The sequence below is a fragment of the Enterococcus sp. DIV0756 genome (assembly GCF_051710745.1).
Lineage (GTDB): Bacteria > Bacillota > Bacilli > Lactobacillales > Enterococcaceae > Enterococcus_A.
This window is the reverse complement of sequence record NZ_JBIOLF010000002.1, coordinates 1,324,840-1,440,182: the sequence shown is the minus strand read 5'-3', so window position 1 is coordinate 1,440,182 and position 115,343 is coordinate 1,324,840. Positions and strand designations below refer to the sequence as shown.

General features: G+C 40.6%; 100 protein-coding genes and 2 pseudogenes (2 of these 102 only partly in view). 16 read left to right on the top strand and 86 right to left on the bottom strand.

What is annotated here, in order from left to right; genetic code table 11:
• From IGI44_RS23220 to IGI44_RS23195, 6 genes and pseudogenes are all read right to left on the bottom strand, one after another.
• On the bottom strand, positions 1-321 hold the beginning of the coding sequence (locus tag IGI44_RS23220; RefSeq protein ID WP_438790274.1) for an alpha-galactosidase. 1,884 nt of this gene lie to the left of the window's left edge; the window shows 321 of its 2,205 coding nt (coding positions 1-321); the start codon lies at positions 319-321; the stop codon falls past the left edge of the window.
• A 262-nt stretch (positions 322-583) separates the two neighbouring features.
• Positions 584-1,603 (bottom strand): LacI family DNA-binding transcriptional regulator, encoded by a 1,020-nt coding sequence (locus IGI44_RS23215; RefSeq protein ID WP_438790273.1) that lies wholly within the window; start codon positions 1,601-1,603, stop codon positions 584-586.
• Positions 1,604-1,654: 51 nt separating this feature from the next.
• Positions 1,655-2,410 (bottom strand): alpha/beta fold hydrolase, encoded by a 756-nt coding sequence (locus IGI44_RS23210; protein ID WP_438790272.1) that lies wholly within the window; start codon positions 2,408-2,410, stop codon positions 1,655-1,657.
• A gap of 77 nt (positions 2,411-2,487) precedes the next feature.
• Complete coding sequence (locus IGI44_RS23205) at positions 2,488-3,243, bottom strand: alpha/beta fold hydrolase (RefSeq protein ID WP_438790271.1); 756 nt, start codon at positions 3,241-3,243, stop codon at positions 2,488-2,490.
• A 135-nt stretch (positions 3,244-3,378) separates the two neighbouring features.
• A pseudogene (locus IGI44_RS23200) lies at positions 3,379-4,629 on the bottom strand (MFS transporter); the annotation flags it as partial.
• A gap of 86 nt (positions 4,630-4,715) precedes the next feature.
• On the bottom strand, positions 4,716-5,360 hold the full coding sequence (locus IGI44_RS23195) for a TetR/AcrR family transcriptional regulator (RefSeq protein WP_438790270.1): 645 nt from the start codon (positions 5,358-5,360) through the stop codon (positions 4,716-4,718).
• Positions 5,361-5,575: 215 nt separating this feature from the next.
• Between IGI44_RS23195 and IGI44_RS23190 the strand changes: the two genes are divergently transcribed.
• Both IGI44_RS23190 and IGI44_RS23185 read left to right on the top strand, forming a co-directional pair.
• On the top strand, positions 5,576-5,995 hold the full coding sequence (locus IGI44_RS23190) for a helix-turn-helix domain-containing protein (protein ID WP_438790269.1): 420 nt from the start codon (positions 5,576-5,578) through the stop codon (positions 5,993-5,995).
• A 12-nt stretch (positions 5,996-6,007) separates the two neighbouring features.
• Positions 6,008-6,334, top strand: coding sequence for a hypothetical protein (locus IGI44_RS23185; protein ID WP_438790268.1), 327 nt, complete (start codon positions 6,008-6,010; stop codon positions 6,332-6,334).
• A gap of 24 nt (positions 6,335-6,358) precedes the next feature.
• Here the strand turns inward: IGI44_RS23185 and IGI44_RS23180 are convergent, their stop codons facing one another.
• The gene (locus IGI44_RS23180) at positions 6,359-7,405 is read right to left on the bottom strand and encodes a bifunctional transcriptional activator/DNA repair enzyme AdaA (protein WP_438790267.1); all 1,047 of its coding nucleotides are present in this window, start codon (positions 7,403-7,405) and stop codon (positions 6,359-6,361) included.
• Positions 7,406-7,620: 215 nt separating this feature from the next.
• Between IGI44_RS23180 and xerS the strand changes: the two genes are divergently transcribed.
• Positions 7,621-8,730: a tyrosine recombinase XerS gene (gene xerS / locus IGI44_RS23175; RefSeq protein ID WP_438790317.1), complete on the top strand. Its 1,110-nt coding sequence runs from the start codon at positions 7,621-7,623 to the stop codon at positions 8,728-8,730.
• A 165-nt stretch (positions 8,731-8,895) separates the two neighbouring features.
• Here the strand turns inward: xerS and IGI44_RS23170 are convergent, their stop codons facing one another.
• The 3 genes from IGI44_RS23170 to IGI44_RS23160 all read right to left on the bottom strand — a co-directional run bounded on the left by IGI44_RS23170 (position 8,896) and on the right by IGI44_RS23160 (position 12,084).
• Positions 8,896-10,323 (bottom strand): flotillin family protein, encoded by a 1,428-nt coding sequence (locus IGI44_RS23170; RefSeq protein WP_438790316.1) that lies wholly within the window; start codon positions 10,321-10,323, stop codon positions 8,896-8,898.
• Between the two features lie 26 nt (positions 10,324-10,349).
• Positions 10,350-10,766, bottom strand: a complete 417-nt coding sequence (locus IGI44_RS23165; RefSeq protein ID WP_438790266.1) for a hypothetical protein — start codon at positions 10,764-10,766, stop codon at positions 10,350-10,352.
• Between the two features lie 349 nt (positions 10,767-11,115).
• Complete coding sequence (locus tag IGI44_RS23160; protein WP_438790265.1) at positions 11,116-12,084, bottom strand: nitronate monooxygenase; 969 nt, start codon at positions 12,082-12,084, stop codon at positions 11,116-11,118.
• Positions 12,085-12,189: 105 nt separating this feature from the next.
• Here IGI44_RS23160 and IGI44_RS23155 point away from each other — a divergent pair, with 105 nt between their 5' ends.
• Complete coding sequence (locus tag IGI44_RS23155; RefSeq protein ID WP_438790264.1) at positions 12,190-12,765, top strand: TetR/AcrR family transcriptional regulator; 576 nt, start codon at positions 12,190-12,192, stop codon at positions 12,763-12,765.
• Between the two features lie 109 nt (positions 12,766-12,874).
• Here IGI44_RS23155 and IGI44_RS23150 read toward each other — a convergent pair whose 3' ends face one another.
• On the bottom strand, positions 12,875-13,654 hold the full coding sequence (locus tag IGI44_RS23150) for a helix-turn-helix domain-containing protein (protein ID WP_438790263.1): 780 nt from the start codon (positions 13,652-13,654) through the stop codon (positions 12,875-12,877).
• A 320-nt stretch (positions 13,655-13,974) separates the two neighbouring features.
• On the opposite strand from IGI44_RS23150, the gene IGI44_RS23145 reads away from it, so the two are divergent.
• Positions 13,975-15,063 (top strand): acyltransferase family protein, encoded by a 1,089-nt coding sequence (locus IGI44_RS23145; RefSeq protein WP_438790262.1) that lies wholly within the window; start codon positions 13,975-13,977, stop codon positions 15,061-15,063.
• 152 nt (positions 15,064-15,215) lie between these two features.
• On the opposite strand, the gene IGI44_RS23140 is transcribed toward IGI44_RS23145, so the two are convergent.
• The 8 genes from IGI44_RS23140 to metF all read right to left on the bottom strand — a co-directional run bounded on the left by IGI44_RS23140 (position 15,216) and on the right by metF (position 22,781).
• Entirely contained in the window at positions 15,216-15,896 is a 681-nt protein-coding gene (locus tag IGI44_RS23140; RefSeq protein WP_438790261.1) for a DUF2922 family protein, read from the bottom strand.
• 52 nt (positions 15,897-15,948) lie between these two features.
• Positions 15,949-16,329, bottom strand: a complete 381-nt coding sequence (locus tag IGI44_RS23135; protein WP_438790260.1) for a hypothetical protein — start codon at positions 16,327-16,329, stop codon at positions 15,949-15,951.
• A gap of 253 nt (positions 16,330-16,582) precedes the next feature.
• Entirely contained in the window at positions 16,583-17,539 is a 957-nt protein-coding gene (locus IGI44_RS23130) for a DUF4767 domain-containing protein (protein WP_438790259.1), read from the bottom strand.
• Positions 17,540-17,778: 239 nt separating this feature from the next.
• Positions 17,779-18,588: a metallophosphoesterase gene (locus IGI44_RS23125; protein ID WP_438790258.1), complete on the bottom strand. Its 810-nt coding sequence runs from the start codon at positions 18,586-18,588 to the stop codon at positions 17,779-17,781.
• A 217-nt stretch (positions 18,589-18,805) separates the two neighbouring features.
• The gene (locus IGI44_RS23120; RefSeq protein ID WP_438790257.1) at positions 18,806-20,161 is read right to left on the bottom strand and encodes a sensor histidine kinase; all 1,356 of its coding nucleotides are present in this window, start codon (positions 20,159-20,161) and stop codon (positions 18,806-18,808) included.
• Positions 20,142-20,789 carry a response regulator transcription factor gene (locus IGI44_RS23115; protein WP_438790256.1) on the bottom strand — a complete coding sequence of 216 codons (648 nt, stop codon included), beginning with the start codon at positions 20,787-20,789 and terminating at the stop codon, positions 20,142-20,144. Before IGI44_RS23115 ends, IGI44_RS23120 begins: the two co-directional genes overlap by 20 nt.
• A 142-nt stretch (positions 20,790-20,931) precedes the next feature.
• Entirely contained in the window at positions 20,932-21,654 is a 723-nt protein-coding gene (locus tag IGI44_RS23110; RefSeq protein WP_438790255.1) for an alpha/beta family hydrolase, read from the bottom strand.
• Between the two features lie 269 nt (positions 21,655-21,923).
• The gene (metF, locus tag IGI44_RS23105) at positions 21,924-22,781 is read right to left on the bottom strand and encodes a methylenetetrahydrofolate reductase [NAD(P)H] (RefSeq protein ID WP_438790254.1); all 858 of its coding nucleotides are present in this window, start codon (positions 22,779-22,781) and stop codon (positions 21,924-21,926) included.
• 163 nt (positions 22,782-22,944) lie between these two features.
• On the opposite strand from metF, the gene IGI44_RS23100 reads away from it, so the two are divergent.
• Positions 22,945-23,889 carry a LysR family transcriptional regulator gene (locus IGI44_RS23100; RefSeq protein WP_438790253.1) on the top strand — a complete coding sequence of 315 codons (945 nt, stop codon included), beginning with the start codon at positions 22,945-22,947 and terminating at the stop codon, positions 23,887-23,889.
• Between the two features lie 57 nt (positions 23,890-23,946).
• Here the strand turns inward: IGI44_RS23100 and IGI44_RS23095 are convergent, their stop codons facing one another.
• The 4 genes from IGI44_RS23095 to IGI44_RS23080 all read right to left on the bottom strand — a co-directional run bounded on the left by IGI44_RS23095 (position 23,947) and on the right by IGI44_RS23080 (position 28,346).
• Positions 23,947-25,065, bottom strand: coding sequence for a HAMP domain-containing sensor histidine kinase (locus IGI44_RS23095; protein ID WP_438790252.1), 1,119 nt, complete (start codon positions 25,063-25,065; stop codon positions 23,947-23,949).
• Complete coding sequence (locus tag IGI44_RS23090; protein WP_438790251.1) at positions 25,062-25,742, bottom strand: response regulator transcription factor; 681 nt, start codon at positions 25,740-25,742, stop codon at positions 25,062-25,064. Before IGI44_RS23090 ends, IGI44_RS23095 begins: the two co-directional genes overlap by 4 nt.
• A 20-nt stretch (positions 25,743-25,762) precedes the next feature.
• Positions 25,763-27,658 (bottom strand): serine hydrolase domain-containing protein, encoded by a 1,896-nt coding sequence (locus tag IGI44_RS23085; protein ID WP_438790250.1) that lies wholly within the window; start codon positions 27,656-27,658, stop codon positions 25,763-25,765.
• 103 nt (positions 27,659-27,761) lie between these two features.
• A complete protein-coding gene (locus IGI44_RS23080) occupies positions 27,762-28,346 on the bottom strand; it encodes a phosphatase PAP2 family protein (RefSeq protein ID WP_438790249.1) in 585 nt (194 codons plus the stop codon).
• Between the two features lie 247 nt (positions 28,347-28,593).
• Here IGI44_RS23080 and IGI44_RS23075 point away from each other — a divergent pair, with 247 nt between their 5' ends.
• Together IGI44_RS23075 and IGI44_RS23070 are read left to right on the top strand one after the other, a co-directional pair.
• Positions 28,594-30,225: a malolactic enzyme gene (locus tag IGI44_RS23075; RefSeq protein WP_438790248.1), complete on the top strand. Its 1,632-nt coding sequence runs from the start codon at positions 28,594-28,596 to the stop codon at positions 30,223-30,225.
• 135 nt (positions 30,226-30,360) lie between these two features.
• A complete protein-coding gene (locus IGI44_RS23070; protein ID WP_438790247.1) occupies positions 30,361-31,683 on the top strand; it encodes a 2-hydroxycarboxylate transporter family protein in 1,323 nt (440 codons plus the stop codon).
• Positions 31,684-31,922: 239 nt separating this feature from the next.
• On the opposite strand, the gene IGI44_RS23065 is transcribed toward IGI44_RS23070, so the two are convergent.
• From IGI44_RS23065 to IGI44_RS23005, 13 genes are all read right to left on the bottom strand, one after another.
• A complete protein-coding gene (locus IGI44_RS23065) occupies positions 31,923-32,117 on the bottom strand; it encodes a hypothetical protein (protein ID WP_438790246.1) in 195 nt (64 codons plus the stop codon).
• A gap of 188 nt (positions 32,118-32,305) precedes the next feature.
• Positions 32,306-32,545, bottom strand: coding sequence for a hypothetical protein (locus IGI44_RS23060; protein ID WP_438790245.1), 240 nt, complete (start codon positions 32,543-32,545; stop codon positions 32,306-32,308).
• Positions 32,546-32,660: 115 nt separating this feature from the next.
• On the bottom strand, positions 32,661-34,358 hold the full coding sequence (locus tag IGI44_RS23055; RefSeq protein ID WP_438790244.1) for a hypothetical protein: 1,698 nt from the start codon (positions 34,356-34,358) through the stop codon (positions 32,661-32,663).
• A gap of 55 nt (positions 34,359-34,413) precedes the next feature.
• Positions 34,414-36,741, bottom strand: coding sequence for an adhesive domain-containing protein (locus IGI44_RS23050; protein ID WP_438790243.1), 2,328 nt, complete (start codon positions 36,739-36,741; stop codon positions 34,414-34,416).
• A 711-nt stretch (positions 36,742-37,452) separates the two neighbouring features.
• Entirely contained in the window at positions 37,453-38,757 is a 1,305-nt protein-coding gene (locus IGI44_RS23045; protein ID WP_438790242.1) for an MATE family efflux transporter, read from the bottom strand.
• A 153-nt stretch (positions 38,758-38,910) separates the two neighbouring features.
• Complete coding sequence (locus tag IGI44_RS23040) at positions 38,911-39,357, bottom strand: GNAT family N-acetyltransferase (RefSeq protein ID WP_438790241.1); 447 nt, start codon at positions 39,355-39,357, stop codon at positions 38,911-38,913.
• Positions 39,358-39,621: 264 nt separating this feature from the next.
• Entirely contained in the window at positions 39,622-44,982 is a 5,361-nt protein-coding gene (locus tag IGI44_RS23035; RefSeq protein ID WP_438790240.1) for a hypothetical protein, read from the bottom strand.
• A gap of 422 nt (positions 44,983-45,404) precedes the next feature.
• Positions 45,405-46,019 carry a hypothetical protein gene (locus IGI44_RS23030; RefSeq protein WP_438790239.1) on the bottom strand — a complete coding sequence of 205 codons (615 nt, stop codon included), beginning with the start codon at positions 46,017-46,019 and terminating at the stop codon, positions 45,405-45,407.
• Between the two features lie 42 nt (positions 46,020-46,061).
• Positions 46,062-46,577 (bottom strand): hypothetical protein, encoded by a 516-nt coding sequence (locus IGI44_RS23025; protein ID WP_438790238.1) that lies wholly within the window; start codon positions 46,575-46,577, stop codon positions 46,062-46,064.
• 203 nt (positions 46,578-46,780) lie between these two features.
• Positions 46,781-48,250: a helix-turn-helix domain-containing protein gene (locus IGI44_RS23020; RefSeq protein WP_438790237.1), complete on the bottom strand. Its 1,470-nt coding sequence runs from the start codon at positions 48,248-48,250 to the stop codon at positions 46,781-46,783.
• Positions 48,251-48,476: 226 nt separating this feature from the next.
• The gene (locus tag IGI44_RS23015) at positions 48,477-50,012 is read right to left on the bottom strand and encodes an MFS transporter (protein WP_438790236.1); all 1,536 of its coding nucleotides are present in this window, start codon (positions 50,010-50,012) and stop codon (positions 48,477-48,479) included.
• A gap of 50 nt (positions 50,013-50,062) precedes the next feature.
• Positions 50,063-50,596: a PadR family transcriptional regulator gene (locus IGI44_RS23010; protein WP_438790235.1), complete on the bottom strand. Its 534-nt coding sequence runs from the start codon at positions 50,594-50,596 to the stop codon at positions 50,063-50,065.
• 317 nt (positions 50,597-50,913) lie between these two features.
• Positions 50,914-51,834 (bottom strand): alpha/beta fold hydrolase, encoded by a 921-nt coding sequence (locus tag IGI44_RS23005; protein ID WP_438790234.1) that lies wholly within the window; start codon positions 51,832-51,834, stop codon positions 50,914-50,916.
• Positions 51,835-52,025: 191 nt separating this feature from the next.
• Between IGI44_RS23005 and IGI44_RS23000 the strand changes: the two genes are divergently transcribed.
• Positions 52,026-52,925: a hypothetical protein gene (locus IGI44_RS23000; RefSeq protein ID WP_438790233.1), complete on the top strand. Its 900-nt coding sequence runs from the start codon at positions 52,026-52,028 to the stop codon at positions 52,923-52,925.
• Between the two features lie 55 nt (positions 52,926-52,980).
• Here the strand turns inward: IGI44_RS23000 and pnuC are convergent, their stop codons facing one another.
• From pnuC to IGI44_RS22935, 13 genes are all read right to left on the bottom strand, one after another.
• Complete coding sequence (gene pnuC / locus IGI44_RS22995; RefSeq protein WP_438790232.1) at positions 52,981-53,724, bottom strand: nicotinamide riboside transporter PnuC; 744 nt, start codon at positions 53,722-53,724, stop codon at positions 52,981-52,983.
• Between the two features lie 96 nt (positions 53,725-53,820).
• Entirely contained in the window at positions 53,821-54,528 is a 708-nt protein-coding gene (locus tag IGI44_RS22990; protein WP_438790231.1) for a deoxynucleoside kinase, read from the bottom strand.
• A gap of 219 nt (positions 54,529-54,747) precedes the next feature.
• Positions 54,748-54,882, bottom strand: a complete 135-nt coding sequence (locus tag IGI44_RS22985; protein ID WP_438790230.1) for a hypothetical protein — start codon at positions 54,880-54,882, stop codon at positions 54,748-54,750.
• 39 nt (positions 54,883-54,921) lie between these two features.
• Positions 54,922-55,926 carry an SIS domain-containing protein gene (locus tag IGI44_RS22980; RefSeq protein ID WP_438790229.1) on the bottom strand — a complete coding sequence of 335 codons (1,005 nt, stop codon included), beginning with the start codon at positions 55,924-55,926 and terminating at the stop codon, positions 54,922-54,924.
• A gap of 18 nt (positions 55,927-55,944) precedes the next feature.
• Positions 55,945-57,000, bottom strand: a complete 1,056-nt coding sequence (locus tag IGI44_RS22975) for an SIS domain-containing protein (protein ID WP_438790228.1) — start codon at positions 56,998-57,000, stop codon at positions 55,945-55,947.
• A gap of 15 nt (positions 57,001-57,015) precedes the next feature.
• Positions 57,016-57,843, bottom strand: coding sequence for a PTS system mannose/fructose/sorbose family transporter subunit IID (locus IGI44_RS22970; RefSeq protein ID WP_438790315.1), 828 nt, complete (start codon positions 57,841-57,843; stop codon positions 57,016-57,018).
• Positions 57,827-58,618: a PTS mannose/fructose/sorbose/N-acetylgalactosamine transporter subunit IIC gene (locus IGI44_RS22965; RefSeq protein ID WP_438790227.1), complete on the bottom strand. Its 792-nt coding sequence runs from the start codon at positions 58,616-58,618 to the stop codon at positions 57,827-57,829. Before IGI44_RS22965 ends, IGI44_RS22970 begins: the two co-directional genes overlap by 17 nt.
• A gap of 20 nt (positions 58,619-58,638) precedes the next feature.
• Positions 58,639-59,109 carry a PTS sugar transporter subunit IIB gene (locus IGI44_RS22960; protein ID WP_438790226.1) on the bottom strand — a complete coding sequence of 157 codons (471 nt, stop codon included), beginning with the start codon at positions 59,107-59,109 and terminating at the stop codon, positions 58,639-58,641.
• Between the two features lie 19 nt (positions 59,110-59,128).
• Entirely contained in the window at positions 59,129-59,548 is a 420-nt protein-coding gene (locus IGI44_RS22955; protein ID WP_438790225.1) for a PTS sugar transporter subunit IIA, read from the bottom strand.
• A gap of 80 nt (positions 59,549-59,628) precedes the next feature.
• Entirely contained in the window at positions 59,629-62,400 is a 2,772-nt protein-coding gene (locus IGI44_RS22950; protein WP_438790224.1) for a sigma 54-interacting transcriptional regulator, read from the bottom strand.
• Between the two features lie 345 nt (positions 62,401-62,745).
• Entirely contained in the window at positions 62,746-63,402 is a 657-nt protein-coding gene (locus IGI44_RS22945) for an ABC-2 transporter permease (RefSeq protein WP_438790223.1), read from the bottom strand.
• Between the two features lies 1 nt (position 63,403).
• A complete protein-coding gene (locus IGI44_RS22940) occupies positions 63,404-64,249 on the bottom strand; it encodes an ABC transporter ATP-binding protein (protein ID WP_438790222.1) in 846 nt (281 codons plus the stop codon).
• Positions 64,250-64,624, bottom strand: coding sequence for a GntR family transcriptional regulator (locus tag IGI44_RS22935; RefSeq protein ID WP_438790221.1), 375 nt, complete (start codon positions 64,622-64,624; stop codon positions 64,250-64,252).
• 187 nt (positions 64,625-64,811) lie between these two features.
• On the opposite strand from IGI44_RS22935, the gene IGI44_RS22930 reads away from it, so the two are divergent.
• Both IGI44_RS22930 and IGI44_RS22925 read left to right on the top strand, forming a co-directional pair.
• Positions 64,812-65,666 carry an RNA polymerase sigma factor gene (locus IGI44_RS22930; protein ID WP_438790220.1) on the top strand — a complete coding sequence of 285 codons (855 nt, stop codon included), beginning with the start codon at positions 64,812-64,814 and terminating at the stop codon, positions 65,664-65,666.
• On the top strand, positions 65,656-66,348 hold the full coding sequence (locus tag IGI44_RS22925) for a DUF2461 domain-containing protein (protein WP_438790219.1): 693 nt from the start codon (positions 65,656-65,658) through the stop codon (positions 66,346-66,348). Before IGI44_RS22930 ends, IGI44_RS22925 begins: the two co-directional genes overlap by 11 nt.
• 69 nt (positions 66,349-66,417) lie before the next feature.
• On the opposite strand, the gene IGI44_RS22920 is transcribed toward IGI44_RS22925, so the two are convergent.
• From IGI44_RS22920 to glpO, 9 genes are all read right to left on the bottom strand, one after another.
• On the bottom strand, positions 66,418-67,632 hold the full coding sequence (locus tag IGI44_RS22920) for an MFS transporter (protein ID WP_438790218.1): 1,215 nt from the start codon (positions 67,630-67,632) through the stop codon (positions 66,418-66,420).
• 3 nt (positions 67,633-67,635) lie between these two features.
• Positions 67,636-68,808 carry a M20 metallopeptidase family protein gene (locus tag IGI44_RS22915; RefSeq protein ID WP_438790217.1) on the bottom strand — a complete coding sequence of 391 codons (1,173 nt, stop codon included), beginning with the start codon at positions 68,806-68,808 and terminating at the stop codon, positions 67,636-67,638.
• A 165-nt stretch (positions 68,809-68,973) separates the two neighbouring features.
• Entirely contained in the window at positions 68,974-69,342 is a 369-nt protein-coding gene (dhaM, locus tag IGI44_RS22910; RefSeq protein ID WP_438790216.1) for a dihydroxyacetone kinase phosphoryl donor subunit DhaM, read from the bottom strand.
• Positions 69,335-69,913 (bottom strand): dihydroxyacetone kinase subunit DhaL, encoded by a 579-nt coding sequence (gene dhaL, locus IGI44_RS22905; protein WP_438790215.1) that lies wholly within the window; start codon positions 69,911-69,913, stop codon positions 69,335-69,337. Before dhaL ends, dhaM begins: the two co-directional genes overlap by 8 nt.
• Before the next feature lie 66 nt (positions 69,914-69,979).
• Positions 69,980-70,963 (bottom strand): dihydroxyacetone kinase subunit DhaK, encoded by a 984-nt coding sequence (gene dhaK, locus IGI44_RS22900; protein WP_438790214.1) that lies wholly within the window; start codon positions 70,961-70,963, stop codon positions 69,980-69,982.
• Positions 70,964-71,080: 117 nt separating this feature from the next.
• Complete coding sequence (locus IGI44_RS22895; RefSeq protein ID WP_438790213.1) at positions 71,081-71,545, bottom strand: GNAT family N-acetyltransferase; 465 nt, start codon at positions 71,543-71,545, stop codon at positions 71,081-71,083.
• Positions 71,546-71,608: 63 nt separating this feature from the next.
• Positions 71,609-72,331, bottom strand: a complete 723-nt coding sequence (locus tag IGI44_RS22890; RefSeq protein WP_438790212.1) for an MIP/aquaporin family protein — start codon at positions 72,329-72,331, stop codon at positions 71,609-71,611.
• A 96-nt stretch (positions 72,332-72,427) separates the two neighbouring features.
• Entirely contained in the window at positions 72,428-73,936 is a 1,509-nt protein-coding gene (glpK, locus tag IGI44_RS22885; RefSeq protein WP_438790211.1) for a glycerol kinase GlpK, read from the bottom strand.
• Positions 73,937-73,955: 19 nt separating this feature from the next.
• Positions 73,956-75,767, bottom strand: a complete 1,812-nt coding sequence (gene glpO, locus IGI44_RS22880; protein ID WP_438790314.1) for a type 1 glycerol-3-phosphate oxidase — start codon at positions 75,765-75,767, stop codon at positions 73,956-73,958.
• Between the two features lie 236 nt (positions 75,768-76,003).
• Between glpO and IGI44_RS22875 the strand changes: the two genes are divergently transcribed.
• The 3 genes from IGI44_RS22875 to IGI44_RS22865 are packed head-to-tail and all read left to right on the top strand — an operon-like array spanning position 76,004 to position 78,822.
• Positions 76,004-76,687, top strand: coding sequence for a response regulator transcription factor (locus tag IGI44_RS22875; protein ID WP_438790210.1), 684 nt, complete (start codon positions 76,004-76,006; stop codon positions 76,685-76,687).
• Positions 76,684-78,120 (top strand): HAMP domain-containing sensor histidine kinase, encoded by a 1,437-nt coding sequence (locus tag IGI44_RS22870; RefSeq protein WP_438790209.1) that lies wholly within the window; start codon positions 76,684-76,686, stop codon positions 78,118-78,120. Before IGI44_RS22875 ends, IGI44_RS22870 begins: the two co-directional genes overlap by 4 nt.
• Positions 78,121-78,177: 57 nt before the next feature.
• The gene (locus IGI44_RS22865) at positions 78,178-78,822 is read left to right on the top strand and encodes a hypothetical protein (protein ID WP_438790208.1); all 645 of its coding nucleotides are present in this window, start codon (positions 78,178-78,180) and stop codon (positions 78,820-78,822) included.
• An 81-nt stretch (positions 78,823-78,903) separates the two neighbouring features.
• Here IGI44_RS22865 and IGI44_RS22860 read toward each other — a convergent pair whose 3' ends face one another.
• The 6 genes and pseudogenes from IGI44_RS22860 to IGI44_RS22835 all read right to left on the bottom strand — a co-directional run bounded on the left by IGI44_RS22860 (position 78,904) and on the right by IGI44_RS22835 (position 82,868).
• On the bottom strand, positions 78,904-79,269 hold the full coding sequence (locus IGI44_RS22860) for a PTS glucitol/sorbitol transporter subunit IIA (RefSeq protein WP_438790207.1): 366 nt from the start codon (positions 79,267-79,269) through the stop codon (positions 78,904-78,906).
• A 17-nt stretch (positions 79,270-79,286) separates the two neighbouring features.
• Positions 79,287-80,279 carry a PTS glucitol/sorbitol transporter subunit IIB gene (gene srlE, locus IGI44_RS22855; RefSeq protein WP_438790206.1) on the bottom strand — a complete coding sequence of 331 codons (993 nt, stop codon included), beginning with the start codon at positions 80,277-80,279 and terminating at the stop codon, positions 79,287-79,289.
• Positions 80,280-80,311: 32 nt separating this feature from the next.
• Positions 80,312-80,863, bottom strand: a pseudogene (gene srlA, locus IGI44_RS22850) (PTS glucitol/sorbitol transporter subunit IIC).
• 5 nt (positions 80,864-80,868) lie between these two features.
• On the bottom strand, positions 80,869-81,342 hold the full coding sequence (locus IGI44_RS22845; protein WP_438790205.1) for a transcriptional regulator GutM: 474 nt from the start codon (positions 81,340-81,342) through the stop codon (positions 80,869-80,871).
• A 30-nt stretch (positions 81,343-81,372) separates the two neighbouring features.
• Positions 81,373-82,062, bottom strand: coding sequence for a transaldolase family protein (locus tag IGI44_RS22840; RefSeq protein ID WP_438790204.1), 690 nt, complete (start codon positions 82,060-82,062; stop codon positions 81,373-81,375).
• A 17-nt stretch (positions 82,063-82,079) separates the two neighbouring features.
• Positions 82,080-82,868: a sorbitol-6-phosphate dehydrogenase subunit gene (locus IGI44_RS22835; protein ID WP_438790203.1), complete on the bottom strand. Its 789-nt coding sequence runs from the start codon at positions 82,866-82,868 to the stop codon at positions 82,080-82,082.
• A gap of 267 nt (positions 82,869-83,135) precedes the next feature.
• Between IGI44_RS22835 and IGI44_RS22830 the strand changes: the two genes are divergently transcribed.
• Positions 83,136-84,113 (top strand): sugar-binding transcriptional regulator, encoded by a 978-nt coding sequence (locus tag IGI44_RS22830; protein WP_438790202.1) that lies wholly within the window; start codon positions 83,136-83,138, stop codon positions 84,111-84,113.
• Between the two features lie 81 nt (positions 84,114-84,194).
• Here IGI44_RS22830 and IGI44_RS22825 read toward each other — a convergent pair whose 3' ends face one another.
• The 21 genes from IGI44_RS22825 to IGI44_RS22725 form a co-directional block, all read right to left on the bottom strand.
• The gene (locus tag IGI44_RS22825; RefSeq protein WP_438790201.1) at positions 84,195-85,991 is read right to left on the bottom strand and encodes a heavy metal translocating P-type ATPase; all 1,797 of its coding nucleotides are present in this window, start codon (positions 85,989-85,991) and stop codon (positions 84,195-84,197) included.
• Positions 85,992-86,315: 324 nt separating this feature from the next.
• Positions 86,316-87,005 carry a response regulator transcription factor gene (locus IGI44_RS22820; RefSeq protein ID WP_438790200.1) on the bottom strand — a complete coding sequence of 230 codons (690 nt, stop codon included), beginning with the start codon at positions 87,003-87,005 and terminating at the stop codon, positions 86,316-86,318.
• Positions 87,006-87,016: 11 nt separating this feature from the next.
• Positions 87,017-89,578 carry a DUF4118 domain-containing protein gene (locus tag IGI44_RS22815; protein ID WP_438790199.1) on the bottom strand — a complete coding sequence of 854 codons (2,562 nt, stop codon included), beginning with the start codon at positions 89,576-89,578 and terminating at the stop codon, positions 87,017-87,019.
• A 67-nt stretch (positions 89,579-89,645) separates the two neighbouring features.
• On the bottom strand, positions 89,646-90,176 hold the full coding sequence (locus IGI44_RS22810) for a potassium-transporting ATPase subunit C (RefSeq protein WP_438790313.1): 531 nt from the start codon (positions 90,174-90,176) through the stop codon (positions 89,646-89,648).
• A 16-nt stretch (positions 90,177-90,192) separates the two neighbouring features.
• The gene (gene kdpB / locus IGI44_RS22805) at positions 90,193-92,223 is read right to left on the bottom strand and encodes a potassium-transporting ATPase subunit KdpB (protein WP_438790198.1); all 2,031 of its coding nucleotides are present in this window, start codon (positions 92,221-92,223) and stop codon (positions 90,193-90,195) included.
• 15 nt (positions 92,224-92,238) lie between these two features.
• Positions 92,239-93,915, bottom strand: coding sequence for a potassium-transporting ATPase subunit KdpA (gene kdpA, locus IGI44_RS22800; protein WP_438790197.1), 1,677 nt, complete (start codon positions 93,913-93,915; stop codon positions 92,239-92,241).
• 228 nt (positions 93,916-94,143) lie between these two features.
• On the bottom strand, positions 94,144-94,548 hold the full coding sequence (locus tag IGI44_RS22795; protein WP_438790196.1) for a pyridoxamine 5'-phosphate oxidase family protein: 405 nt from the start codon (positions 94,546-94,548) through the stop codon (positions 94,144-94,146).
• Positions 94,549-94,760: 212 nt separating this feature from the next.
• Positions 94,761-96,005, bottom strand: coding sequence for an MFS transporter (locus IGI44_RS22790; protein WP_438790195.1), 1,245 nt, complete (start codon positions 96,003-96,005; stop codon positions 94,761-94,763).
• Positions 96,006-96,107: 102 nt separating this feature from the next.
• On the bottom strand, positions 96,108-96,878 hold the full coding sequence (locus IGI44_RS22785; RefSeq protein ID WP_438790194.1) for a Cof-type HAD-IIB family hydrolase: 771 nt from the start codon (positions 96,876-96,878) through the stop codon (positions 96,108-96,110).
• Positions 96,879-97,141: 263 nt separating this feature from the next.
• Positions 97,142-97,912, bottom strand: a complete 771-nt coding sequence (locus IGI44_RS22780; RefSeq protein ID WP_438790193.1) for a Cof-type HAD-IIB family hydrolase — start codon at positions 97,910-97,912, stop codon at positions 97,142-97,144.
• 110 nt (positions 97,913-98,022) lie between these two features.
• A complete protein-coding gene (locus tag IGI44_RS22775; RefSeq protein ID WP_438790192.1) occupies positions 98,023-104,199 on the bottom strand; it encodes a SpaA isopeptide-forming pilin-related protein in 6,177 nt (2,058 codons plus the stop codon).
• A gap of 116 nt (positions 104,200-104,315) precedes the next feature.
• Positions 104,316-105,842 (bottom strand): helix-turn-helix domain-containing protein, encoded by a 1,527-nt coding sequence (locus IGI44_RS22770; protein WP_438790191.1) that lies wholly within the window; start codon positions 105,840-105,842, stop codon positions 104,316-104,318.
• Positions 105,843-106,033: 191 nt separating this feature from the next.
• Positions 106,034-106,435 (bottom strand): VOC family protein, encoded by a 402-nt coding sequence (locus tag IGI44_RS22765; RefSeq protein WP_438790190.1) that lies wholly within the window; start codon positions 106,433-106,435, stop codon positions 106,034-106,036.
• Between the two features lie 173 nt (positions 106,436-106,608).
• Positions 106,609-108,678 carry a BglG family transcription antiterminator gene (locus tag IGI44_RS22760; RefSeq protein ID WP_438790312.1) on the bottom strand — a complete coding sequence of 690 codons (2,070 nt, stop codon included), beginning with the start codon at positions 108,676-108,678 and terminating at the stop codon, positions 106,609-106,611.
• A 36-nt stretch (positions 108,679-108,714) separates the two neighbouring features.
• Complete coding sequence (locus IGI44_RS22755) at positions 108,715-109,338, bottom strand: bifunctional 2-keto-4-hydroxyglutarate aldolase/2-keto-3-deoxy-6-phosphogluconate aldolase (protein WP_438790189.1); 624 nt, start codon at positions 109,336-109,338, stop codon at positions 108,715-108,717.
• Positions 109,335-110,234, bottom strand: a complete 900-nt coding sequence (gene dapA, locus IGI44_RS22750; RefSeq protein WP_438790188.1) for a 4-hydroxy-tetrahydrodipicolinate synthase — start codon at positions 110,232-110,234, stop codon at positions 109,335-109,337. The genes IGI44_RS22755 and dapA overlap by 4 nt, the downstream gene beginning before the upstream one ends.
• Positions 110,234-110,854: an SIS domain-containing protein gene (locus IGI44_RS22745; RefSeq protein WP_438790187.1), complete on the bottom strand. Its 621-nt coding sequence runs from the start codon at positions 110,852-110,854 to the stop codon at positions 110,234-110,236. The genes dapA and IGI44_RS22745 overlap by 1 nt, the downstream gene beginning before the upstream one ends.
• 59 nt (positions 110,855-110,913) lie before the next feature.
• Positions 110,914-112,176, bottom strand: coding sequence for a PTS ascorbate transporter subunit IIC (locus IGI44_RS22740; RefSeq protein WP_438790186.1), 1,263 nt, complete (start codon positions 112,174-112,176; stop codon positions 110,914-110,916).
• A 26-nt stretch (positions 112,177-112,202) separates the two neighbouring features.
• A complete protein-coding gene (locus IGI44_RS22735; protein ID WP_438790185.1) occupies positions 112,203-112,487 on the bottom strand; it encodes a PTS sugar transporter subunit IIB in 285 nt (94 codons plus the stop codon).
• Positions 112,488-112,569: 82 nt separating this feature from the next.
• A complete protein-coding gene (locus IGI44_RS22730) occupies positions 112,570-113,013 on the bottom strand; it encodes a PTS sugar transporter subunit IIA (protein ID WP_438790184.1) in 444 nt (147 codons plus the stop codon).
• A gap of 313 nt (positions 113,014-113,326) precedes the next feature.
• Entirely contained in the window at positions 113,327-114,307 is a 981-nt protein-coding gene (locus IGI44_RS22725) for a helix-turn-helix domain-containing protein (protein WP_438790183.1), read from the bottom strand.
• A 129-nt stretch (positions 114,308-114,436) separates the two neighbouring features.
• On the opposite strand from IGI44_RS22725, the gene IGI44_RS22720 reads away from it, so the two are divergent.
• Positions 114,437-115,051, top strand: coding sequence for a GNAT family N-acetyltransferase (locus IGI44_RS22720; RefSeq protein WP_438790182.1), 615 nt, complete (start codon positions 114,437-114,439; stop codon positions 115,049-115,051).
• A gap of 55 nt (positions 115,052-115,106) precedes the next feature.
• Here the strand turns inward: IGI44_RS22720 and IGI44_RS22715 are convergent, their stop codons facing one another.
• Positions 115,107-115,343, bottom strand: partial view of a helix-turn-helix domain-containing protein gene (locus IGI44_RS22715; protein ID WP_438790181.1) — the 3' end only. 726 nt of this gene lie beyond the right edge of the window; only the last 237 of its 963 coding nucleotides appear in the window; its start codon lies beyond the right edge, outside the window; it ends in the stop codon at positions 115,107-115,109.

Here is a 115,343-nt window from a genome sequence, read left to right as displayed (position 1 = left end):
ACGTAAATCATGCAGATTCGAACCATTTTCACGGCGAATGATCGAAGCGGGCAAACGATAATCCATCGATCCATGACTAGAGTACTCTTGTGGTAATGTATCCTTCGAGTAAGCCCTTTCAGCGTTGCCCGGGACATTGCCGGAAAATCCACGGTCTCGACGTAAATACTTTTTGTTTCCATTGTACTGCTGGATGGTTTTGCCAAAGTATAGGTGATTAAAGACCCCGTTCTCTTCGATCTGCGAGATGTAAGAGATTTCATTATTGCGTAAGTGGAATACCTGCGTTTCTTGATTAAATTCGATGTACGTCTGATTCATTTGTTGTTCCTCCTTATTCGTTTTAGTGAATTAATTTTTCGTGGAAAAATTAATCTGATTCGAATGTCGTATATCATTCAACTAATGCGCTTGAGCATTTAGTTAGTCGAGCTTTCTGGTTATTTTTCTGGCTTATTATCCTGCGAAAAGTTGAACTGACATCCTCTTAACTTGTTGTTTACCTTATAATGTTTACTAAACACTTTTGTCAAGAGAAATCCAAAAAAAAAGAGAACTTTTTTTTCAAAAGCTCTCTAACTCGCTATTTATTGGGAATAAAACTTTCGCGCACGACTAATTTTGAAGGAAATGTCATGATCACGGGTTCCTGCCGTTCTTCTTCGATCCGTTCTTTGGCTAACCGTACCGCTGCTTTAGCGATTTCCTGCGCGCTGATATGGACCGTCGTTAAGCTAGGCGTTAAAAACTCGGCAATTTCAATGTCATCAAAGCTTGCGATCTCGATGTCTCTACCGACAGTGATAGTTGCTGATTGCAGTGAACGGTAAACACCTACCGATAACGGATCACTACCAACTAACAGTGCTGTCGGCAGTTCTTGCCCAGATTCCAACCACTCATCCATCATTCGTTTTCCTTCGAGGGGTTCCCATAAACCTAACTTGGCTTGCGGAGAAAGATCATTGGCCTTCATAAAGGCTTGATAAGCGCGAAAACGTTTCTCATTATCACTATAGATTTTCTCTCCGTCCTCATCAATGTCAATATTGAAACCGCCGATGTAGCCAATCTGGCGATGTCCCTTCTCATAAAAAAGCTGCAACACGCGTTTCGTCATCCGTTCAAAGTCTGCATAGACCATATCGACTTCTTGATTGATATCTGGATTATCCACTACCACAATGTTCTTATTTTGCTGACTTAAGCGTTTGACAGCTGTTTCTGAAACTGTTCCGACAATAATAATCGCGCCAAGTTTATCGAAATCCTGCCAAGTTTTCGGATTATCCTCTAAATTATAGACCCGGTTCATCCCTAGATGCAGTCGCCGCGCCTCTTGTTCCAAACCGATCCGCAAAGCATTAAAATAAGGATCATCCAATTCCTTTTGCCGGCTGGTGGTGGTGATGACACCGATCGACGGCAACCGCCGCTTCACATATTTACGCTTATCAATGTCATAATCCAGCTCTTTGATGGCTTTATAGATTCGTTCTTTTGTTGAGTCAGCAACAGATAACGTAGGATCGTTGTTCAATACTCTAGAGACCGTTCCCGGACTGACGCCGGCACGTCTTGCCACATCGCGAATTCCGACCATTATTGTTCACCTCGATTGTTTACTAAACAATAATGGTAAATTCGTTCTTTGTCAACTATTCTCACTAATAAATCGCTTGATCGCCTCAGCAACTTCTTCAGCATTGGTTCCAATCGCGGGATGCCCGGGACTTTCGAACAAGTGACATTCCGCTTGTGGAACCTCCTCAATGATTGCTTGATACTCCTCTTTAATCGTTGAACGAATCATCCCATCATTCAAGGTAGCTGTTAGCAACAAAGGACATTGGAGTGTTTTAAGAGCTGCAACAAATAAGGGCTTGCCTGAATGGATAAGACGCACCATTGAATCAGTATCCTTTTTCACGATAGTTTGCCAATCCTCTCCGATCATCCACTGATAAAACTGTGCTGCTTGAGAATTTTTCGCAGCTGCCGCACGTTCCGCCACAAGTGATTCTTCAAACCCTTCATGAAGGGTGCGCCCATCGAAGCTGTCCGCGGTCACCGTCGCAACAAGGTCTGGTCTCAATAAGGCAACATTGAGTGCGACCCAAGCGCCGCCGCTTGTTCCTACTATATGGACGTCTTTCATTTTCAAGTACTCCAGCAAAGCGATCGTCTGATTGGCTTCAAATTTCCATAGTTCGGTCGGGAACTCGGCCAGCCGAGTTGACTGTCCATAGCCTAAAAAATCCATTAAGATCACTTGGAAATCTGTGTACAAAGGCAACAATTGTGAGAATAATTTTGATGAAGAGGTATTGCCATGGAGCAGCATGAGCGGTTTTCCTTCTCCGATGATTTCATAATAAATCTGTTTGCCTTCATAATCAAAGTAACTCATTTTCCTTCCCCCTTTTTTAAATAACTCAAAAAGCGATCAAACTGACACGCTGTTGACCGCTTTATATGTCCATTTATTTAACTGTATTCATAGATGAATTGATTAATGGTCTCCGCTACTTCCTCGCAGCAGCTTTCGATTGCAGGATGTCCAGGCTTATCAAATATCTTGAACTGGCCCTGAACGACCTCCCCGACGATTGATTGGTATTCTCTTTCAATATTAGGACGAATCGTTTTATCTTTTTTGGCAGCAGTTAGAAGTAATGGGGCTTGGAGGATTTGTAGGGAATCGAAAAATAGTTCTCTTCTGGAAATAATCAATCGCCACATCGAATCAGTATCACGTGCCACAACGTCTTTCCAATCTGCGCCGATACACCGATGATAAAATTGAGAGGACTCTGGATCTTCTAGTGTTGACGATTGTTCAGCCAATAATGCTCGATCAAAGTCGTTCGGTAGTGTCCGTCCATGGAAGCTATCTGCGGTAACAGTAGCGATAAGATCCGGTCTAAGAAAGGCGGCATTAATAGCGACCCAGGCGCCACCGCACGTTCCTACCAGGTTTGCCTCGCAGATATTGAGATGCTCTAATAAAGCAATGGTTTGACGCGCCTCATCCTTCCAAAGTTCTGTAGGAAATTTATCCAGGCGCTCAGACCGTCCGTAGCCTAAAAAATCAATCAAAATAACTTTAAACTCGCGATAAAGGGGCAGGATTGGTTTGAATACTTTTGAGGATGAGTTGTTGCCGTGTAAAAATACAAGTGGTTTTCCTTCTCCGATCGTTTCGTAAAAGACTTTTTTTCCCTTGTAGCTAAAGAAACTCACTGCGATCCCTCCTTAGAACTTGATACATTTTTAGTATAACAAGAAAAACCGACAACAAATGTTATCGGCATCAATATATTTTTTATAAAGAATTAAAAATATGGGTTGGACATTCTTTAATTATTATGTTATATATCAAATTTCATTATTTATTCCCATTTGTTTGAATATTTTTATTGAAAAAGTGGCAATTAGAATGGTGACGATCGAAGTAGCTACGATTAGCAACAGCAGCATTCCTGTAGAAGCGATTGAGGCAAAGCCGCCATACATCACTTGGCCTAACGGAATCGCCAGAGTTGTAACAATCATGACGAGCGACATGATCCGACCAAGCAACGCCTTATCGGAAACCAATTGAATGTAGACAATCAGTTGAACAGACACAACCGTAACCACCCCCATCGCACTGGCAACAATGGCTGTCATGAGCCAAAAGGCGATTGTCGCGTCTTGAATCAACCCAAAGGGAATCACCAATAAGCCAAAGAGGATCGCTACTAGAATCAAATTTTTTGTAATACTGGTTTCATTTAGACGATTAGCAATCACACCGTAAATGATTGTCCCTAACAAGCTACCAAGTGCCATGAAGGTATTCATTAACCCAAATTGCGCATCCGTTGCTTCTAATTGGATTCGGGATACGTAGGGAATGATCACTTGAACAAAAGAAGCTAGGAAAAAGTTCAGTAAAAAGGCAACAGCGGCCACTTTCACGATCACTTTTTGCACCTTCAGATAGGTGATGACCTCTTTTAAATCCCCTGCGACTACTTGAAAAAGCGTCCCATTAACTGCTGTGTGTGCTTGAACGGGAATGTGCAGCAGGACTTCACAGAAGATCGCGATCACAAATAGAACAGCCGTAAGAATAAACATTTGATGAACCGCGTCAAAGCGATAAATGATTCCCGCTAAAATTGGTCCTAGAACGGTTCCTAATGTTCCGATTGAACTAATGATTCCATTGGCTTGGGGAATTTCTGCTTCCGTACAGATGACAGGAATCGCCGATTGAACCACAGGCGTCTCAAAGGCTGAGACCATCCCGATAATAACTGTTAGAATCCCGATTGCCGTTACTGGATTGGCTAAGCGTGTGACTAAAAAAAGTCCAATTGACAACACTAAATAAAGACAATCCATCATCAGCATTAAATTTCTTTTCGGCAATCGGTCTGCTAATACCCCACAGAAAGGCAAACAAATCAAACGTCCTACGATGGATAATGAAGCAATCACACTAAAGGTCAGGGCCGATTTAGTAATATCCAATACATACAATGAAATCACGAATTGGACGATCGTGGTTCCCAAAACAGAAAATAATTGACTTCCGATTAATAGATTAAAATTCTTATTTTTTATCATGATTAACGCCTTCTTTCTTAACTTTAAGCAACAGCCTCAAAACCTAACAACAATTTATCATACCTACCGTTGGTATCTAACTGAGTAAAAAAAATAGCTCATTCTTTGCTATCTTTTTTTATATAGGCAAACATGTTAGCTGCTTCTGTCATAATTTCTTCATTAAAGATTGGAATTCCTACACCATCAAATAGTTTTTTAGTAAAACGCAGCTTTCGTTTTAGTTGGCTTTCTGAATAGACAGTTAGGTGCAACCCAATCCAAGAGTTCAAATTCAACATGAGCACTTCCGCCACTTCTTCAGGAAATTCCGTTTCAATTGAACCGTCCTGAATCCCCTCCTCTACGATTTTCGTAATCTCGGGAATGACTTCGTTGAACATCGAAACAAATTGCTCACCGATAAATCGCGGACTGCGTAAGGTTACCGCAGCTGAATAATTCAATTTCATTCGTGAATAATCAGTAAACGCATCGAGGATCGCGCTTTGCAATTTTTCCATTCCGTTCGTTCCTTGATGTCTTCGTAAACTTTCTTCTACAGAGTCTGCCGGCTCGATAATCGTTTCAAAGATCTCAAATTTTGAGTTGAAATGCTGATAGATCGCACCTTTTGTCATTCCATCTAGGCCATTCACGATATCTTGAATTGATGTATTGTCATAGCCCTTTTCTAAGAATAATTTTTTTGAAACAGCTAAAATTTTGCGTTTCGTTTCTTCGGGATCTTTTCCTCGTGCCATAGCATCAGCTCCTTACATACCACCGGTATCTATGTTAACCTTAAACGTTCTCTACCGAATTGTCAATTGTTTTTGTAATGTTTTTCAACTATTTTAAATGCGATAATAATAGTTCATTAATTTGAATTATCCCTTTAACTAAGGCATGTAAAAGCATTTTTACCCGATATTTCTCGCGGTTCGAGGCATTTTGTTTTATGCTAGAAGTAAGATAAATGGGATTTGAGGGAGGAAACATGGAGGTTGGGCAACGATTAAAAGCTCGTAGAAATGAACTGGAATTGACGCAGGATTATGTCGCCGCGGAGTTGGGCATTACCCGTCAAACAATGTCGAATTGGGAAAATGGCAGAAGTTATCCGGATATCGAACGCATCATTCGCTTATCGGAAATTTATGGCCTTTCTTTAGATGAGTTATTAAAGGGGGATCAAGAAATGGTTAAGCATTTACAAGAGAACACGGTCGTCAATCACTTTTTAAAGATTTTTATCGGGATGCTTTCGGCGAACGGGCTGTTAATGCTGCTGTTGCTGATTCTTCCATCAATGAGTGAACTATTTCTTTGGATCATTTTTGGCTTGATCGGAGCCAATAGTTTGTCACTCTTCTATCTGATCATCAAAAAAATTTAGGAGGGATTTTTTATGAATCAAACAGCGATAATGATCCTTTTAATGATCTTATTTCTTTTAGCCGCTGGCTGCCTGTTTTATTATCTTTTCTCACTGGTCATGCTGGACGCCAAGAGCCGAGGAATCAAACATCCAAAATTCTGGTCGCTGCTGGCTACTGGTGGGCAAAACGGCGGAGGATTGTTGCTTTATCTTTTTGCACGGCGAAAAACCACTAGTCTAATGGCACCGGTTGAAGTGAAACAATTTCTTCGCATCAAGAGAAAAATCTATTGTTTGCTGGCGGTACTATTTTTTCTTTTTCTAGTATTTATTGCAGTAATTTTCCGATTCAACTAAAAAAGAGCCGTTCATGGCTCTTTTTTAACTGTATTTCATTTCTAATGCCAGCAAGTATTGTTTACGCTCTAATCCTCCCGCATAACCGGTCAGATTTCCATTCTGTCCAATCACCCGATGGCATGGGATAACGATGGCGATTTTATTCGAACCATTGGCCCTTCCGACGGCGCGGACCTTACGTTTATCGCCCAAACGTTCAGCAATCTCCTGATAACTGACTGTTTCCCCACTTGGGATCGTCAGCAAAATCTGCCAAACCTCCTTCTGAAAAGGCGAGCCATCAAAGAAAATCGGCAACGAAAATTCTGTTCGCTCACCTTTGAAATACTCACCTAATTGCTCCTCAACCTGCTTGTTGATGGCGGTTTGTCCATAAATTATTCGGAAATTGTATTTATCCCGCAAAGCTTCGATCTCGCGTTCTAAACCGCGACGATCTTCAAATTCCAATAAATAAAGAAAATCGTCATCTGTTAAGCAAAGCATGCGACCGATCGGCGTGGAAATAAACGATGCATTCAAGGTACGAGCAGCGACCTTTTTGGCGGGATTTCCCATGATTTTGGTGAAGGCATCATTGAAGCCGCTGGCCGATTCATACCCATTTTCCAACTGCTGATCAATCACTTTACTTCCTTGACTGATCTCTTTGAAGGCCAGCCCCATCCGTCGAGCACGAGCATATTGGACGAAGGTCATATTGTAGATATCCTTGAATTTTCTACGAGCCGTGGCAGAATTTAAGCCTATTGCTGAAAAATCTGCTTCCTTCCAGCGTTTTTCTGGATGTTCCTCCACCGCAGTTACCAGCTGTTGAACCTCCTCTGGAATCGCTTGGGGAAATGACAGCGGCTGGCAAATTTTGCAGGGTCGATAGCCTGCTAACAGTGCTTCTTCTGCAGTATGATAGAATTCACAGTTTTCCATTTTCGGTTTACGGGCACGACAGGTCGGGTGACAAAAAATGCCCGTCGTTTTAATCCCTACAAAGAAGATTCCATCATAATTTCGATCTCTCTCCTTCAAGGCCTGATAATACTCCGTTTGTTTTTTCTTTGAAGTAATCATTCATGACTCCCCCTTTTGTTAATCCAAGTATACTTCTTCTGATACCTGACTTCTTTCGAAAAATGAACAACTAATTTTTAAACGTAAGATTTATTAAATAACCAGAATACAAATATTTTTTCAGTTTCAAAGATGGTCAACCAGTATAAAATAACCGATGTTTGACATCGATTCGTCGCTGTCTTATACTTTGAGGTATAAAGGAGTTGGCACGAATGAATCAACAAGAAGCCAATCGACGGATGGAGGAGGAAATCCAATTTTTCCCCTGGTTCGTCCAAAATTATTTTCGTAAAAAGAGCGGTGATCAATACTCTTCCATCACCTTATATGAATACGCCAAAGAATACCGGCGCTTTTTAAATTGGCTGATCCAAGAAGGCTTTTCTTCCGCGGAAAACCTCTCAGAAATCTCACTTGAAGAGTTTGCAGCCTTATGGCCAGAAGACTTGGAGTTTTACAAAGCACATTTAGTAAAAGCACCTAAAATTTTAAAAGAATCCACTAAGAAACGGCTGGAAGAGAGCGAGCAAGCCTTACCTTTGCGTCAAAATGCCACGGTTCAACGTGGGGTGACTGCTTTACGTTCCCTCTTCAACTACTTAAATGAAGCCATCGACCGCAACACAGGCAAACCCTATCTTGAACACAATATGATGGGAAAAGTCGCAAATGTCAAGGATAATAAAACCATGGCTGAACGCGGGGCTGCGATTGAGAAGAAGCTGTTCCTTGATGAAGAGGCCCTGGACTTTCTTGATTTTGTTGAACATCGCTATATCGAAACTTTAGAAACGCGCCAGGCAATTACCGCCTTTAAGAAAAATCAAGTTCGCGATCTGGCGATCATTGGGTTGTTTCTCGGAACGGGCATGCGCTTATCCGAACTTGTCAACATGAATGTTCAAGACCTTGATTTGACTGCTGGCGAAGCTCGGGTCTATCGCAAAGGTGGAAAATGGGATATGGTGGTCATCTCTTCCATCGCGATTGAATACTTATCGGATTATCTTGCACAGAGAGAACAGCTGTATCAACCCGACGAAAATGAAAAAGCCTTATTCCTGACTCGTTACCGCGGCAAAGCCAAACGCATCGCTAGCGGCGCCGTCGAAGCAATGGTGGGAAAATATTCGGAAGCCTTCAAGATCAAAATCTCCCCCCATAAGCTGCGGCACTCTGTTGCCACGCAGCTCTACAGCAAAACCAATTCCTTGGTGCAAGTCGCTGAGCAGTTGGGGCAATCAGGAACGTCGGCTACCACCGTGTATACCCATATCGCGGGGAAGAAAAAACGCGATGCTATGAATGATTTGTGGACGTGAGATTCATAAAAGAAAAGATTTGGACTAAGTAAAAAAAGATCGAGAAATGAACTTTCTTTTCTGATTGCCACAAAACTTTAGAAAAAAGAACACCGATCCTTACTATTTTTTTGTAAGATCCGTGTTCTTTTCTATTTGTTTTGCTAAAAAATAATCATAAAGCTTTTATTTCTCTGACTGTTCCTCTGATTGGTCAACAATCACTTTTTGCGGCTGTTGTTGCAATGTATTAACGATGTCTTCAGTCCCTTTTCGTGTGGCCATTGAATCATTGATCAAAGTGACCAAATCCAAACCAGTGGTTTCTTTGATGGTATCAAACGTTCGAGCTAAGCCGGCTTCCCCTAACTCATGTACGCCGTCGCCGCCACCAAAGCTGACTATCTTATCGATATTACTGATTGGTTCATTGACTTCTTTGGCGATTGCTGGTAAGACTTTAATGAATTCCATCAAAATACCTGCTTCGTTTAACTTGGTCAAAGCGATTGCCATTTTTTCCTTACTTTCTGCTTCGGCAACCCCAACTTTATGAATCCGTTCAGCATCTGCTGCCCCAAGTTTTTGAATTCGTTCTGCTTCAGCTAAAGCTGCTAATTTAACTTTTTCGGCATCTGCTTCCGCTTGAGCAATTTCTTTGGCTTTTTCTGCCAGAGCTTGTTGTTCGACAACATATTTATCCGCTTCTGCTTTTTTCCGTAAGCTGGCATTCAATTCTTTTTCAGTTAATTCTGCTTGTTTTTCTTGAATCTCGATATTTTTTTCTTGTTCAATCAAATCGATCTTCATTTTTTCGCCAACCGCAATCTGTTCTGCTTTTGCATCAGCGACTTCTTTTTCTTGCTTATATTGCGCCTGTTTCAAAGCCATGTTCTTGTTGGCTTCGGCAATTTCCGTTTGACGACTAATTTCTTCTTGTTGAGCTAACTGCTCATTAGCTGCTTGCTTGATTCGTGTTTCACGCAGTGCATTTGATTCTGCTACTTCCGCATTTTTCTTCACTTCAGCGATTTGCGGGCGACCTAAAGCATCCAGATAGCCATTTGAATCACTCACATCTTTAATCGTGAAGGAGACGATTTCTAGCCCCATTTTCCTTAAATCTGTCGAAGCAACCTGTTGCACCTGTTCTGCAAAATCATCACGATTTTTATAAATTGCTTCTACTGTCATCGTCCCTAAAATTGCCCGCAAGTGACCTTCCAATACTTCTTGTGCTTCATCTTCTAATTCTTGAGTTGATTTTCCCAAATATTGTTCAGCTGCTGTTTTGATCGATTCTGTGCTATTTCCTACTTTCACCAACACCGTGGCACTGGCCTTAATTGGCACTCCCTGCTCGGTGTAAACTTCTGGTGTACCAATTTCTAATTTATGGGTTAATAAACTTAACTTGTGAGCCTTTTGAACGATTGGAATAACAAAGGTCCCACTATTTTTTAAAATTTTTATACCGTCTTTGCCTAATAAAGAACCTGTAATAATCAAAGCCTCGTCTGGTTTTCCAATACGGTAACGAGCCATTAAAAAGACAAGCAATACGATACCTAATACAATGATCCATAAAAAAGGATTGCTAAAAACTGATGATATTTGTGAACTGTCCACTGTTACACTCCCTATTCTGTAGTCTGATTTTTTGTCACTAAAGCAACTCCTGCAGGATCAAAATCAATAATCAAAACCTGCGCTCCCACCGGTAAGGATACCTTTGCTGCAACATCTTCCGGTCGGTATAATTTGGCTGGATAACTCGTCCGCGCATCGCCACTTTCAATGACCATTACTTCGCCAATAGAATCCCCAGTGATTTTTTCTGTTAATTGGCCAAACAAATAGTCCACTTCAGCAATAACGTTACTTTTATTCTTATCCGTTAGTTTATTGTAAAGTAGCATTAAAGGTGAGAAAACCAAACTAAACAACAATAAAACAATTACCAACAAAAGACCTAGCAAAAGAAACCACACGATTCCCCGTACGAGAAGTGGATATTGCGTTAACATTTGATTGAGTTGCGCAAAAAAAGCTATCACTTTAGCCACATCCTTATCTTGGGTTTATATCTATGATAAGACAATCACAAACCTTAAACAAGAAAAATTTAATAACTAAGGATAAACTTCACCCCTTCCTTCTTCAATTAGTTGTAAAACAAAAAGATCTTTGAAAAATATCCTTTATTTGTTAAACAGATAAAGGATATTCAATAAACTTCATGCAATAGTATTTGGTATATCAGTAATTAGTGATGATTCTTCAAAAGTACAAAAAATTACTTATTTAGGTAAAGTGTTTTTAAACAAATAACCATCATTCAATCTTAATAACTGTAGATTGAATGATGGTTTCTTTATTCAATTCTATAAACGTCTACTTAACTTTTTAAAACACGAACTTTTGAATTTGTTCCAATCTTTCTTTGCATTCCAGAATGGTCGTATCAATAATGTCTAAGGACGGTTTAACTTCCTTCACCAAAGGGACGATTTGCCCAGCCATTACAGCGCCGTTTTCCATGTCACCGTCTTGCATGGCTTTTTTCAGTGAGCTTTCTGCTAATGCTTTTATTTTTTCAGTGACTTCGACAGGGGCATTCTGTGTTTCTGTTTCAATCAATGAATCGGACAAATTATTTTTGAGCTGGCGGCAGGGTTCTCCGCTATAGTAGCCAGTAATGACTGTTTCCATATCTCCGGCATTCACCACGGCCTCTTTGACATTTGGATGAACCAGCGTTTCTTCAGCGGCCATGAACACCGTCCCCATTTCAATCGCTTCTGCACCTAAGGCGATTGCGGCAGCCATGCCTCTTCCATCCGCGATACCGCCAGAAGCTACAACCGGCGTTTCAATCGCATCGACTGCTTGTGGAACTAATACGGTGGTTGCTTCGATCGTGGTATGCCCTCCGCCTTCCCAACCTTTCACGATGACAATATCGGCTCCTGTCTGATCCGCAATTACCGCGTCACTAATAAAACTTACCTTTACGATCACTTTACAGCCGGCGTCGTGCCATAGCTTGAAGTATTTCTCGCATAATTCTGGATCAAGGTTTGCAAGTGTGTCTGCGTAGATTACTGGCGGATGCATCCGTTGAATGATTTCCGTCGTTGGGTCAAGTAATTCTGGTATCATGACCGTATTAATGCCATACGGTTTCGATGTCAGTCTTTTTGTTTCTTCAATTTGGCTCACAACGAACTCTAACGGAGCAAAACCAACGCCTAAGACACCTAATCCACCTGCATTCGACACCGCCGCTACTAATGGAGCTGTCGATATCCAAGCCATTGGTCCTTGAATAATGGGTTTTTCAATGTTCAAAATTTCACATACACGATTTGTCATATTGATTCTCCTTTGCTTATGATAGAATCATTTTAGAAGCTGCGGGTGACACTTACAAGACAGTTAAGGCTCAAGTGTCGACCGAATGATTAAGGAGAAAATTATATGAAAGTTACTGGCGGGGCTTTAAAATTACGAGACGCTCTCATTCGCTTGCTACGGACAAACGCCTATTCAGAGATTTCTATCAAAGATATTACAAAAGAAGCCGAAATGAATCGGACCTCATTTTATCTCTTTTTTGAAAATAAAGAAGAATTAGCACGTTTTACCAGCGAGCTGTTCCTAGAAACCTATAGTGAAAATTTAGTTGAAAGCTACGATCTCTACCCAAGCGAAGAGAACAATAAAAACATCCAGAATGCTTTCCGGTATATCGATAAGCAAAAGGAGATCATTCATGCGCTCTGGTCAATTGAGAATCTTTCTTTTTCGCCTTATTTGCTGATGCAGGATTCAATAGAATACCATATTGAAAATTATTTACGAAAACAGCAACGCTCACGTATCGATAATGACATGATTTCCTTTTATTCTAAGCTTTACGCTGTCAATGCCATGACGACGGTCAAATGGTGGATAGAAACCATCCCCCACCCAAGCTATGAGAAAACAGCTGATTTGATTGATACCTGCTGTACAAAAGGCTTAAACTATTTGCTTTTGGAGTCAGAGGCTTAATAATCATGAAGTGTCAATCCGATTAAACGGTGAAGTATCGAACATTTTTTAATACATAGCATAGTAAAACGGCGGGAAAATCCGATCACAAATCCGATTCTCCTGCCGTTTATTTACTCGGAAGCTTCTCCAGCTCCTTGATATCCGCTAACTTATCTCCGCTTTTGGCAATCGAGGGAAAATCAAATTTCTTGGTATTTTTCCTATGCCATTTAGATACCTTATCGATATTATAAAGATAAATACTTTTGCCTACATTCAAATCCGGATCAAACAGCTTGCTTTCCCGATCGCTTCTGATTACGATCGTACTTTCCTTATTATGACTATAGAGATGATGCTCGGCTTTTGCGTTCACCATGATGCTTTTGTCATCAGAATACTCCTTTTGTCCCGAAACATTGTACAGGTTAATCAGCCAACCGTTTGACTTAAAATGGATCGTATATTCCACATCTTCAGGCAGAGTAACTTTTTCTCCAGTTCCCTCGATGATCCTCTCCTTTTCCGGCAACACTCGTTTCGTAATCTTCGTAATTTGAATATCATCAGCCGTTAAAAAAACAGTGTCTATCCAGCGAATGACGCCGAAAAAAGCAATCGTTAGTATGACTATTACTGTTATTAAAATAGAGAGTATTTTGAAGATTTTTTTTCGTTTGGTATCAAAATTCAACTCTTCAACCATCTCTGTATCTTCCTTTAAAAGTCGCTCCAAAGAAATATCAAACAATTCACTTAGCTGCACGACCTGTTTCAAGTCTGGATAACTTTTGCCATTCTCCCATTTTGAAACTAATTGCCTCGTGACAAAAAATTCCTGAGCCAAGTCCTCCTGAGTCAGATTATATTCACTTCTTTTTTCCTTAATGATCTTTCCAATATCCATGAATCACACTCCTCATTACTCCCTCCTATTTTAACGGATACCTCGAAAAATGAACATTCACTTTACAAAAAAAGAGCTGCAACAAAACGTAACATCCTATTCTAACAAGCTTTTGTGAAGGGGCCATTTGTTGCGGGCATTTTTCTCAATTGTTTCCTTTTGTTTCTAGTGAATCTTTTGCCACTCGATTAGAGTGAGCGTTAAGCACTGATTCTTGTACTGAAAACCCTTTTCGACGGCTGAATGGTTGATGAAATCCTCAGTAAAGAAATAAGCTCTATTGATTCATGATTACAAATTTTCTAAAAGGAACGAAGGACATGACAAAACTAGAAGCAACTAAAAAAAATACTCTAAATAAGAATTATCCATTGCTTGATCTGGCACAATACTTTTCTTCATTATTTGTTATTTTAATTCATTGTGGCCGGCTATCTAAAAATGACATTGTTCATTTTACATTGAAAGTGTTTTGCGGACGTTTAGCCGTTCCACTTTTTTTAGTCAGCGCCGGTTACTTTTTCTGCTTAAAGCAAAAAGAAAATCCGAAGTATGCTCGCAGCTATTTTAGACGGCAGTGGCAAGTATATCTGATTTGGAGTGTGATCTATCTTCCTTACGGCGTTTGGTTTGTCCAAAAAATCGGACTTGATCCTAGACTCTATCTTGCTGCTTTACCAGTAGGCATCGGCTATTTAGGCTTTTGCTACCACCTTTGGTATTTTCCAGCCCTTTTCTTAGGGTTCTTTCTAGTCCAAAAGTTAGTGAAGCATGTCAATTTTTCAATCACTTGCTGCATCTGTTTTTTACTATTTACGCTTGGTGCTACAGAAACCTATGCTGGCTATCTCCAAGGGACCTCTCTTCATACAATCTATCCCCTTTTTCAGCAACTATTCTTCACCACTCGAAATGGGCTATTTTATACGCCGATGTTTCTGCTTATCGGATTCTTTCTGGCTAGCGACGCTAAACATACTCTAGTTTTTAAAAGATACAAATGGCAAGGGCTGATAATCAGTTTGCTTCTTTTAGGCGGTGAAACGATCCTTGTTTGTTTGAAACAAGGAGCAGACAAAAATTTTCTCTTTTCTCTGATACCTGCTTCACTGTTCTTAATGAATTTACTGTTAAGCTCGCCATTTTTAGTGAAAAAAGATTTCTCTCAGTTGAGAAAAAATGGCCAAGCCCTTTATTTTTTACATCCTCTTTTTCTTGAAGGCTCTAAGTGGACTTTTAAACAGCTAGGACTCGTTGATTTTCAAGGATTTCCCTTATTTTTGATCACCTTTGCTTTAACTACCTTTAGTGTGAAGCTTTTAGTTGTTGTTAAGACGCATTTGATTACAAGCAGCGGAACAAGGAAATTTCGAATTTTTAAGAGCTTTAAATGGCGGTTTTATAGTTAGTACCCGATGAATGTTCAACTTATCACTAGCCATGCTCTACGACAAATAGCCCGCAGCTTTCGCGGGCTTAAAATTTGCTCTCAGTTTTCAATCGTGCACGACTCCACCCTATCCCAACGTTGGATTTTTTTGATAAGGCGTCACTCGGCTACTTATTCTCGTTTGCGCATACGATTCAGCAGCCTCTTGCGTTGCTTCTTAGATTTTTCCGGCGGCGATTCTTTGTTTGCGGATGCGCTTGCTTCTTCTGCTTCCTCCTCATATTTCGCGGTAATGATCAGCTTAGCTGGTGTTGCTTGTTCATCTACCGCCAGGTCCTCCACGGAGACACCTGCTGGCAGACAGGCAGTAATCATCATCATTGCCTGGCTTTCACTGATATCCTGTGGTTCAACACCCACTGGCAGCTGGATGGTTTTGATCAACCAGCCCGGTTTTGGCTGCTCTTCAGTAATTGTGAAATCCTCCGGAAAGCTTACTTCTCCTGTATTTTGGACAGACTTCGGCTGTTGTTCTTCCTTTACAGGCACTGATTCCACAACTGGTTCTGCCTCAACTGACTCATGCATAACAGTCATTGGCTCATCAGTTGCGTTCTCGTTTTCTTCTCGATCATCAAATAGCGTTTGGACTTCTTGCACGATGATTCTTGCATGTAAGACTTTTTTGAACAAAGCCACCCCGTCTTTTTCAAACAAGTTTAGCTTGGTCAATTTGGTTAAGGCTGTTTTGACTTGATCCGCAGTTTTTGTCGGATCAAAATGTTTAAATTTGAAATGATGGGACTTGCCATTTTCATCAGCAAATTCCGCATCCAACGTAATCGTTTTCATAATTCTGCTCCTTCTTTTTCGTTTTTTTCGTTCTTTCTATCTAGAATCAGAGTCATGATTCTGCCACACCTTCCACAAGTTGATTGGTTTGTGTATGAAACTCTTCAGATTCTTCAGCAACATACGTTTGTGCTGGAAATAATTTCGCGTTTAGTAATTGCCAATCTTTCTTTCCGAAGTAATCGGTAAAATAAATATAGTAGCGCCGCATGGCAGCTGTCGATCGGGTTTTCAAGAAAATATGGTTAACTAATCCACTCAAGATATGAGTAAATTCTGCTTCGCAAAGGTCCGCCCGCACTTGGAGCGCAATCAACAGTTCGATGGTGGCCGATCCATCTTTGGTCTCATGATAAAACTTGCGAATCCGTTTTTCGACGGTTTGCCGTGACAACTTAAATAGTTTTTGATTGGTAATGCCATAATCCTTCATCCATTCTCTCCTTTCCTTTGGAATAATTCTTTGTTGAGATATCTACACCAACAACATACGCCTATCCGCCGGTGTTATACAAACCAAAAAATTTATTTTTCCTCAAACATAACGAACGTTTTGTATCGAAATACCGTTACGAAGAATCATATGAATATTTGAAATTACAGAAAGTTGATTCCAATTTTTTGTTTTTATTCCAAAAAACAAGAAAAAAGCCCATCGATTGATGGACTTTTGACAAAAAAGGCATTTAAATTACCCGATGATCACTGTTTCGAACGTTATATTTTTTGCTAGGACTATTGGGATAAGAATTCTCTCCAACATACTTGGTTATTTTCGTATGATCTAGGTACTTTTCAAATTTTAAGAAGCTTCCGCCGGTTCCATCAGGATTACGAAGGTGTAAAACGATTTGATTCCCCATTTTTTCCGTCAGTTGCCAACAGTTCCGGTCATAATTTTCCCAGATAATTTGTTTACTTACTTCATTTTCAGTATTTTTAAAGGTTTTTTCATAAAATACGATCGCCTCATCCATGGAAGTCCAGTCAGTAGTTGCGGCTTCAGTACTAGGTATGGGTGCCTCAGCTGTTTTCCGTTCGGCGATATTTTGGAAGCCGTACTCTAATTCATGATTTTTTACTTGGGTAAAGTGCAACGCGCCATCAGAAGCTTCCTGTTTTTGGGTCGTCACTAAAACTACAGGATGATCAAAGCAAAAGCCAAAAAAATAAACTTGCCTTGGTGACAGTCCGACACCCGTTTGAACATCCGAATAGACGGCCACGATACTATAATCTGATGTTGATTTTCCCGTATTTGACCATTCGGCAGTCACGATCGTCCTGTTTACTGCTATCGGTCGTTCTTTAGCAATCCCCAACACATCATCAGGCAGCTTGATTCCATAATAGTTTACATTCTCATTGGGCTGATATTCCTTGTAGCTTTGATTTGTTGTGCTTTCCCAATTCTTCATGAAATGTCGAAATTCATCGGCTTTTTGGGTATCCCATAACGGGAGCGAATGCGTCGCTTCTGTCGTTTTCTCGGCTGGTTCGCTCCAAACTGAAGCAGCCGAGGATTCTGAAGCAATCACCTCATCACCCTCATTTTTATGATTCGCGTGAATTTCATTTTTAGCACATCCATTTAAGCATAATAGACCAATAAAAAGGTTTATCGCAATAACGGCTTTTCTCATTTGATCCCCCTGAACATCTATCTTATACTGTTATAATAACTAAATAACAATTATGATTATAGTGTTTTTTCATTCTATTAGAAAAATCTAACTTTCTCGATTATTATCTACTTTTCTTATAAAGATTTCCCAAATAGACTAGCTGTATATCTTAGTTGAAAGATGATCTATATTAGTCATTTAATGATTTTTGATCAAACAGTATAATCGTTTTTTATAAATCAGGAATCGTGGGCCTATTAAAAATACAATTGAAACACGGAAATTTCTGGCGGAACCGCGAATCTAGCATGGATCGAGGTCGTCCCTAAGCCCGTGTTGACGTACAGCTTGGTATGGTCACTAAGTTCGTACAAGCCTCGAATGTATTTCTCGGCGAGAACATTTTTGACTTGATAAAACGGCAACCGAATTTGTCCGCCATGGCTGTGTCCGGCCAGGATCAACTGTGTATTTGTTCCGATGAATTTGTCAGCGACATCTGGCTCATGGGTCAGTAGTAGTGAATAATCATAGCTTTGGCGATCGGCCAAGGTTTCATCAACCGAAGGATTTCCCAGCAGCGAATCATCCATTCCGCCAATAAACAGCTTTTTACCACTTTTTAAAAGAAGCGTTTCACCGGAATTTTTCAACACGTTAAATCCCGCAGCGTTCATCACTCGTTCATATACTCGGGCAGCTCCACCACCATAATCGTGATTTCCCCATACGGCGTATTTTCCAATCGCAGCCTTCAGCTGGCTCAGCTTCTCGATGATCTCCTGTTCATGCTGATATTGGGCATAGTTATCGAATAAATCACCGGTGAAGACGATGATGTCCGGCTTTTGTTTGTTTACTTTGCGAATTACTTTATCTAAACGCTTCGTTTCATAACTTTCAGATACTTGAATGTCTGAAAGCTGGACCACCTTTACTTCTGCTGGAAGAGAATGATCACCGATCTTCATTTGATGGACGACAACTAGATTGGGCTCGATTTGAAAGGCATAAAAAGGGACTATCACACTAAGCAGCAGAAGTGCTGCAATTATTTTTTTCTTCATTGTTTACCTGCTTTCTTTACTCGTCTTACATAGCGATGCTAATTAGCGCGCCTCCGGATAGAAGCAAGCTGCCAACTAATATTCCTATGATTATTTTTCTTTTTGCTTGATTGTTCATATACTCTCCTCCTCTGTCATGAAGCATACAAAACAATTATGCAAAACTTATGCAAAACTTGTGCAAAAGAAAAAAACAGCACGTCATGTACTGTTTTTGTTAAAGCGGCAAAGTTATCGTTGCAATAAAGCGATCGTTCTCCTGACTGAGCAACAGCCCTCCTCCAAGTGTTTTCAAGGCTTCTTTGACGATTGAAAGGCCTAAGCCTGTACCAGATAAGCGGTTATTCCGCGAGTCTTCTCCCACAACGAAAGGATCTGCTAAATGAGAAAACTGCTGATCAGAGAATACGGTGGTTTTATTTTCAAAAACGAGCTGATACCAGTCACCGTGGATGCCTCCGCGAATCTTCAGTTGCTCGTTTAAGCTGTATTTCATACCATTCGTCAATAAATTAATTAAAACCATTCGCAATAGCTGTTCATTTGTCCGAATTTCACCATTTTCCACTTCAAGCTCTACACGAAAATTCGGGTCGAAGACTTGCTGCTGCGCGACTTCCTGTTCGATCAGCGCACGAAGCTCAAGCGGTGCCAGCGGAAGTTCTTCCTTCATTTGCTGACTGTAGGATAAAATATTCTTTACTAAATCATTCATAGTCGCCAGCTGTTGATCAAGATCTGCTAAAAAGGTTGGATTTTCCAGCCCCATCTCTTCTCCATCAACTAATAGCTGCATGACAGATAAAGGCGTTTTTAATTCATGAGCCAGGTTGGCAGAGAAGCTTTTCAGCTGATCATTTCGTTCCAGCATTTCCCTTTCATGCTGCTGCAGGGATTCTTTCATCTGATTGATCGACTGGCTCAAACTGCCTAGTTCATTTTTTTCCTGAAGATCAGAATCGGCAAAATCCAGCCTGGAAATATTACGCGTTGTTCGTTCCAATCGCCGAAGAGGTGTAATGAGCTGATTTCGAACTAATAAAACGATCAAACCAAAGATCAGCAACAAAAAGAAGAACGTCGCGAGGATTAATATCGGCAGCAGCGTATCGATCGCGGCTTTAAAATCAGGAATACTTCTCCCGATCAGATAGATGGTGTCGCCTTGACGAAAGAAGCGCGTGTAAAAATCACTCTTTTGTTTTGTTTGCGTATATAAACGTTGAACGGAATGACCGGATTGGACTTTTGCAATCGTTGTTTGATCGACCCAAAAACGATTCAAGGCAATCCCCTCACGGTTCAATCGAAAAGTGAGGTCATCCGTTAATTCTTCCTCCGAAGCGAGATTTTGTACAGGTAGAGATACTTGAACCAGCTCCTTTGAAAGCTGTTCTTTCTTCCCTGCTTGGATCATTTTCTGAGCTTCTTTGACGGGCTGCTCCATTTTCCAATAGTAGTATGTAGGAAAAAGCCAGCGGTAAAATAAGGTCAGCAGGATCAGCATCAGAATAAAAAGGATGCCCACTCGCTGAATGAATGAACGGGCCAAACTATTTTTGCGGAAGTTCAAAGCGGTAACCTATCCCATAAACAGTTTGAATAAAGCCTTTTCCAAGCTTATCTCGTAGAATGCGAATAAAACTGTCAACGGTTCTTTCATCATTTTCATGGTCCAATCCCCAAACCGAAAGCAGGATCTGTTCTCGGGTCAAGGCGATCCCTTGATTTTGATAGAGATATTGGAGCATGTCGTACTCTCGTTTTGTCAGATTTAATTCCTTGTCATTCAATAGAACCCGTTTTTCATTTGGCAAAAAAACTAGCGGCTGCCAAATATTTTGCTGAATAACGCCTAGTAATTTCGCCACTCGAATCAGCAATACTTGGGCATGAAAAGGTTTGGTCAAAAAATCATCGACTCCCGCCATTAAAGCTTGAACCTCATCTTCCGGCAAATCTTTCGCCGTCAGCATCAGAATTTTAATGTTACGTTCCTGCTTCATCTTTTGCGCGACTTCGAGTCCATTCATTTTCGGCATCATCCAATCCAATACAGCCAAATCAATTTTCTCTGTGTAAAAAGCTTCCAAAGCCGCTTCCCCATTCGCAACTGCTGTGACAGAGTAGCCTTCCTTTTCGAAAAACTTCTTTACTAATTCACGCATGGTATCTTCATCTTCACCAAGTAAAATCCTCATTTTAAAAAATTCCTTTCTGCAAGCTATATTATAGTAATTTCAAACAAAAAAAGAACACCTAAGTGTCCTATCTGCATTGAATCTAGTAAAAACTTATCTTTTTACACCATCAAAAAAGCCGATCGTCTCTGCGATCAGCTTTTTATCGAGCAACCTGTTCATTTAGCCAAGCAATCAGCCGCTGAGCCACCTGCTCATTTTGATCCTTAATCTCTGCTTTTCCATCACCCTTTTGCGCGCCATATGCACCAAAGCCTGCATGATTTCCTCCAGCGATTTCTTGATATTCAGTAGCTTTAGGCAATTCTTTTTTAGCTTTCTGAAAGGCGTCATGATTCAATACATGATCATTTTCGCCTGTTAAAGAGAGCACAGGAATTGATTGATTCGCTAGGCTGCCTTTTTCGTCTGGATAACTAGCTAAGAAAAATACGCCTGCCAGTTGCTCTGGATGGTTTTTCGCAAAACGACTAGCCATCACGCCGCCTAAGGAATGACCGCCGATCACGTAGTCCCGTTTCGGTTGATCAGAAAGAACTTTCTCACCCTTGTCCGGTGCCAAGACAGCTAAATCCAGCGGCATGTTCAAAATATAGACCGGATACCCCACCTTTGCCAATTGCTGAGCCCATGGACTGTAGCTGCCTGGATCAACTAGGGCTCCTGGGTAGAAAATAATCATTGGCTTGTCTTTATCTTCGGAAGGAAAATATAGCCAGTTGCTTTCCGCAGTTGCCTGCTGGGTGACCTGCTGCGCATCTTTTGTGGGCGCATAGGTTTGGCTTTTTAAGTATGTTACGCCACCGACTATGGCAATAATGATTCCGATAAAAAGGATTAGAAGGATTTTTTTCCATTTCTTCATTGTGATCGTTCCTTTCTTTCCTTGTTATCTTATCATTTTTAAGAACGTTGGAGCAATTTCTAAGCGCTATGAAAAAAAAAGACATAGGATCGCAGCACAAATAATCCGATTCAAGAATTTTCGGCTTATTTCCGAAGAAGCAACTTCTGTCGCGTCGTTTATTCGAAAAAAAGCTGTGACAAGACTTCTATCACAGCTCTGAAACTCAAAATGGATTATTTAAAAAAACTTCGACAGTTCCATGGGAAACTCGGCCAGCTGTTTGAAAATCAATGGACCTCAATCTGACCCTTTAGTACATTTTTGGTGTTGTAATAAATATGCTTCGCCACTTCAGCGTTATTCATGGTGTACAAATGAATCCCCGCCACATCCTGCGTCGCTAAATCAATGATTTGATCAATGGCGTAAGCCAACCCAGCCTCTTTAAGTGCAATCGGATCATGTTCGTATTTTTCCAAAATGGCTAAAAACTTACGCGGCAGCTTGGTGTTAGTGGTCTTGATTAGACGTAACGCCTGCTTTCGATTTACGATTGGCATAATGCCCGCCAAAATCGGTACTTTGATATCCGCTAAATCACAGGATTCTTGAAAATGATAAAAGAGTTCATTATCAAAAAAAAGTTGCGTGATTAATTGATTGCAGCCGCCAGCAACCTTCCGCTTTAAGTTCTTAATATCCTCGATGCGATTGGATGATTCAGGGTGTGTTTCAGGATAGCAAGCGCCGCTGATATGAAAATGTGGTGCCTGTTGCTTCACATAATCAATTAAGTCGCTGGCATAAGTAAAATCTTCTTTAGGCGGTAGCTCTGGAATAATATCTCCTCGCAACGCTAAGATCTGATGAATCCCAATTTGATCCAACTGCGCCACCAGTCTCTGTACTTGTTCTTGATCTAGATAGGCCGCCGGCAAATGGGCGATCGTCGGTACCTGCAGCTCTGTGTGAATATAGTTGGCGACTTTTAATGTCGTCTCTTCGATGGTTTGACGATTGTTGCTACAGGTGACACTGATGAAATCAGGCGCTAGTTGCTGCAGCTCTTCTAATGTTGCAAGCAATTTCTCTGTCCCGACTTGGGTATTCGGTGGAAATACTTCAAATGATAAGGTGCTGGACATCGACTCACTTCCTTTCTATGAGAAATTATCTAATTTTCCTTCTTAGTTGTGATACGTTACACAATAGCATGCTTTTTTCCTCTTGAATAACTGATAAAAGTAATAACTAGTTATAGCTTATAACTATAACCTCCGTTATAATCATAGAAAAAGAGGTGAAGCGATGCGTTTGCAACAGTTGATCTATTTTGAAAAAATCATTGAAAAAGGCTCTATAAACGAGGCCGCAAAAGCATTATATCTGACTCAACCTAGCCTCTCCAACGCATTGAAGGAGCTGGAAAATGAAATGAATGTCCAGCTGCTGGTTCGGAACAAACAAGGGATCATCCCCACTGCTGAAGGTCGTGAATTTCTGATCTATGTCCGCCAAATATTGGATCAGGTCAATCTGCTGGAAGAAAAATTTAAAAACGAACCGCTGCGCAGGCAAAATTTTTCGGTATCTGCCCAACATTATGCCTTTGTGGTCCATGCTTTCGTGGAACTGTTGCGAACGGTGAATGCCGAGGAGTACAACTTTACTTTGCGGGAGACCGAAACAGAAAATATTTTTGACGATCTTGCCAGCTTTAAAAGTGAATTAGGTATTCTTTATTTGAATTCCTTTAATCGCCAAGTTCTAACTAAGCTGTTTAAGGAGAAAGGCTTGGAATTCACGCCGCTCTTTCACGCCAAACCCCATGTCTTTGTCAGTCGCACCAATCCCTTAGTGGCTAAAAAATCACTGAAATTGGCAGATCTCAAGGATTATCCGTATCTCTCCTATGAACAAGGAGAAAATAATTCTTTCTATTTTTCTGAAGAAATCCTAAGTACGTGGGATCGGAAAAAGAACATCAAAGTCAGTGACCGGGCGACGATTTTTAATCTGATGGTAGGCTTGAATGGGTACACCATCAGCTCAGGGATCATCAGTAGCGAACTAAATGATGACAAGATTGTCGCGATTCCTCTAGAGTATGAGGATGTCATCACTCTAGGTTGGATCAAGCAACAGCAGCTGGAGCTTAGTCCTTTAGGTCAGACCTATCTAGAGCTGTTAAAAGAACATATTCGCGGGTATGGGTTTGAGATCATTGAAAATGGTAGAGATCGCGTTCGATAAACACCCCTATCAATTAGATGTTTATCGAGCCGATCCTAATGAGTTGTTAGAGGATTGCTATTTGGGGATTTCCAGAGTGAATTTCTTACTATATGGGGACGAAGGAGCTACAAGTGTGATCGTGCCTTGATGCAACATGACTACTTTTTTTACAATAGAGAGCCCTAACCCACTCCCATTTTTTGAATTACGCGAAACATCTCCTAGCACGAAAGGCTCAAAAAGGGTTTCGCGAATTTCAGTTGGGATAGGAGACCCATTATCTGATATACAGATTTGAAAGGCTTCTTCGGATTCACTCATTTCAACCCGGACAATGGTTCCGGTCGGATTATGATTTATGGCGTTGATCAGCAAGTTATTGACAGCACGTGAAAGCTCCATCCGATCAATAGTTGCCATGAGCGGCTTTTCTGGTATTTCCAATGTCAATTCCATTTGCCTCTCTTCAAACTCGCCAAAAAGCTGAGCACAGGCTGAACGAGTCAATTCCACAACATCTGTATCACGCCTATTTAGCTCATAATCCTTAGTTTCCATTTTAGAATAATCGAATAGCTGTTCGATCATTTGATTGACATGAAGCGCTTTTTGCTTGATTGACCTGAGATATTGTTTTTGCTTGTCAGGGCTATCAACAACATCGTCAACTAGCGCACCCGCATATCCGACAATCGTCGTTACAGGGGTTTTGAGATCGTGTGCAATATTAGAAAAAAGCTGCATTCGCTCTAGCTCAAGCTGTTTTTTTTCTTGTTCCGTTTGTTCAAGCCTTTCTGCCATCTGGTTAAAGGAATCTCTCATTACTAAAAATTCATTCTCAGCATCAAAGTCAAGTCTCTGTGTCAAGTTTCCACCTGTAATACTGGAGAGACCATTTACAATTTCATCGACAGGTCTCATAATTTTTTTCAGTATCTTTTTACCGAAGAAGTAAATTCCACCGACATATAGCAAAATAGTTGCTCCACCCCAGCAAATAAACATCCCGCTCACCATCAATTGCGCGTTTCGTGGCATCTCAGAAAAAGAAATGTCATAGGGGAGGCTAAACCGTTCTCCAATGCTTTCTAGTAACCAGCCACTGAGCAAGTCCAGAGGAATTATAGCAAAAAGAAGGGCTACGGAAATAAGTACAAACCAGTACATTACTTGTCCCTGAATACTTTTTTTCATCTGTCCACCTCCAGCCTGTACCCAAGACCACGAATCGTTTTTATCGAAACATCCTGAGTCACTTGAAGCTTGCCACGTAATTTACTTATGGCAACCATTACGGTATTATCATCCACCACCGAAGCACTATTCCAACCAGCTTCGTAAATCTGCTGTTTGGTAAAAACGCATCTAGGATTTTCTGCGAATAGTTTCATCATTTTAAATTCCGTGGAGGTCAATTCGATCTCCTCGCCATTATGCAAAAGAGTACATGAATGCAAATTCAATTGAAGCTTGCCAATGGCTATCATTTTTACCTCTTCTGCCCCATTTGCCCTTCTGCGCAAATGAGCATTGACACGAGCCAATACCTCCAGTGGATCAAACGGCTTCACCACATAATCATCGGCTCCCAAATCTAGGCCCAAAATCTTCTCATGCCCTAACCCTTTCGCACTGAGAGCAATGACCGGAATGTCGTAGTCTTTTCGGAGCTCGGCTATCATTTTGTAGCCATCCATTAGTGGCATCATGATATCAATAATAGTCAAATCTACAGCATGTTCTGCCAAGCGGTCAAGCCCCGCCACACCATTAGCTGCCTCCAGTACCTCATACCCATGTTTCTCTAAATACAAGCGCATCAAGTCGCGAATATCCTCTTCGTCGTCAACAATTAAAATATTTTTTTTCATCTCTCTACCTCACATGGCGTTTACGCCCAAAAATAAAATGTTTGCCAGTAAATCACATTGAATGTCATGAGTAAACCGACAATGGCAGTTACGACACAATTGATTTTGTGCAGACGGCCAGATTTTAATTTGTTTCTGTTGGCTAAAGCCGCTATCGCATATCCGATAGGAATTAGGGCAAATAACGCAGACAGGCTGCATGGTAGCCACATAGTTGAAACTGTATACGAATCCGCCATGATGATCTGATAAAAGCATATACCGATTGCTATGATTGCCAAATGAACAAGTAGCTGGAGCTTGTCGATTCTTGAAGGGGAATTCTCCTTCTTCTTTCTTTTCCTGATGATAAACACAATCAGCCGAACCAAAAGAGCGATCAATGAATAGATAACACCCACCGGTATCAGGATGATTAGCCCAACTTGAACCCAAAAAAGCCCCGTGTTTTGCTTCACATAATCATGACTGTAATTTTGTAGATGTGTGGTGCCGTGCTCATCCTCATAAACAAACATCTGCAGCCCCAATACATCTAGCCTATTTGAGTCAATGAGTCGAACCTCACTGTCAGTCAGCGCAACACTTAGCGTATCAGAGTCGCCAGTTTTCATAAGCGGGAGTAATTCACCTTGCCCCAAAATACGCAGAATACGCAGCACCCCAACATTGAAGGTTCGTGTGGAAAGATAGTATCCTGCCAATGAATTAACAGGTGGCAGAGTCGCGCTTTTTTCCTGCTGGATAGAACCAAAAACAAGGGGCATGAGTCCCGAGTTGAAAGTAACTTCACCTACCTGATTTGCCATAACCACCGCTCCGCGACCAGATGCAGGATCAAGTACTAGATTCGCCGTACACCCTGCCGTATTTCCCGGATGACCGATTGTGTTCACCCCATATTGCGTATTCAAAAATCCGTGGCTGACTCGCGGTTGACTGGAGTCACCATAAAACAATGACGGAGTAATCATCTGCTCAAGCGTTTTGGCTTGCTTAAATAAAGGGGACTTTCCTTCTGTGTCTGGAAGCAATGCTTTTGCAAACATTGTCATATCAGCAAGGGTTCCCGTGGCCATTCCTGCCGGATACAACAGTACATGACGAATGCATGTGCCATAATCTTCAACGGTATCTTCGTCGATATAATAGCAATTTAACAGGCGCCTCTGTTGATAGACCCATTTGTTATCAGCAAGGGTAGGATCCATAGAAGTGTGCGCCATTCCAAGAGGAAGAAAAATATGCTGTTTTACATACTCATGGAAGGGCATTCCACTGATGTTCTCGACAATAAACCCCGCAAGAGCACAGCCCCAATTGGAGTACGCATAGGTAGTGCCCGGTTCATATATTTGCGGTGGTTCACTACGGTTCAAAGCAGTTTTTAGCGATACTACCTCGTCTATATTTTTCGTTTCAATATCAATCGTCGTTTCCTGCCATCCACCTTGATGGTTCATCAAGTGAAGAAAAGTGATTGGCTTGTCATAGGTCAATTTGGTGAGAAATCCGTCTGGCAGATAGTCCGAAATGTCATCTGTAAGGTTGATCTCCCCTTGTTCAGCCAACTGCATAATGCTAACCCACGTCAATAGCTTGGTGACGGAGCCCCATTCGTATACGGTGTCCTGATTACTTTTCACATTATCAGCGATATTTGTCATTCCGTGATGTAATGAGACGATCGTCTTTTGTTTTTCAAACACGGACACCGCTACGGAAGCGGCCGTATCTTCATGTTCTTTAATATAGGCTTCAATTTTTTCTTGTATCCCATTTACAGGCGGCAAAGTGGTCTTCTTCTGTATTGTTTTTTTCGTAGTGGAATCCTCCGAAGACGTTTTTGCCTGAGTGGCTATCGGCGACTGCAACACAAGCAAGAAAGAAAAGAATAACGCAAAAAAATGTTTCATACTGTACCTCCCATTTTTTATTATGGAGGTATCTTATCAAGCGAACCTTTCAGCAATTAACAAATCACCTTAACGCAACCTTAAAGATGGTCGAAAACGCACTTCACCCATAAATAGGCAACCACCACTGCATAATCAGTGAGATTCCTGTGCCAAATAGCCAACCGCCTACCACATCAGATAAATAATGAATGCCTAAGTACACACGAGAAAAGCCAATCATTCCAGCGATCACTAGACAAGCTATCACTAATAATGGTAGGAATTGCGGATAAACAGCTCCTCCGCCAAGTGCGATGCAGCAATAAAGGGCCCCAGAACATGTCGCATGGAAGCTAGGAAAACTGGCATCCACTTCCTCGACTAATCGTTGTCCATCTGGACGCGGGCGCTTGATCAAACGCTTGATGAGATAGGCCAGTCCCCAGCTAAGGGCCAAAGATAAACCCGCTGGTTTCAGAATTGCTGAGCGAAATGGCGGGACAAAAGCCAATGCACCAATAACAATCACCACCCCCGTGGCTGTTCCAAGCTTGGTGAAAAAGAGCATGATCCGAGTGGCAAAGGGACGCCGCCAAGCAATCACTTTGCGCGTTACCAACTCATCAAACCGCTGTAAAACAGAAAATAAAAGAGCAATTAACAAAACCAGAAATAATAGCAAACAACTGACTCCACCGATTAACATAACCTCTCCTCCTTCCAAATGTCGCGGGGAACTTCTGCGACTCAAACAACCACCATTCATCTTATTACATTAAGTATACCCTAATCATGAAGCCCTTTCTATTATTCATTCATCAGGATAATTGTCATCCGCGATTTTTAAACGAGCCTCCTCATATAAACAAAATTTATCGTTACCCAATGTTTTGACTATACTTTCCCTCTCCTTTTATACTGCGTAAGCAATCAAAATTTAGGAGGATTTATTTATGCTTACAGGTTTAAATTTATTAAACAACCCCTTTTTAAATAAAGGAACAGCCTTTACTAAAGAAGAACGGACAAAATACGGAATCACAGGGATGCTGCCTAGCACCGTCCAAACATTAGAACAACAAGCCGTTCAAGCTTACGGACAATATTTAAGCAAACCATCAGATTTGGAAAAACGCATTTTCTTAATGAACGTGTTTAATACCAACCGGACATTATTTTACAAATTGATGGGCCAACATTTAGTTGAATTCATGCCAATCGTGTACGATCCAGTCGTTGCGGATTCAATCGAACAATACAACGAAATTTTCGTTGAACCACAAGATGCTGCTTTCTTATCCATTGATGATCCAGAAAGTATCAAAGACAGCTTGAAAAACGCTGCTGACGGCCGTGACATTCGTTTGATCGTTGTGACTGACGCAGAAGGGATCTTAGGTATGGGCGACTGGGGTGTCAACGGTGTGGATATCGCCATCGGTAAATTAATGGTTTACACTGCTGCTGCTGGGATCAACCCTGCACAAGTTTTACCTGTTTCCATCGATGCTGGTACGAATAACGAAGAATTATTGAACAACCCACTTTACTTAGGAAACCGTCATGCTCGTGTGACTGGCGACACTTACTACGACTTCATCGATCAATTCGTTGAAGCAGCGACAGATCTTTTCCCTGAGTTGCTCTTACACTGGGAAGACTTCGGCCGCGGCAATGCAGCAAATATTTTAGAAAAATATCAAGACAAAATCACGACCTTCAATGATGATATCCAAGGTACTGGTATCGTTGTTCTTGCTGGTGTATTAGGTGGATTGAACATTTCTGGTGAAGCCTTGAAAGATCAAACCATCCTGACATTCGGTGCTGGGACTGCCGGCGTTGGTATTGCCAACATTCTATTAAAGGAAATGGTTCGCCAAGGAACACCTGAAGAAGAAGCACGCAAACACTTTTATCAAGTCGATAAACAAGGCTTGTTGTTTGAAGATACAGAAGGCTTAACACCTGGACAAATTCCATTTGCTAGAAAACGTGCTGAATTTACCAACAGCGAAGAATTAACAAACTTAGAAGCCGTTGTAAAAGAAATTCATCCAACCATCATGATCGGCACGTCAACTCAACCAGGTGCTTTCAGTGAAACTATCGTCAAGGAAATGGCGGCTCACACTGCTCGTCCGATCATTATGCCGTTATCAAATCCAACAAAATTAGCAGAAGCTACAGCGAAAGATTTGATCGAATGGACGGACGGAAAAGCCTTGATCGGTACAGGAATCCCTGCTGCTGACGTGGAATACAAAGGCGTAACTTACCAAATCGGTCAAGCCAACAATGCCTTAATGTACCCAGGACTTGGTTTAGGCTTAATCGCTTCAACTTCAACTCGGGTAAACGATGAAATTATTTCTCAAGCAAGTCGTGCGCTAGGTGGAATCGTCGATGTGACAAAACCAGGTGCATCTATCTTGCCTCCAGTTGCTAAATTGACGGAGTTCTCTCAAATCATCGCTGAAACGGTTGTGAAATCAGTCGTTGACCAAAAATTGAACCGTGAAGAAATTACGGATGTCAAATCAGCGGTTGAAGCGGCTAAATGGCTTCCAGAATACCAAGACTAATCCATCCCTCTCCTTCCCCTAAATCGGATTAGCTTATATATAGAAACAACTCTCTAAAATGAGGGAGTAGATACTGCTCTACTCCCCATTTTTATGGATTCAACACTGTTTTACTAAAGAAAGGATCTTTTAAAAATGGCACAAAAAGAATCAACAACTGCGATGCCAGTTGAAGAAAAAAAGACCAGCTTCTGGTCAACTAAAATCACGGGTGTTAGCCTGCCGATCTATTTGATCATGGTCGTTGTCTTGATCGTAGCGATGGCTTTAGGCAAATTACCGACCAACATGATCGGACCGATCGCTATTCTAGTTATTTTTGGGAACTTATTCCATTTTATCGGCAACAAAATTCCAATCGTCAAAAGCTATCTAGGCGGCGGTTCCGTCTTTGCGATCTTCGCTTCTGCAGCAATCGCAACCTTTGGTATCTTACCTGCTGAAGTCGTGAAATCAACGCAAAATTTTGTCAGCAATATGGGCTTTTTAGACTTTTATATCGCGGCTTTGATCACTGGTAGTATCCTTGGGATGAACCGTAAATTATTGATGAAAGCTTCTGTTCGCTTTATTCCTGTCGCACTTATTTCGATGGTCGTTTCCTTCTTTGCTGTCGGATTGGTTGGTATGCTGATCGGGAACGGTTTTGCGAATTCCGTTCTATACATCTCATTGCCTGCAATGGCTGGCGGTGTCGGTGCTGGCGCTGTTCCTTTATCAACGATTTATGCCCATGTTTTAGGAACCGATGCCTCATCGATCATTTCTCGTTTGATTCCTGCAACTGCCATGACCAACGTTTTAGCCATCATTGGGGCTGCGTTGGTTGCACGTGCGGGACAATCATTGCCAAAATTAAATGGTAATGGCAAGTTGATGGAAAAAGGCGATCTTGGCGATGGCAAACCTCGCGAAGTCAAACCGGATATTGCTCAACTAGGTGTTGGATTGATGGTTGCCTTGACCTTCTTTATTTTAGGTCAAATCTGTAACTTCTTCGTTCCAAAGATCCATGCCTATGCTTTCATGATCATCATCGTAGTGATTTGTAAAATCACCAATATCTTACCTGAATACTATGAAGATGCGGCGATCATGTTCAACAACTTGATCGTCAAAAACCTTACTGCTGCTGTGTTGGCTGGTATTGGTATCGCGTTATTAAACTTGAACGTTCTAGCGTCTGCATTGACTTGGCAATTTGTTGTTTTATGTTTAACCAGTGTGGTCGTTATTTCATTGGTTTCTGGATTCGTTGGCCGTCTATTTGGGCTATATCCTATCGAATCAACCATTACTGCTGGTCTATGTAACAACTCGATGGGCGGAACCGGTAATGTTGCTGTGTTATCTGCCGCAAATCGCATGGAATTAATCGCCTTTGCTCAAATGGGGAACCGTTTAGGCGGCGCAATTGTGTTGATTATCTCTGGATTCTTAATGCAGCTGTTTTCATAATAAAAAATGGACGAACTTATTTCTTTCGATTGAAAGTGTAGGTTCGTCCATTTTTTAGTAAATTATGTCTGGATTGCTGCTCTTTCATCGGCATAAAATAAAACGTCTATACTAGATCTTCCAGTGTGATTTCATTGGTTCTATAATCCCTGTTACAAAGACGATGAAGAAAATAAGTATCAGAGAAAGAAATGGGATAACATGAATGGATCCATTTTCAAAACACAGTAATAAATAGATCAACGATGGCAGCCCAAATAATGGACGACTCTTTTATTCTGATTGATAAATTTATCATAGATCAGCATACAAACAGGTGCGACGGCGCAGATCATTATAGTAAACATCCATGTTTCGGTTACTTCAAATGAAACCATACTGATTAAAATAACCAACGATAGCAGTAATATGCCCATAAGCTTTTGCTTATTCAAAAAATCCCTCTTTTCCATGATTCAGACTTAGTTCAAGCCAAAAATACAGCGTAGACTAAATAAATATATTATGTAAACTTTAAAGCGTCGTATTTCGATTTTTCGCTTTTTACCAGTTTATCATTTCTATTTGCGGTTTTGAACATGAAAAAGGAGACTGGTTTCCAATCTCCCTTTTTTACTTCTTTCTACCATCTTCCTCGTTTCAATCTCGCTTTATTCACGTAGCGTTTCGCATTTGCTGGAATCCGTTCTGGTGAGTCATCTGTATCAATCTCCCAAGGGTAAAACCCTTCTTCATTTTTTTGGAAATTTTTCAGCTCGTCCTTTTGTGAAACCTCATTGTGTTTGTTCTTCTTCCGCAAACGCATAAGGAAGTAAGATAGTGCAATAAGTATTAGCGCGATAAAGCGAATCGTCCCTACCATGCTCATTCCTCCTTATTCGAAAAATTAGAAAAATTAGTACGATTCGAATGACGTGTATCATTCAACAATAGTGTTTTTGATAACAGGTATTCAACTTTGCGTATCTCCCTCTTGCTTAACTGGGAGTAGTTGAACGGACCTCCTCCGGTTCATGAAGTCGATAATTAATTAAACCGGATAAAAAATGCTCTGCATCATCGATTCTCATTCTAAAACGGTCGTGGCGAGCAAAAAAACCATAGCGAATCGTTTGTGGCTGCTTAAAAAATTGCGCAAATTCTGGGAACATGACACCAGTCGTGATTTCATGCTGCACTCTTTTTTTCATGACTAAATCGATTCTGTTTTTAACCTCGAGAAATTCTTCTGGACGTTCAAAAAGCGATGATTTGAATTCACTTGTCGCTAATTTTTCAACCATTTTAGAGGCCGCCACTAATAACTCCAGCATTGTTGGATATGCCGTGTCACGCTTTTCAATAAAGCGAATATTACCAAGTGCATTATCCAGCCCAAATTGATAATACTGCTTCTTTTCCTTATAAATCAGCAGTTCATTGGTTGCATAGCTCAACCAGTGATCATGAAATTTTTCGTAGCCATCAGCGATAAATCGATTCATGAGGTCTTCACAAATTCGCATGATCTTCGCTTCTTTGAAAATACCATAAGCCCGAAGCAGCGCAAAAAGGATTTCGCCATCATAATAAACAATTCTAAATTCTTCCTTGATCCCTAATTGCTCATTCAACACATGAATGGTCCGATTCTCATTAGTGACAAAATTATCAGTTACAGCAACAATCAACCGTTTTAAGATCGGATCAAATTGTCGATCACCCGTTACTTCACTGTATTTAGCAATCGCCAAGATCGCTGTCGCTTGGGCGCCGAGCTTGTATTCGACACTTGTACTTAACGGTTCCTTCACTAAAAGGTAGCCTGACACCTCAGAAGTTAAATTGCGAATCCCCCATTGCATACACTTGGTAAGCAACTGCCACACTTTTTTATCCTGCGTATAGTCAGCAGCCTCGGCTAACGCATACAATGAAGAAAAATGACGAACCGAATTATAGCCTTTTATTCTTTGGTCATAGCATGGAAAATAACCGTAAATAAACTGTCCAGTTTCTGTTAATTGGCGGGTTAAATAGTCACTCCCCTGTGCAATTACTAAATCAGTCATTGCCTTTAAATTTTGAACAGAGACGGCGCGAACACGATTTCCGTTCCCATAATCAACCAACGGCAATACTAGATCTTTTTCAAAGTAGAAAGCCTTCGTTTTAAACAAAAATAACGGCACATTTTCTAACTCAGCTACCTTGCCATTTCTTATCCCGTATTTTCTTTTCAAATAGCCGCGATAATTTTGCTCATCAATTGAAAGTTGCGGAAGATTTCGTCCGACCTTATGTTCCTTACTCGGTTTCAAGATAGCATTTCCCGCTAGCTCTTCCATTAGAAAGCTCCGCTTCTTTTTTCCCTCCACCCGGAAGTTGAACTCTCCGTAGTTGTTTCGTTTTATACTAGTGATTAATTCTTTTAAGTTTTGAAACGTGACGCGCTTTTCTTCTGTTACAATATCAATCCGAAAATATGGAACGTCTTCGAGGTGTTTTCTTTTATAATATGATAAAAAGTCGCTCCAAACGCTTTGATAATTCTTTCCATGGAACTCTAATACCTGGCTGCGCTCCGTTGAATGACCAATACTTAGAATTAGCATCGGACTCACACTTATTGATTTCAGCTCACTAAGCAGCTCTTTCACTACTTGGAATTTCTTTTCAATTAGTTGAATAGACATTTTACCACCTCATAAAAGACTGATGAAGAGGGAAACCTCTTCATCAATTCATTTTTTAGTCTTCTTTCTTTGTTTTTCTAAGCTTCCAGATACCAATACCAGAGAAGAAGGCAGCCAATGCACCTAATGCTGTCAGAGAATTGTCTGTATCATCCCCAGTTGCTGGATATTGTTTCGCACTTCCAGCGTAACTCGTTCTACCACTTCCAACGCTTCCTGAACCGCTAGCACTATACCCTCCTGCAGAAGTTGTCGGCGGTGTCCCTGGATTGTTCGCCATTAAAGGAATCCCTCTGTCAGTATCAGCGTCGGCATCGGCGTCGGAATCTGCATCAGCGTCAGCATCCGCGTCAGCATCAGCATCCGCGTCGGAATCTGCATCAGCGTCGGCATCAGCGTCAGCATCCGCATCGGCGTCAGCATCCGCATCCGCATCGGCATCGGCATCCGCGTCAGCATCCGCATCGGCATCGGCATCCGCGTCAGCATCCGCATCGGCGTCAGCATCAGCGTCAGCATCGGCATCCGCGTCGGCATCAGCGTCAGCATCCGCATCGGCGTCAGCATCAGCGTCAGCATCGGCATCGGCATCCGCGTCGGCATCGGCGTCGGCGTCAGCATCCGCATCGGCATCGGCATCCGCGTCAGCATCGGCGTCAGCATCAGCGTCAGCATCGGCATCCGCGTCGGCATCAGCGTCAGCATCCGCATCGGCGTCAGCATCAGCGTCAGCATCGGCATCCGCGTCGGCATCCGCATCCGCATCGGCGTCAGCATCAGCGTCAGCATCCGCGTCGGCATCCGCATCCGCATCGGCGTCAGCATCAGCATCCGCGTCGGAATCTGCATCAGCGTCAGCATCCGCATCAGCATCCGCGTCGGCATCCGCGTCAGCATCCGCATCAGCATCCGCGTCGGCATCCGCGTCGGCATCCGCGTCAGCATCCGCATCAGCATCCGCGTCGGCATCGGCGTCAGCATCGGCATCGGCATCCGCGTCGGCATCGGCGTCGGCGTCAGCATCCGCATCGGCGTCAGCATCCGCGTCAGCATCGGCATCGGCGTCTGTTTCGTCATCGTCTGGAATGATTGCAGGTGTCGGTAAACTTGGGGTGTTGTTTTGATCGTAAGCAATCAATTCAATTTCATCTAATGCGTCTACGTCATCTGCAGAAACGGGGATCGTGAATTTACCTGTTTCATCCGTTGTTCCTTCAGCAATTTGTACGTCATCTTTATAAATTCTCACGGTAGTATTTGGATCAGCATATCCGGTTACTTCATAGCCACTTGATGAATTTCCTGTAACAGCTACATCATATGGCGCAGTAACAGTAGCCGCTTTATAGAATATCGGTGTATAGCCATCATTTTCCGAAGCAATATTAATCGAAAGAACATTTGCTTTTACAATTGTGGCTAGAAAACCAGCTTCATAAGGATTGGCTAAGTCGATTCCTTGGCTGATTAACTCTTGGGGTAACGGATCAGAAATTGTTGTGGGAATCGTTACTGTCGTTTCTCCTAAAACGCTTGCATCCACGAGATCCCCGATTAAAGTTGAAGCGACATCTACCAATGTTCGCGCTGTAGCAAATGTTGCATTAAAAACAGGCTTGATCGTTAAGTTTAAGGTTTGGTTCAAGAGTCCCGCTCCAGTTCCTGTAATCGTCAGTGCCTGTACCGCATTGTTCAGATCATTTAGTATTTCAGTAACGTTTTCTCGAATAATTGTCTCTAAAACACCATCAAGATCGCCGTAGATATATTGATCTCCCTGAGCCTGCAATTGTAAAGCTACATCAGCTGCAGTCAAGTTGCTTAAACTTTCTAAGCGATTCAGTTGCGCATAAACCTCATCCAAATTGATGTTTAACAAAGGATTTGAATTAATCAATCCATTAATTGAGTTGATCAGAGTTGTGGTGGCACCATCAACTACTGAAATTAGTGGCGCTAACCCATTTTCAGGAAGTAAAATAGTTGTTGAAACCATTCCTGCTCCATTAGGAACGGTGTGTCCGCGAAGACCCTCTGGAATTGCAAGAACCGCGAGGCGATTTCCTGGAACAACACTTAGATCAATCCCGCTATTGGCTGAAATAGTGAAATCTACATTTCGAATAGCATTTTCAATCGTAAAAGGACTGGCTGCCGTTGTCCCACTTGAATTGGAAGAGTTCAAACTACTAAATAATTGTCCATCAATTAGTGCTGCGTACACTTGATTTGAGTGCGTTGAAAAAAACGGTGTGGCAATTGAAACTGGTGATAAGCTTAGCAATAAGCCGGTTGCTACAGAAGTTCCTACATAAATATATTTTCTCGAACGTCGTTTTGCTCGCGCCTTTTGGTCCATTAACTTTCGATAATCCCTCTTCAATTTCTTCATCCCCTAAAAATAATTTATTTGAACTATTTTTTTCGGTACCAGAAAAAATATTCTGTGCTAACTTAAGTTAATGAAAATTTAACAGGGATAGTTTTTCCAAACAATTACCTTGTTTGAAAATAACGAACGTTGAAGCTGATACACCGATTAATAATTAGGAACACCTTAAAATAAGATTACGTTATACTGTGTTATGAAATTTACTTGTTTAAAAAAAGAGGAATTATGACGTTTATGTGAACAAATAGTGAATTGTCCGTTGGTAGCAGCGATTATCTGTAATTCACCTCGGTAATTATTTGTTATTTTAAAATATTTCCAAACTGCCCATTTGGTCCGCGCTCCCGCAAAGTAAATAAGAATTCTTATATTTCCAGAAAATTGAAAAAAATGACAGCTCTTTTTGTTTGGATGAAATAATACCCCTTTCTTTAAAAATCACTCTCACCTAGAATCTCTTTAAAAGACATAAAAACGGCTCATCGGGCATACCGATGAGCCACTATCTTCTATTAAACTATTGGATCAAAGCACTTATTGTTCTGCCTAAACAGACAAACAGCAGTCTTTGACTATCTAGGATTTAACAATTTCTTCGATCAAAAATAAAATGAACATGATTGATCGAAAGGTATAGACACTTATTTCATTCAACAAATAGAGCGTAAGATATGACTGTCCATACTCATCATTAGTCAATAATTATAATGCTGATTCTATCGATGAGCTTTTTTTACTGGACTTGTCATACTGACGTAAAAAGAAAACCGAGAACACCAACGTCAATCCTTCCGTTATCGGCAGACTGATCCATGCGCCCGTCAGTCCCAAGATTCCGGCGAATACAATAACCAAAGGAATCAAGAAAAAATAGCCTCTGAACAAAGCCAACGCAAAAGCCTGCTTCGCTCGACCAATCGCTGAAAAGAAGATGCTAAAAACGACATTAAAAGAAGAGCCGAATAAAGATAAGAAGAAAATCGGTATGCCGTAAGCCGCTAGTTCAATCATCATTGGATTATTCTCTCGATTGAAGGCGGAAATGATCGGATATTTCAAGAAAAATAGCAGCAGATACAAGATTACTGCCATCGCAAAACTGGTTCTTAACCCAAAGTTCAAAATCTTTTGAACCGTCGCTTTGTCGTCTTTATTCACAGCACGGCTAATTAACGGCTGAATTCCCTGCGCAACCCCTGTAAATAAGGAAAGAGCTACTACCAAAATATTCGCCAACACGCCATAAGCGGCGATCGCAATATCGCCTCCTAAGCCAATCAACACCTGATTAAACACTAAGATACTTACACCCGTACTCATTTCTGCCAGAAAAGAAGAGAGACCTAACTGAACACTCTGAATAATCGTTCTTAGTTTGGGGTTTGCCCAGCCTAAGGATAGTTGACGCTTTGAAAACTTGCGATGGGTACTCAGTATAAGCAGACTAAGGATTGGCGACAAAACCGTCGCTAACGCTGCCCCCGCCATCCCCATGTTCATTGGAAAAACAAAAATATAATCAAAGACAATGTTGAAAATACTTGAGCAGATCATCGCCTTCATCGCCAATTGAGGATTCTGATCATTTCGAATAAACGCTAAGCATAAGTTATTCAAAATAAAAAATGGTGCCATTACTAAAATAAAACGCATGTACATGACTGTCAGATCCACGGTCGCTCCGCTAGCTCCCAGTAAGACCGCCAAATGCTGGCTGAAAAAGACACCGATGAGCGTGAAAAACAGTCCGATGGCCCCTCCAACAATCAACAGCTGAGAAAAATAATTCCCACTTCTCCCCTTAAGCGTAAAAAGTGTGGCTCCTCCCATTCCCAGCAACAATCCTAATCCTGTCAGCAAATTGAATACAGGTAGGGCGATATTTAGGGCTGCTAACCCTAGTACACCTACGCCGTTGGCGATAAAAAACGTGTCCGCCAAAATATACAAGGACAATCCCAATGTACTTAAAACACTTCGTGTCACATACCCTTTGATCTCATTCATTTGAATCCCTCCACAAAAAAATAGCATCCTACCCTCCAATGGCCTAAGGGGTAGACTGCTACTCAAAACAAAACCCGGCGATTTTGCTAAAAGTTCTTCATAATTTTCTCTCATTCTAGCAACAAACAAGTAAAAACGCAATCACTACTTTTATCAAATGTCAAAATAGAGGATGTGCTCCCCATTTTCTGGGTCGTATTGCTGGCTGTCGATGAAGCCAAAACGCCGATAATAGGGAATAATTTTCTCGTTTTCATCATGCACACTTAAATAAATCCGATTCACCCCATAGTGTTCGTTCATAAAGTTGAGTAATAAAGGAACAAACAAGCTTCCATACCCCGTTCCTTGAAATTTTTCATCGATCATTAAACGATCCAGCCACATCTCTTTGCCCTGCTTGGCCCCGATCATCGCAAAGCCAACTAAACATGTCTCATCATATAGCGCTAATGGCTGCCAGTGAAAAGATACATCATAGGCCGCTTCCAACAAAGATTGCGCATTGCTTTCGATGAAATTTTTTTGTTTTTTGGAAACAGAAAGAGCAACAACTTCTCGCCAATTGCTTTCATCTACCTTTCGGAATCGGATTTTCATTGATCGCACCGCCTTTTTCTTTCAGAATTTTATCCATAGAGTATCATAACGTGGATAAATTTTCTCAACAACTTTAATAATGAAGGAGCTAGACCTAAAGTTTTTTAGACTTTTGGACCAGCTCCTAGTTGCAAATAAACCATGACTCATAAGTAGCATCCGTAAAATAAAGTTAAAAACAGAAGACCTGAGAAACAATTCTCTGAAGTTCTACTCATTTCCTATCCCTAAATCCTTCACTTAAGCACCGTGTTTGATTTGTGATTAGAACTTCACTTGAAAGGAATAGATAATATCGAAGGCTAAACGTTTTGGATTAGAAAACTCTCCAAAGTAATTGCCGTCGATAGAAAATAATCCTTTCTCCATTGATTCCATTGAAAAAACTAGCTGATTCGGCGTAGAGCTGATCAGATCCAGATTCGTTTTTGTTGCATCTAACGAATGTCTCAGAAAAAGCTTTGCAGAATTTTCTTGCCCAGACGGATCAGACTCTTGGCTTTTTAATAAACGAATTTGAGAAGGGTTTGACCGAACTCGAATTTCATTTACCGCAACATCAACGTCATTAGGTGAATTGTTTGTTATGGTATATTTTGGTGATTTCACTTTTCCGTTATCTACATCAAGTCCTGCAAATTTTGTCGCAACAGGAACAGTCATATCAATCATTTCACTATCTGTCACAACGTTTATCGTCAGTTCCTTTGTCGTATCCTTGATTCCTATAGTCGCATTGTAGACACCTGGCTGATCATCTATATCTGTGGTTGCGATTGTCAAACTGCTTGTTTCGACCGATCCAGTGTGGATATTCCATGCCTTTGCCAGACTTTTTTTCAAAATAAGCTCCTTTAACGCATTCGCTTCTTCTGCTTTGGACACTTCACCGTCATAAAGGGTAAAACCTGTTGCCTGGATTGCATACTCATTTTTTATTACCGTCTGTTCATCCTTTACAAATACGGGAATTGAGATCACTGTTTTCTTGCCATCAGGAGTGACCAGCGTTACCTCAGCTTTTGCTGGCCCCACCACAGAAGTATCTGGCTTCTTCGTGTAAGTTGCCTTTAACTCTGTCATATCCCCATCGTACTGAATATTGGTTAGTGTCTTCATCGCATCTGTTGGCAATGAGCCATTAAGAGTAATGATCTGAGTTATTGCCTCTGCGGTCGGTGCTTTTGGTGAATCTACTATAAAGTCAATTTTATAATCGAAGGTTAGCTTTTTGCCACTAGTTGTTGTTTCTTCTACCCGAAGAATGCCTTCGCTCTCCCCTTGTTGACTAGTGTCTGGGTACTTCACGAACTCTTTTACTTTCAAATGACTGTACTGGCTCGCATCTAAGTATTGCCCTTTATTTTTATCCAGTTCTTCTTGACTGAGTTTAAAATCAATGGGTTCTTTCTTCGGAGTTAATTGATTGATCGCCAATTTTTTAAACCCTTGATCGGTAATTTCATAGTAACTGTCAGCATGGGAATTGTTTTGTTGTTCATTTTCGATAAAATAGTGTTTGTCTTCCGCTGTCCAAGCCCGAACAACATCACCTGTAGTGACAGATTGTTTTTGCCACTTTTTTAGCACGTCTTGCTTTTTATCATTCCCGGTTGCTTCAATATGCTGATCACCCAATTTCGTGGGCTCCAAATGAAATTGGTTTGTTACCTTGAGATTAAACCAATCAAAACTATAATATTTTTTGTCTTTGAAATAGAAATGAATTTCATAATTTTCGCTACTATTCCCTTGAGCGGCACTAATGAAGGGCTTGCTACCAGAATGAAGGGTAAATGCGGCAGTGGTTCTTTTTACACTATAATCTAATCCTCCAAGAGCGATCGTACTCCCCCAATTGACTTTGATAGAAACCTCAATATCACAAAAAATCGTGGGGTCTTTTGCCAATGACACCTGTAATTTTACTTGTTTCGTGCCAATGGTATCAAAGGACGGCTGATTTTTCAAAGTGACTGTATACGCGTCTTCAGGAATAGTTTGTCCGCTTAATTCAACACGTTGAACATATTCTTTCCAGTTTTGCTGATTCACTGATCCCCCTAAATTAATTGTCCCGGGTTTCTCTTTTGCCGTAAGACGTTCTACTGTGAAGGGAATCGTATAATCATACGTCAGTTTTTTCCCACTATCTGTGGTTTCTTCAATTCTAATGACTCCATCCGTTTCACCTTGTTTACTGGTATCGGGGTAACGAACAAACTTTAAAGCCTTTAACTTAGAATAGTTGCTCGTATCTAGGTATTTTGAGAGTTGTTTATCCATTTCACTGTTGCTGAGAGCATAATTTATTGTTTGTTTGACTGGAGTCAAGCGATTTAAATGTAATTTTTTGAATCCTTGATCCGTGACTTCATAGTAACTGTCTGATGGTGTTTTATTTTGTTGTTCATTCTCGATAAAATATTGTTTATCTTCTGCCACCCAAGCTCGAACGACATCACCAGTCGTGACTGGTTGTGTCTTCCAACGTTTAATCGCTGTTTGTTTTAGCTCATTTCCCGTGGCTTCTAAATGCTGATCCCCCTTTTTTTCGGAGGTCAATGCAAACGAGGATATTCCTTTTAGGTTAAACCAATCAAAACTATAGTACTTATTGTCCTTGAAAAAGTGATGGATGCTTTGATTGTCATGACTATTTCCTTGGGAAATTACAATTTCTTTCCTTCCATCCTGGCGGAGTGTAAAGGCAGCTGTGGTTCTTAATGGAGAATAATCCAGCCCGCCAGTTGCAATAGTGCTTCCCCATTTCACCTCAACATTGGTGTCTAGATCGATATAAATAGTTGGGTCGTTAACAAGAGCAACGCGCAAATTAATCGTCTTTTTTCCAATTGTATCTAATACAAGAGAATTTCTTTTCGTCACTTTGTAGGCATCAGAATTTAAACTTTGTCCATTTAACTGAACGCTTTGAACAAAATCAGCCCAGTCAAACTCTGATTCCGTTTGCCCTAATCGTCCTGTTCCAGGCTTTTCTTTTGCCGATAGCTGTTCTACTTGAAATGGAACGTCATAATCATACGTCACTTTTTTCCCGCTAGCAGTTGTTTCTTCTACTTGAATAGTCCCCTTTGTTTCACCTTGCTTTTTCGTATCTGGATAGGTCACGAATTTTTTTACTATAATTTTACTGTAATCGCTCGTATCCAAGTAATTTTTGAGCTGTCCGTCTAATTCAGATTGACTCATCCCGAAATTTACTGTTTGTTTGGTAACTTTCAGCTTATTCAGATGTAATAGTTTAAACCCACCAGTAGTAATCTCATAGTAATTATCACGACCATGAGAGATGGGGATTTCGTTCTCATAAAGATACTGTCTCTCTTCCAGCATCCAAGAGCGGACCACATCTCCTACCGCTACCTCTGGATTTTTCCACCTACTTAAAACCGTCTGCTTTTGCTCATCCCCCGTTGCCTCGAGGTGCTGAGTTCCTGCTTTATTCGGTTCAAAATGCATAGAGGTAGAATTCTTTAAATCAAACCAATCAAAGCTGTAATATTTTTTTCCTGGGAAAGAATTATGTATTTGACTATTATCATTCTGATTCCCTTGTGTCACGGTAATTTGTTTCTTTGTACCCGGTTGGAAGGTAAAGGCTGCGACGGATCGGCCTTCTGCAGGGGAGTCTTGAAGTTCGATTCCTCCGATTTTGATTGTATTCCCCCATTTAACATCAAGCGTACTGTCAACATCGACAAAATTTGTTGGATCATTTTTCAAAGCTACTCGAATAGTGATCGTTTTTTTCCCAATCGTATCCAGCGTTAACGGATCCTGTAAAGTTGTCGTATACGCTTCCTTACTTAAGCTCTGCCCATTCAACTGCACATCTTGAACAAAATTCTTCCAATCAATTTGTTCTAAGGACTGACCTAAAAAGCTGCTACCTTCTTTTCCTTTAGCGGTCAAGCGATCAATCATAAAGGAAACCTCATAATCGTAAGTTAGTTTCTTTCCGCTACTTGTGGTTTCTTCGACTTGAATCGTTCCTTTGCTCTCGCCTTGTTTACTTGTATCCGGATAAGTCACAAACTTTTTGGCTATAAGATTACTGAAGCTGCTTGTATCCAGATAATTAGCAATGTTTTTATCCAGATCGGCTTTACTGGTTCCATAATTAATCGTTTGCTTTGACGGTACAAGGCGATTCAAGTTTACTCGTTTAAACCCTTGATCGGTAATCTCATAGTAGCTATCTGCGTCTGCTATCTTAAGTTGCTCATTCTCTATGAAATATTGTTTATTTTCAGCGGTCCAGGCTCTCACGATATCTCCCGTATTCACCGTTTGTGCCCGCCATTTTTTCATGGCCTCTTGCTTCAGTTCCTCTCCTTTTGCTTCCATATGTTGGTCGCCTTTTTTAGCAGTAAAGAAGTGAGCAGAGCCAAGATTAGCCATATTAAACCAGTCAAAGCTGTAATACTTTTCCCCTGAAAAATAAGGATGGATGGCCAAATTGTCATCATTATTCCCTTGTGCAACAGTGATCTTTTTCGAACTTCCAGAGTGAAGGCTAAAAGCCGCTGTTGTTCGCTGTGGTACATTATCAAGACCGCCCACTGCAATCGTATCACCCCAAGTGAATTTAAGATCGGCTTTTCCTTGAGTCGTAACTTCTGAAGATTTCTTCCACTTCAGTGTATAGTCAATGCTACGAGAACCAACTGTATTGATTGTCGGATTATTGATAACAGATAGATCAACCTCCTCTTTAGAAATGGGAATTCCTCCCACTGAAACAGCAATTCTGTCACTAATCATATTTCTTACATTGCTCATATCAGACCCTAACCTTAAATCAAAAGAAGGGATTTCATTGACCTTCATTTCTAGGGGAGACATATAGATCTCGCCTGAGGCTTTTCGCTCTGTTCCTTTAAACGTATGATAGCCATCCACGACATTTACTAAATTAGGTGTACCTCTTAAATAGCTTTCTATTTTCGTCACTTCTAATTGTGGTTCAAAAGTCAACTCATATGAATCGCGTATTGTTGGTGATAAAAGCCGTTCAATCTCGATCTCATTTGTCCCAAAACCCACGCCAGAGATTCCCTTGAATCCAGGTGTTGAAGCGGTGGAACGAAAATTTGAGACCGTCGCAAAATGGCGACCGGTTACCCAGTAATCAAAATAACCATCAGAGGAGCTAAAAAACCGTCGAAACCCGTTGTGGTTGCTGTTGGAAAATGCCGATTTATCTCCCACGTTTGTACCGATCCCGATAGTTCCTGTGAACTGTTGCGTTAATGGAGAAATGATTGACTGATAATCAACTGTATTGGCATTGATGTATGGAATTACAATACTGTTATATCCCTCCATTCTAGATGATCGCAGGTTGGCTGAAGCTTTGCCTGAATCTTCTACTTTGGAGGCTTTTTGCAAGGAAGGAGGAATAGCCTCTACTTCGGAATTTTCCAAAGCGCCTTCTGCTTCTTGCTCCCCTATCTGGGAATCCAACGACTCATCTTCATCATGAGGCTTCTCTATTTTTGCCGTTTCTTGTTCATGGATCGGTTGACTCTGGGCAAATACATAGGGAGAAATGGTCATTGCATGAGTCAATAGTGTCAGAACCAAAAAGCTCTTAAACATTTTTTTCAAACTTCTCCCCTACCTTTTGTTTGACACTCTATACGCACTTGAACTACAAAATTGGATTGGACATATAATCTTGCTTGTCGAAATATCCGATTTTTTCTTTGTTTTTTCTTCAAACTATCACCTCTTTAGATAGCTTTTAACGAAAACTATTAAGTAGAATAGGACGAAACAGCTGCCTACTAAAAACAAACGGTGGTGCGCTTTTTCGCCTAGTTGTGGCAATATTTTCTTTTTTTCTGATTGATTCTTTCTACGGATAGAAGAATTTAACTGCTTGCTTTTTCTATTCTCTTTAATAAAATACCCTTGCGCTGGTATAGCTGCTTCCCCTGTTTTAGTAAAGCAAACGTTAGGAAAAAGAAGCGTTCCTACCGCAACTAGAATCACCATGAAAGATATCCTTGTTTTCATTGTTAAACGATCGCTTCTAATTGCAATATCAAACTGTAGCTTGGAGTTACAGCGTTATCTGTAAATTGAAACCCTGCACCGACATTTCCAGAATAAGTAAACGGTAACTCGTCACCAGTAGAAGCCAATGTTGCTAGCTCCGTTAAAGAAACCTTGGGCTTTCCATTTTCAACAACTGGAATTTTAAATCCAGTCTTCTTATTTTCGATACTTAAGCCTAGTTCTGGCACTTTTGCAGATTCTGTCGTGTTGGAATCTTGAAAATCTTTTACAGAAATTTTTACACCTTTCGCTGAATTATTCGTGATTTTATAAATAGGTGCCACGATTCCAGAAGGAGTAGCATCCGTTTGTGCAAAATCAGTTGACGTTGGGACAGTCACATCGATCCAGTCCGTCGGATTCTCTGGGTCCGGTCCGTCAGGATTTGTGGGATCAAAAGTTTTAAATTCACCATTCGCTGGAACAATCGCTTCTTCACTCTGTCTGACTTGATCATACACAGTATTTGGATCTTCTACTCCCCCTGTCCATCCATACACCGTACCACCGATTAACGAGCCAGAAGCTGCTAAACACGCATAAGCAATAAATCTAGTTATTTTTGTCATTTTCATTAATCTTTTCCTCCAAAAGTTTGAATACTTCTTTTCGTTTTACTAAACAGGCACAGATAGCTGCCCTTTTACATTGCTTTGACCAACGAGTGATTGTTGATCATCGTAATACATCACCTGATTTACTGTTTGATAAATTCCTTTATCTATTTCTTTTTTTAGCTTCCCTTTTTCTACATATTCCCCAGGATTGATCAATCCCGAGTCATAAATCTTTTCCTTTTCGCCTTCAATCAGCGTAACCACTCTTACAGAATAGACATTTTTTGGTGAGTTCACTAATTTTAAAGACAGTACTCTCTCATTGTTTAAAAGCATCGTAGGATTCATTTGGATACGCATATAATTTTTATCAGCCTTATCTTGCAGGTATTTTTCTAGTTCATTGTTCGATAGTTTTTTTGCAAACTCTCCATCGGGAACCTTACCTGAAATAGTCACGCTCGGATTGTGATAGAACGTCTTAAACAGGAAGAACCCTGAAACTAAAAACAACATAAGAAAAACTACAAGGATTTTTCTTTTTTCTCTCTTTTCTTTTAATTTTTCTTCTGGCATCAACGATTCACCTCCAATTTATTCAAATTATTTAAATTTTTTACAATTTGAGAGTAATTCCATTATAATGGCTTAACTTTTAAACGAAACGTCGAAATTATGTACATCGTTAGACATATTTATAATTTTCTTTTTGTTAGACATAAAACGGAGCTGACTCGAAAGTTCAAAAAAACTTTCTAGTCAGCTCCGTTATCCATCATTTAAGTAAATGTTTTATCATTAATGATTTTTTGAATCACAGTAAATAGCTCTCGCCATAAAGAGTTACTATTAATCGAACTTAAATAGAAATAATGACTATTGATCGGCTTCGCAACACTATTCACATCGAATATAATTAAATCCGCATGATCAATTTTATCAGTGAAATGAATCGATTGCGTATGGTATATCTGCAGTATTCGTCTTCTCACAATATATTCAGCAGATAAATTTTTGGTAAACTCTAAGAAAATGCGTACAGGCTTTACTCGATTGGCCTCATAGATGGTATATAAAAAAGTAGCAATTTCCTCCAGTATTTCCTCTGAAACAGCTATTTTAAGATGCCGTCGGATTCCTTTTTTGATCGCCGTCATCCGTGTTTCATTAAAAATAATATTTCGTTCATAATGAGGCATCCCTAAAGCATTCAACTGTGCATAGGCTGGCCCAAGAATCATCAATAAACACAAAAAAAGATTGAATTCGTAAATTCTAAAATAGAAATCCTCGTCTTTTTTTAGATAGAGAAACGTATCAATCTCTTCGATTACATTGCGAGAAAAGAACAATACGTTATTTTCTCCCTGCGCCATCCTTTTTCCACGTTCAATTTGTTCAGACGGTTTATCTAGTTCCGGAAAGTAGACACGTCCAAAAAATTCACCAAATTTCAACTCCAAATCCCTTGTTTTATGGGACTGTTTTTCTATAATTCTCTTATTGAAAATCTGAACCTCTTTTGATGGTTGAAAAAGTGCGAGAATCTCATGTACCTCTGGAGGATAATCGTCCGTGATAAGATTGCCTTCTTCTGCCCGTGTTTGAATAATCGCATAAAGAAAATACACACAACGTCTTTTTGCCTCAGACTGCACACGTCCAATTTGATCAAATTTTCTTCTTAGAAGGCCATCGATCGTCTCCAATGATATAGAGGAAAATGGCCACTCAATATCCTGATAAACAAAATACGTTAGATGAAACAACGTGAGTCGAATATTGAGTTCTTTTCCTTCAAATTGAAATCGATTGTTTTTACCAACAATTCGAATATCAAACGGTTTCAGAAAACGATTTAACTCTTGATAGATCCGATTAAAGCTAGAGGTTGATATAAAAAGTTTTTCAGTCAGTTCTTCTCTTGTAATCGTCGGAAAATTAATTAGTAGCAGCAACATCTTATACATTGACGACTCCTGGTAAAAGGTTAAACGCAACTTAAAAAAAACTTCAAATTTCTGTTGATCATAGAGCGGATCAACCTGAATATTTCCATGACTTGTGGCATATAAAAAATTTTGATGAGCTAATTTTTCTTCAATTGTTCGATTGAGTCGATAAATGATTGCCTTTGCATTTCTGATAGGAATCCCCAGATCCTCCTCAATTGTTTTTAATGAAGAAGCCTCAGAAGATAGAATATAATACAAAATGTAAAGTTCCTTCTTTTTAGATTTAGGTAACATTTTTTCTCTCCTCGACTAATATTCAGGGGCTTTTTAATAGAACATCACTAAGGGTTCTGAATACTCAAAACTCAAATCTGGTCAACTGAACATTCTTTCCTACATTAAATCCACTTCAGTATAACAAAAAAAACCGATAACAACTGTCATCGGTTCGAAAAAAACTAGTAATATTAGACAAAACTTTTTTTCTTATTATTTTCTAAGAAAAAGAATGATTTCACTATTATTCTACTACTTCCTTCGTTTCACGCATAAAGATCGCTGCCCCGACAGCACCGATCAGAACGATCGTGCCGGCAACATAACAGATTTGGATTAACCCTTTATCAAAGGCATTCACCACAACCTTCTGCAATTCGTGTGCAAAAGGCGCTTTACTTAAGGCATCCGAAAAGGCAATTTCATGACCAGAGAAAGGACCCGCCTTCACTAAGCTGTTTGTTAATTTTTCTGGTAGGTGTAACGTACTAGCGTGTTGATTCACAACCGCTGCATAACGATTGGCTTCAACTAAGCCTAAAATAACTACACCAAAGCTCGTTCCAAATTGGCGGAAAACATTTAGTAATCCAGAAGCCATCCCCATTTCTTGCGGCGCCACACCTTCTAAACCAGCGGAGTTCAATACTGGATTGACGATCCCGTTAGCGATTCCGATCATGACCAGCGTTGGCCACAATTGAGCATAACCCATAGTTGGCGAAAGTTGTCCAATCAAGAAAATAAAGCCAGCACCGCTGACTAACAGCCCGGCAACAATCATCCATTTCTTCGAGAATTTATTTCCAAGAATCCCCACGACTGGTCCTAAAATTAATGACCAAACTGACAACGCCAATTGTCGAATGCCGGTATCAAAGGCGGACCAACCGATATAATTTTGCATCAAGACCGTCAAGTACGTATTAAACGCATAAATACCTGAACCTAGTGCGAACGCGACTAAAACAGACCCGATAAAATTGATATTTTTAAACATCTTTAAATTCATCATGGGATTTTCTACTTTTGCTTCCACAAAAATAAACAACGCCAAGAAAACAACCGCTAAAAGCAGCCAGCCGCCAACTCGCAGATCAGTCCACGCCAAGCCGATGTGCGTTTCTTTTTGAATCAGACCGTAAATTCCGCTAAACAATGCGGCCGCTGATAAAATCATTCCAATAAAATCAATTTTTTGATCCTTGCCGTAGCTTGGTGTTTCATTAACAAAACGAATCGTCATCAACACAGCAATAATACCAATCGGTAAGTTAATAAAAAAGATCGATTCCCAACCAAAGGCATCTACTAGCAACCCACCGACTAATGGACCGGATGCGGAAGACAAACCGATGACCGATCCTAAAATGCCTAAAGCTAATCCACGTTGCTTCCCTTCAAAATTAGAGGCAACCAGTGCCATAGATAAGGACATCATTCCTGCCCCGCCAACCGCCTGAATACCGCGACCGATATCCAAAATCAATAAAGATGGCGCAAAGCCGTTCACTACTGAGGCAATAACAAACAAAATCAAACTAGCTAAAAAGATTTTTTTGCGTCCGTACATATCGCCCATCTTTGATACAATCAGCAATGTGACCGCAAACACTAACGTATAGGCATTTAACACCCATTGCAGCTGTGTAAAGGGTTCGTTGAAGGCCTTTTGCATGGTTGGCAACGCGACATTTACGACCGTTACGTCTAAAAGTCCCATAAAGACGCCTAATGACATTGCAACTAATGAGAACCATTTTCTTGCAGAATTTTTCATAAACTATTTCCACTCCTACTATCTATAACATTCAATCGACTTCACGACGCTTACCGTCGATCCGCGAGTTGTTTTTTGATCCAGCTTAATTTTGTTTTTGCGAGTTGGATATCCAACTCATACGCCTCCACAAGTATCCGGAAACGCTCCGCATTTTCTGGAAAGCGCGCTTGAAACTCGGTCATATCTTCCTGCGCTTTTTGATAAAAGGCCAAATCCTTTTCAATAAATGTTTGAAACTCAGTCAAGATTCTTAGCTGTTCCGTAAGATCGACACTGTCCAACGAGCGTAATTTGAAATGAATCATGTCATTACGCTTCGCATCGGAGGGAATCTTTTCCTTCATTAATTCAATAAAGCGGTCCACACCCTGGGCAGTAATATGCCAGAGCTTCGTCTTTCGTCCTTCCTCGCAAATGGTTGATGTAACGAGGCCTTCCTTTTCCAACCTTTCTAATGAGGGATAAAGTACACCACTGGAGACCCTCCGCATCGGTTGTAAGGCAGAGCCGACAATTTTTTGCAGCTTATAACCGGTTTTATCACCGGAAATCAATGAGCCTAACAGTAGTAAATCGTACATAATATCCTCCTTTTTACCAAATCTATATCAGTCTTTTAGATACATCAGCTTTCTTATTATAGGTCTTTTAGACTTATTGTCAACTGAAAAAGCTTATCACTTTTGAATAAAATTTGCAGCACAAAAAAGCTCCGAGCATTCGCATCGGAGCATGCAATAAATAGCCGTTCTTTCTTCGCGTAAACAGCCAACTATAAAGTGTTTTCGAAAAATACTTTACAACTATTAAGCCAGATACATTTTTTCTTTCACTAAGGAATGCAAAAACACATCTGACTTTTCATAGTATTTTTCAAAATAAAACCCATGCCATTTTGTTAGTATGCTTTCGTTTTCTCAATAAATGCTCGAATGGCTTGATCAACCACATCTCCATTGCCATCAATCGTATGACCGCCTGTATCACAAATGACCGTATCTGCCTTCACGCGGTTCAACAATTTTTCAATAGCTTCATAGCTTGCCATTGGATCATCCTTGGCGTGGCAAACTAAAAGCGGTACACGGATCGCTTCTAAAGCATAGTCATCATAATTTAAGGACATATCCGTATTTGTGATCTTGCTATCTGCTCGAACGCCTGGGCGTCTCGGGGATGCTGGCAGCATTGTTTCAAACAGCTTATTACTCTCAATCGACGAGCCCATCATTTTATTAAAGACAAAGCCAAAATGCTTCATTGAAAACCACATAATAAAATCATTGACAATCGCTGGTGGTGGTCCCTGCAGCCCCATTTTCTTTATTTCTTCGGGCGTTCTTTTCTGATCGGGGGCACCGGATGACAATAAAATGAGCCCCTTCATTCTGTCAGGATATTCCAAAGCCATTCTTAACCCAGCGGCACCGCCTGCAGAAGTCGCTAAGAGATAACACTTATCAATATCTAATTGGTCCATTAGTTCAGTGAATGCTTGCGCCTGATTTTTCGGCGTTGGTTCATTTGGTAAACTTGAACCTAAATAGCCAAATCGCGCGGGTGCGATTTTTCGACATGTATCCCCTACTACTTGATCCAGACTAGTCATCCCTTGATCATAGCCGCCAAATATCCCATGAGAAATGATAACTGTCTCTCCGGCACCTAAATCAAGATAGTTCATTTTTCCGAAGCTGGTGTTTAGCGTTTGGACTTCGTATTGGTTCAAACGGGCATAGGCGTTTTTCATGTCTTTCTTATAAAGATAAAATTCTATACATATAATTATTAGTACAACAAACAATAACAGGTATCCCATTTTATTTTCTCCTTATATTTTACTGATTTAAGTATAACAGATCCCTTCTGGTCATTTTAGCGTGAAAATTTTTATTTCGATAAAGTCCCTCCTTCTTAAATGCAGCTTCCAACTTCCCAATCGGAATGCTACACTAATACTGATTTGAACCGTTCTCGCGAATACACTATGAAAGAACTCGAGGTGCTCCTATGATCGATAAGAAGAGTCATATAGACTCCGCATTGCACTTAAAAAAACTCGTCAGAGAAAATCACTGTCCAGAATCTTCAGAAATTATGGACTACCTGAAACATTCAGAGGTCATTACTCGCATTTTATCCGAGAGCATTCGCACGGATACCTTCACGGGCCTGCGCAAGCTAGAATTCTTATTGGCAGAACTTTCGGAGATTCCTTTTTTTGAACGCTTGGATGGCAGCCAAGCAATGCTTGAAACACTCTATAATCATACAAATGTTGACGAGGGCTTTTCGTTAACTGGAAAACAAAACGGTGTTCTCGCTTGTCACAACGCACTTTGCACATCGATTTATATTCGTGCTGGCAAAAAAGAATGGGCGGCGCAAGGCATCCAGTGGATTATCTCGTATTTTCCATTTGAAAAAGACGAACCTTCCACTTGGCATGGCAAGGATCTCTTTCACCGTTTCGGTGGTTGTGTCGGTAAGTCCCCTTGTTATGACGGTGTTGTGAAATCTGTCAAAGTACTCTCAGAGTATAGGAAAAAATACGGGGAGCTTACTGGACTTTCTGCCAAATTACAGCAAGGCTTGGACTATATTTTGAAGCACCGTGTCATTTTCCATCAGAACAACGACGAGTTTTTATACGATGATCTGATCACTCTTTTTTATCCCTACCCTTATCGAACGAATATTATAGAAGCTCTTAGCGTTCTAAAGTCAGAAAAACTTTTGGATCGTCCTGAATGTCAAGCAGCCCTTGACTATTTAAAAACAAAACAACGGAGTGACGACTATTGGCAGGCTGAGAAGCTTTTTATGAAGAGCTCGTGGGTCCCTTTTGATGATTTGAAAAAACCGGGAATGTGGATCACCGATGAAATTAATTGGATTTTAACGAAATAAAAATGACCTTGGTGACGATTTCTATGTCATCAAGGTCATACTTTATCTATTCAAATTAATGACTCAAATGGTAATACTCTTCTTCCATCCGCTGCATTCTTTCCCGTTCCTTTTTGTTGTACCAAGGAGAAACCGTGAAGGCCAACACATCGTTGATCAAATAAACCGAGCTGTTGACAAACATCGCTAGACTCGCAGAGCCATGTCTGAAGGAAATATACCAAAGAACCATTTGGGCAAGCCCTGAAGCCAACCACCAGAAATATTGATTGTTATAACGTAAGAAACTGATAATCCCAGCACTCAGACTAATAGAAAAGGCAATCGCATCGATCCAAGGACGCGGATCGTCAGTGAAGCGTTGAATCAAATAACCGGAAACAAAATAAACGATGATGGTACTAATAATCGCAATCCCCCAAGTTTTTCCAGTAAACTTGCGAATTTTGGCAGCCATATTATGATTCCATTCTTTACTTAACAATACGGGGATATCCAGGGTAATCATGTATGCAATTTGTTCGCCGATGCTCAAATAATTTTTTGCCGAATAGCCAACATAGATAAAGCAGATGGCCGAGATGATCCCTAAAATCCCATTGACTGACTTCGCGGCATTGATTGACAGAATACATAAAACCCCCAAAGTTGTTCCAATGAAGGTAATTACAGTTAGAAGGTTGATTGGCTGATTAACTAACGTCATTACCTGACAGCCTAAACTGAAGAAAAATAAATAATAATTTTGTTGCGGCCAGCCTTTTAACTGGTGAAGTAAAAATTTGAAATAATTTATCATGGTGGAGCTCCTCTAAATCTCTATTTATAATGTCATTTTTTTGTCTGCACATTTCTAGAATACAGACGTTCTTTAATTCGCTAAAAAAAGGAACGACTAGAAAATTCCTTTTTCAATCTTTCCGTTTGAATAATAGCGGGGATTTTTAAGCTCCTGCTGATTCAACTTATTCGTTTCTTCTTTAATCAACGCAATCACTGTTTCAGCAGCTTGCGGATCAGCCACAAAATCATAACGATCGCCATCAATCTGAATTTTCGGGCAAATATCAAAGCTGTCGTACCATTGTTCGTAACGTTCGTTGACCATTCGATAATAATCATAAAGCTCCGAGTTCGCGGCGATTTGTTCATAATCTCTTCCACGTTTTTCAATTCGATCCAGCATCACATCAAAAGAAACTTTAATATGAACCATTAAATCAGTCCGTTTCTTTGGTGCGGCAGTCTCCAATTCCTTCAACATCGTGTCCAATAAATTGTCATACTGCAACACTTCCTGTTGACTGACGCGCCCAAGATCGGCATTTAAATGAAACAACAAACTGTCTTCATAAATAGAGCGATCCAGGACATTATCCGCCTGCTTCAAAGCATCCTTCATCGCCAAAAACCGTTTATTTAAAAAGAATATTTGCAATAGAAACGTATATTTTTCTGGATTCGAGTAAAACAACGGCAGCACTTCATTGTCATCCACGTTTTCATAAAATGGTTTTGAATTCATCTCCTGTGACAACATATCTGTCAGACTGCTCTTCCCTGCACCAATCGTGCCAGCAATTAATAGCATTGTTTCATCCATCTCCTTTTCATTAAGTTAGAAATTTATCTTTTAAATCCTTGATAATAGTACTCCTAAATTTTTTTGATGTAAAGACTAGATTTTGTGCTTGTTTAGTGATATATAAAACCGACAACACAATATATAGTGTTGTCGGTTTTAAGGGATTGTATCCACTTTCTTCGCTATGTTGACGATTTTTTCCAAAAGTCGGACTCGCAACTATCTCTTTTTTTGGTACTATTTTTCTAAAACCGTGAAAAATAGCTTTATTTTCGCTTCGCATACGATCCGACTATACTTCCCCTGTGTTTGTTCTTCTAAGCCAAATACTTTACTACCAACTTTTAATCCTGCAAAAAGTCGGACTCGCAAAAGAGACCTCTTCGCTTTATGCAAAGAGGTCTCGAACTATTAATAATCAAACTGACGGTAGTAGCGGCGAATATCTAATGGATGACAATTTAATTTTTCAACATGGGCATCGATTCGTTGAGTGACACAGTGCATTAATAGATGCGGCAGCACTCGTCCACGATTTTTCTCGCTGATGCCTTCGATTGGGTAATCCTTTGAGTCGATGAAGGTATAGTTTCCACAAATACGCGGCAAGAGATTTTTCACTCGCTCAGCTAATGGACGCTGCTCATCTTCCCCTAAAAATAGTGTTACTGGGGTTGTTTCATCCACGATTTCTAACGTTCCATGTAAGAATTCAGCGGCGTGGATTGATTTAGAGCGTAACCAGCTTTGTTCTTCCCAATAGCACATCGCGTATGAGTAAACGGCACCCCACTGATTACCAGCTCCGATAAAGTAATGCATAGCATCGTGACGATGTTTTTCAGCAAACGCACGGCCAAAGTCTTCTGCTTGTTTTTCTGCTTCGACTAACCCTTTGGCTAAATGATTTTCCAATTCTTCATAATACTCATCGTAATCTGGAAAATCGCCATTCTTGTTCATCAAACGATCCGCAACCATAAAGAATTTGATCTGCTCAGTTCCAGGATTCGGATAGGTAATCACGTGATCACAGCTTTCAGCCAGTTTCGTCCCTGCGGTATCAATAAAGCCTAATAAGGTTGCGCCGACTTCTTTAATCCTATCCACTGCCTTCACGACTTCTTCCGTTGTGCCTGTTACTGAAGAAAGAATCACTAATGAATCCTTCGTCAGTCTGCGATTACCGGTAGTATAATATTCAGCAGCGTGCTGCACATAGACCGGTAAATCGCTGCGACCGTTAATATAGGTTACTGCCTGCATCGCTGAAGCATAGGTGCCGCCGATGCCTAAGTAAAAGATATTGTCATAACCTTTTTCCCACACCTCATCAATGATTTTTTCAACCTGTGGGCGTAGCTCTAAAGCTCCTTGGATATCATCAATTTGCTGCTGTTCATTAAATTTCAACATGTCATAAACTCCTCAACTTTATATTTTACTTTTTAATACTGCATCAAAATCATCAAAAATTCGTTTGCTTAAATCAATTCCCTTCGCCGTTGCCGTGCGATAAGCCAGCAGTTGGAATGGAATAATCAATATTAATGGAGAGAAAAGCTCTGAAACTTTGATATCTAAGCCCAAAGTATCATTATCAGAAGCTTTTTCTGTCGTCACCCTCAGAATGTTTCCTACAGAACTAGCCATATAAGCCGCTAAAGCCTGTGATCTTTCAAGATTCACACTGGGTGTTTCGATAAAGAATAGCGTATGTTCCCAATCAGCCTCTAAATAAGGACCATGCATGTAAGCTTCTAATTCAAAGCCTTGACTAGGCCGGCGCACGGTTTCAGTGAATTTTGTTTCGAACTCCTTCGCGGTTCCCCAGTTTGGTCCGTAGCCTAATGCAACGAAACGTCCGCCAAGCTTCAGCAGATTTTCATGCTGCTCAAAAAAGTCATTGGATTTTGCAATCACACTTGGAATATGGGTAATTATTTCCGCTAATTCTTCCTTAAGCGCATGAAGTTTTTGCTCATCAATTTGTTTTTTCGAAACGCCGACTTTAATCGCCAACAGGATCAATTGTAAAATCGTGGCTGAAAAGCCTTTTGTTACAAAACCAACGGTCTCGATTCCCATGTTTAGGTCAATGACTTTATCAACCACTTGAGCAATCGGACTTTCTACATCGCTGGTTAACACGATCCGTTGAATCTCGCTGCCACTTAATTTCTTCATCGCATCGATCGTTGACGCGCTCTTCCCGCTTTGAGAAACGCCGATAATTGTATCTGTTCCTTTGATCAAGTGCCCATAATGATTGAAATTATAGGGCTCTTCAATCGTAATCGTGACATCCGCCAGTGTTTCAAACGCGAACTTTGCTGATAAACACGCATTATAGGAGGAACCTGTCGCTAAAATCGTGACAGTATTCATTTCTGACAATTGTGCATCCGCTGAAAAATCATACTCGTTTAAAATCTTCGTCAATGTCTCCTGCTCTTGATCAATGTAATCAAGCATTGTCATTGTTGACATGTTTTCCCTCCATTCTTAAAAGAGCCCAATCAGTGAACCAAGGATGCCGAAAACCGCTAATCCTAATAAAATCGTTAAGGCTTTGACTTCTTTTTTCAGTAGATAGAAGACGGCTCCAAAAGCACCAAGTGATAAGATTCGTGGCACGATGTCGTCAAAAATACTTTGAACCGTCACCGCGTTTTCACCTGTCCCAATTTTTAACGGAATATTGATATCGATCATTGAAGCAGTCATTCCGCCAACCACCATCAAACCGATGATCGAAGCGCCTAAGGTCAAGCTGCCCATCATGCCATTTTCCTGAATTTTCTTCAGAAAGCCGGTTCCCAATTTATAGCCCCAAGTGGTAGCGAAATAGCGGAACAATAAATGTGGAATATTGAAAATCAGAATAAACAAGATTGGTCCTAAGATATTGCCCTGCAATGCCAAAGAAGTACCCACGCCAGTAGCAATCAAGCGTAATGTTCCCCAGAAGAAGGAATCGCCAATCCCAGCCAATGGTCCCATTAATGACGTTTTGATATTATCGATTGTGGAAACATCAAAATTCGGATCGTTAGCATTTTCCTCTTCCATCGCCGCATTGATCCCTAAAATCAACGTCACGATGTGAGGGGTAGTGTTGAAGAACTCCAAGTGACGCTTCAACGCTGTCGCCATCGCTTCTTTAGATTTATACAATTTCTTCAAAATCGGAATCATCGCATAACAGTAAGCCAGATTCATTTGTCGTTCATAGTTCCACGAGAATTCCATTTGGAACGAACGCCAAAATACCTTACTCAAATCTTTTTTCGTAATTTTCAACTCATTGTTCTCATTAGAAGTCTTCATCATCATCCACTACCTCCCCTGTAGAAGTTTGGGCACCATTGTTCTGTCCACCACGCACATTCATAATATTGATCACGACTACCGCTACAATCGCACCAAAAATCGCGATTCCAGTAACAGGAATTTCTAAGTAGGCAGCTAAGGCAAAGCCTAAGAAGAAATACGGCGCCACTTGTTTGTTGATCAATAGACGAGCCAGCATCGCAAACCCTAGTGCTGGAATCAAACCAGTTGCGACAGATAATCCATGCTGAATGAATTCAGGAATCATCGCCAATAAATTCCCGACGGTTTTACTTCCTACCATAAATGAAATCATAACCACTAATCCTAACATCAAGGATAGCCCAATTCCTGCCATCAGGTGCATCCGTTCCACACCTTTATAATTTCCATCGGCAGCGTATTTATCAGCATTTTGGTTCATGATCGGAATCAAAATACCAAGATAAATATTCTTCAAGATCAAGGTTAATGTCGCTATCGGTAACCCCAGCAGCAACGCTGTTTCTGTTCCTGCGCCAGCCGTAATCGCAAAAGCTGTGCCTAATATACCACCTGTCACTACATCTGGCGGAATCGCCGCGCCAACAGAGAAAGAACCGATAAATGCTAATTCTAACGTTGCTCCCATGATAATGCCGGCCTTAACATCTCCTAAAACGATTCCCGTAAAAAGACCTGTAACAATTGGACGAGATAATAGTGACGTGCCTAATGCGTACTCAGATTGAGCAATAAATGCGACTAAACCAAGTAAAATTGCTTGAATAAGCATGTTTCTTCAACCTTTCTTTTTTAAAGAACTTCAGTAACAGCAACTTTTTTGTCTGTTGGTACTTGTCGAATTTCCACTTCGAGTCCGTTGCCAACCATTTCCTTCAACATTTCTTCTTCCTCAGGCAAAACATTAACCGCTTTTCCGATACTCCGTGAACCTTCTTTCGCTTTGATTCCGCCTAGATTGATTTTTTGAATCTCTGGGTAAGCCTCTGCTAATTTCTTCGCATCCGCAATCGATTCAACTACGATAAACAGCTTGTACTTATCGGTCACCCCGCTCTTTAGTGCAACGATGGAATCCTCGATATTCTTGATGACTAGCTTGACTCCTTGCGGTTTCGCCAGCTTAATGGTAGTTTTGCGCAACTCATTGGTCGGTACATCATCATTGGCGATTAAAATACAATCCGCACCCAAACCTTGAGTCCACGAAAATGCGACCTGACCATGCAGCAAGCGATGGTCCACTCTTGTTAATAAAATCATTTTTACCCCTCCATTTTTATTAAAATTCTTCTTCATCCATTTGGTTCGTGATTGATTGATTGCAAAATTGAATCGTCTGCTTAGAACTTTCTAAAGTTGTTTCTATCAATTTCGGCAATGATTCCGCTTGTTGAAACTGCATGGATAGCTCCACTAAAAAAGGGAGATTCATTCCCGCCACTAAATAGAAATTCGGACGATCAATCTGAGTCAAAAATTCATTGTTCACACTGCCACCGAATAAATCCGTCACTACGACTAATTCGCATTCGCGATAGGTATTCATGATCGCTTTTACTTCTTTTTCTAAATCAAAGCTTTCTGTCAAATAGCAATCCAGTGTTTCTATCGTAAGCTGATTTCCGCAAATCAATTCCAACGAAGATCTGATTCCGGATGCTAATTTTCCATGAGATGCCAGAACGAGCTTTCTTTCCAATACTATTCACCTCTCAATCTTCTCTACACCTTAATAAAAGCAAGCGGTGTGCCAACATTAGTGGCGCACCGCTTGCTTCTTTAAAATTCATCCTCATTCATTGAAGTATCCGTGTTTTTATAGACAATATCAAAGATATAAGCCAACTCGGAATCTGGTATTGTGACACTATAAACTCGTTCTATGACACTAAACGCTTGTTTGATCCTTTCCAGTCGTTCTTTTTGACACTGATACAATTCATCATAACCTTCGTAGGTTTCAATCGGAACATTGCGGATCAAGCGTTCAATCAAGCAGCTGACATGCACGTATAAAGCCAGCTTTTTCGCATTGGAAAGCTGAATTCTCCCTGAAAGCTCCAAATCCCGCATAAATAAGTCAATTTCACTCATGACTTTATCAGTATCCAAAATAGTGACGGAATCAATCACCTTTTCCAGTGAAAAATTGCGAATCACATTCGTATTGAAAATGTGGTTTTCTTCTGCGGTCATCACTGGGGCTAACCATTCTGATAAGACCTGCTGCTCGTCGCCAGAAATCAGCTCTTCTAAGGAGAGATATGGCATTTCAGCGATTTTAGGATCGTCGGTTCCAATAATTCCTAGCACGTCATAGATTGAAAAAACTGTTTCATCCAATTTCTTTTCTTCTAAAATGCGATATTCATAAGGTAAAATCTTCAACTCGCAGGTACTTGGAAGACTCTTCTCCAGTAAATGACAGATTTGATTGGCGGTTCCAATCCCTGTTTGGCAAGTGGTCAATAATGCCTTGGTACGATTTTCCTCAGGATAAATAATTTCCCAATCGAAAGCCGCCTCAGTCGCTGATTTCATCGCTAATTCATTCAATGTTCGCTGATGCTTGATACTTTCTCCCACCGCAACTGCTAATGGTGTGGTGACATTATTCATGATCACGATTGGCACATTGATCTGCTTGGGAAAATACTGATAGATTTCCTTCAAGCTGCCCATATCTACTAAAATGACTAATCCATTGGAAATGTCGTTGTTTTCACTATAGTCTAGGATTTCTTCGGCAATCTGCTGAGGCGTCACATCTAAAGGCATATCGAAAGACTCAAAAATATCTTTTCCCAAAAAACGATTGGCTACATTGGCAATGCTGCTGGCAGTCGCATACCCATGAGCCACGATTACCGCTTTGGTCATCCCTTGATCTTTCGTCCAATCAGCTTTTTTCAAGTACAAGGTCAAGACAATCCGATCCATCGCTGAGATCTCAATGTCGATCTTTGGTTTGCACAATTCCAGGATTCTTTGAACATAATAGTAGCTTGCAGGATACGCCTCCGATACCTGTACTTCAAGCTGCCGGATCCGTTCCATAATTTCATTGTCTTCTGAAATCCAACGACTGGAGCCTCTTTGGAATAAATAATAGCCTACCGCATACACGCTGTTGCCGTTAAATTTGATTTGATAGGCGCTTTCCATCTGACGGAAGGTCTCCCGTACATACTGAGTCAAATACAGCAGCATTTCATGCTTTTGCTGCCGATCTGTTTCAAATAATAAATAATCAAACAATTGATCCACGAGTTCCTTGAGCTTTAAGTGGCAATCACTCAACACGCCATGCGATTTCTGATATTCTAAAATCATTTTAGCAAAGGTATCCTCGACTCGCCTTTGGCTCTGACTATTAGAAAACATCAAGTTATCCAGCCTAGAATCACTGTGGATTACTACTTCCTCCGGCAGCGAGGTTTGCAGATTCTGCGTATTCAACGAAAGCAGTGCTTCAGGAAGGTGATAAATCGTCAGCCGAACCTGCTGATCTTGGATCGCCTCGGAAAAGGCCTTAGCGACCATCACCCTAACAATATTCTGCAATTCACCAATGTTTCCTTTAAAGCTGCCGCTAGCTAACAATTCTAATGTTTGGCCACTGATAACCAACTCCCGCTTGATTTTCGTTTGTTCACTAATCAGAAAGGAATAAATTAGTTCTAAACGTTCGTTTCGCGCTCGCTGCTGCAACGAAGGGATGGTTACCTGAATTGGAATTCGCCGAATAAAGGTCGTCAAAAAATTGCTCGTCAAGTCTTCCGTTGTCGCAAAAAACAATCTAGTTTGAACATTGATCGGGTGGTTCGTATCCCCCATTCGATAAATCAACCCTTGATCTAAATAAGTAAATAATTTCTCCTGTCCCTCGGCATTTAGCCGGTGAACTTCATCTAGAAACAAAATACCGCCATCGGCTGCTTCAAATGCTCCTTTGCGATCAGCATCCGCCCCTGTATAGGCGCCTTTAACACTGCCAAAGAGATTACTCGTCAACAGCTCCGGATTATTGGCATATTGCGCACAGTTTAATGTAATAAAAGGGGCGTCCTCCGCAATCAGTTCATTTTGAAGACAATAATGATAAATCAATTTGACTAAATAGCTTTTCCCCGTCCCACTCTCTCCGTTAATCAGAACCGGCAAGCCGCCATCCGGATAATTAAGCGCCGCCTTGATTTGTTCGATCACGCGATTCAAACTTTTATCATGGCCAATCAAAAGTGAAAAGAAATCCTGTTCCTTTCCAAATAAAGGCTGTTCAGCTAGAATCCCTTGAACGCTTTCATAATAATTGCTGCTTAACGCAAAAAATTGCTTTTCAAATGCGCCTTTATGAAAATAATAGACCGGACGTGAGTTTATCTTTACCAATTCACCATTTTCTGCCAATTGATTCAAATACTGACTGACCGTGTTGCGTTTCACCTTAAAAATCTCCGCCAACTTTGACGCCGTAAAGAGATCGCTTAAATCATTCAAATCGAGAAAAGCAGTTTGATTTTTCAAATAATTCAACAGTTCTTCTTTCAATACACGTCCCTCCCTCCTTTTATAATAGAAAAAGCGGCTTCAAAGTCAATATTTGTTTTTTCCGATACAATAAATAATTTGGAAAAAAACGGCTTTTTTTGTTACGAACGACCGCTATCAATTCTCTATAAAGCAAGCCCCGTACCAAACAGTGGCAGCTCTTTTGAAGAAAGAAACTTTGTGAAATGCGTTTATTTTTTTCAACACTTTAACAAATGTTTTGAACTGTTGAAAAGAGTGTTGAATATTTTTTGATCGTGTTTAAACAAAAAAATCATCCAAGATCGCTTCTCTTGGATGACATAATTTCATTAAACAATTCCATTCAGTGGAAACAGTTTCCATTTAGAGTTGCTTTTGTTCAAGAAACTTGAACGAAAAAACCACAGAGAGTATACCACCGATAATCGCTGCGATGGTTCCTCCAGTATACAGTATCCATGCTGGCGTATTGGAGATACGAATCAAAAGCCCCATAATATCAATTCCCAATCGCTCAAACAAGCCTTTTCCTAAGAAAACAAAGAAGAAAATAATTGCCATCACGACCATAATAATCAAACGGCTCTTGCCTTCATCAAACTTAAAATAAAAGGGCAGGATCAAACTTATATACAAGGAACCGACGATAAAGATACCAATTAAAACAAGTAAAAAACTTTTTATATCTACCACTCTCCCCTGCATCCGATTCATCACCAAAACAATGAAAATCGAAAGCACGATCGCAGCAATTGAACTAATATAGGCTAAAAGGTATTTCTCCACCACATACTTCTTTCGCGAGATAGGCAATGTGAACAAAAAGGAGAATCCATGGTTCATCTCGTCTAAGGTGATGGTCGTAAAAATGATTGACAATACAAAGAACAACATGAATAAGGGAACGAGCACCAGCGTTTGAAGATTATACGCATTCATGACTGTCAAAAAAATCGTCGCTAGAAAAAATAATTTTTGCTTTCCTAACAAATGAAGATCCTTCACAAATAATCCCTTCATTTTAATTCCCTCCCATCATCATAAAGACAATCTCATCGATATTCGCTTTTTCAACCGCTACTTCAGGATAATTTTCACAATAAAACTGCCGTTGCTTCGTTAAGCATTGATAACCAAAACTAGCAGGCAAGGCTTTTGTGATGTATTCCTTATCCAATTTAGAATACTGATCATCGGTGACCTTTATGATCCCGTATTCGTCTAATAAAACATCTGTATCTTCACTAAAAATAATCTTTCCTTGATCAATAAAATACAAGGAATCACAAAGCTGTTCCAAATCCGTAGAAATATGGGAGCTGATCAAAATACTACGAGACTCATCTTTCTCCAGATACTCCTGCAAAAGAGTCAAGATTTCCCCTCGTGCGACGACATCCAGTCCGGCGGTCGGCTCGTCTAAAATCAAAAGCTCGGCATTGTGGCTCAATGCAATCAACACGCTTAAACGCGCCTTCATTCCGGTAGAAAATTCTTTTAACGGTTTATTTAACGGCAGCTGAAAATCGATACATTTTTTCAAAAAATACTCTTGTTCAAATTGAACATAGAAGTTTCGCAAAATTGAGACAATTTCTTTGATAGTCAGCTGTTCATAGAAACCAACATCTCCCATTGAAACACCAATACGTTGCCGGTCTTTATCCGAAATTTTATTAACTGGTTTGTTAAACAGGTCGACGCTCCCGCTATCACGACTGATTAATCCGAGAGCTAATTTAAATGCGGTGCTTTTTCCGGCACCATTGCGTCCAACTAGTCCAACAATTTGTCCACGCTCTAGTGTCAATGAGCAATCCAATTCGAAATCTTTGTACCGTTTTTTTACATTTTCTAATTTCAGCATTTATATCCCCTCCAATAATAATTCCAGAAGCTCCATTAATTCCTTGTCACTCATTCCAGCCAAGCGTGCTTTAGTGACAATGCCTTCAAGTTCCTCTTGGATTGCTTTTAGTTGCTCCTCCTTTTTCAATGACGGATTGATACCGCAAACAAAACTTCCTTTTCCGTGGACAGTGGTAATCATTCCTTCTTGATCCAATGCATCGTAGGCTTTTTTGACTGTCAACGCACTGATTTTCAATTCTTTGGCTAACGATCGCACTGAAGGCAACGCGTCGTTTTCCTTCAGCTCCTCTTGGATGATCGCATGTTTAATTTGTTCTACCAGCTGCTCATAGATTGGCGTCATCGATGAGTGCTGAATAATAATTTTCATGATTCCTCCACCTCTTCGTAAACAGTATATAACAGTATATATCAGTTGTCAATATACTATTTGGTTGCATCACGAAAAATACTTATAGTCAGTCGTCAAAAGATCTGTCAAAATAATAAATAAACCTGCCAAGAAAGTGTCACACTTAGCATTCTCGTTTGTCTAATGAGTAAAGGAGGTAAAAGAAATGAAAAGCGAAGAAGAGATCCTACTGATTCAATCTGCTTTAACTGGTGATTGCGAAGCAGTGACTGAATTACTCAATGAGGTGAAATACCTTGTTTTTAATTTGTCTTTACGCATGTTGGGGAATGTCTTTGATGCAGAAGATGCCACCCAAGAGATTTTATTAAAAATTGTTACGAACTTAGCTGCCTTCAAACAACAGAGCCGTTTCAGTACTTGGGTATATCGTATTGCTGTGAATCATTTGATCACCGACCAAAAGAAACGGTCCTTTCAGGAGCAGCTAACCTTTGATCTCATGCAAAAAGATTTGGATCAGCCGATCCCAACCATGGATGGTGCCTTTAGTGAGTTGGAGGAGGAAGAGTTGAGTGAAGAATTAAAGCTTTCCTGCACAAACATTATGCTCCAATGTTTAAGTCCAGAAGAACGTTGTGTTTTTATTCTTGGAACGATGTTCAAAATGAATAGCCAGTTGGCCAGCACCCTTTTGCAAATAACACCAGATACCTATCGCCAGAAGCTTTCACGGACACGAAAACGAATGGGGCGATTTTTAGAGAACTATTGTGGGCACGCTGGAGGAAAATGTGACTGTAGAAGACGTGTGCCTTTTGCGATTAAACAGCATCGACTAGACCCGAAAAGACTGGATTATTCCTCGTTAAAGGAATTGACCATCGCTGAAATTCACCAGCAAAAAAAGAATATGGAGTTTGTTGATGAACAAACCCTGCTATTTGAAACCTTATCCCATTACCAATCAGCATTTGATTCACAACAATTTCTACGAGCACTACTGGAATCAAAGCAGCTTTCGGAATTAATCAAGGAGGACTCCGTCTATGGCCTATGAAAAAATCTTTACCTATTTATCAGCATTAGAGAAAAACAACCATCAAGAATGGTTTCATCAAAGCAAGGAACAACGAACAGCTGCTGTTCAAGAGTTTCAACTACTAATTGATGACTTATCCGTCGCGCTACATGAAAAAGATCCAGCAATTCCAATTTTTCCAGCGAAAAATCTCACCTTTAAGCTTAATCGAGATACCCGCTTCAGCCATGATAAAACGCCTTATAATCCCGTTTTTCGTGCGCATATTGGGCCAAAAGGCAAATTGCCGATCCCAGTGGGCTACTATCTTTTCCTAAAACCCAATAATCACTCTTTCTTAGGCGGAGGTCTTTTTGCTGATATGTTTTCTGAAGCCACTGAAATGATTCGCCAAGCGATCATTGAACACGAGGCAGCGTTTCTAGCAATTGTTCAGAACCCAATCTTCAAGAAACATTTTACTGTTTTAGGCAAACAACTCACACGAATGCCTCGGGGCTACGAAAATTATGCCGACTCCCCGATCGCTGACTATCTAAAATATAAGAGCATGTATTTAGAATATCCTTTAACCGATCAAGAAATATTGAATGCCACTGATTTTGTTGCCGAAACAGTGGAAAAGTTTTTGTTGATGAAAGAATTTAATCACTTTTTAAATCAGGCATTGAAAGACTTTACCTTTCCAGAGCGAAACTAAAGAAGACCGCCAACCATCAGAATACGATGGTTGGCGGTCTTCTTCACCTTACTTTGAGTACGGACTATTCTATTTTTGCCGTTCCAACTCTCCAACCGGCCGCTTACTTTCTTTCGGCTGGATCACAAGCGAAACAATTCCCGCTAAAACAAAAACGAATGCAATGAATGTAAAGGCCCCACTGTATGAGCCGCTGGTATTCACTAACCACCCTATGATCATAGGAGCAAAGAAACCACCGGAAACCCCAATCGCATTGATGATTGAATACTTGGTCGAGACTTCTCGTTCAGCAAATAACTTCACAGGTAAACTCATTAAAGTCGCAAAGCCAATGCTCGCCGACGCAACCGCAATTGCTAAGAAAATCATGCTTAACACTAACGAATCACTCATTGACAACAGAAACGCAACTAAACCACCCAGTGCAGAAGCAGCAAAGATCACTTGTTTTTCGCGATCCCTAAAATAGCGACCTATCATTGAACCAGCAAACATGGCGCTAACCATCATCACTAAACCAATCAAGGCACTCATCATCGCCATCTTATTCATCGTCAAGCTGAACTCATCAACGAGATAAGAAGCAATCCAGCCAGTCATTCCATAAACCGCCGCATTGATAAAAAATGCAGCAAAAACCATGATCCAAACATTTCGATCCTTAATCACTTCGGAGAAAGTAATATTTGACTGGCTAGCAGAAATGATTGGTTGTCCGCTGTTTTTTGGAATGCCTCGAATCATTAGAAAGCCAATTACTAATACAATCACACCGTATACGAAATACGTCATTTTCCAACCAACCGCTGTTAGTAAGGGCGCTACTAAGAGCGGTCCGACAATTCCGGCAAAGCCAGAGGAAGCAATCATTGACGACTGTACTGAACCTCGTTTTGCAGGTTCAACCTCCATTGTAATAAAGGCACTCACCGCGGATGGATACCCGGCATGCGCAAACGATCCTGCTGCAAAACGAATCAATAACAAATAAATGAACGAAAAACCGAAACCTAAACAAATCATTAATGTGCCGATCAGCAAAATCGCAAAAGTCATAATTTTCCGACTCCCCAGACGATTGCCTAAAAAACCAAAGGGAATTTGAAACAAGGTATAGCCTAAGAAAAAAGCACTTAAAATCAAGCCTTTTTGTCCAGCATTCATTCCTAAATCCTGTGCGATGGGAATGACGGACAAACTTATGATATTTTTGTCTAGATAGACACAAGTATAGCCAAGAAATATCAGAATCAATGATCGATTAATCTTGCTTTTTTCCATAAACTATACACTTTCTAGATAAGCCAGAGCTGCTTCTACATAAACAGCTGCGCCGAATGACAAAATAGATTCATCTAAAACGATTTTCGGATTATGCAGCATTAATTCTGTGTCTGCCGCAGTAATAAACATTGTAGTCGTCGGAATTCGATGACTGATCTCGCCAAAATCTTCACTCCCCATCATTGGTACAGCCAATGGAGACTCCTGCAAAACATTTGAAGGAAAGACTTTTTCTAATCCTTCTTTGATCGTTTCAGTAACGGTTTGATCAATTTCATTACTACAGCAACCATTGGTAAAATCAATGACAACTTTCGCGCCAAATGCTTGGCCAATGGATTCTGAAATTTCGACCATTCGTTGCTTAATATGTTGGCGAACTTCCTCTTTTAGGGTCCGTAATGTTCCTTTCATATAAGCCGAACTAGGGATAACATTTGAGGAGCCGGGCGTGCCACCGACAAACTCTCCGATTGTTAAAACAAAGCGTTCAGCTGAACTGATTTCGCGAGCAGAAAGAGTTTGCAGTGCATCGTAAATCTTAGTCGCCACATTAATTGGATCAATGGAAACTTCCGGCATCGAACCGTGACTACCCACGCCTTCAATCTTGATTTCAAACCAATCCGCACTGGCCATAAACGTTCCTGCCGGTGCGACAAAAACATTCTTCAGTGGCAAATCTTTGAAAGGAAAGACATGGATCATTGCTCCAGCATCAACTTTGGGACTTTCTAATACCCCTGCATCTAGACAATCCTTAGCTCCTTGCAAAATTTCTTCCCCTGGTTGGAATAAAAATTTTACTACTCCTGATAATTCCGCTTCGCGCTCTTTTAAAAGCTGCGCAGCACCTAATAACATTGTTGTATGCATATCATGTCCACACGCATGCATCGCACCATTCTCTGAGCGGAACTCCAAATCAGTGTCCTCCACCAGCGGAAGCGCATCCATATCGCCCCGCAATAAGAAAACCTTCTCTCCGTGACCGATGGTACACGTGATGCCCATCTTCCCGCATTCTTGCGGTTCATATCCATATTCAAGTACTTTTTTCCAGACAAATTCTTTTGTGGCTGGCAATTCCATTCCTACTTCTGGATTTTGGTGCAATTGTCTGCGAATCTTTACTAATTCGGTTTGCAATGCTGTCTCTTCGTTCGTTTCCATCTTGATTCCCCCTTTTGAGAAAAATCATAGCACAACAAAAGAAAAAATAGTTTTTTACTTTTTAATCTCAAAAAAAGAAAAAAAGCTGTTTCTGAATTATAGTGTTATTTTATACAAAAAAAGAAGTCAATTTCACTTGACTTCTCAACTGCTCATTTTATTGTTTTATTTAACTTTTAATGCCGCTAATTGTTTCTCGATATCCTCTTCTTCGACATCCGCGGCTAGTAGTGCACAAGCAGTATAAGCACTCTCAACCATTGCGGTATCAAATAAAGTAACCTTTTTATCCGTCATTTCGATGGCCATTTCTAAATTCATTTTGGCGCTACCTAGATCATAAAACGCTAACAGTTCATCTGCCGAATTCTCTTCGATTGCCAGTGAAATCCGCTCCATAGATGTACCAATGCCGCCATCTTCCAATCCGCCAGCAGTTGTAATGGGAACATCCTTCGCAACTTCACCAATCAAACGTTTCAACCCTTCTGGAATTTCTTTTGTATGGGAAACTAAAACAACCCCTCTACTCACTGAAAACACCTGCCTCAATCATTGATTCGAAGAAGTAAGCAGATGACATCGCACCTGGGTCAATATGACCGATTGAACGCTCTCCTACATATGAAGCACGGCCTTTTGTAGCTTTAATGTTTTTCGTTTGTTCAACAAGTATCTCTAAGGTCGCAGGATTTAAAGTACCGTTATTTAAATTATCTACTGCCGGCACCCATAAATCTAACATTGTCTTTTCACCAACCGTAGAATTTCCACGTTTCATAATACCGGCGATCGCTGCCTTCAATAAAATTTCTGGATCGCTTGTTTCCTTGCTGGCTTTCATCATTTCCATCATCGCCGTACCGTAGAGAGGTCCGGATGCTCCACCAACTTTGCTGATTAACGCCATTGCAGTCGCTTTAAAAATATCTGGCAGCTCGCCAGACAGATCCGCTGCCATTACCGCATCCATGCCTCGAGCCATATTGTTTCCATGGTCCCCGTCACCGATTGGTGTATCCAGCTCGCTCAAATAATCCTTCTTAATTTGAATTTTTTCATTGAATAATTCTAATGTTTTACGCAAATTTTCTGGTGTAAACATAATGTGCCTCCTTGAATACTTTTTCATTTAGCTTGCGATTAGTGAAATTAGCCAGCTCAAAATTCATTACCAAGCAATAGTATGAACTGGTTCATTCAATAAACGTAAACGTTCATCATCTAATTTGATCATTGTAATTGATGCACCGGCCATTTCAAGTGATGTCATATAATTACCGACTTTACTGAAGGTCAGTTCGATTCCTTCTTCGGATAAAATTTTCTTTGAATCGTTAAACAGGATAAACAACTCCATTAACGGAGTCGCCCCCATACCGTTCACAAATAAGCCGTATTTATCGCCTGATTGCCAATTGAATTCTGCTTTCAATTTACCAATAATCTCTTTCGCAATCTCGTAAGATGGTTTGATTGCTTCCCGACGATACCCCGGTTCACCATGGATACCAACTCCGAATTCCATCTCATCATCAGCTAATACGAACCCAGGTTTTCCAACCTCAGGTACAGTTGCGCCAGACAATGCGATTCCAACGGTTTTAATGTCTTTTACTAAATCTTTACCATAAGAAGCTAGTTCGGAGACCGTCTTTCCTTCACGAGCCATACCGCCGATTATTTTATGAACTAAGACAGTTCCAGCAACACCACGACGACCTTGCGTGTATGTGCTGTCTTCCACAGCAATATCGTCATCAACTAAAATCGAATCAACTTCGATATCCTCCATTTCAGCCAAGTCCTTAGCCATATCGAAGTTCATCACATCGCCAGAATAATTTTTAACGATCATGATCGTGCCTTTGCCTTTGTCCGTTGCTTTAATTGCCTCATGAATTTGATCGGGTGTTGGTGAGGTGAATACTTGTCCGCACACGGCAGCACTCAGCATGCCATCACCGACAAAGCCAGCATGTGAAGGCTCGTGGCCACTTCCTCCACCACTGACCAAAGCAACCTGATCATAATCATCACTGCGCGCTACCACTAATGTTTCAGGGACTTGCTTTACGTAATCAGGATAAGCGCCAACTAATCCACTTACCATTTCTTCCACGACATTCTTTGGATCATTGATAATTTTTTTCACTTGCGTTTCCCCCTCTGTTATCAGTGTATTCCTTTTTTCACAAATATGCTCTTACTAACATTCTATCTTCTGCTAATAATCCGTAAACCAAGGTATCTTGCCATATGGGTAACCCATTTATTGTTTTTTGAAAAAGATATTTTTTCTTAAATGAGCCTCTTTGATGAAACCTAAATTTTCTAAAAGTTTCCATGATGCTCTATTTTCCGGGTGACATTCGGCAAAAATACGATGCGCACCTTGTGCGAAAACTTGGTCAATCATAACCATGGCTGCTTCATAGGCAAAGCCTTGATGTTGATAGTCGTAGTGAAAAACGAAACCTATCTCCCAGCTGCCTTCTACGACTTCTTCCAGATAGATATTACCAATCACTTTTCCTCCAAGACAGACTGCCCAAAATTCGTCAGATTTACTATGGCTGAGGGCTATTTCTTTACTCTGTTGCTGATTGATCGGTTCATAAGGTTCAAATTTCACCACTCGTTCATCCGACAAATATTCCCAAAGATCCGCCCAATCACTAGAAAGGAATTTCCTAATTATTAGCCGTTTGGTTTTTATTTTCTTCGTTTCCTTCATGCCACTTTCTTCCTAAATTAAAAATAGACGAGGGTAATAGAAATTTCTATTACCCCATAACACTTACATAGGTAAAATCATGAACAATAGTGCTGCTAAAATGCCACCAATAATTGGACCGATGACTGGTACCCAAGCATAGCCCCAATCAGAATCGCCCTTATTTGGAATCGGTAAAAATGCGTGAGCAATTCGTGGTCCCAAGTCTCGGGCAGGATTGATGGCGTATCCGGTGGTCCCTCCAAGTGAAAGACCTATAACTAGAATCAAAATCCCAACAGCTATGGGATTTAAACCATCACCAAATTTACTCATTCCGAAAGCTAATAAAGCAAAGACCAGCATAAAGGTTCCAATAATCTCACTAATTAGGTTGGCGCCCAAGTTGCGAATTGCTGGACCGGTTGCGAATACACCTAAAATTGTCGCTTGATCTTTGGTTTCTTTCCAATGCGGATAGTAATGAATGTATACCAAAACCGCCCCAATAATAGCACCGATCATTTGGCCTAAAATATATGGGACAACCATATCCCAGCCGATTTTTCCGGCAATCGCCATACCAATCGTTACAGCAGGATTCAAATGGGCAAATGACATATAACCTGCAGCATAAGCACCAATTGTAACAGCGGCGCCCCAGCCTAAGGTAATCGCTATCCAGCCCGCTCCTTCTGCCTTTGTTTTTCGCAAACTTACTCCGGCTACAACACCATCACCTAATAATACTAAGACCATTGTTCCAATAATCTCTCCAATTACCTGCGTTGACATACTCGTGTCCATAAACTCATCCCCTTTAATTTTTTGTTACTATTCAGCTGCACAGTAAATTTTTTCTCTCATAAAAATTTAGTTGCGCTGTGCAGCTGATTTATTCACTTATTTTTCTTTAGGTTGATGTTTATATTGCATCGTCGCTTGGACTGCTTCTTGCCAGCCTGCGTAAAGATCGTCTGTCACGTCTTGATCCATCGCTGGTTCGTAGCGCTGACCATCAGAAGCGAATTTCTTAATCTCATCCACATCTTTCCAATAACCAACCGCTAATCCAGCAAGATACGCTACACCTAATGCTGTTGTTTCTAAATATGGTGCACGTTCTACCGGTGTTTGCAGAATATCTGCTTGGAACTGCAGCAATAGATCATTTTTCGATGCACCGCCATCCACACGTAATAATTTAATATCTGTACCAGAATCTTTATTCATCGTTTTCACAACATCCGCTGTTTGATACGCTAATGATTCTAAGGTTGCACGAATGAAATGTTCTTTTGTCGTTCCGCGAGTTAATCCGAAGATTGCCCCACGAGCCTGTTGATCCCAGTACGGTGCGCCTAGACCAGTGAAGGCAGGGACCACATACACATTCTCGCTGCTATCTACCCGTTTTGCATAGTCTTCAGATTGCGGAGCTTTTGTAAACATGCGCAACCCATCACGCAACCATTGAATGGCAGAACCAGCAACGAACACACTTCCTTCTAAGGCATATGTCACTTTACCGTCAATACCATAACCAATCGTGGTCAATAAACCGTTTTCAGAAAGAATTGGTTCCTCACCCGTGTTCATTACAATAAAGGCACCCGTTCCATAAGTATTCTTAACCATTCCTTTGTCAAAGGCCAGTTGACCAACGAGAGCCGCTTGCTGGTCTCCTGCCATCCCTGCGATTGGCACCTTGTTACCATAGAAATGATAATCAGCTGTATAACCATAAACCTCTGAATTTGATTTTACCTCTGGTAGAATCTCTTTTGGAATATCTAATAAATCTAAAATTTCTTGATCCCATTCCAAGTCATAAATGTTGTACATCATTGTCCGACTGGCATTCGTATAATCAGATACATGGGCTTCACCGCCTGTTAATTTCCAAACCAACCAAGTATCGATTGTTCCGAATAGTAATTCACCATTTCTTGCCCGTTCACGTGAACCTTCTACATGATCCAAGATCCATTTTACTTTGGTTGCCGAGAAATAAGAGTCGATTAACAGTCCTGTTTTCTTTTGAATCATTTCAGAGTGTCCTTGCTCTTTTAACTCATCTGCAATGTCACTTGTTTGTTTCGATTGCCAGACAATTGCGTTATAGATTGGATGTCCCGTTTCTTTTTCCCAAATGACCGTTGTTTCACGTTGATTGGTGATCCCGATTCCTTCGATTTGATCGGGTTTTAAACCGCCTTCAATTAATGATCCTGCAATAACTGATTGAACCGAGTTCCAAATCTCATTTGCATCATGTTCTACCCAGCCTGGTTTTGGAAAATGCTGCGTAAATTCTTTTTGAGAAGAACTTACTTCCTTCCCTGCTTTGTCGAAAACGATTGCCCTGCTTGACGTTGTTCCTTGATCGATTGACATGATATAAGACTCCATGTTCCCACTCCTTTTTATATTATATTTGGTGCTTTTTTAAATCCGTTAATTGAGTTTCCTTGATCTGTTGATCTAGTTCTGATTGATACGCCTCCTTCGTTCCTGCATCCCATTCAAAATAGCCAGCCATGGCATCAACAACAGCGTCTTTGATTTCCATTAAGCGATGGCTGATAAACAGCATATAGTTGGTTCGGCGTAGCAAGTAATCCACTGGTGTCACTGTCATCTCTTCTTCCATTGCATAGCGTAACGACATGGATTCCGCCAAAGATAGTCCTTCAAAAGTTCTTTGATCTTTTAAATCGAAAACTTTCTCGGCATTCGAACCGTAAAGCTCGGCAATAAACTTGGCATCTTCAGGGCTTAATCCCTGATCTTCACCTTTCTTAGCAATGGCTTCTAAGGCTTCATCGACAGTTTCCGGATCAAGTTCTCCGCCAGATACAGGATATTTTTCTGAGTCGATCAGTTTGAACTGACTGTCAGATAAAAGCTCAATAATTTTCTTCATCGCTCCTGTGGCCATCAAACGGTAATCTGTCAATTTACCACCAGATAAAATCAATAACCCATCGTCAGCAATCGTTAAATCACTGCCGCGAGAAACGGCAGAAGGATTGTCCTTAGGTTCTTCCTTTGCCGCATCAGTAATTGTCTTTTCTACTTCTGGGCGCGATTGTTTGCCTTCTGAATAATCTTTTGCTGCATGTATGATTTTTTCGAAGTTTTCGTCACTGATTTTTTCTTTCTTTGTCCCATTGTAATCGCCGCCGGCTTCACTTATCAATGGACGCAAGCCCACCCAGGCGGCTTCGATATCCTCAATCGTCAAGTTGACCTCAGGGTATCGATGATTAACGATCTTCAACAAATAATCTACATCTGACTGTTCGACGGTCGGATGATTGAAATCCCCTTGATAGTCAGTATCCGTGGTACCAAAATAGGTTTTATTTTCTCTTGGAATGACAAAGACCATTCGTCCGTCATTTTCTCCAGTGTCAAAATAAGTTGGCTGCGGCACGTTAAGTTTTTCACCATCAACAACTAAATGCACGCCTTTCGTTGGTCGCATATGCGGCTTATGATCAATATTCTTATCCAGTTTATTTACTAAATCTGACCATGGTCCTGCTGTATTAATGACCAACTTGCTATTAATAGTAACCACTTCATCAGTTAAGCAATCTTTTGCTTTCACGCCAGAAACTTTTCCTTGGTTATCATGGAAAATTTCTTCGACCTTCATACGACTGAGGGCAATCGCGCCATCATCCACCGCTCGCTTGATATTTTCAATCACTAAACGGGCATCGTTATTTCGATAGTCTAAGTACACCCCGCCGCCTAAAAGACCTTCCGAAGCTAGCTGAGGCTCCCGTTCCAAGATTTCCTCTTTACTCAGCATGTAATTTGCATATTCACCCCCAGTAATTCCAGCTAAATGATCATAAAGATCCATAGCGACTTTTACAGAAAACAGGTTGAAAGTGGAACCTGGTTCATCGAAGATCGGCAAAATCATTGGATCCGCTTTCGGAATATGTGGAGCGATCCCTTGAATAATCGCACGTTCGCTGACCGTATCCGCAACGACTTCGACATCAAATGTTTTAAGATAGCGTAACCCTCCGTGGACCAGCTTTGTCGAGCGCGAAGAGGTTCCTTCAGCAAAGTCTTGCATTTCCAGTAACGCCACAGATAATCCAGAAGCTGCCGCCTGCAAGGCGACTCCAGCTCCTGTGATTCCACCACCGATTATTACTAAATCAAATGTCTCCGCCTTTAACTGTTGAATCATTCGGTTTCGCTCATTAAAAGAAAACATACTTTTCACCTCACTCTTTTTCATTGAATATCCCTCTTTAAAATGGCAAATAATCATTACAGAATCAGTTTATCATAACGAAAAACGCTTTCAAAAGATTTGAACCGCAAGAGACTCAATCCTGCATTCCCCTACTCCCTTTAATGATACCATGCAAAGAAACCACTTTCGTTCTTTATTTTTGCTCTCTTTCTAAGATATAATTGCGGTAAATGCAGAATAAAGGGCGGATTCGTATGAAAATTTTGATTATTGAGGATAATGAGCAGATCGTCGATGTTCTAACCCGTTATTTGAACAAGGCAGAATATGAAACTGCAGTGATTCATGATGGCAAAGATGCCCTTCCCTATTTCGAACAAAACCAAGTTGATTTTGTTCTGCTGGATATTATGCTGCCAAATGTTAACGGTTTTACGATCTGTCAACAGATTCGCGAAAAATCAACGGTACCGATCATTATGATTACCGCCAAATCAGAAGATGCAGATCGTATTTTAGGACTAGAGATCGGAGCGGATGATTATATCATCAAGCCCTTCTCACCCAAGGAAGTCCTGTCAAGGATCAAGGCGATTTTGCGGAGAATCCATTTTGAAAAAGAACCTACAATTACTCAATTGTCTTTAGGCTCTCTTCGCTTATTTCTAGAAAAGCGCCAAGCGATTGGAAATGAGCAGGAAATCAAATTGACTAAAAAAGAATTTGAATTACTGGTTCTATTTGCAAAATATCCCAATAAAGTCTTTACCCGCGATAATTTACTGGACGCCGTTTGGGGATACGACTATTACGGTGATAGCCGGACTGTCGATAGCCATATCAAGCGGCTGCGGGCAAAATTGAAGAAGGCTAGCGTTACCGACTGTCAGATTGAAACCGTTTGGGGTGAAGGCTATCGAATCGAGGTTCACTCATGAAAAAGATCACAACACGACTAATCCAGCAATTTGTTGGTTTATTGCTGATTTTTGCTACCATGATCGCTCTTTTCTTTGGAGTGCTGTTCGCAAAACAGACAGAGGATCTGCATCAAGAAGAATTGACCCACCGTAGCGAATTGATTAGTGATACCTTGACCGACTATTTCAGCTCTGGCACGAAAATGGGACAAAGCGGTGGGATGGGTGGATATGGTGCTTTTTTACGCTTTCTCAATCAAATCGCTGGTGAAGAAGTCTGGGTATTAGATACTCGCATGAACCCGATTGTCTCTTCTCATCACGACAGTCCCAGCAACCAAACAGATCCGCCGAATGAAGCGAAAAAGCTAGTCACTGCTACCTTTGAGACAAAGCAAATGCAGGTAGCAAAAAAACGGAATCTGTTTCAATTACAAGAATTAACGATTGCCACTCCGGTCATAACGGATGATTCTGTGGCAGCTGTGGTCTTGATTCGTTCAAAGGTCGATATCATCCATCAAAATCAAATGTCTGGCTATTTAATGCTGTTATTGAGTCTCGTTGGTGCTGTGATCATTGCGAGTTTTCTGGCTTGGCGTTTGTCCAAACGCTTCGTTAAACCGATCGAATCGATGCGGGGATACGTAAACGAGCTGGCAAATGAACATTACGAAAAAGCTTTAACGATTCAGACAAAAGATGAGCTGCAGGAATTAGGTGATCAGCTGACCCTGTTGAGCCAACGATTAGCAGAAGCCCGTTCGGCTCGTGATCGAAAGGAACAATCGGAAAAGGATTTTCTTTCCCAAATATCCCATGAATTACGGACACCTGTTATGGTGATCAAAAGTTCACTGGAGGCGATCACCGACGGTTATTTAAGTACACAGGAAGAAAAGGACTATCTACTGCAGCTACTAAAGGAAAGCACTAACTTGGAGCGCTTGATCAATGATTTATTAGAGCTGAGCAGACTGCAATCAACCGAATTTCACCTGCAAAAGGAGCTCGTTGATCCTTTGGACTGTATCAACGACGCCCTCCGCAGCTATCGACTAGTCTTGAAGGAAAAAGACCAAGAAGTTCGACTAGAAAATGAACTGAATGAACCAAAAATGATTCATGCCGACTATCTGAGGATCACACAAGTCATTAAAATTTTGCTGGATAATGCGACGAAATATGCACCGGAGCATTCATCGATCACTGTTCGAATTGCGGTTAATCCATCCATGCTGGAAATTGATGTAAGCAACGAATGCCATGATGTGGTCGAGAATCCGGAGCAGTTATTTGAGTCCTTTCAACGGCAGAATCGTACAAATGTGAACGGAACTGGGCTTGGATTAGCCATCGCTAAGCAAGTAATTCGTCGTCATGAGGGACAAATCACCGCAGAAGGAAAGGAAAAACAATTTTTGATCAAAATTTTATTGCCTTCTGCATAGTTGCCATACTTTTGTCACATTCTCTTCCTATACTACAGTTGAAGGAGGAGATCACTCATGAGAAATCACAAAAAGAAACTGATGATAGCTTCATTGTTGTTTGTTGGTATGTTGGGCTTCAACGCAATAAAGGCAGAAGCCGCCGCAACGGTTCAAGACGTTCAAAATCTACGCTACTGTACGATTGATAACATTTATAAAACTTCAAGAGCAGATTGCCCTTTGCGACAGGATCGTCTTCTCGATCGTTTAGATGAAGACAGAACCACTAGACCAAGAAATGGCAAACAGGATGGGACTGGGTCGGGTCGCGCTGACCATCCAAGAATCGCTGATTGTCCAAGTTATGCCGCAAAGCAAACACAAGCGACTCCTGCGCCAACCGCTGAACCGACTACAACTGCCTATAGCGTCCAACCACAGGATGGTACCGGTAATCAGTACGCCCAGCAAAACAGGAGGGATGATTCTGCACAGGTAAAGAATGATGCCAATCAACCAGCCACTCAAGCACAACAGAGCCAGCAGCAGGTTCAGCAACCTGTGCAGCAAGAACCGATTCAACAACAGCAAATTCGGCAGCATCAGCAATCTACCAATCAAACGTCGCAAAATCAGGCGCCGGCTCAACAGCAGCAAAATCGTGTCCATCATAATAACACCCCTAAGCGTACGGGTGGACATCAAGGTCAACATCATTAAAATGGGACATTGATGTCCCACTAATAAAAAGACGTTTCTAATTTGCTCCGTGTGGCCGAGCGAATTAGAAACGTCTTTTTCTCAACTATTTTCTTTGAAGTCGATGGTTGTTCCCACTGATAATACGGGGAAATCTTTTGCTGCTACATGCATCGTTCCTGGCAAATCGGGCGTCTTCTTTCCATCAAACTTGATCGTCATATGATACAACTGTTTAAATGTTTCGTTCGCAGTTGTTCCGATCGCGGTAATTTCGTACTCGTTCCCATCAAAAACAATCTGGTCACCTGCCTTGATTTCTTGCTCTAACGGCTTCGCTTGAATATTATAGCAATAGTCCTTCAACCCCTCTGGTGCTTCACTTCCGAAAAGAATCAGCATTCTTTCTGATTCAAACTCTGCTGCCAAAGCACCGATTTCAACGATGGTTGTTTCAAAATAAACCATGTTTTATCCACTCCTTTCTATTGATACAATCCAAAGCTGACCAGCCACGCCACGATTACCCGAGGAACGCCCGTTAGAAATCTTGAGTACAAGACAGAAAGCACTCCGACCTCTACCGTTTCAACCTCTGCTTCTTCAAGTGCCAGCCCCACCGGAATGAAATCACATGAATTTTGCGTATTGATGGCAAATAATGCTGGTAATGCAAACTGCGGCGGGATCGTCCCTTTTCCGATTTCTACGCCGATCAGCGCTCCAATCACCTGACTGATAACTGCTCCAGGTCCCAATAGCGGTGACAAAAACGGCAACGAACAAATGAATCCTAGCAGCATCAGGCCCCAAATACTTCCAGCCAGAGGCGTCATGATTCGAGCAAAGAGATCACCGACACCTGATCCCTGAATGATTCCGATTAACAACGAGACGAAGGCCATAAACGGAATAACCGTATTGAGCATCGTCTGCACACCTTCACGAGCAGATTGGTTAAACGTAGCAACGACCTTCCCAGCGCCCATCCCGATCTTCGCGATAAAGCTGGTCTTCTTAGGTTCTTCGACGGTTTTCTTTTCTTTTACAGGTTCACTGATGGCATTTTCAAACGCAGCTGGTTCAAATTGTTTTTCTTCTTCTGCAGCTAAAACAATCTGGTTTAGCCCCACAGCAGAAACATAGATGTCTTCTTTAATGAACTCCGCCAAAGGACCGCTTTTCCCTGTAGGAATGATGTTGATCGTGGGAATCCCTTTTTTGGGATAGATTCCGCAGCGGAGTGTACCGCCGCAGTCTACGATCGCCAGTGCAACTTCTTCGTCTGGAATTGAGGTTTTAAAGCCATTCACAGATTCCATTCCTGTCAATTCCTCAATTTTATCAGCAATGGCCGGCTTCTCTCCGCCGCCTGTGATATAAATGAACTTATTCTTTTCCTTCGTTGGTGTGATCGTGATCGGTCCGCCGTAGCCGCCAGAACCTTTCGTTACGGTAATCGAATGATAGTTACTCATCTTGCTGTTCTCCTTTCAAAAGTAATTTCTTCTTAAGCTTGAATTTTGACTTCTTTTGACAGCTTAACTCCTTGGCCTTTGCAGACATAGGCGGTCGTCAAATCAGTCACCCAGCCTGCAAGGAAATTCATGACTAGACCAACCAGCATATAACGCACCGCTAGCTCTGTGGTGCTAAGTCCAAGCTGTTCGATCCCGGCCGCGATCCCTAACCAAACGAACAGCTCACCTGGATTGATATGCGGGAATACGCCATTACTGGTATGGCAAAAGTGTGAGGTCGCCGCGTAAAAGCTCGGTTTGTAATATTCCGGCATGAAACGCCCCATTGACAAGCACATTGGATTGCCCAACATAAAAGCTGATAGAAATGGCAAAATCAAGTAACGGCTGATGGGATTTTTTTAAGATAATCCCGCCAATTTTTCTACCCTGTCCTGTCCTAAAAATGCGATCAATGTATTCATCAAAACCAGCAGCATCAAGACAACGGGAACGATCCCGGTCATCCAACTGATAAAGGTCTTTCCACCAAGCTGAAACAAGTTCATAAAACTTTCCGCAAAACGTACAATGATATCCAAAACACTCAGCTCCTTTTTATTCTTTGCTTACATAGCAGCAGTTGATTCTTTACCGTCCATTTTAGATTTTCCAGTGAATACATCGGTTGATAGTTATTTTCCGTTTTTGGCTCAGGTTGGAGACAGCTTTCAACCGCATGTATGACCGCTTTTTGAGTCAGCTTATTTTCTTTAGCCAATGCTGGATGCTCCTTAGTCAGCTCTAACAGGTTCTGACCAACGACATTGGTAAAAGGTTTAAACATCGTAAAACTGCTGATTCCCTGCATCTTTTTGGCTTCATGGATCTGAAATTGTTCATCGATAGCAAATAAAATGATCGTTCCCGATGCGATCCGGCCCTTATTCACACCAATTGCTACTCGTCCCTTGCTTCTCATTTGCCGAAGCTGACGATTAAAATACTTGAACTGTCGAATGCCTAAAAGGACTTGCAGAATGTATGCGCTGATCGCTAATATTCCAATGAAGTAAATCATTTTTTCTCCTCCCTGCTATGATTTGTAAGGCTATAAATCACACATGAGCGTTCCTTCGCCATACGTAGCTTCCCAGTCCTTCGTAAACTGAGCAACGCTCGTTTCTGTCAACACATGGTTGGCACAGGCTTGAAGAACATCAAAACCCAAAGCGACTCCAGATGCACCGGCGATGGCCGCTTTTTCTACCTGCAGGGCGCTCTTGAAGGATGCCCCAATTACCTGCGTCTCATAATCCGAAAACGCGAAGGTCTTCACGATATCCGCTAAGACCTGATCCCCATCTCCTGAGATATTGCTGATACGATTGACGTATGGCGCGACGACTTTTGCTCCTGAAGCAGCGGACAATAGGGCTTGATTGACATCAATAATCGCCGTCGCGGTGATCTGGATACCTCGTTCAGTTAATTCCCGCATCGCCTTGTAGCCGACTGGACATGCAGGAATTTTTACAAATAGATTGCCGCCAACTTCATTTTGCAGACGCTCCGCATCCTTGATCATATCTTCGAAGGTCTCGCCGATCACTTGGATATGAAACGGTGTTTGTTCTCCGATAAAGTCCCGAATTTGATGGGTTCGATCAAAAAAGGCAACTTTCTTTCCCTTCAAATCATTTTTAATGATCGTCGGATTCATCGTTACTCCTGCGACAGGTAAGCAGTCAAATGCCTGCTTGACTGTTTCAAAATCTGCTGTATCGATATAATAGTTCATATTTGTTCTGTCCTTTCTTATCCTCGTGATTTTCCGCCGCTAATATTGATCGTGGTTCCTGTAATATAACTAGCGAGATCGGATGCTAAAAATGCGGTTAGTTGCCCAATTTCTGATAGCTTTCCTAAACGTCCTAAAGGAATCGCTTTTTCATAGCCGGTATCAAGCTGTTCGATCGGTACATTTCGCGTATAAGCAAAAGCCTCGTAAAGCTCCGGTGACGTCATTCCAGTTTTTTCATTGATCCCTGGTGCCACGCCCACCACGCGAATATTTGATGGTCCAAGTTCCTTTGCCCAGGAAAGAGTGAAGGAATTCACTGCACCTTTTGTGGCGGCGTAGCAGCTTTGCCCCAACGAGCCTTCCATGCCAGATTCAGAGCTGATGTTGATGATCACGCCGGATCGCTTTTTCACCATCACTTCGGCAGCTGCCTGGGAACAGAGGAATACGCCCTTTTGATTCACACCGACGATTTGATCGTAAATCTCTTCCGTCAAAACATAATTGGAATCTTTTCCATAAATATCGACCAACAGGCGCGGTTTGTTGATTCCGGCGTTGTTGACTAAAACATCTATTGTGCCAAATGCTTCTATAATCTGCTGGATCGTTCGCCGTACCTCTAGTCCATCGCTAACGTCACAGGCATAATATGTAACCCTTTCCATTTTTTCAGATGGAATCGTCAAATCGATAACGATTGTCTGTGCCGAACATTCCCTCATCGATCCCGCGATACTTTTGCCAATGCCTGAGGACCCGCCAGTAATGACTACGACCTTGTCCTTTAAACTAATTTCCACTATCTTCGCCTCCTGAATGCTATTCGTAAAAAAATGTTTTTGGCCAAACAAATCATTTTCTTGCCCAAATTATTGCAGAATATTTTTCGTTTGTGAAACTGGAAAGTAGTGACTATCTGAGAAAAAAAACTGGAAAGCTTTGATATCATTGCATTTCATAAGCATGCGCCTTTTCTCATCATGCATATTTATGCCATTTGGATAAATTTGGTAGAGGCATTCTTTTTTCTATTTTCTTCCCTTACAATAGTAGTGAGGTGGTAGATCATGGACAAAAATAAGGAAAAGCTGTTGATCAAGGTTGCTTACCTTTATTACATAGAGGAAAAAAAGCAAAGTCAGATATCTAAAGAATTGAACATCAACCAAGCAACTGTCAGCCGACTTTTGCATGAAGCCAAGGAACAGGAAATCGTCAAGATCGAGATCAGAAATGATGAATATACCAACCTAATTAAGCTAGAACGCTATGTCCAAGAAAAGTATGGATTGAAAAATGTGATCATCGCTAATCACAGCAAAAAATTAAGCGAAACAGAGAAATGCAAATCCGTCGCTAAAGAAGCCGCGATTCATTTACGACAAATCATTCAAAATGACAGTATTGTCGGACTGGCTTCAGGGAAAACGATTGAATATATGATCGAAAGTACCACTGTTAATCGAAGCACAGATGCGATTTTTGTTCCGCTGGTTGGCGCACCTGGTCATTCAAGCACTCGTTATCATGTCAATGCTGTTGTTTATGAGATTGCGAAACAATACGATGGAAAAAGTATTTTTATCAATGCAACTGCCGTACAAGAAGATAAAGAGACCCGAAATAACATTGTCAATGCAAAGTACTTCGAAGAAATCAAAGCCTATTGGGAGAAGCTGGATATCGCGTTGATCGGCGTCGGTGAGCCTTATAAGCAACCGTTGAAATACTGGAATGAGCAGCTGACGCCTGCGGATATGGAGGAAATGAAGCTATACGATGCGGCGGCTGAAAGCTGCTGCACCTTTATTGATCGAGAGGGTAAGATCATAAAAAATGATCAGTACGAACGAAAAATCGGTATCGATCTCTCAACACTTAAGGATGTTCCCCACTCGATTGTCGTTGTCCAAAGTAAGAAAAAAGCCGCACCGCTAACCGCTATACTTAAGTCAGGCTTCATTAATACCTTGGTCACTGACAAAGAGACGATACTAGAGGTTTTGAAAAGGAGTAAGGATCAGAATTATCAACAATTTCAATAAAGAAGCCGACTTTGGGTTATTGTACAAAAAAAACACCTCTGTCTCACTTCTCAAGAACTGAATCAGAGGTGTTGATTGTTTTTATCGATCTTTTCTTGCTCTTAACGCTGACAATATTGAAACCGTATCAATTACCTCCTGAAGCGCTGCGCCTAGCAATGCAGGAATAACTCCAGTACTTGCGATCAGCATCAAGATGACACAAATTACGATCCCAATCAATACAGACTGGCGGGCAATCCGCATGGTATCTTGTGACAAACGAACAGCTTCGGACACACGACTCAAATCATCCTTCAAAATAACTGCATCTGCACTTTCACTAGCAGCAGTTGATCCATGAGCCCCCATCGCGATTCCGACATCCGCAACGGCAAGCGCAGGTGCATCGTTGACACCATCCCCAACCATAATCCCTGGACGATCTCCATCACTCAAAGTCTTAATCACGTTGATCTTTTCTTCCGGTAAGCACTCAGCATGTACCTCAGAGATCCCCACTTCTTCTGCGATCTGTTTAGCGATGGATTGATGATCCCCCGTCAGCATAATTGTTTTTGTGATTCCCAATTGATTCAACTCTTTGATGGTTTCCGCTGATTCTTCACGAACAATATCTGTAAAAGTAATGTACCCAACATATTGACCAGCAATCGATACATAAACAGCTGTTTTTTCACTACTCAACTCGGTATTAGAACCAGCGAAGGCTGCTTTTCCTACACGAATTTCCTTGTCTTCGACTATTGCTTGAATCCCTTGACCAGTAACTTCCTCAAGGTTTGCTACAGGTAATAAAGAAAGCTTTTCTGCTTTTGCATAAGCAATTAATGAGCGGGCTAAAATATGACTGGATTCTTGTTCACCACTAGCTGCATAGATCACTAGGTCTTCTCTCGAAATGTTTTCAGAAACCACCTTTATCTCCTCAACAGATAATTTGCCTTCCGTTAATGTCCCAGTTTTATCAAAAGCGATGCTTTTTGCCCGCACTAACTTTTCAATCGTTGTCCCCGTCTTTACGACAATCCCATTGCGACTTGAACGGCTCATACCGGCCACTAAAGCCACAGGTGCAGCCAAAATCAGTGGACAAGGAGAGGCCACTACTAATACTTCCGCAAAGCGTACTGGGTCTTTTGATACAAACCAAGCAATTCCGCCAATAATATAGGCAATAAGAGTAAAAGGTACCGCGTATCGATCAGCTAAACGTACAAAATGAGCCGGTTTGGCCTCAGATTCTTGAACTAATTTTACCAATGTTTGATATTGACTGTCTTTTGCAGATTTTGTCACTTTAAACCGTAATGCGGCATCACCGTTGATTGATCCAGACATCAACTCGTCGTTTATCTGCTTTTCTATTGGTTTGGATTCCCCTGTCAAGGAAGACTCGTCAACAAACGATTCACCTGCAATTACTCGCCCATCAACCGGAACCAGCTCACCTGGTTTTACTAAGATCGTATCCCCAACCTGAACCTCATCAACCTTCAGCTCTGTAACTTCTTCTCCATCGATCCGGTGCGCGATTTGAGGTGAATTATTTAAAAGCGACTGCAATTCGCGACCCGCTTGATGGCTTGCATAATCCTCAAGACTATCTCCGCCTGTTAACATAACCAAAACCATTAAGCTTGCCCAATACTCGCCCACTAATAACGTAGCAACAATGGCTGTAATAGCTAAAATATCAACCCCATATTTTCCTGAACGAAGTGTTTGTACCATGCCGATCAGCATAGAAATTGTCATAATCCCGCCAACTATGGCTATCAGCCAAAAAGCGACTCGTGCTTGGTGAAACCCAAATTCTAAAATCAAAGCAACAATCCCAACTGTCACAGTTAATAAAAACTTCTTTAAATTACTCATATTCTATGCCTCCATCTTTCTTCATTTTTAGACTAGCACTGTATACTTCTAATTGAAAACAGAAACATCTAAATGAGAAAGATAATCATTATTCACAACAACAGATCTATTCTTTTTTATAATTAGTATAATAAAAACTATCAAAAAAGAGCACTTTATAAGAATTTCAAAGAAAGAAACCTGAATACTGTTCTCATTACTAATTGATCAGGATTTATTTAACCAACTTCAATAACTGTTTCATGAATCAATCAAAAAAACAATGGAAAACAGGCAAATGATAATGCCAATATTCCATTGCTTTTTCTTCGACTGATACTATTCTTACTCCGCGCGGTGATCCCGCAGGCGATATCCTACACCGATCTCAGTAATTAAATACTCGGGTTTTAAGGTATCCTTTTCAATTTTTTTTCGTATATTAGACATGTTCACGCGCAAGGTTTGCGAATCATCGCTATAGGGCCCCCAGACCTCAGTCATCAGGGTTTGATAGGTGACCACTTTGCCTATTTGTCGAAACATCAAGGCCAAAATCCGATACTCGTTTTTAGTCAAATGAATTTCTTGTCCTTCTTTATAAACTAATTGTCTGTCGAAATCAATCTTCAAGGCGTTGTTTTCTACAACGGACACAGTCTCTGCTTGCACTTTTTGGTGACGTAGAGCTGTGCGAATTCTTGCTAACAGTTCATTGGTGCCAAATGGTTTTGTAACGTAATCATCCGCACCTAAATCTAATGCTTTGACTTTTTCTGCCTCGTTGTTTCGAGCGGAAATGATAATGATCGGCAAATGCATTCTTTTGCGTAAAATTTTTAACAAATCGATGCCGTCAATATCGGGTAACCCTAAGTCTAATAAAACTAGGTCAATCGAAGTGGTCTGAAATGCCGTCAACGCCTCCATCCCCGTATTGGCGACCGTTAGCTGGTAACATTGCTGGTCTAAAACAACCTCCATAAAATCCGTAATATTCGGATCATCTTCAATTAGTAAAATAGCAGGCTTCATGAACATCCTCCTCACTTCAAATAAATTCTGACAAGCGTCTTCCCTTCACCAACAGTCATTTCCATGGTCCCATTATGAGCATGGACAATCGTTTTGACAATGCTCAAGCCGATGCCTAATCCATTTTTCGAATCCACCGGTACTTCATTTGTACTAGATAAATTTGTTTGAATTTTCTCAAATTGCTTTAATGGGATCTCTCCGTAATTCTCGATCTCGAAGACTGTTTGATTGTTTTCTTGATGTACAGTCAACTTGACTGGTCGAGCTTTTTCACCATGGCGAAAGGCATTTTCCACTAAATTGAATAGGGTCTGTTCGATCAAGATCGGATCTACTTGAATGAAAATCACGTTTTCTGGCAACTGTAGCGTAACTTGTCCCTCTGGATAGACCTTTTTTAAATGCTGATAGACCGCTTCGATGATTTCCTCCACTGGTTCTGCTGTTTTGTTGACCTTCATCGTATCCATATTAATACGTGTGATGGACAATAGATTTTCTACCATTCGAATCAGCCATTGAGATTCCTCTTGTATATCCTTCAATAGTTTTTGCCGCGTTTCTTCTTTTAAATCAGCACCAACACCTAACGTTTCGGCGATACCAGAAATAACAGTTAACGGCGTTCTGAGATCATGAGACACAGCGCGTAATAAGTTGCTGCGAACTTTTTCTCTTTCATTCTCTAATTCTACCTGTTCCTTCTCATTCTTCAATTCAGTTTGTTCCAAAATAACAGCAATTTGAGTTAAAACTAGTTTTAAATAATTGAGTTGATCATTTTCTAGATCTAATCCCGCATTGCGTTCAATTCCTAATACTGCTAGCGTTTTTCCACTGGCAATGATAGGTAGGTAAAATCCCTTAGCACCGATCAGCGTATCCGTGCCGTTTCCTGCTTCCTTTTGATTCTTAGCAGTCCAAAAAGCAACAGCGGCTTCTTCCTTTGTGCTTAAAATCGAGGTTTTCCCGCCGACGCAATGAACACTTTCGACCATCGCTTGGCGATCAAACAAAATCACCTCTCGTTCCAACAGTCTGGATAAATAGGTCGCTGAAATATCTAAAATTTGATTGCGACTGTCTGCCAGTACATATTGTTTATTGAGCTCATAGAGGATTTCCATTTGATGCTCTTTTTCCATCGAGCTTTCCGCTTGTTTCTTTAAGCGAACCATCAAATTACTGATCAGAATCGCAACCAAACACATAATTACTAATGTGATTGGATACCCTTGCTTGTAAACGGTCAACGAATACAGAGGTTCGACAAAAAACCAGTTAAAAGACAAGACACTTAAAATAGAAGCAAGTGCACTCCAAAAGTAACCAGAGGTCATTCGTGCGACTAATAAGATGAAAAAGATATAAATCAACATTAGATTTTGATCCCCGATATGAATGTATTGCATCAACTCGGTCACAATGGTCGCCAAAAATACGCCGCCTAAAGCGATACCCAAATCTTTTCCGCCGCCTTCAATCACCTTTCGAGTCTTAAGAAAGAGTGATTGTTTTTCTTCATTAAATGGTATCAGATGAAGTTCCGTATCATTTAATCGCTTCAATAATCGATCATCAAACGCTTCAACAAAAATTTTTTCATACCAAGGTTGCCGAAGATTTTTTCCCATAATAATGTCCGTAACACCTGTCATTTTTGCAAACTCGACAATCGTTTCAAAACTATCATCTTCTTCAATACTAATCACTTCAGCCCCTAACTTTTCCGCCAAGGGGATATTGGTTGGTGTATTTTCTTGGGTACGAATCTGAATCACTGTCCAATCCGCACCTAATCCCTGCGCTAAACGAGCTGTCCAGCGAATTGATTTTTCTGTCATTTTAGGAAAAACATCATTTACTACTGTCAACAGCTTGCTTTGAATCCCAATTGTTTTGGCACTGATTCGGTTAATATGATCCGAGGCACGTTGAATCGCTAATCCCCTCAGTTGATCTAGTTTTTGCGGGATGAAGAAATTTTGCAGCGCACGTTTCGCATTTTCATTGGCGTAAATTTTTCCTTGCTCTAATCGCTCAATTAATTCATCCGGCTCTACATCGACGACTTTAATTGTCGCCTGCTGCAGGAACGTATCTGGTACCGTTTCTTTGACTTCAATACCCGTAACCTCCTCAACGATATCGTTCAAACTCTCAATATGTTGAACATTGACTGTTGTAAAGACATTGATTCCTGCATTCAGCAGTTCATCGACATCCTGATATCGTTTACGGTTTCGCGAGCCTTCAGCGTTTGTATGTGCCAGCTCATCAATCAAAACAATTTCGGGTTTTTGCTGAATTATTTGATCAATATCAGGTTCCGTTAAAATCATTTGTTTGTAAATAATTTTTTTTGGCGGAATTTGTGGCAGGCCTTCCAATAATCGATTGGTATCTGGACGATCATGAGGTTCAATGTAGCCAACAACGACATTTTTACCCATCAGTAATAATTCATGAGCTTCCGACAGCATGCTGTACGTTTTTCCTACTCCAGCAGCAAATCCAAAAAATACCCGCAAACGACCACGACAGCCATCCCCTTTTGGCTTTTCTTCCAATTGCCCTCCTCCTTCCTATGCACAACAATTCTCTAACCATCATCTGCGGTTAGAGAATTCGTTCGTATTATACTTCTAGTTTATCTAAAGCGAGGTTCAACTGCAAAACATTGACATAGCGCCGATCAGAAAACCAGTCCTTTTGCACCTGCTTGTTGATTATTTTATGAACAACTTGTTTGGAAACCCCACGTTCATTGGCAATGCGGGGGATTTGAAACTCTGCTGCAGCCAAACTGATATTGGGGTCTACTCCACTAGCCGAAGCTGTGACTAAATCATTCGGCACCTCTTTCTCTGTAGGATTTTTCGTTAATTCCGCTTGTGTCCGTTTTTTAACTAACTGTATCTGTTCCTCAGAAATAGGGGATAACTGACTAACTTTCTCGCTGCGTCCTGAAAAATACTTATCCTGATCAAACGTTTGGCCGATCAGCTTTGAACCCACGACTTTGTCATCCTTCATTACTTGACTACCGTTTGCTTGATCTGAAAAGAATAGTTGACCAATGCCGGTAATCGCTAGCGTATAGCATCCTCCAAAAACAATTAAACTTAAGATCAGAAAGCGTATACTACTTAGAATACTTCTTTTCATCATTCCTGCTCCTTCCTTATAAGATAATCAGCGAAAGTATGACATCAATAAGCTTGATGAAAATAAATGGTGCAACAATTCCGCCCAGACCGTAAATCAATAAGTTGTGACGTAAAATCTGACTAGCTGGTTTTTCCTGATACTTCACACCTTTCAGTGCCAATGGAATCAATGCGATGATTACTACTGCGTTATAAATAACAGCGGATAAAATCGCCGTCAACGGACTTCCTAACCCCATGATATTCAAACGATCAAGTTGCGGATAAATACTATAAAATAAGACGGGAATCACTGCGAAATACTTGGCGATATCATTTGCAATGCTGAAGGTTGTCAGTGCTCCGCGCGTCATCAGCAATTGTTTCCCAATCTGCACCACCTGCAAAAGTTTGGTTGGGCTAGAATCTAAGTCAATCATATTTCCTGCTTCTTTAGCGGCTTGGGTCCCTGTATTCATCGCCATAGCCACATCCGCTTGGGCTAATGCGGGCGCATCATTGGTCCCATCCCCTGTCATAGCGACCAAGTGACCTTTTTCCTGATAATCACGGATTAAATTCATTTTGTTCTCAGGTGTTGCTTCCGCCAGAAAATCATCTACCCCTGCTTCTGCCGCGATTGCCGCTGCAGTCAACGGATTATCACCCGTAATCATAATTGTTTTGATCCCCATTTTACGCATATCTGCAAATTTATCTTTGACACCATTTTTTACAATATCTTTTAAATAGACGACTCCCATTACACGGTCATTTTTAACTACAACTAATGGTGTACCGCCAGCGCGCGCGATTTTGTCAACAATTTCGTCACATTCAGCAGGATACGTTTTGCCTTTTGACTGAACATATTTTTTCATGGTATCTGCTGCACCCTTACGAATCTCATCACCACGATAATCGATTCCACTCATCCGTGTTTTGGCGCTGAAATCAATAAATTTTACTTCCGATTGTTGAAATTCTCTTTCCCGCAAATTGAACCGTTCCTTTGCCAAAATCACGATACTGCGGCCTTCTGCCGTTTCATCGGCTAAAGAAGATAATTGTGCCGCATCGGCAAGCTGCTCCTCACTGACACCATTCACTGGTAAAAATTCGCTGGCACGACGATTTCCTAGTGTTATGGTTCCTGTTTTGTCTAATAGAAGAACATCCACATCACCTGATGCTTCGATTGCGCGACCGCTCATCGCAATCACATTTTCCTTCGTTAAGCGACTCATCCCAGCAATCCCTATAGAGGAAATCAATGCACCAATCGTCGTTGGAGCCAAGCAAATCAATAGAGCGATAACGATGATCAGCGATAAAGCTTCACCTTTTCCCGATAACTGACTACTAAAATCGGTAAACGGCACCAAGGTAATCGAAACCGTTAAGAAAATGATTGTTAAGGTAATCAAGAAAATTTGCATTCCAATCTCATTTGGTGTCTTTTTTCGTTGAGTACCCTCTACCATCGCGATCATTTTATCCAAGAAAGACTGTCCGTTTTCTGAAGTTACACGAATCACGAGATAATCTGAAACAACAGTTGTGCCACCTGTAACCGCACTACGGTCACCACCAGATTCACGAATTACTGGAGCGGATTCACCTGTGATGGCACTTTCATCGACAGAAGCCGCGCCATCGATTACGTCACCATCGGCTGGAATTTGTTCTCCCGCACGAACATAGACCAAATCACCTCGTTTTAAATCAGAAGACCTCAACTCAATGAAATTTTCTTCCTTAATATCTGCCAAACTATTTATTTTGTAGGTCATGACTTCTTTCTTTGCCTGCTTTAAACTATCAGCCTGTGCTTTTCCGCGGCCTTCTGCCACAGCTTCAGCGAAATTAGCAAAGAGCAACGTTAACCATAAAAATGCTGTGATAGAAATACTGAACCATATCGGCACGCCCATCGGATAAAAACAGAGCACCGTTGTGATAATGGCTCCCAAATAGACAACGAACATGACAGGATTCTTAATTTGTTGGCGCGGGTCTAACTTTTTAAAAGATTGACCCACCGCCCATTGATAGATTTTCTTCATTTTCATTCACTCCATCTATTTCATCGTAAAGAATTCTGCGATCGGACCTAATGCCAGTGCTGGCAAGAAGCTCAATGCGCCGATTACTAAAATGACAATAATCAACATAGATACAAAAGTCGGACTGACTGTAGACAGTGTCCCCGAACTTAATGCTGCTCTTTTCTTACTGCCCATGTTTTCAGCTAGGAAAAGAATCGCAATAATCGGTAAATATCTTGAAACAAGCATTAGCAAACTACCTAGTACATTGATAAATGGTGTATCTGCTAATAGCCCACCAAAAGCACTACCATTATTATTTGCTAAAGAGGTTGCCCCATATAGCAATTCACTAAATGCATGGGGACCGCGATTACTTAACCAGCTCAACACGTCTGGATGTAAAACCAATGCCATCCCTCCAAAGAGCGTCAGCATTAATGGTGCTAAAATAACGAGACTTGCCATTTTTATATCAAAGGCTTCGATTTTCTTCCCTAAATATTCCGGTGTTCGTCCCACTAAAAGCCCAGCAATAAAAACTGCTAATAATAGAAAGGCTAACATGCCATAAAGACCGCTGCCGACACCGCCAAAGATTATTTCGCCAAGTTGCATCAAGAACATCGGGATCGCGCCGCCTAACGGTGTAAAGCTGTCAAGCATGGCATTCACCGAACCATTAGAAGCAGCCGTTGTCCCAACTGACCATAAACTCGACCAACCAACACCAAAACGCACTTCTTTCCCTTCTAAATTCGTCGAGCCAAGTACATGAGCAAATTCCGGTCCATAGTACTCACTAAATGCGACACCGATAAAAGCCAATAATAGGAAGAATAATGAAACGATCATGATAGTTCGTCCTTGTTTCCAATCTTTTACCCAAAAACCAAAAGCAAAGATCAATGCTGCTGGAATCAGTAAAATTGCCAAATTCTCTAAAAAGTTTGAAAAAATCGTCGGATTTTCAAATGGGTAAGCTGAATTTGCTCCAAAGAATCCACCACCGTTTGTTCCAAGCTGTTTAATCGCCACTTGACTCGCTACTGGACCTAAGTAAAGCCAAAGACTTTTGCCCTCAAGCCCTTGATAAGAAACCCCAGTTTTGAAGGATTGCACGGTTCCTTGCGAGATCAACAGTACGGCAAAAATGATTGATAACGGCAACAGGATATAAACCAAGCTGCGCGTTAAATCCTGCCAAAAATTTCCCAGAGCCTTCTTTTTAACCTGCGAAAGCCCACGAAGCAGTGCGACTAAAACTGAGAGACCCACCCCCGCGGAAACAAAGTTTTGCACCGTTAAGCCAAACATTTGCGAGGTGTTCGATAAAGTCGTCTCACCCGCGTACGCCTGCCAGTTCGTGTTCGTTACAAAACTAACCGCCGTATTTAATGCCAATGGCAATGATAAGTTTTTTACCGCTGAACCACCCGGCATAAGGTGTTGTGTCATTAAAATTATAATCAACAGCACAATTGATGAAAGGCTCAGTATCAATACATTTGCCGCATAACGTTTAGCGGACATTTCTTTTTTACTAATGGGTCCGATCACTTTATAAAATAAACGCTCCACCGGCTGCAGAAAACGCACCCCTTTTGGAATGTTTCCTTGCATAATTTCCTTGATGTACCAGCCCAATGGCAATGCCAGTGCTAGTAAGACAAACAAGAAAAATACTCCTTGATAAATGACACTGCTCATAACTCTTCCCCCTTAAATAAAAACCAGAAAAGATAGATCATCACTAAGAGTCCAATGATTCCTAAAATAATCGTCACTTTATTTCTCTCCTTTTCAGCCCGCAAAACTTTGTTTAAGCGGGACTCACTTTCATTACCCTGTAAGCATAAAAAAAAAGACCTAAAGATAGTGTGAAACTTGCATCAGTTTCTTTACACTATCTTTATATGGTCTTTTAGAGATTCCTTTTTAAAAAGTTGTTACCTGAAAATCCTGATAGAATTCACCTTGGTCAAAGGTAAATTTTAGCACAGTGAAGTCCGACAAGTCTTCACCTTGCTCATAATAAATATGGTACTGATCTTGCCAAAACTCAATTTTATCCGCTTCCCTGGATAGTACCTCCATCACTCCTATTAGCGAGATCCCAGTAAAATTTTTTGCATCATAAAAATATAAACAAGCCTTAGAATTTTTCAAGAACTGTTGAACCTTCTTTGATGACGTATTAGTATGTAAAAATAAACAATTCTCCTCGATTTTTATCGGCTTCAACATGGCACGAATCATTGGATAACCCTCTTCCGTGATCGAGCCTAAAAAACACAATTCTTGTTTATCTGCCAATGCTTGCAATTCCTTTTGAATATTCATTATTATTCATCCCTTTTTTAAACAAGTATTCCAAAAGATTATAAAAAAAGCAAAAAAAGCTACATGTATATTTTATTTATCGATATCAAAATTGACATTCCTGAATAATTAATATACTTAAGAAGATAAATTGTTTTATTTTTTGATGAATTCATACTATTTCCTGCTATAGAAAAATACGCTTGCCTTCGACGACTAGCGTATTTTCCAATTTAATCATTTACAGTATAAATATCACTTTCTTTTGTTTCTCTAAACATTATAAAGCAAACAAAAGAGATCAGTAGAACCAAGGCACTAATTAAAAGTAAAGGGATAAAAATACTAGTGCTGGTATTTTTAAATACCACGCCCATTAACAATTGTCCTAACGGCACAGCGCATTGAGCAACCGCAATAATCGTTGCCATGACTTTTCCCAGATTTTCTTTTGGCGTGATTTTTTGAACAAGTGAGATCAGATAGATCGAAATGGCACTCAGCATCATCCCAATGATAATTTCCATCACGAGAACGACCATAAATCCTACCCCAATACTGGTCATACTAAGCAGAATATTCGTAATCACCAAGATAATACCCGAGTAAGTAAACACCCGATAAAAATTGTTGAACTTCAAATTTTTGGTCAAAGGTCCCGCGAGAATGGCCCCAACAATACTAGAAAGACTGAAGACGCCCATTCCGATGCCATACATTGTGTCATTAACTTGCAGGGTCATCCGTAGAATTACCGGTAAGCCCACGATAAAGAAAGATGTTAAAACAAAATTGATCGCTGCAGCAATTACGATTGATTTGAAAATTACTTGATTATTTTTAACTTCTTTAAACCCATCCTTTAGATCAGCCGTTAATATTTGCATGACTGTGCCTGGGGTTTGTTCCCGTTTTTGGAAAGGAATCTTCAAAAAGCTTTCAATTATCGCAGCAATCACGAAAAAGATAATACTGCTGGCAACTAACAGCTTAGCTCCCATCAATCCATAAAAAATTCCACCAATAATCGGAGCGACTACATTCGATAGCTGTAAAATCCCATTGGATAATCCATTGATTTTTTCCAATTCATGTTCTTCAACCAACAGCGGGATACTCGCACCCACTACGGGCGTATCGAAACTACCAACGATCGACAAAATAAAGATCAAAATACCGATGCCTAAGACAGACTCCGAAGTTCCCACGACTATAAAGAGCAAGCCTGCAATTATTGCATTTGCTACATCCATCAAGACCATCAATATTTTGCGATCAAAACGATCCGCGATTGCTCCACCAATTGGCGCAAATAAGACAGGCACACTTGAGATTGCTAAAACTGTCGCAAAAATATCGGCTCTTCCTGTCACATCTAAAACAAATAATGACAATGCAAAACGTAAAATCGCCCCACCAAACACAGAGATAAATTGCCCCAACATTAAATAAGTAATATTTCTTTTATTCCCTTTCACACTCTTTCCTACTCTCTTTCATTGATATACTTAGCTTAACGAATTCTTAATCTTTGAGCATCCGCCTTAAGTCGCATTGTCCTATCATACTTTTAGTACTTCTCATGAAAGCAAGCCATAATGCCTTAACCCTTCCAAAACGCCTTTTTCCGTTTTAGCTACGTAAGAAGCATGGGCTTTTAATTGTTCTGTGCCGTCGCGCATCGCTACTCCATAGTCCACTAGCTGAAACATACTTAAGTCATTGTTTTGATCACCAAAGGCATAGGTTTCTATCTGTGTCCCTGCCATCGAAGATAAGAGCTTTTGAATGGCGGTTCCTTTTGAGACCCTTTTTGGCAGAACATCAATCGCTAATGGAGCAAAGCGAACAGTATCAGCTACCGATGCTAATTTTCCACTAATCTTTTCCTCCAGCGCTTCATTTAAATAGAGATTCATAAAATTAACCGGGTTCGTTTGGTAAAAGTCGGGTGAGATTGGAATCTCCTGAATTCCCATATACGCGATGTGCTCTTTTACAACATCTGATAATTGATTGATCGCAAACTCACGTTGATTAAAGTAGCCGACAGTTAACTGATTTTCCTTGGCAATCCTTATTATTCTCTCGATTTCTGGTGTTGAAAATTTCGCATTTTGAATTACTTTTCCATTTAAACGAACATAGCAGCCATTGGATAATATAAAATGTTCTGCTTGCAGTAACATCAATAACTCCTTTACCTCATAATAGCTGCGCCCCGTAGCAATGATCGGCAGTACCTGATTTTTTCTCAGCTGATCAAAGGCAGTGGTCGTCTCCTGATCTACCTGCAGACTTCCTCCTGAACACAAAGTTCCGTCTAAATCAAAAAAAGCAAGTTTCTTCATTCCTGTCATCCCTTCAATTGTTGTTAATTTTTATGGATACACAGACGATTTTCTCAGACAAAAAAATCCGAGTGAAAAGTCAGTGCACCACAAATACACTGAACCTTTCCCCTCGGATTTTTTATATCAATAGGTGCCTTTTACAGATTAGTAAAAGATGAAGCCCTCGGTCACAGTCCTCTACTGAGCGGAACCCTAGCTCCAGTTTTCCAGTTCACAATAAATCATACCATTGTTCGAAAGTAGGTTGCAATAGTCCTTTTCTAGGAAATCAGTCCGTAATACTTCAATCCCTCCAACACACCATGTTCGGATCGCGCTACATATGTCGCATGATTTCTCAACTGTTCGGTAGCATCCGACATAGCAATCCCATGATCGACGATTTGAAACATAGATACATCATTATCATTATCGCCAAAGGCATAGGTCTCAACAGCTAACTCGGAAAGTTGCTCTAGCATTATTTGAACAGCCTTGCCTTTTGAAACATTTTTAGGTGAGACGGTCAATGCTAGAGGTGAAAAACGCATGCGATCAACGAGTTTCTCAAGAATGGTGTCGATTTTGGCCTCTGTCTGCTCATCCAAATACAAATTCATATAATTGACCGCATTGGTTTGATAAAAGTCTGGTGAGATCGTTAATCCTTTGATTTCCATATGGACTGCGTGTGCTTTTACCCTTTCTGAAAGACGCGTCACAGCATAGCCTTGCTGGTTGAAGTAACCAATGGGCGAATCATGCTTTTCTGTCAGCGCCAAAATTGTCTCGATCTCTGGTTTCGAAAAGGTTTTGTTGATGATTGTTTTCCCAGATAAACTAGCATAACCGCCACCGGCTAAAATGAAGTTCTCAATTTTTAGTTTTTGAAACAGCTCCTTCACTTCATATAAACTTCGCCCTGAAGCTATAACTGGCTGGACCTCATTTTCCCGCAGCTGATCAAACGCCTCAACGAGTCCGTCACCTAATACCAACGTGTTGCCTTGGCAAAGTGTCCCATCTAAATCAAAAAACGCTATTCTTTTCATCAACTCATCCCTTCTTCAAAGCTCTCTGATCAAATCATATAGCGCTTTCACAAATTAAGCAATGAGAAAAAACCTAAACAGCAGATACTTCACTGTTTAGGTCTTTAGAATTACTCTTTTTTTCTTCTATAATAAATGGTTCCAGCAATGATAAGAACTGCTACACCAATCACCAATAACCATGGATTGCGGGTATCATTGGTTTTCGGGTAACTTCCTGTTGTTGTTCCTAAATCATGCTTAAAATTGTTTACTTGGTTTGACAATTTCGGTACATCAGGTGTTTTAGGGAGTTTCTTATTCACAAACTCTCCAACATCAACGATTGCTGGTTTATTTTCTTCAGCTGATTGAATCATAAATTTTCGTTTCTCTTTATTGATTGTATAGCCAGTTGGAGCTTCTTTCTCCATAAAGTAATAGTTCCCAGGTGAAAGATTTTTGACTAAGAGTTGTCCATTTTTATCAGAAGTATATTCTCCAACTTGTTTTCCATCAGCATGATACAAGCCAAAGACCGCTCCTGACAAGTGTTTCCCTTGATCAGAGACCTTTGTCATTTTGACGCTGCCCTGATAATTGATAAAATCTTCAAGCATGATGGTTTCAGGTTTTCCTGAAGCTTTATCGCTGATTTCAAATGAAACGATCTTTTTATTCAAGACAAAATTATTTGGTGCTTTGGTTTCAACAAGTTTATATTTACCAGGAGCTAGTCCTGTCGCAAAAACTTTCCCGGTTTTATCTGAGATAAGCTTTTCAACTATTTTTCCTGATGCATTCATCACTGGTTGAACCTTGCCGGATTCATCGTGAATTTCGAACTCTGCACCTTGGAGTGCTTTGCCAGCTTCATCCTTCTTCAGCCATTCGATTGAGCCTTGATAATTGATGAAATCACCTAACTCAATTGGCTCTGGTTTTCCTGTTTGTTCGTGAATCTCAAATGGATGAGGTTTGGTGTCCAAGATATAACCTTCAGGTGCTTTCGTTTCAACAAGTACATATTTTTGCGAGGCTTCTCCCTCTAGGTCAATTCCTTTAAAGTAGATTTCACCGTTTTTATCGGTAACTATGGTTGTTGTAGATTGACCTTCTCGATTGGTGACAGAGACCGGATCTCCTACTGGCTGATCTTGATCATCTGCCTTAAAGATTTGATATTCGGCTCCAGCTAGAGCTTCTTTTCCTTCGTTGATTTTCCGACCAAATACTTCTACTTGATAATTTTCAAAATCTAAATTGTCGATGATCGGGTTTTGCTCATCGTTTTCCTGAACTACAAAATAGATAGGTTGGTCGTTGACGATATAGCCCGGTGCTGCTTTGATTTCAACAAGCTTATAATTTCCGGCTCCAAGGTCTGAAATATCAAGAATCCCATTTTCAGGAGTAATCACTTTTCGTACATGCTGCTCTTCGCCATCAACGATTCGGTAAAGCTCAAATTCTGCGCCTGCAATCGAACCGCCCTCACCCACTTTTGTGATTTGCGCTTTTCCACGGAAATTCTGGAAATCACCGACATCAACAATCGCTGGTTTTCCATCGGCAGCTTTAGGTACTTCTACTTTGATCAAGGCTGGATTGATAACATAATCAGAGCCTTCAGTAACGGTTGGTGCTTTCGTTTCTTGATAATAGTACGTTCCCGGTGCCAAGTCCTCAAAGAGAACGTTGCCGTTTTTATCACTTTTAGCTGTTTTTACCACAGTTTTCTTATCAGCTTTATAAAGAGTGAATTCTGCACCGGATAAGCCTTCTCCATCGGTATTGCGTTTCGTTAATTGGACAGACCCTTTGTAGTTAATGTAGTCAGCTAACTCAATGACTGGAACCTTGCCGTTTTGGGACGATTTCACCGCAAACGTAACCTTCTTTTGATTTAACAGATAGCCATCTGGGGCTTTCGTTTCGACAAGCGTGTAATTTCCTGGCGCTAGTTGCTCGACATGAACCTTTCCATCCTCACCTGATTTAATTGGTTCTTTGTTTACTTTTTGATTCGCTTCATTGTATAAATCAAACTCGGCTCCTGCAAGCGCCTTGCCTTCTTTATCTTTCTTCACAAATTCAACAGAACCTTGATAATTGACTAATTCTAAAGGAGAACCGTTTGATTGTGTCGTCACTGTTTTGGGTTTTCCATGAGCAACTTCATCTATCGTAAAAGGGACTTCCTTATTGTTAAGAATATAGCCTTGTGGTGCTTTGGTTTCGACAAATTTATAGTCGCCTGGTGCAAGTCCTGCTATGATAACTTTTCCATCTGCTTGTGAGACCAATGGCTGTGGATTCACTTTCTTGCCATTACTATCTAAAACATCAAACTCGGCGCCTTGAAGCGGATTACCTTCACTATCTTTTTTGATCAGTTCAGCAGAACCTTGATAGTTTTTATACGTTACATTGATCGTTGGAATTTGATGATGACTGTTGCGATAGACTACAAAAGTTACGGGATCATTGTTCAGAATATAGCCATTGGGTGACTCAATCTCGGTAATCCGGTACAGTCCTAGCGGCAAACTATCAATTTCTAAAATCCCCTCACTATTTAAACGGTCAGGATTCAATTCAACTGGTTCCCAAAGCGCGTGATTCGGCATCAAATTGCTAAAATGTTCTAGTTTAAAGCGAGCACCTTCTTGAATGTCTCCGCCAAACTTGATGGGATTTCCATCAGCGTCAGTCTTTTGCAGGATGACTTTGTTGCGCTCATTCGGAATCGTCATCACTCCGGCATTTTCAGTTGAAGTACTATCATCAATGGTGATTCTCCGACCTTCCGTTAAATCGTTTGAGATCGTAAAGCCTTTCGGTGCGGCTGTCTCAATTAATAAATACTCACCATAAGGAAGATTTCCAAAAATAAGCTGTCCATTTTCATCAACTTCACCTTTACGCAACAATTGAGTTTTTGAGGTATTCCAAAGTTCAAACTTAGCCCCTGCTAAAGGTGTTTTTCCGTCTGCTTCTGTCTTTTGGATCACCAGCTTGCCTTTTTTACCAGACGCTGAACCGCCGCTATGATTCAGTTCTACCGTGACATCTTCGCCATCACCACCGGAAACCGTCTGCTCATTGTCGCCTGTTACCGTAATTTTGTTTGAAACAGTATCTTTACTTCCCTCAGAAGAGGAGGTGATATAGCTGCGGTATTCTAACTGATAAGCGGTATCGATTTTGTCATTCAGCTTGATCGTCATGGTTTGCTTGCCAGTGACATTATCTGTGGTGACTTCTACGGTGTAATCCTTGTTTAATTTCAACGGTTTATCATAATTTGGCGTAACGGTGCCATCTTCTGCAACGGTTGTTTCATATAGTTGGATGGAATCCTGATCGATCACTTGGTTATCAGAAGGTTCATCTTTGATCACCACATGATCAAGCGTTGATTGGGAAGGATTGATCACTGCATGCCAATTGACATAATCAGGATTTTCACTGTCCTGTTCTCCAGTCTTTTGCGCGTATTTGCCGCCGTATTTCACGCCGACCTCCCCGGTGACATCGCGGTCATCATCATTGTTTTCATAGCGCGCGACATTGGTGTATTGATTCGATCCTTCGACGATCTTCCCTTCCACAGAGGTGTCGAATTCGATTAGATATGTTTCATCTGAGCCTTCAGGAAAATCAATTTGCAGCAGCTGATCATTGGACGTGCTAGGTTCAACAATCTTTTCCATCTCGTCGTTTACGACTGTTTCAGGCTGCTTCTTCGTAACGGTGCCATCTTTCTTGACCTCCGCTTTGTAAATTTTCAATGAGCCATCGACGTAGTCTTGATTCTCTTTTATTTTATCCTGCAGCTGTGCGTGTGTCAGAATATTATGACTGAGATTCACCGCAATCGTCCAAGTAATATGCTTTGTTTGCGCATTATAGATTCCACTTTTTTGAGCATTTAATTGGAATGGATCATGGGGTTTGAAATCTTTGTCATCATCAGAAGTATGCTTCCCGCCATTTTTATCTTCCCAATCAGCCTGCATTTTATTTTTGAAATGATCCAGCTCAGGATTATTAGGGTCCAATAGAGTCACATCAAAATTCGTCCGATAATTGATTTCTAATTCGGACTCCGTCGGATTGTAATCTCCTTTAAAAACGACTTTAAAACCCAGCTCATTCTTTCCTGAGCTATCACTTAATAACTCAAGATCATAATCTTGTCCCGGTACCAAAACACGATTTTTCGTTACATCACGAATTTCAAAATCCGGAGTCAGATCATCTTTGATGGCCATTGATAGGCCGGGTATTGGGGAATAGGTGTCCGTTAATACTAGGTTTTCCATGTAATAGTGATTCTTATTGACATTGATCTTCCAGCCAACTTTTTTGTTCGTGTAATCGATATCTGTAATATTTTTGATCACGTTTTGTTGCTGCGCCGTTCCTTTGTCACCGTCTGTTTGTCCCGTACCTGTCGTAACATTATTTGTTACTTGAGTAGGATCGGAGACGATACCATTAACCTTTGTTTTGTACTCGACTCGCACCGCTCCGTCGACATCATTTAAAAATTTAATGACAAATCCTTCGCCATCAGGATTGGGCTCCAAAACATAATCTTTTCCTTCAACTAAGGCTTCTCCCTTAACTTCATTTCCTTTTTTATCGAAGGTGATTGGATAAAGCTTGATTGAATCATCGACAAGATCCATATTTTTACCAATGGTGTCCGTAATGATGGCGTCGTCCTTAGCAATATTTTTCTCGTCATAGTTGTATTTGATCGCCCAGCTGAATTCCTGATTATTGGGATCATAGCCGACCATATTTTTTTCAACTGGCTTTCCAAAAGTGTTTGTCACTGTTGCTTTGGCATCGATTCCGTCCTCGTCATTTTTATCCGTCAACTGTGCAACATTGGTAAAACTGACTTTTCCACCGTTTTCTGGCTTCGCTAAGTCTTCAATATCTGTTTGATAGACTAGACGATAGGCTTTGTTGGTCTCACCTAAGATCGTGACATTGCCATTTTTATCAACGGTATATTCATTCGGACTAAGTTCTCGCCCCACTTCTTTGATGGTTCCATCGAGATTCATTTCTAATTCCATTACTTTTACAGATTTGTACTCAATTCCTTCAGGCCATTTTTCCGTAATCGTTGGGTCCTCTAAATGGTTCATGGATTGATTAAAGTCGACTGTCCACTCGACACTGCTGGGATTAGGAGTCCGATCGAAGTGCCCCTGTTTGTCAATGGATTGCTCTGTATCAGGACGGATCTCAATATTGACAGGCGGCAAGTCATCCTCCACCGGATAATGAATGGTGATATCCCCAGGGCCATCAATATGCTCCTTTTTGAATTCCGTATCAAAGTAAAAGCTGCCATTAACATCACTTTGATTTTTTACTTCTTCAGTAAATTCAAAACGAATATTTCCGTCTTGATCGATGGTATATTTCGCATAAACTTCGCCTGCTTCATTTTTTAATTCACCAGTTTGTGCCTGCTTGGGTTTCAATTCTTCAGGTAGTTTAAAATCAAAGTAGTCGCCTGGTTCGATTTGCTGACGCACATCTTCTGGAATATTCCAGGTATAGAACGCTCGGACTGTCGTGTTAGAGGTGATTGGCGGGGTGACCACATTGCCATTCTCATCCAAATAAACTAAATTCGAGCTCGTCAAAATCGTTCCTTCACCATTCGGAAAATAATCTCGAATATTGGTAGGGCCATCAGCCCGCGGCGTATTCGTTTCGGTTGCTTTTGACTGAGTGGATTCTGTTGGTGCATCGGATGGCTTTGTTGTTTCTTTGGTTGAATCAGTCTCCGTGTTTTCCATTTTGCTTTCTGTTGCTGAAGAACTGGTTGTCACTTCTGTTGTGTCCATCGAACTAGAACTATTTGCTCGTTCAAATGTATAGGTTAGTTTCTGTTGCTCATAAGAAATAGCCAAGTTCGCTAACTCATCAGTGTCCTTCAAGTTTAAATGGATGATTCCTATTCCAGCAGCGTTACTTGGAATGAGTATTACTTGATCGTTCTCTACTTTTAACGGTGTTGATTGATCCGCTATTTCCATTGTCGCCTGCTGTATTACTGGTTGAGAAAGCTGAATTCTACGATCTTCTTGCCCCTCCTCTAACGTAAGCCGAACGTCAAGTTGACTCGCGTCTTGTCCTTCTGTAACATTTTCAAGTTTTAATCCCGGTTTAGTTAACTCCTCGGCAAAGACCGTCAATGGCGTCAGCGAATTGATCATAATTACCAAGGTCATAAACCCATAAATGAATCGATCCCATGTTTTCTTCGACTTCATTTTTTCCCACCTCTTATTTCTATTTTCTTACACTGCTATTTCTATTTATAGCAGATTTTTCTTTCAGAAATTTTCAAAAATGAAGCTTTCATAGAACGCTTTTTGGTAGATCGATTTTATTGTTTTTCTTTTGAGACCTCTTCTAATACTTGTGTTAGTCGATCGAGATCATTAAGCACTAGACGTCGACCTATGACTACTACTCTCGCTTCGGGATAAACCTTTTTTAAATCTTTTAAGGTTCCCGTAGTCAACAAGATATCTATTTTTTTACTTTTTGCCTCAAAGACATCAGAAAATGTCACATTGTATAAATACTTAAAATGACCATTTAACTGCTCAATATAATTCTTAATCATTAAATTAGGCATATCACTTTCTACTAGGACGGTAATAGGTACTTCATACTTGCAAGGGTCCTCTAGATATAACGCATTTTTTAAATAAGGAATCATTAGAAAATCTTTTTCAAGATAGATTGAATTTTTGGATTCTTCGTATAGTGAGGTAATAAATCGGCGCATTTTTTCCGTCATTCGCGGATAACGTTCGATAAAGATGGATTTGTAAGTATTCCCTGTCATATCGGTGTTGAACCCTTTAAAATATTGTGCAAAAAAATGACTGCTCAAGATGTAATTGCGAAAGCGCCAGAATTCTTCTGTTTCAATAGGAAAAAACTCGTCTTGAAATCGGAGAACCATCAAATCGGTGGCTAAAAAAATTTGTGTCTCTTGCTGCGCTTGTTGCTGATATAACGATTCTATCAACGGTTCTTTGAAAACATCGATTGTTTTCGACATGGATATCCAGACTAGGAAAAAGAAGGCTATTTCAGATTGTTTCGTATTAATCACACCTTCGATACGGCATAGAATCTTTTCGAAAACAGGGTACAATGTATTTGAAGTAATCTGTCTTTCTAGCTTGGTCGGCATCTGGAGGATGTTCCCTTTACGGGTACGAATAATCGCTTCTGCAAAAATATAAGCTAACTGTTTTTTATAGGCATAAGGTATGTTTGGATAAACAGTAAATTCACTGTCTAATATTTTTTCCACATAATCCTCAATTAGCTGCTCATCAATATAAGAAAAGGGCCAACTACTTCCACGATAAATACTCCAAAAAAAGATAACCATGAGCATACGAATTTGATATTCTTCTCCCAACAGCTGAAAATCATCACGGCTGATCTCAATTTTATAGCGAGAGAGTAATCGCCGAACCTTCATCAGGTCTCTGCGAACCGTTGATTCACTGGTGAAATGAGTCAATGCATAGTTTCTAACACTTTCAAATTCATCTAAAATCAATGTTTTTAACAGAACGACTGGCGGGCATTCGCGAACAATCTCTGTTACCAGTTGATAGACATCCGCATCCAAAGCAATCCAAAGGCGAATTCCCTTTCCCTTTGACAATTGGAGTGTAAATTTTTCCGAATGAAGCGCAGTGATTTTTTCGGATAAACTATTCATTACGCTTAAGGTTGTTCGTTTGCTTAATCCTAAAACTTCACTTAACCATTCACGTGTGACCCAATACCCGTTTTTTTCATTCAATAATAAAATCATTCGTCGCTGAAGGAAGGTCTCCCGATCGAATAGCTCTTCAAAATAATCTTTTTGCGTTGTTGGCATCCTAATCCCTCATTTTCTAAAAATCATTCATTCTTTTACCATTAGATTCATCTATTTTAGAATAGTAAATAATTAGAAAAAAAGGTATTATGACGCTCAGTGTCGCAAAAAAATCATGAAATATGAAAATCCAATGCAAAAGCTAGAGAATTATTCTAACTTATAGGTTTTTCATATCCATGATTCTATGGTTAAGGCATATTCATCCAGACTGGCTCAAATTGATTGCCGTCAAGATCCGTTACTTCTAGACTAAACATCTGGTCTTCAGGCATCCCCATATCCACTGAGAAGTAATCACCACCGTTGGCCTTTGCCGCTTCTGCTATTTTCCTCACCGCAGCTGGACTTTCGACAGAAAAGGCTGTCAATGCCCCGCTTTCGCTTTTTGTATCCGCGATCCTTTTATTCTTTAGGAATAGGTTATAGAAATCATATTCCAACAACATAATCCAAAATGTCTCGTCCCATACCATTGAGCTCGTTTGCTCATTGGAAAACTCCGCGTTTTTCTTGAAGCCTAATTTCTCGTAAAATTCGGTTGAAGTTTGCACATCTTTCACTGGGTAATTGATAAACACCATTGTTGCCATCTCGTCCACTCCTTTGAATTTTTGCCTATTATGCTAGAATATTGTCCATAAAGCAAAGAAAGCGCTTGTAAAAGTATTAACGAAGCCAGCTTAGTGAATTCTCTAGAACGATTCAATCAATTGCAAACAGCCGTACTCATCAGTGAGCACGGCTGTTTTCCTTAACTATTCATCTATAATAGTGCTGCTATCCATTGGTAGGCTTCTTCTGGTGATGTGGCGGTATCCAGCATTTGAAAAAAGTCGGTTCGATCAATCAGGGCCACTAATTCAGCTAAAGCGGTTAAATGCTTTTTATTATCCACGGCGGCTAAGGTAAAGATATATTTCATCGGTGTACGGCCTAATATTTTTATTGGTTGTTTTAAGACTGTAATCCCTAAGCCTACATCTCTTGCACCGTCTTCCGGACGAGCATGGGGGAGAGCAACATTTTCCGAAATAACCATGTATGGTCCTTCCTGATAAGTCGTTTGAATGATTTTGTCGATATAGCGACGACTAACAATCTCTGCCTCAATCAACGGAGTAGCTGCTACGTAAAAGGCCTCTTCCCAACTATTCGAAGTAATCGTTAATTGAATAAACGAGGGAGATAAAATATCAACTAAACTGAGATCCTCTTTCTCGGCATTTTTTGCTGGTGGATTCTTTAATTGATTCTTTTTGGGCTGTTTTAACTGTCGGACTAGCTCTTTTCTTAAGCCACTCTCATCATGGATGGTTGCAAATCTATCAATTATTGAAAATAATTCTTCAAATGAATAGTCGGAGGATAAATTTCTGTTTCCGCCTTGAACTTCTTGAACTAAATTGTATTTTTCATTAATCGTCATAATGGGATTGACTGTGTAGACAGGTTTTTTTAAAGAGTACAGTCGCATATTCGGGACTGTCGTAAAAATCATGTCGTAATCCTGTTTTTTTTGATAGATTTCATTCGTTTCGATTGGTCCAATAAAAATCATATCAGGAAAAAGATTTTTTAATTCATTATAAATAATTGCAGAACTGCCAATACCATTCGGACAGACAATAATTCCGACCTTTCGTTTCACCTGATATTCGTCATTATTATCAATCAAAGAGGCGAAATGGATGGTTAAAAAGGCGATCTCTTCATCAGGAATCATTGTTCCAAATAAATTTTCAATCGGTTTCATCGTCTCCTTGACGATTTGAAATAAATCAGGATATTCCTGGATCGTCTTTTCGCTTAAGGGATTAATGATTGGTAAATGGAAAAACAAACGGTAATATGCCGGTCGAAAATGACTGTATACTTGCTTTTTAACCGTCGCTTTATCCTTAAAACGAATCCCCGATAAGCGCTCAAAGCGATCAAAAATCCGTTCGACTAACTCATTGATGATTGAGGAATCGGGAGCCTCCTCATCGGCATTTCCAATTGCCATTCCCAGCATCCATCCGCAAATATAGAGAACCGCATACTCATTATCAATTGAGAATTTTTCAAGTAAACTTTGGGAAAATGTATACTCCTTCATCTGGTAGAGCTTTTGAAAATTGTACCGCTCATAAAAGTCAGAACCTTCTTTAGATAGATGAGGCAATAGGAAAATCAGCATATAGCTAAATTCCAACAATCGATTTTCTACCAAAACGATCGAATAGCGCTCTAATTCTGCGGCAATCTGCTCAAACGTCTGCTCCTTATCAAGCGTACTTTCATTAAATAGAAAATAATCCCAAAGGAAGCTGCCATTGTCCGAACGTAGATCCTCCAAAACCAGCTTCATCAAATGATAGCGCAAAACTGATTCATTTCCCGCTAAATAGTACCCTTTTCTACGATTGTATTTAATCTGGATATCGAAGCTTTCCAGCTCCTTTTCCACTCTTTTTAGATCATTGATGAAGGTGGTCTTACCGATATCTAACGCCTCCAAAAAGTGATTCACTGATAAATATTCCTCATAATGATAGAAAAGCATCAGGTAAATATATTTTTTTCGCTCCTCGATATCCATTTCATAATAACGATAGCTATTTTCACCAGAAAAAAAGTCAACAAAAAACAGGCGACTGGTTTCCGATAAATGGAAGCTATTTCCATCAAAGTAAACAGGAGGAAGACCTTCATCAGATAAGGCTTCATTAATTTTGTTGATAACATACTCAACTTGAACGCGTGATAAATGAAGCTGATTCGTTAAATTACTTTGAGAACAAACAGGCTTTTCAATCAGTTTTATCAATACTTGTCGTGTTCTCTGATCCATTTTGTACACGGCGATTCCTCCTGTCTAAAATTCCTTCTAATCCATATTAACTTTTTGACGCAATCGCTTTGCATTTTCTGCGATCTCTGCTTTTGTGCCTTTTGACAATAATGTACCGATCCCCATACAATCAACACCCGCTTCAAGCCAGTCAGCTACATTCTCCACTGTGACACCGCCTGAAGAAAGCACTGGAACCTGCGGCATAGGTGTCTTTATAGTAGAAATAACTTTTGGACCAATGAAGGAAGAGGTGGGAAAAGCTTTGATCATATCTGCACCAGCTTCTAAAGCTTCAACGATTTCGGTCATTGAGGTGCAGCCTGGCATATAAGGAATTTGATAACGATTGCACATTTTGGCTACTTCCAAGTTGAAATTTGGCGCGATAATAAACTCTGCCCCTTTTAATAGTGCTTGACGAGCAGTCTCACTGTCAAGGACTGTTCCTGCCCCAATCACGATTTTTTCTTGATAGATTTCTTTTAATTGCTCAATAATCTCGCCGGCGTTATTGTTTGTATAACTGATTTCCAGACAGGAAATGTTCCCTTCAAGACAGCCATCAACGATTTCTTGTGCCCGTTCGATTGTTTCCACTCGAATGATCGCCATTAATTTTTCTTGGCAAATTCGAGATAAGGTTGCTATTCTTTTCATAATAGTGCGTTCATCCCTTCAATTTCTTGGTATTTTGCTAATGTTCTGCGAATCTCTGCTTCAAATGTTGATGAGACCCTACAAACTGGCGACTTCGGTGCACCGACAGGAATTCCTGTAAGTTCCAGACTATGTTTAAGAACACTTGGTACCGTCGCCAGCTTCAGAATCCGCCGAAAGTCATTAATACTTTCTTGAAGCACCTGTGCTTCTTCGCTTTTATCTTCAATAAAGGCGTGATAAATACCTAGATCCGTTTTTGTTAGGACATTAGAGGTCGCTGCGACAGCACCATCTACACCCTTTTGCAAAGCTGGTAAAATCAACGAATCTGAACCCACTAAGACTGAAAAATCCTCCCGCTGATTCAAGTCTAAATACAGTTGAATATTTTCTAATTGCCCACTGCTATCTTTGATCCCGATAATCTGTGGAAGTTTGATCAGCTCTTTAAAAACCGACTCACTGATGGATATTTTCGTATTAGCGGGAATGTTGTAAAGAATAATCGGCAATTCGGTATTTCGCGCGATCGTTTGATAATGCTGGATCAGCTCTTCATCACTAACTTTGATTAAATAAGGAGTAATCACAGAAACTGCATCTACCCCCAGCTCCGCGAATTGATTCGTCAGCTTAATGACTTCTTCAGTGGAGATACCGCCCGAACCGGCAAAAACTGGCACGCGCCCGGCAGCCTGATCCACAACAATTCTAACCAATTCCAGTTTCTCGGCTTCACTCAAGGCATAGAATTCTCCGTTTGTTCCAAGGACAAATAGCCCATGCACGCCGTCTTCGATCAGCTTATTCACTAACTTTCGTGTCGCAGCTTCGTTAATTCCATCATCCGTTAGCGGCGTTACCATTGCAGTAATAATTCCTTTGATTTTCATTAGCTGCCAACTTCCTTTAGATTTTTTATTGATTCGCCCAAAGCGCCTCCTGGATGCCACTGATAGTATTTATCCAGATCCAATTGCTCTTCCTGCTGTAATAAAATCGAAAGACATTGCAAGACGATGATTTCGGCAATAATTGAAATTCTCGGGGGTTTGTTCAGATCGTCTCCTTCTCTGTTCACGCCCGCTAAAAGAAAGACCGTTGAATGTTCCTTCAACCATGAATTTTCACCGCCGCTGACACCAATAATCTTGGCATCTAAACGTTTTAAAGATTCTACTGTTCGCTTCAATTCTTCGGTTTGCCCGCTATTTGAGATAGCGATAACAACATCTCCTGGTAATACTTGTCCGGCTGACCCATGAATTGCCTCAGTCGTATCCAAGTAGTAGGTAGGTGTTCCAACAGAAGAATTTAAAGCAGCGATATATTCTGCTACATGACTAGGTTTGCCAACTCCTGTAATGTGAACGCGTCCGTGGTTGCGCTTGGCTTCCGAAATAACTTTACAAGCTTCTACGACGGTTCTTTTATCTAAACGATTGATATAATCATTGATCTCCGGTTGAAGAATCTCAATATATGCATCCAATTTTTTTGTAGTAATTTCCATCAGTTTGACCTCACTTTTTTTAAAACAGACCTAGCAGATTCCCACTAAGTCTGTTCATCTTACCTACCAAATAATGCCAATAGTTTATCTAACAGAATACCCATTACGTTGTAATCAATGTTCGGGAACGTGGAGCCTTCAATCCCCAAGGTACCATACAAGGGATAAAGGACCGTCGGAAGAAATGCCAGCAATAATCCGATAACAAACGATCCAACAACTGCCCCACGCCAACCGCCAGTGGAATTTCCGAACACACCCGCAGTTCCGCCAGAAAAGAAGCAGATATGCGCTGCAGGAATAATCACCACAGGAAACTTAAGTGCCACCATGATGAAGACACCAATCAGACCCGCTGCATAAGAAGACAGGAAGCCCACGATAACCGCAGTCGGTGCAAAAGGGAATACCGTTGGCACGTCTAGTGCAGGACGAGAGTTTGGAATAAATTTTTCTGAAATTGAAACGAAGGCAGCCGTAATTTCTCCTAAGAACATCCGAACACCTGTCATCAAGATCGACATCCCCGCCGCAAACGTAAAGGCTTGTACAAACGGGAACACTAACCAATGCTGAGAACCGGCAAGTTCTTCAACCGCAGGACGTCCAGCCTTTAACGCAGAAACATAGAATAAGATCAACATCACTGCCGAAACGCCCATTAGGAAGTCACGGAAAAAGGAAAGCCATTTAGGAAAATTAATATGTTCCGTTGTCTTTTCTTTGTGTTTACTAAATAATTTTCCGATATATCCGGATAAGGCGTAACCGATCATATTAAAGTGGCCGATCGCCGTTGCATCACTATCGGTAATCTTTCGCATGAAGGGTTGACACAATTCTGGTAATGCTGCTGAGAAGAAACCTAATAATAATCCCCCAATAGCGATCGCAGGAATGTCAGCGACATGATGTGCCTTTAAAATCAATGAGAGTACACATGCGAAAAATAAACTATGCCCTGTGGTGAAAAAGATATTTTTGAATGGCGTGATTCGAGCAATCACTAAGTTCATGACGAACCCAACAATCAACGTACAGCTGGTAACAAACGCATATTCAGTTTGCGCTAAAGCCGTTGCGGCCTCCGGAGAAGCCACCACGCCTTGAATGTGAAACCCGCTTTGGAATAACTGATTGAAGTTTTGCAGCGCAGCCGTCATGATTGAACCACCCGCACTGAAAACTAAGAAACCGATAATCGTTTTAAAGGTTCCGGTTAGCACCTCTGTCCCGCTCTTCTTTTGAGCCACAAGCCCAATAAATGCCACTAACCCTAGCATGACCGCTGGTGTACTTAAAAAACTGATCAAAAAGTCCATTTTCTATTTTCCTCCCATAACCTTCCTTACCCTAATTCGGCTAGGACCGCTTCTAGTTTTGATTTGATCTCATTTTTATCGACGATATTGCCGATCCCGATTAATTTATAGGGCAAATTTTTTTGAGCTAATTCTTCCGCAACATCCGGTAACGTGATAATCATTTGTCCGCCAAACCCTTGGACGCCATCCAAAGAAGAATGCTCCACCTCAATGGGGAAATTGTTGGCTTTGACGACCTCATTTACTTTAATTTTCAACATCAGGCTAGAACCCACTCCTGCTCGACATGCTACTAATGCTTTATACATAATTATTCTCTCCTTTTTAATGGCACTGTATCTAAAATTAGTTTCGCGAAAACTAGTTTTTACCGATTTTACTTAATCATTCTTAGTGTTCTCTAAAATAATTTAGGAACTCTTCTTTAGTTGAAACCTTCTCCAAAAATGTAATAAACGCTGGTTGACTTAACAACTCGGCTAACTTCGACAATAGCTCAATATGATCATTGCTCTCTTTGGCACTCAGAGGAAAAAGATATTTAACCGGATCGTTCGTTTCATGCCCCGAAACAATAGGATGCTTCAATCGAACAAATCCTAAGCCCAGCTTTTTCGCACCATCTGCTACTGGTGCATGAGGCAATGCAATATTTTTTGTGATCACGATGTAAGGTCCGGTTTTTTGATAGATCTGAACGACCGATTCAACATATCCTTGTGTGACCGTCGCTTTTTCAACTAATGGTTCAAAGGCTTTTCTGATGGCCTCTTCGAAATTTTCAACTTCTACATCAAGCTGAATATATGATTCGTCAATACTTTCGTGCAGCACTTCTTTCACCTCTTTTTTTCGTATTTCCTTTACATCTTCACTATATTTGACAACGGATACATCCGCAATGCCGAGTCGGTTCGGTTTATTTGGGAAAATAAATAAGAACTGAACTGTTCGAGCCCTTTCTCACAAATCTAGCTGGAAAATCAGGTTTTCCTTTTGGAATTGATGATTCTGTTTCTAGTTCAGTTCATATTTTTTTCAACTGCTCAGAAAGACTGGTCTAACTTTTTCAGCTACAAGCAAAAAGACTAACTAATCATCTGTTAGCTAGCCTTTTTTTGGATATACTTCCATTGAATTTGTAAATCTATGAAAAAATAAAAAATTCCTTGTGATTTTGCTGATTGATCAGAATCCCCTGAAGCAACTCTTCATACATTCGCTGCATAGAAGGTTGTTTTAAAATACGAAAGATCGAGATGGCCTGCTGACAGTTTTGTTTCCCTTCATCAATCGCACCTGACATAATTTTTACCCAGCCTTGGTAAAAAAGTAATTTTGTACTATTAGACAGATCGCTTTGGTCGTGGAGCAGCTTTTCTGTTTCCACCAATACTTCTTTTGCCCAAGAAAGCCTGCGGAAATTGATAAATGTCGCACAGGTGCCGAACAATAATTCAAATTTCATCCGCTGCATCAACTGAACTCCGGCTTCCTTTTCTATCCGCGATACGGCCGTTCTTAATAATTGATGAACCGTCTCAACAGGAAAGCTGAACTGAAAAAAGCGAAAAAGCAGTACTTCAAAAACGCCCCAGTTCTCAACATTGTATAAATACTTTACAACAGGGGCTGATAATTCTTGAAGCGTAGCAAAAAACTTTTTAATATCTCTCGGTTGCTCTTGATCCCGCTCATTTAATTGATAGTTCAACGTTAATAACTGGCACAACAGTTTTAGAAATTTCTCATCTCTTGTTTCTCCTAAGAGCTCTTTCTTCAACGACTCCATTTGATTAATAGCCTCTTTAAAATTATGCGATTGATTCGCTTCATCGTTGTATTTGAAAATCTGGTTTAAATAAAAAATAAATTTCCCCGTCATAAAAAAAGGCTGATCCGACAGATAATCATACATTTTTGAATCTGCATCAGGAATACGTAAATAAAGAAACTCCTCAAAGGAAACATTGATTCGCTCCAACAAATGCTCCAGTCGATAGAAGCTGATCTGCGAGGCCCCTTTTTCAAACTTGCTGATAAAGGAAACGCTGTTCACTTCATCCGCCACATCCTGCAGGCTCAATCCCCGATCCTTACGTAATTGGCGAAAGATTTCTCCATCCATTCGTATTCCCTCCTTTTTGAATTCCACTAATTTCTACTCACTAATTTCTACTATAGTAGAATTCCTAATTATCTTTAGTTTAAATTAACTATACTAAATGAACAAGGAGCAAATAAAGGAGTGATTTCGATGAGAAGCGCAACAATGGAGGATTTACCTGAAATAATTGATTTTATTTACCAACGGTTTTCAAATTTGGAGCATTTTACTTTTATGACTGAACATATGGAGCAGTCTGAGGAGATTTTAAAGAAATTTATCAAAGCGGAATTGCTTCTATTTTTAGAACATGGTGATATCCGCGTTTATGGCGAACCGATTATTGGTATGATCAGCGGTATTCCAGCAAAAAAATTCACCTTGTTTCGTCAGTTTGTCTATTCTTTACCAACCAGAAAAGTCTTAAAGGAACTTCCTAAAAAGGATCGGAAACAGCTTTTACAAAAAAATAAGCTAGTTGCTGAAATACATCACGCGCTCCCTTGGCACAGAAAATACTCGAAAAACAGCTATTATATCGCTCAAATTGCCGTGGCAGAGGAAGCGAAAGGAACTGGCGTAATGCGTAAGCTGCTGACACCAATTTTTGAGGAGTGTCAGGAGAAGAACATGGATATCGTGCTAGAAACAATGACCGAGGCGAACATTCCGATTTATGAGCATTTCGGCTTTAAATTAGCCGAGATCCATCAAAGCGAGCAGGTTCCCTATAATGAATACTGTTTTATTAAAAACGTAAATTGACGCAAAAAAGGAATCGCTCTCAGATTAAAAATGAGGGCTATTCCTTTTTGATTAACTATATTTTGGTCAACAAAGGACAGTCATAGGCTTCTGTCGCGTCTCTTTCTAGCATGAGTTGGGTTTTCTTCCGATAAGCCATTGGTGAAAGATGGTATTTTTGTTTGAAGCGTTTGCTAAAGTAAGCGGAATTATTATAGCCAGATTGAAAGGCAATTGTCGTAATGGGCAAACTGGTTTGATACAAAAGAATCGCCGCGTTAGTCAAACGTAAATCATTCAAGTAATGACTAAA

Bases quoted from the DNA above. Each gene is read 5' to 3' on its own strand.
- dapA (WP_438790188.1), bottom strand. From the start codon at position 110,234: ATGAAAATCAAAGGAATTATTACTGCAATGGTAACGCCGCTAACGGAT.
- IGI44_RS22990 (WP_438790231.1), bottom strand. From the start codon at position 54,528: ATGGATGAAACAATGCTATTAATTGCTGGCACGATTGGTGCAGGGAAG.
- glpK (WP_438790211.1), bottom strand. From the start codon at position 73,936: ATGGAGTCTTATATCATGTCAATCGATCAAGGAACAACGTCAAGCAGG.
- IGI44_RS23160 (WP_438790265.1), bottom strand. From the start codon at position 12,084: ATGACAAATCGTGTATGTGAAATTTTGAACATTGAAAAACCCATTATT.
- IGI44_RS23140 (WP_438790261.1), bottom strand. From the start codon at position 15,896: ATGAAAACGATTACGTTGGATGCGGAATTTGCTGATGAAAATGGCAAG.
- IGI44_RS22810 (WP_438790313.1), bottom strand. From the start codon at position 90,176: ATGAAAAGAAGTATTCTAAGTAGTATACGCTTTCTGATCTTAAGTTTA.
- IGI44_RS22775 (WP_438790192.1), bottom strand. From the start codon at position 104,199: ATGAAGTCGAAGAAAACATGGGATCGATTCATTTATGGGTTTATGACC.
- IGI44_RS23115 (WP_438790256.1), bottom strand. From the start codon at position 20,789: ATGAGGATTTTACTTGGTGAAGATGAAGATACCATGCGTGAATTAGTA.
- IGI44_RS22875 (WP_438790210.1), top strand. From the start codon at position 76,004: ATGAAAATTTTGATTATTGAGGATAATGAGCAGATCGTCGATGTTCTA.
- IGI44_RS22820 (WP_438790200.1), bottom strand. From the start codon at position 87,005: ATGAAGCCTGCTATTTTACTAATTGAAGATGATCCGAATATTACGGAT.
- IGI44_RS22795 (WP_438790196.1), bottom strand. From the start codon at position 94,548: ATGAATATTCAAAAGGAATTGCAAGCATTGGCAGATAAACAAGAATTG.
- IGI44_RS22980 (WP_438790229.1), bottom strand. From the start codon at position 55,926: ATGTTGAAATTTAATGAACAGCAGCAAATTGATGATATCCAAGGAGCT.
- IGI44_RS22735 (WP_438790185.1), bottom strand. From the start codon at position 112,487: ATGTATAAAGCATTAGTAGCATGTCGAGCAGGAGTGGGTTCTAGCCTG.
- IGI44_RS23090 (WP_438790251.1), bottom strand. From the start codon at position 25,742: ATGAAAAAAAATATTTTAATTGTTGACGACGAAGAGGATATTCGCGAC.
- IGI44_RS22965 (WP_438790227.1), bottom strand. From the start codon at position 58,618: ATGCTTATTCAAGCAATTTTACTTGGTTTAGTCGCATTTATTGCTCAA.
- IGI44_RS23150 (WP_438790263.1), bottom strand. From the start codon at position 13,654: ATGGATATTGGAAAGATCATTAAGGAAAAAAGAAGTGAATATAATCTG.
- IGI44_RS23040 (WP_438790241.1), bottom strand. From the start codon at position 39,357: ATGAAAATCCGATTCCGAAAGGTAGATGAAAGCAATTGGCGAGAAGTT.
- IGI44_RS23010 (WP_438790235.1), bottom strand. From the start codon at position 50,596: ATGTACGATTTACTACTGTTAGGCTCATTGATTTCCGGTGATAAAACC.
- IGI44_RS23185 (WP_438790268.1), top strand. From the start codon at position 6,008: ATGAATCAAACAGCGATAATGATCCTTTTAATGATCTTATTTCTTTTA.
- IGI44_RS23030 (WP_438790239.1), bottom strand. From the start codon at position 46,019: ATGAAAATGACAAAAATAACTAGATTTATTGCTTATGCGTGTTTAGCA.
- IGI44_RS23080 (WP_438790249.1), bottom strand. From the start codon at position 28,346: ATGTTAATCGGTGGAGTCAGTTGTTTGCTATTATTTCTGGTTTTGTTA.
- IGI44_RS22745 (WP_438790187.1), bottom strand. From the start codon at position 110,854: ATGGAAATTACTACAAAAAAATTGGATGCATATATTGAGATTCTTCAA.
- IGI44_RS22760 (WP_438790312.1), bottom strand. From the start codon at position 108,678: ATGGATCAGAGAACACGACAAGTATTGATAAAACTGATTGAAAAGCCT.
- IGI44_RS22840 (WP_438790204.1), bottom strand. From the start codon at position 82,062: ATGAACTATTATATCGATACAGCAGATTTTGAAACAGTCAAGCAGGCA.
- IGI44_RS22740 (WP_438790186.1), bottom strand. From the start codon at position 112,176: ATGGACTTTTTGATCAGTTTTTTAAGTACACCAGCGGTCATGCTAGGG.
- metF (WP_438790254.1), bottom strand. From the start codon at position 22,781: ATGTCCAGCACCTTATCATTTGAAGTATTTCCACCGAATACCCAAGTC.
- IGI44_RS22915 (WP_438790217.1), bottom strand. From the start codon at position 68,808: ATGGAAACGAACGAAGAGACAGCATTGCAAACCGAATTAGTAAAGATT.
- IGI44_RS23025 (WP_438790238.1), bottom strand. From the start codon at position 46,577: ATGCCAGAAGAAAAATTAAAAGAAAAGAGAGAAAAAAGAAAAATCCTT.
- pnuC (WP_438790232.1), bottom strand. From the start codon at position 53,724: ATGATAAATTATTTCAAATTTTTACTTCACCAGTTAAAAGGCTGGCCG.
- IGI44_RS22940 (WP_438790222.1), bottom strand. From the start codon at position 64,249: ATGCTGAAATTAGAAAATGTAAAAAAACGGTACAAAGATTTCGAATTG.
- srlE (WP_438790206.1), bottom strand. From the start codon at position 80,279: ATGAGTAACTATCATTCGATTACCGTAACGAAAGGTTCTGGCGGCTAC.
- IGI44_RS23045 (WP_438790242.1), bottom strand. From the start codon at position 38,757: ATGAATGAGATCAAAGGGTATGTGACACGAAGTGTTTTAAGTACATTG.
- IGI44_RS23035 (WP_438790240.1), bottom strand. From the start codon at position 44,982: ATGTTTAAGAGCTTTTTGGTTCTGACACTATTGACTCATGCAATGACC.
- IGI44_RS23005 (WP_438790234.1), bottom strand. From the start codon at position 51,834: ATGGGATACCTGTTATTGTTTGTTGTACTAATAATTATATGTATAGAA.
- IGI44_RS22720 (WP_438790182.1), top strand. From the start codon at position 114,437: ATGAGAAGCGCAACAATGGAGGATTTACCTGAAATAATTGATTTTATT.
- IGI44_RS22755 (WP_438790189.1), bottom strand. From the start codon at position 109,338: ATGAAAAGAATAGCAACCTTATCTCGAATTTGCCAAGAAAAATTAATG.
- IGI44_RS23195 (WP_438790270.1), bottom strand. From the start codon at position 5,360: ATGGCACGAGGAAAAGATCCCGAAGAAACGAAACGCAAAATTTTAGCT.
- IGI44_RS22845 (WP_438790205.1), bottom strand. From the start codon at position 81,342: ATGATTTACTTCATTGGAATATTAGCGATCAGCGCATACATTCTGCAA.
- IGI44_RS22890 (WP_438790212.1), bottom strand. From the start codon at position 72,331: ATGGACACGAGTATGTCAACGCAGGTAATTGGAGAGATTATTGGAACA.
- IGI44_RS23075 (WP_438790248.1), top strand. From the start codon at position 28,594: ATGCTTACAGGTTTAAATTTATTAAACAACCCCTTTTTAAATAAAGGA.
- IGI44_RS22870 (WP_438790209.1), top strand. From the start codon at position 76,684: ATGAAAAAGATCACAACACGACTAATCCAGCAATTTGTTGGTTTATTG.
- xerS (WP_438790317.1), top strand. From the start codon at position 7,621: ATGAATCAACAAGAAGCCAATCGACGGATGGAGGAGGAAATCCAATTT.
- kdpA (WP_438790197.1), bottom strand. From the start codon at position 93,915: ATGAGCAGTGTCATTTATCAAGGAGTATTTTTCTTGTTTGTCTTACTA.
- IGI44_RS23215 (WP_438790273.1), bottom strand. From the start codon at position 1,603: ATGGTCGGAATTCGCGATGTGGCAAGACGTGCCGGCGTCAGTCCGGGA.
- IGI44_RS23055 (WP_438790244.1), bottom strand. From the start codon at position 34,358: ATGTCTATTCAACTAATTGAAAAGAAATTCCAAGTAGTGAAAGAGCTG.
- IGI44_RS23180 (WP_438790267.1), bottom strand. From the start codon at position 7,405: ATGATTACTTCAAAGAAAAAACAAACGGAGTATTATCAGGCCTTGAAG.
- glpO (WP_438790314.1), bottom strand. From the start codon at position 75,767: ATGTTTTCTTTTAATGAGCGAAACCGAATGATTCAACAGTTAAAGGCG.
- kdpB (WP_438790198.1), bottom strand. From the start codon at position 92,223: ATGAAGAAAATCTATCAATGGGCGGTGGGTCAATCTTTTAAAAAGTTA.
- IGI44_RS22970 (WP_438790315.1), bottom strand. From the start codon at position 57,843: ATGATGAAGACTTCTAATGAGAACAATGAGTTGAAAATTACGAAAAAA.
- IGI44_RS23070 (WP_438790247.1), top strand. From the start codon at position 30,361: ATGGCACAAAAAGAATCAACAACTGCGATGCCAGTTGAAGAAAAAAAG.
- IGI44_RS22945 (WP_438790223.1), bottom strand. From the start codon at position 63,402: ATGAAGGGATTATTTGTGAAGGATCTTCATTTGTTAGGAAAGCAAAAA.
- IGI44_RS23125 (WP_438790258.1), bottom strand. From the start codon at position 18,588: ATGAAGAAAAAAATAATTGCAGCACTTCTGCTGCTTAGTGTGATAGTC.
- IGI44_RS22935 (WP_438790221.1), bottom strand. From the start codon at position 64,624: ATGAAAATTATTATTCAGCACTCATCGATGACGCCAATCTATGAGCAG.
- IGI44_RS22770 (WP_438790191.1), bottom strand. From the start codon at position 105,842: ATGCCAACAACGCAAAAAGATTATTTTGAAGAGCTATTCGATCGGGAG.
- IGI44_RS23145 (WP_438790262.1), top strand. From the start codon at position 13,975: ATGACAAAACTAGAAGCAACTAAAAAAAATACTCTAAATAAGAATTAT.
- IGI44_RS23095 (WP_438790252.1), bottom strand. From the start codon at position 25,065: ATGAAAAAAAGTATTCAGGGACAAGTAATGTACTGGTTTGTACTTATT.
- IGI44_RS22860 (WP_438790207.1), bottom strand. From the start codon at position 79,269: ATGGTTTATTTTGAAACAACCATCGTTGAAATCGGTGCTTTGGCAGCA.
- IGI44_RS22825 (WP_438790201.1), bottom strand. From the start codon at position 85,991: ATGAGTAATTTAAAGAAGTTTTTATTAACTGTGACAGTTGGGATTGTT.
- IGI44_RS22780 (WP_438790193.1), bottom strand. From the start codon at position 97,912: ATGAAAAGAATAGCGTTTTTTGATTTAGATGGGACACTTTGCCAAGGC.
- IGI44_RS22765 (WP_438790190.1), bottom strand. From the start codon at position 106,435: ATGGCAACAATGGTGTTTATCAATTACCCAGTGAAAGATGTGCAAACT.
- IGI44_RS22975 (WP_438790228.1), bottom strand. From the start codon at position 57,000: ATGTCAACAATGACAATGCTTGATTACATTGATCAAGAGCAGGAGACA.
- IGI44_RS22930 (WP_438790220.1), top strand. From the start codon at position 64,812: ATGAAAAGCGAAGAAGAGATCCTACTGATTCAATCTGCTTTAACTGGT.
- IGI44_RS22925 (WP_438790219.1), top strand. From the start codon at position 65,656: ATGGCCTATGAAAAAATCTTTACCTATTTATCAGCATTAGAGAAAAAC.
- IGI44_RS22920 (WP_438790218.1), bottom strand. From the start codon at position 67,632: ATGGAAAAAAGCAAGATTAATCGATCATTGATTCTGATATTTCTTGGC.
- dhaL (WP_438790215.1), bottom strand. From the start codon at position 69,913: ATGTTTACACCAGAAAATTTGCGTAAAACATTAGAATTATTCAATGAA.
- IGI44_RS23155 (WP_438790264.1), top strand. From the start codon at position 12,190: ATGAAAGTTACTGGCGGGGCTTTAAAATTACGAGACGCTCTCATTCGC.
- IGI44_RS22785 (WP_438790194.1), bottom strand. From the start codon at position 96,878: ATGAAGAAACTTGCTTTTTTTGATTTAGACGGAACTTTGTGTTCAGGA.
- IGI44_RS23130 (WP_438790259.1), bottom strand. From the start codon at position 17,539: ATGAGAAAAGCCGTTATTGCGATAAACCTTTTTATTGGTCTATTATGC.
- IGI44_RS23000 (WP_438790233.1), top strand. From the start codon at position 52,026: ATGATCGATAAGAAGAGTCATATAGACTCCGCATTGCACTTAAAAAAA.
- IGI44_RS23100 (WP_438790253.1), top strand. From the start codon at position 22,945: ATGCGTTTGCAACAGTTGATCTATTTTGAAAAAATCATTGAAAAAGGC.
- IGI44_RS22865 (WP_438790208.1), top strand. From the start codon at position 78,178: ATGAGAAATCACAAAAAGAAACTGATGATAGCTTCATTGTTGTTTGTT.
- IGI44_RS22830 (WP_438790202.1), top strand. From the start codon at position 83,136: ATGGACAAAAATAAGGAAAAGCTGTTGATCAAGGTTGCTTACCTTTAT.
- IGI44_RS23110 (WP_438790255.1), bottom strand. From the start codon at position 21,654: ATGAAGAAATGGAAAAAAATCCTTCTAATCCTTTTTATCGGAATCATT.
- IGI44_RS22960 (WP_438790226.1), bottom strand. From the start codon at position 59,109: ATGATTTTATTAACAAGAGTGGACCATCGCTTGCTGCATGGTCAGGTC.
- IGI44_RS23060 (WP_438790245.1), bottom strand. From the start codon at position 32,545: ATGGTAGGGACGATTCGCTTTATCGCGCTAATACTTATTGCACTATCT.
- IGI44_RS23190 (WP_438790269.1), top strand. From the start codon at position 5,576: ATGGGATTTGAGGGAGGAAACATGGAGGTTGGGCAACGATTAAAAGCT.
- IGI44_RS22725 (WP_438790183.1), bottom strand. From the start codon at position 114,307: ATGGATGGAGAAATCTTTCGCCAATTACGTAAGGATCGGGGATTGAGC.
- IGI44_RS23020 (WP_438790237.1), bottom strand. From the start codon at position 48,250: ATGTTACCTAAATCTAAAAAGAAGGAACTTTACATTTTGTATTATATT.
- IGI44_RS23015 (WP_438790236.1), bottom strand. From the start codon at position 50,012: ATGAAAAATTCTGCAAGAAAATGGTTCTCATTAGTTGCAATGTCATTA.
- IGI44_RS22895 (WP_438790213.1), bottom strand. From the start codon at position 71,545: ATGAAGGAAACGAAGAAAATAAAAACCAAACGGCTAATAATTAGGAAA.
- IGI44_RS23210 (WP_438790272.1), bottom strand. From the start codon at position 2,410: ATGAGTTACTTTGATTATGAAGGCAAACAGATTTATTATGAAATCATC.
- IGI44_RS23135 (WP_438790260.1), bottom strand. From the start codon at position 16,329: ATGAAGGATTATGGCATTACCAATCAAAAACTATTTAAGTTGTCACGG.
- IGI44_RS23085 (WP_438790250.1), bottom strand. From the start codon at position 27,658: ATGAAACATTTTTTTGCGTTATTCTTTTCTTTCTTGCTTGTGTTGCAG.